At 67.8% G+C, this 109,901-nt stretch carries 112 protein-coding genes and 3 tRNA genes (2 of these 115 running past the window's edge); 75 read left to right on the forward strand and 40 right to left on the reverse strand.

All coding sequences use genetic code 11. The features are described from left to right. From ABL308_11700 to lpxB, 18 genes are all read left to right on the forward strand, one after another. Positions 1–380 carry the 3' end of a lipoprotein-releasing ABC transporter permease subunit gene (locus ABL308_11700; protein ID XBQ15610.1) on the forward strand. The gene continues 940 nt to the left of window position 1, outside the view, so the window shows 380 of its 1,320 coding nt (coding positions 941–1,320); its start codon lies beyond the left edge, outside the window; the stop codon is at positions 378–380. Further along, a complete protein-coding gene (locus tag ABL308_11705) occupies positions 373–1,074 on the forward strand; it encodes an ABC transporter ATP-binding protein (protein XBQ15611.1) in 702 nt (233 codons plus the stop codon). The genes ABL308_11700 and ABL308_11705 overlap by 8 nt, the downstream gene beginning before the upstream one ends. Positions 1,075–1,399: 325 nt before the next feature. Beyond that, the gene (dnaE, locus tag ABL308_11710; protein XBQ15612.1) at positions 1,400–4,837 is read left to right on the forward strand and encodes a DNA polymerase III subunit alpha; all 3,438 of its coding nucleotides are present in this window, start codon (positions 1,400–1,402) and stop codon (positions 4,835–4,837) included. Positions 4,838–5,040: 203 nt separating this feature from the next. Beyond that, on the forward strand, positions 5,041–5,934 hold the full coding sequence (gene rpsB / locus ABL308_11715; GenBank protein ID XBQ15613.1) for a 30S ribosomal protein S2: 894 nt from the start codon (positions 5,041–5,043) through the stop codon (positions 5,932–5,934). A gap of 29 nt (positions 5,935–5,963) precedes the next feature. After that, positions 5,964–6,905, forward strand: coding sequence for a translation elongation factor Ts (gene tsf / locus ABL308_11720; GenBank protein XBQ15614.1), 942 nt, complete (start codon positions 5,964–5,966; stop codon positions 6,903–6,905). A gap of 89 nt (positions 6,906–6,994) precedes the next feature. Then, positions 6,995–7,738 carry a UMP kinase gene (pyrH, locus tag ABL308_11725; GenBank protein ID XBQ15615.1) on the forward strand — a complete coding sequence of 248 codons (744 nt, stop codon included), beginning with the start codon at positions 6,995–6,997 and terminating at the stop codon, positions 7,736–7,738. Positions 7,739–7,769: 31 nt separating this feature from the next. Beyond that, complete coding sequence (gene frr, locus ABL308_11730) at positions 7,770–8,327, forward strand: ribosome recycling factor (protein ID XBQ15616.1); 558 nt, start codon at positions 7,770–7,772, stop codon at positions 8,325–8,327. A gap of 29 nt (positions 8,328–8,356) precedes the next feature. Then, complete coding sequence (uppS, locus tag ABL308_11735; protein ID XBQ15617.1) at positions 8,357–9,076, forward strand: polyprenyl diphosphate synthase; 720 nt, start codon at positions 8,357–8,359, stop codon at positions 9,074–9,076. Next, positions 9,069–9,905 carry a phosphatidate cytidylyltransferase gene (locus ABL308_11740; GenBank protein XBQ15618.1) on the forward strand — a complete coding sequence of 279 codons (837 nt, stop codon included), beginning with the start codon at positions 9,069–9,071 and terminating at the stop codon, positions 9,903–9,905. The genes uppS and ABL308_11740 overlap by 8 nt, the downstream gene beginning before the upstream one ends. Then, positions 9,902–11,122, forward strand: a complete 1,221-nt coding sequence (gene dxr, locus ABL308_11745) for a 1-deoxy-D-xylulose-5-phosphate reductoisomerase (protein XBQ15619.1) — start codon at positions 9,902–9,904, stop codon at positions 11,120–11,122. The genes ABL308_11740 and dxr overlap by 4 nt, the downstream gene beginning before the upstream one ends. A 17-nt stretch (positions 11,123–11,139) precedes the next feature. Beyond that, on the forward strand, positions 11,140–12,327 hold the full coding sequence (locus ABL308_11750; GenBank protein XBQ15620.1) for an RIP metalloprotease: 1,188 nt from the start codon (positions 11,140–11,142) through the stop codon (positions 12,325–12,327). A gap of 34 nt (positions 12,328–12,361) precedes the next feature. Next, positions 12,362–14,770, forward strand: a complete 2,409-nt coding sequence (bamA, locus tag ABL308_11755; GenBank protein ID XBQ15621.1) for an outer membrane protein assembly factor BamA — start codon at positions 12,362–12,364, stop codon at positions 14,768–14,770. A 4-nt stretch (positions 14,771–14,774) separates the two neighbouring features. Continuing rightward, entirely contained in the window at positions 14,775–15,494 is a 720-nt protein-coding gene (locus ABL308_11760; GenBank protein ID XBQ15622.1) for an OmpH family outer membrane protein, read from the forward strand. 9 nt (positions 15,495–15,503) lie between these two features. Then, positions 15,504–16,526: a UDP-3-O-(3-hydroxymyristoyl)glucosamine N-acyltransferase gene (lpxD, locus tag ABL308_11765; protein ID XBQ15623.1), complete on the forward strand. Its 1,023-nt coding sequence runs from the start codon at positions 15,504–15,506 to the stop codon at positions 16,524–16,526. After that, positions 16,523–16,981, forward strand: coding sequence for a 3-hydroxyacyl-ACP dehydratase FabZ (fabZ, locus tag ABL308_11770; GenBank protein XBQ15624.1), 459 nt, complete (start codon positions 16,523–16,525; stop codon positions 16,979–16,981). Before lpxD ends, fabZ begins: the two co-directional genes overlap by 4 nt. Continuing rightward, positions 16,978–17,766: an acyl-ACP--UDP-N-acetylglucosamine O-acyltransferase gene (gene lpxA, locus ABL308_11775; protein ID XBQ15625.1), complete on the forward strand. Its 789-nt coding sequence runs from the start codon at positions 16,978–16,980 to the stop codon at positions 17,764–17,766. The genes fabZ and lpxA overlap by 4 nt, the downstream gene beginning before the upstream one ends. Before the next feature lies 1 nt (position 17,767). Continuing rightward, entirely contained in the window at positions 17,768–18,622 is an 855-nt protein-coding gene (lpxI, locus tag ABL308_11780) for a UDP-2,3-diacylglucosamine diphosphatase LpxI (protein ID XBQ15626.1), read from the forward strand. Beyond that, on the forward strand, positions 18,619–19,794 hold the full coding sequence (gene lpxB / locus ABL308_11785) for a lipid-A-disaccharide synthase (GenBank protein XBQ15627.1): 1,176 nt from the start codon (positions 18,619–18,621) through the stop codon (positions 19,792–19,794). The genes lpxI and lpxB overlap by 4 nt, the downstream gene beginning before the upstream one ends. 35 nt (positions 19,795–19,829) lie before the next feature. Here lpxB and gltA read toward each other — a convergent pair whose 3' ends face one another. Both gltA and gltX read right to left on the reverse strand, forming a co-directional pair. Further along, positions 19,830–21,134 carry a citrate synthase gene (gene gltA, locus ABL308_11790; protein XBQ15628.1) on the reverse strand — a complete coding sequence of 435 codons (1,305 nt, stop codon included), beginning with the start codon at positions 21,132–21,134 and terminating at the stop codon, positions 19,830–19,832. A 61-nt stretch (positions 21,135–21,195) separates the two neighbouring features. Continuing rightward, the gene (gene gltX / locus ABL308_11795; GenBank protein XBQ15629.1) at positions 21,196–22,590 is read right to left on the reverse strand and encodes a glutamate--tRNA ligase; all 1,395 of its coding nucleotides are present in this window, start codon (positions 22,588–22,590) and stop codon (positions 21,196–21,198) included. 97 nt (positions 22,591–22,687) lie between these two features. Between gltX and ABL308_11800 the strand changes: the two genes are divergently transcribed. Beyond that, complete coding sequence (locus tag ABL308_11800) at positions 22,688–24,808, forward strand: ComEC/Rec2 family competence protein (GenBank protein ID XBQ15630.1); 2,121 nt, start codon at positions 22,688–22,690, stop codon at positions 24,806–24,808. A 7-nt stretch (positions 24,809–24,815) separates the two neighbouring features. Here the strand turns inward: ABL308_11800 and lexA are convergent, their stop codons facing one another. From lexA to ABL308_11820, 4 genes are all read right to left on the reverse strand, one after another. Then, entirely contained in the window at positions 24,816–25,484 is a 669-nt protein-coding gene (gene lexA / locus ABL308_11805) for a transcriptional repressor LexA (GenBank protein XBQ15631.1), read from the reverse strand. A 92-nt stretch (positions 25,485–25,576) separates the two neighbouring features. After that, positions 25,577–26,368: an indole-3-glycerol phosphate synthase TrpC gene (gene trpC / locus ABL308_11810; protein ID XBQ15632.1), complete on the reverse strand. Its 792-nt coding sequence runs from the start codon at positions 26,366–26,368 to the stop codon at positions 25,577–25,579. Next, positions 26,365–27,390: an anthranilate phosphoribosyltransferase gene (gene trpD / locus ABL308_11815; protein ID XBQ15633.1), complete on the reverse strand. Its 1,026-nt coding sequence runs from the start codon at positions 27,388–27,390 to the stop codon at positions 26,365–26,367. Before trpD ends, trpC begins: the two co-directional genes overlap by 4 nt. After that, the gene (locus tag ABL308_11820; protein XBQ15634.1) at positions 27,390–27,995 is read right to left on the reverse strand and encodes an aminodeoxychorismate/anthranilate synthase component II; all 606 of its coding nucleotides are present in this window, start codon (positions 27,993–27,995) and stop codon (positions 27,390–27,392) included. Before ABL308_11820 ends, trpD begins: the two co-directional genes overlap by 1 nt. 87 nt (positions 27,996–28,082) lie before the next feature. On the opposite strand from ABL308_11820, the gene ABL308_11825 reads away from it, so the two are divergent. From ABL308_11825 to ABL308_11840, 4 genes are all read left to right on the forward strand, one after another. Next, positions 28,083–28,976 (forward strand): divergent polysaccharide deacetylase family protein, encoded by an 894-nt coding sequence (locus ABL308_11825; protein XBQ15635.1) that lies wholly within the window; start codon positions 28,083–28,085, stop codon positions 28,974–28,976. Positions 28,977–29,073: 97 nt separating this feature from the next. Then, complete coding sequence (locus ABL308_11830) at positions 29,074–29,439, forward strand: response regulator (GenBank protein ID XBQ17738.1); 366 nt, start codon at positions 29,074–29,076, stop codon at positions 29,437–29,439. A gap of 10 nt (positions 29,440–29,449) precedes the next feature. Beyond that, positions 29,450–30,808 carry a PleD family two-component system response regulator gene (locus ABL308_11835; protein ID XBQ15636.1) on the forward strand — a complete coding sequence of 453 codons (1,359 nt, stop codon included), beginning with the start codon at positions 29,450–29,452 and terminating at the stop codon, positions 30,806–30,808. A 39-nt stretch (positions 30,809–30,847) separates the two neighbouring features. Then, on the forward strand, positions 30,848–31,288 hold the full coding sequence (locus ABL308_11840; GenBank protein XBQ15637.1) for a hypothetical protein: 441 nt from the start codon (positions 30,848–30,850) through the stop codon (positions 31,286–31,288). A gap of 68 nt (positions 31,289–31,356) precedes the next feature. Here ABL308_11840 and rpmG read toward each other — a convergent pair whose 3' ends face one another. The 6 genes from rpmG to topA form a co-directional block, all read right to left on the reverse strand. Then, on the reverse strand, positions 31,357–31,524 hold the full coding sequence (gene rpmG, locus ABL308_11845; protein XBQ15638.1) for a 50S ribosomal protein L33: 168 nt from the start codon (positions 31,522–31,524) through the stop codon (positions 31,357–31,359). 87 nt (positions 31,525–31,611) lie between these two features. Then, positions 31,612–32,787, reverse strand: coding sequence for an MFS transporter (locus ABL308_11850; GenBank protein ID XBQ15639.1), 1,176 nt, complete (start codon positions 32,785–32,787; stop codon positions 31,612–31,614). Positions 32,788–32,797: 10 nt separating this feature from the next. Then, entirely contained in the window at positions 32,798–33,409 is a 612-nt protein-coding gene (locus ABL308_11855) for a hypothetical protein (protein ID XBQ15640.1), read from the reverse strand. Next, a complete protein-coding gene (locus ABL308_11860) occupies positions 33,406–34,092 on the reverse strand; it encodes an NUDIX domain-containing protein (GenBank protein XBQ15641.1) in 687 nt (228 codons plus the stop codon). Before ABL308_11860 ends, ABL308_11855 begins: the two co-directional genes overlap by 4 nt. Further along, on the reverse strand, positions 34,073–36,328 hold the full coding sequence (gene rnr, locus ABL308_11865; protein XBQ15642.1) for a ribonuclease R: 2,256 nt from the start codon (positions 36,326–36,328) through the stop codon (positions 34,073–34,075). The genes ABL308_11860 and rnr overlap by 20 nt, the downstream gene beginning before the upstream one ends. After that, entirely contained in the window at positions 36,325–38,937 is a 2,613-nt protein-coding gene (gene topA / locus ABL308_11870; GenBank protein XBQ15643.1) for a type I DNA topoisomerase, read from the reverse strand. The genes rnr and topA overlap by 4 nt, the downstream gene beginning before the upstream one ends. Before the next feature lie 171 nt (positions 38,938–39,108). Between topA and ABL308_11875 the strand changes: the two genes are divergently transcribed. Continuing rightward, entirely contained in the window at positions 39,109–39,360 is a 252-nt protein-coding gene (locus ABL308_11875; GenBank protein ID XBQ15644.1) for a hypothetical protein, read from the forward strand. Here the strand turns inward: ABL308_11875 and dprA are convergent. From dprA to ruvX, 7 genes are read right to left on the reverse strand one after another with little or no spacing between them, the layout of a single operon-like run. Then, positions 39,357–40,496 carry a DNA-processing protein DprA gene (dprA, locus tag ABL308_11880; GenBank protein XBQ15645.1) on the reverse strand — a complete coding sequence of 380 codons (1,140 nt, stop codon included), beginning with the start codon at positions 40,494–40,496 and terminating at the stop codon, positions 39,357–39,359. The two genes, ABL308_11875 and dprA, sit on opposite strands and share 4 nt — an antisense overlap. After that, positions 40,493–41,089, reverse strand: coding sequence for a glycerol-3-phosphate 1-O-acyltransferase PlsY (plsY, locus tag ABL308_11885; GenBank protein ID XBQ15646.1), 597 nt, complete (start codon positions 41,087–41,089; stop codon positions 40,493–40,495). The genes dprA and plsY overlap by 4 nt, the downstream gene beginning before the upstream one ends. A 3-nt stretch (positions 41,090–41,092) precedes the next feature. Beyond that, entirely contained in the window at positions 41,093–42,355 is a 1,263-nt protein-coding gene (locus tag ABL308_11890; GenBank protein ID XBQ15647.1) for an amidohydrolase family protein, read from the reverse strand. Next, on the reverse strand, positions 42,352–43,347 hold the full coding sequence (locus ABL308_11895; protein ID XBQ15648.1) for an aspartate carbamoyltransferase catalytic subunit: 996 nt from the start codon (positions 43,345–43,347) through the stop codon (positions 42,352–42,354). Before ABL308_11895 ends, ABL308_11890 begins: the two co-directional genes overlap by 4 nt. Before the next feature lie 60 nt (positions 43,348–43,407). Beyond that, the gene (locus ABL308_11900; protein ID XBQ15649.1) at positions 43,408–44,325 is read right to left on the reverse strand and encodes an AEC family transporter; all 918 of its coding nucleotides are present in this window, start codon (positions 44,323–44,325) and stop codon (positions 43,408–43,410) included. Continuing rightward, positions 44,322–45,239 (reverse strand): AEC family transporter, encoded by a 918-nt coding sequence (locus tag ABL308_11905; protein XBQ15650.1) that lies wholly within the window; start codon positions 45,237–45,239, stop codon positions 44,322–44,324. The genes ABL308_11900 and ABL308_11905 overlap by 4 nt, the downstream gene beginning before the upstream one ends. Beyond that, positions 45,236–45,712: a Holliday junction resolvase RuvX gene (ruvX, locus tag ABL308_11910; GenBank protein XBQ15651.1), complete on the reverse strand. Its 477-nt coding sequence runs from the start codon at positions 45,710–45,712 to the stop codon at positions 45,236–45,238. Before ruvX ends, ABL308_11905 begins: the two co-directional genes overlap by 4 nt. A 114-nt stretch (positions 45,713–45,826) precedes the next feature. On the opposite strand from ruvX, the gene gatC reads away from it, so the two are divergent. The 16 genes from gatC (at position 45,827) to ABL308_11990 (ending at position 60,154) form a co-directional block, all read left to right on the forward strand. Further along, positions 45,827–46,114, forward strand: a complete 288-nt coding sequence (gatC, locus tag ABL308_11915) for an Asp-tRNA(Asn)/Glu-tRNA(Gln) amidotransferase subunit GatC (GenBank protein ID XBQ15652.1) — start codon at positions 45,827–45,829, stop codon at positions 46,112–46,114. A 5-nt stretch (positions 46,115–46,119) separates the two neighbouring features. Beyond that, a complete protein-coding gene (gene gatA, locus ABL308_11920; protein XBQ15653.1) occupies positions 46,120–47,598 on the forward strand; it encodes an Asp-tRNA(Asn)/Glu-tRNA(Gln) amidotransferase subunit GatA in 1,479 nt (492 codons plus the stop codon). Between the two features lie 85 nt (positions 47,599–47,683). Next, a complete protein-coding gene (locus ABL308_11925; protein ID XBQ15654.1) occupies positions 47,684–47,896 on the forward strand; it encodes a hypothetical protein in 213 nt (70 codons plus the stop codon). A 240-nt stretch (positions 47,897–48,136) separates the two neighbouring features. After that, positions 48,137–48,271 (forward strand): hypothetical protein, encoded by a 135-nt coding sequence (locus ABL308_11930; GenBank protein ID XBQ15655.1) that lies wholly within the window; start codon positions 48,137–48,139, stop codon positions 48,269–48,271. Positions 48,272–48,328: 57 nt separating this feature from the next. After that, entirely contained in the window at positions 48,329–49,309 is a 981-nt protein-coding gene (locus ABL308_11935) for an NADPH:quinone reductase (GenBank protein ID XBQ15656.1), read from the forward strand. A gap of 158 nt (positions 49,310–49,467) precedes the next feature. Beyond that, entirely contained in the window at positions 49,468–50,745 is a 1,278-nt protein-coding gene (gene eno / locus ABL308_11940; protein ID XBQ15657.1) for a phosphopyruvate hydratase, read from the forward strand. 391 nt (positions 50,746–51,136) lie between these two features. Beyond that, positions 51,137–51,448, forward strand: a complete 312-nt coding sequence (locus ABL308_11945) for a septum formation initiator family protein (GenBank protein ID XBQ15658.1) — start codon at positions 51,137–51,139, stop codon at positions 51,446–51,448. 131 nt (positions 51,449–51,579) lie between these two features. Further along, on the forward strand, positions 51,580–52,593 hold the full coding sequence (pdhA, locus tag ABL308_11950; GenBank protein XBQ15659.1) for a pyruvate dehydrogenase (acetyl-transferring) E1 component subunit alpha: 1,014 nt from the start codon (positions 51,580–51,582) through the stop codon (positions 52,591–52,593). Between the two features lie 3 nt (positions 52,594–52,596). Then, positions 52,597–52,998: an MAPEG family protein gene (locus tag ABL308_11955; protein ID XBQ15660.1), complete on the forward strand. Its 402-nt coding sequence runs from the start codon at positions 52,597–52,599 to the stop codon at positions 52,996–52,998. Continuing rightward, positions 52,999–54,453 (forward strand): pyruvate dehydrogenase complex E1 component subunit beta, encoded by a 1,455-nt coding sequence (locus tag ABL308_11960; GenBank protein ID XBQ15661.1) that lies wholly within the window; start codon positions 52,999–53,001, stop codon positions 54,451–54,453. It abuts the gene before it with no gap. A 4-nt stretch (positions 54,454–54,457) separates the two neighbouring features. Then, positions 54,458–54,742, forward strand: coding sequence for a DUF5076 domain-containing protein (locus tag ABL308_11965; protein ID XBQ15662.1), 285 nt, complete (start codon positions 54,458–54,460; stop codon positions 54,740–54,742). An 11-nt stretch (positions 54,743–54,753) separates the two neighbouring features. Then, positions 54,754–55,200 carry a hypothetical protein gene (locus ABL308_11970; GenBank protein ID XBQ15663.1) on the forward strand — a complete coding sequence of 149 codons (447 nt, stop codon included), beginning with the start codon at positions 54,754–54,756 and terminating at the stop codon, positions 55,198–55,200. Then, positions 55,197–55,607 carry a hypothetical protein gene (locus ABL308_11975; GenBank protein XBQ15664.1) on the forward strand — a complete coding sequence of 137 codons (411 nt, stop codon included), beginning with the start codon at positions 55,197–55,199 and terminating at the stop codon, positions 55,605–55,607. The genes ABL308_11970 and ABL308_11975 overlap by 4 nt, the downstream gene beginning before the upstream one ends. Before the next feature lie 22 nt (positions 55,608–55,629). Then, positions 55,630–57,063, forward strand: a complete 1,434-nt coding sequence (locus ABL308_11980) for a pyruvate dehydrogenase complex dihydrolipoamide acetyltransferase (protein ID XBQ15665.1) — start codon at positions 55,630–55,632, stop codon at positions 57,061–57,063. A gap of 83 nt (positions 57,064–57,146) precedes the next feature. Beyond that, the gene (gene gatB, locus ABL308_11985; GenBank protein ID XBQ15666.1) at positions 57,147–58,652 is read left to right on the forward strand and encodes an Asp-tRNA(Asn)/Glu-tRNA(Gln) amidotransferase subunit GatB; all 1,506 of its coding nucleotides are present in this window, start codon (positions 57,147–57,149) and stop codon (positions 58,650–58,652) included. Positions 58,653–58,690: 38 nt separating this feature from the next. After that, positions 58,691–60,154 (forward strand): mechanosensitive ion channel domain-containing protein, encoded by a 1,464-nt coding sequence (locus ABL308_11990; GenBank protein XBQ15667.1) that lies wholly within the window; start codon positions 58,691–58,693, stop codon positions 60,152–60,154. Here the strand turns inward: ABL308_11990 and ABL308_11995 are convergent. Both ABL308_11995 and ABL308_12000 read right to left on the reverse strand, forming a co-directional pair. Next, positions 60,151–60,363, reverse strand: coding sequence for a helix-turn-helix transcriptional regulator (locus ABL308_11995; protein ID XBQ15668.1), 213 nt, complete (start codon positions 60,361–60,363; stop codon positions 60,151–60,153). The genes ABL308_11990 and ABL308_11995 overlap by 4 nt on opposite strands. After that, positions 60,360–60,800, reverse strand: a complete 441-nt coding sequence (locus ABL308_12000) for a hypothetical protein (protein ID XBQ15669.1) — start codon at positions 60,798–60,800, stop codon at positions 60,360–60,362. The genes ABL308_11995 and ABL308_12000 overlap by 4 nt, the downstream gene beginning before the upstream one ends. 64 nt (positions 60,801–60,864) lie before the next feature. Between ABL308_12000 and ABL308_12005 the strand changes: the two genes are divergently transcribed. Continuing rightward, entirely contained in the window at positions 60,865–60,987 is a 123-nt protein-coding gene (locus ABL308_12005; GenBank protein XBQ15670.1) for a hypothetical protein, read from the forward strand. Positions 60,988–60,991: 4 nt separating this feature from the next. Here the strand turns inward: ABL308_12005 and ABL308_12010 are convergent, their stop codons facing one another. Both ABL308_12010 and ABL308_12015 read right to left on the reverse strand, forming a co-directional pair. Next, entirely contained in the window at positions 60,992–61,405 is a 414-nt protein-coding gene (locus tag ABL308_12010; GenBank protein ID XBQ15671.1) for a hypothetical protein, read from the reverse strand. 2 nt (positions 61,406–61,407) lie between these two features. Then, positions 61,408–62,358: a 2-oxoglutarate and iron-dependent oxygenase domain-containing protein gene (locus ABL308_12015; protein ID XBQ15672.1), complete on the reverse strand. Its 951-nt coding sequence runs from the start codon at positions 62,356–62,358 to the stop codon at positions 61,408–61,410. 139 nt (positions 62,359–62,497) lie between these two features. On the opposite strand from ABL308_12015, the gene ABL308_12020 reads away from it, so the two are divergent. Together ABL308_12020 and ABL308_12025 are read left to right on the forward strand one after the other, a co-directional pair. Further along, positions 62,498–63,958 (forward strand): hypothetical protein, encoded by a 1,461-nt coding sequence (locus ABL308_12020; GenBank protein ID XBQ15673.1) that lies wholly within the window; start codon positions 62,498–62,500, stop codon positions 63,956–63,958. A 179-nt stretch (positions 63,959–64,137) separates the two neighbouring features. After that, complete coding sequence (locus ABL308_12025; GenBank protein ID XBQ15674.1) at positions 64,138–64,410, forward strand: hypothetical protein; 273 nt, start codon at positions 64,138–64,140, stop codon at positions 64,408–64,410. 9 nt (positions 64,411–64,419) lie between these two features. Here the strand turns inward: ABL308_12025 and ABL308_12030 are convergent, their stop codons facing one another. Then, a complete protein-coding gene (locus tag ABL308_12030) occupies positions 64,420–65,148 on the reverse strand; it encodes a polysaccharide biosynthesis/export family protein (protein XBQ15675.1) in 729 nt (242 codons plus the stop codon). Positions 65,149–65,234: 86 nt separating this feature from the next. On the opposite strand from ABL308_12030, the gene ABL308_12035 reads away from it, so the two are divergent. The 3 genes from ABL308_12035 to ABL308_12045 are packed head-to-tail and all read left to right on the forward strand — an operon-like array spanning position 65,235 to position 68,646. Continuing rightward, on the forward strand, positions 65,235–66,722 hold the full coding sequence (locus ABL308_12035; protein ID XBQ15676.1) for a Wzz/FepE/Etk N-terminal domain-containing protein: 1,488 nt from the start codon (positions 65,235–65,237) through the stop codon (positions 66,720–66,722). A gap of 44 nt (positions 66,723–66,766) precedes the next feature. Further along, complete coding sequence (locus tag ABL308_12040; protein XBQ15677.1) at positions 66,767–67,381, forward strand: hypothetical protein; 615 nt, start codon at positions 66,767–66,769, stop codon at positions 67,379–67,381. Then, the gene (locus tag ABL308_12045) at positions 67,378–68,646 is read left to right on the forward strand and encodes an O-antigen ligase family protein (protein ID XBQ15678.1); all 1,269 of its coding nucleotides are present in this window, start codon (positions 67,378–67,380) and stop codon (positions 68,644–68,646) included. The genes ABL308_12040 and ABL308_12045 overlap by 4 nt, the downstream gene beginning before the upstream one ends. Here ABL308_12045 and ABL308_12050 read toward each other — a convergent pair. From ABL308_12050 to ABL308_12065, 4 genes are read right to left on the reverse strand one after another with little or no spacing between them, the layout of a single operon-like run. Next, complete coding sequence (locus ABL308_12050) at positions 68,613–69,533, reverse strand: glycosyltransferase family A protein (protein XBQ15679.1); 921 nt, start codon at positions 69,531–69,533, stop codon at positions 68,613–68,615. The two genes, ABL308_12045 and ABL308_12050, sit on opposite strands and share 34 nt — an antisense overlap. Further along, positions 69,530–70,297 carry a polysaccharide deacetylase family protein gene (locus ABL308_12055; protein XBQ15680.1) on the reverse strand — a complete coding sequence of 256 codons (768 nt, stop codon included), beginning with the start codon at positions 70,295–70,297 and terminating at the stop codon, positions 69,530–69,532. Before ABL308_12055 ends, ABL308_12050 begins: the two co-directional genes overlap by 4 nt. Then, entirely contained in the window at positions 70,294–71,217 is a 924-nt protein-coding gene (locus tag ABL308_12060) for a glycosyltransferase family 2 protein (GenBank protein ID XBQ15681.1), read from the reverse strand. Before ABL308_12060 ends, ABL308_12055 begins: the two co-directional genes overlap by 4 nt. Then, positions 71,214–72,668, reverse strand: a complete 1,455-nt coding sequence (locus ABL308_12065; protein ID XBQ15682.1) for a lipopolysaccharide biosynthesis protein — start codon at positions 72,666–72,668, stop codon at positions 71,214–71,216. The genes ABL308_12060 and ABL308_12065 overlap by 4 nt, the downstream gene beginning before the upstream one ends. 142 nt (positions 72,669–72,810) lie before the next feature. Here ABL308_12065 and ABL308_12070 point away from each other — a divergent pair, with 142 nt between their 5' ends. The 4 genes from ABL308_12070 (at position 72,811) to ABL308_12085 (ending at position 77,506) form a co-directional block, all read left to right on the forward strand. After that, positions 72,811–73,881 (forward strand): GNAT family N-acetyltransferase, encoded by a 1,071-nt coding sequence (locus ABL308_12070; protein XBQ15683.1) that lies wholly within the window; start codon positions 72,811–72,813, stop codon positions 73,879–73,881. Further along, positions 73,878–74,966 (forward strand): hypothetical protein, encoded by a 1,089-nt coding sequence (locus tag ABL308_12075; protein XBQ15684.1) that lies wholly within the window; start codon positions 73,878–73,880, stop codon positions 74,964–74,966. The genes ABL308_12070 and ABL308_12075 overlap by 4 nt, the downstream gene beginning before the upstream one ends. Positions 74,967–75,044: 78 nt before the next feature. After that, a complete protein-coding gene (locus tag ABL308_12080) occupies positions 75,045–75,803 on the forward strand; it encodes a glycosyltransferase family 2 protein (GenBank protein XBQ15685.1) in 759 nt (252 codons plus the stop codon). Next, positions 75,800–77,506, forward strand: coding sequence for a glycosyltransferase family 39 protein (locus ABL308_12085; protein XBQ15686.1), 1,707 nt, complete (start codon positions 75,800–75,802; stop codon positions 77,504–77,506). The genes ABL308_12080 and ABL308_12085 overlap by 4 nt, the downstream gene beginning before the upstream one ends. Here the strand turns inward: ABL308_12085 and ABL308_12090 are convergent. The 4 genes from ABL308_12090 to ABL308_12105 all read right to left on the reverse strand — a co-directional run bounded on the left by ABL308_12090 (position 77,503) and on the right by ABL308_12105 (position 80,302). After that, on the reverse strand, positions 77,503–78,402 hold the full coding sequence (locus ABL308_12090) for a haloalkane dehalogenase (GenBank protein ID XBQ15687.1): 900 nt from the start codon (positions 78,400–78,402) through the stop codon (positions 77,503–77,505). The two genes, ABL308_12085 and ABL308_12090, sit on opposite strands and share 4 nt — an antisense overlap. Before the next feature lie 106 nt (positions 78,403–78,508). Further along, positions 78,509–79,099: a tail fiber protein gene (locus ABL308_12095; protein XBQ15688.1), complete on the reverse strand. Its 591-nt coding sequence runs from the start codon at positions 79,097–79,099 to the stop codon at positions 78,509–78,511. Between the two features lie 16 nt (positions 79,100–79,115). After that, positions 79,116–79,697 (reverse strand): tail fiber protein, encoded by a 582-nt coding sequence (locus ABL308_12100; GenBank protein XBQ15689.1) that lies wholly within the window; start codon positions 79,695–79,697, stop codon positions 79,116–79,118. 11 nt (positions 79,698–79,708) lie between these two features. Then, positions 79,709–80,302: a tail fiber protein gene (locus tag ABL308_12105; protein ID XBQ15690.1), complete on the reverse strand. Its 594-nt coding sequence runs from the start codon at positions 80,300–80,302 to the stop codon at positions 79,709–79,711. A gap of 173 nt (positions 80,303–80,475) precedes the next feature. Between ABL308_12105 and lpdA the strand changes: the two genes are divergently transcribed. The 6 genes from lpdA to ABL308_12135 all read left to right on the forward strand — a co-directional run bounded on the left by lpdA (position 80,476) and on the right by ABL308_12135 (position 85,977). Continuing rightward, the gene (gene lpdA, locus ABL308_12110) at positions 80,476–81,882 is read left to right on the forward strand and encodes a dihydrolipoyl dehydrogenase (protein XBQ15691.1); all 1,407 of its coding nucleotides are present in this window, start codon (positions 80,476–80,478) and stop codon (positions 81,880–81,882) included. 100 nt (positions 81,883–81,982) lie between these two features. Beyond that, positions 81,983–82,654, forward strand: coding sequence for a hypothetical protein (locus tag ABL308_12115; protein ID XBQ15692.1), 672 nt, complete (start codon positions 81,983–81,985; stop codon positions 82,652–82,654). Positions 82,655–82,851: 197 nt separating this feature from the next. Then, complete coding sequence (locus ABL308_12120) at positions 82,852–83,100, forward strand: hypothetical protein (protein ID XBQ15693.1); 249 nt, start codon at positions 82,852–82,854, stop codon at positions 83,098–83,100. 2 nt (positions 83,101–83,102) lie between these two features. Continuing rightward, on the forward strand, positions 83,103–84,365 hold the full coding sequence (locus ABL308_12125) for a hypothetical protein (protein ID XBQ15694.1): 1,263 nt from the start codon (positions 83,103–83,105) through the stop codon (positions 84,363–84,365). A 122-nt stretch (positions 84,366–84,487) separates the two neighbouring features. Then, entirely contained in the window at positions 84,488–85,456 is a 969-nt protein-coding gene (lipA, locus tag ABL308_12130) for a lipoyl synthase (protein ID XBQ17739.1), read from the forward strand. An 8-nt stretch (positions 85,457–85,464) separates the two neighbouring features. Next, positions 85,465–85,977: a type II toxin-antitoxin system RatA family toxin gene (locus tag ABL308_12135; GenBank protein ID XBQ15695.1), complete on the forward strand. Its 513-nt coding sequence runs from the start codon at positions 85,465–85,467 to the stop codon at positions 85,975–85,977. 130 nt (positions 85,978–86,107) lie between these two features. On the opposite strand, the gene phaC is transcribed toward ABL308_12135, so the two are convergent. Further along, positions 86,108–88,018: a class I poly(R)-hydroxyalkanoic acid synthase gene (phaC, locus tag ABL308_12140; GenBank protein ID XBQ15696.1), complete on the reverse strand. Its 1,911-nt coding sequence runs from the start codon at positions 88,016–88,018 to the stop codon at positions 86,108–86,110. An 88-nt stretch (positions 88,019–88,106) separates the two neighbouring features. On the opposite strand from phaC, the gene ABL308_12145 reads away from it, so the two are divergent. The 6 genes from ABL308_12145 (at position 88,107) to ABL308_12170 (ending at position 93,114) form a co-directional block, all read left to right on the forward strand. After that, positions 88,107–88,415 carry a hypothetical protein gene (locus ABL308_12145; protein ID XBQ15697.1) on the forward strand — a complete coding sequence of 103 codons (309 nt, stop codon included), beginning with the start codon at positions 88,107–88,109 and terminating at the stop codon, positions 88,413–88,415. A 63-nt stretch (positions 88,416–88,478) separates the two neighbouring features. Then, the gene (glpX, locus tag ABL308_12150) at positions 88,479–89,438 is read left to right on the forward strand and encodes a class II fructose-bisphosphatase (GenBank protein XBQ15698.1); all 960 of its coding nucleotides are present in this window, start codon (positions 88,479–88,481) and stop codon (positions 89,436–89,438) included. Next, on the forward strand, positions 89,438–91,222 hold the full coding sequence (gene recJ / locus ABL308_12155; protein ID XBQ15699.1) for a single-stranded-DNA-specific exonuclease RecJ: 1,785 nt from the start codon (positions 89,438–89,440) through the stop codon (positions 91,220–91,222). Before glpX ends, recJ begins: the two co-directional genes overlap by 1 nt. A 112-nt stretch (positions 91,223–91,334) precedes the next feature. Further along, positions 91,335–91,409, forward strand: a tRNA-Glu gene (locus ABL308_12160). Positions 91,410–91,679: 270 nt separating this feature from the next. Then, on the forward strand, positions 91,680–92,495 hold the full coding sequence (locus ABL308_12165; protein ID XBQ15700.1) for a hypothetical protein: 816 nt from the start codon (positions 91,680–91,682) through the stop codon (positions 92,493–92,495). Continuing rightward, entirely contained in the window at positions 92,488–93,114 is a 627-nt protein-coding gene (locus ABL308_12170; protein XBQ15701.1) for a hypothetical protein, read from the forward strand. The genes ABL308_12165 and ABL308_12170 overlap by 8 nt, the downstream gene beginning before the upstream one ends. A 166-nt stretch (positions 93,115–93,280) precedes the next feature. Here the strand turns inward: ABL308_12170 and ABL308_12175 are convergent, their stop codons facing one another. Together ABL308_12175 and ABL308_12180 are read right to left on the reverse strand one after the other, a co-directional pair. Continuing rightward, positions 93,281–93,856, reverse strand: coding sequence for a manganese efflux pump MntP family protein (locus tag ABL308_12175; protein ID XBQ15702.1), 576 nt, complete (start codon positions 93,854–93,856; stop codon positions 93,281–93,283). Positions 93,857–93,926: 70 nt separating this feature from the next. Beyond that, positions 93,927–95,051, reverse strand: coding sequence for a histidine kinase dimerization/phosphoacceptor domain -containing protein (locus tag ABL308_12180; protein XBQ15703.1), 1,125 nt, complete (start codon positions 95,049–95,051; stop codon positions 93,927–93,929). Positions 95,052–95,254: 203 nt separating this feature from the next. Here ABL308_12180 and ABL308_12185 point away from each other — a divergent pair, with 203 nt between their 5' ends. Continuing rightward, the gene (locus tag ABL308_12185) at positions 95,255–96,448 is read left to right on the forward strand and encodes a DUF5818 domain-containing protein (GenBank protein XBQ15704.1); all 1,194 of its coding nucleotides are present in this window, start codon (positions 95,255–95,257) and stop codon (positions 96,446–96,448) included. Here the strand turns inward: ABL308_12185 and ABL308_12190 are convergent. The 3 genes from ABL308_12190 to ppa all read right to left on the reverse strand — a co-directional run bounded on the left by ABL308_12190 (position 96,445) and on the right by ppa (position 99,209). After that, positions 96,445–97,062, reverse strand: a complete 618-nt coding sequence (locus tag ABL308_12190) for a hypothetical protein (GenBank protein ID XBQ15705.1) — start codon at positions 97,060–97,062, stop codon at positions 96,445–96,447. The two genes, ABL308_12185 and ABL308_12190, sit on opposite strands and share 4 nt — an antisense overlap. A 13-nt stretch (positions 97,063–97,075) precedes the next feature. Continuing rightward, positions 97,076–98,560, reverse strand: a complete 1,485-nt coding sequence (locus ABL308_12195) for a peptidoglycan-binding protein (GenBank protein XBQ15706.1) — start codon at positions 98,558–98,560, stop codon at positions 97,076–97,078. Between the two features lie 121 nt (positions 98,561–98,681). Then, on the reverse strand, positions 98,682–99,209 hold the full coding sequence (gene ppa / locus ABL308_12200) for an inorganic diphosphatase (protein ID XBQ15707.1): 528 nt from the start codon (positions 99,207–99,209) through the stop codon (positions 98,682–98,684). A gap of 159 nt (positions 99,210–99,368) precedes the next feature. Between ppa and ABL308_12205 the strand changes: the two genes are divergently transcribed. The 8 genes from ABL308_12205 (at position 99,369) to ABL308_12240 (ending at position 104,855) form a co-directional block, all read left to right on the forward strand. Continuing rightward, positions 99,369–99,980: a DUF192 domain-containing protein gene (locus tag ABL308_12205; protein XBQ15708.1), complete on the forward strand. Its 612-nt coding sequence runs from the start codon at positions 99,369–99,371 to the stop codon at positions 99,978–99,980. 51 nt (positions 99,981–100,031) lie between these two features. Beyond that, positions 100,032–100,108: transfer RNA gene (locus ABL308_12210), tRNA-Pro, on the forward strand. 33 nt (positions 100,109–100,141) lie between these two features. Then, complete coding sequence (locus tag ABL308_12215) at positions 100,142–100,447, forward strand: ETC complex I subunit (GenBank protein ID XBQ15709.1); 306 nt, start codon at positions 100,142–100,144, stop codon at positions 100,445–100,447. Between the two features lie 20 nt (positions 100,448–100,467). After that, positions 100,468–100,544, forward strand: a tRNA-Arg gene (locus ABL308_12220). Positions 100,545–100,722: 178 nt separating this feature from the next. After that, positions 100,723–101,769, forward strand: a complete 1,047-nt coding sequence (locus ABL308_12225; GenBank protein ID XBQ15710.1) for an efflux RND transporter periplasmic adaptor subunit — start codon at positions 100,723–100,725, stop codon at positions 101,767–101,769. A 56-nt stretch (positions 101,770–101,825) separates the two neighbouring features. Beyond that, positions 101,826–102,521 carry an ABC transporter ATP-binding protein gene (locus ABL308_12230; protein ID XBQ15711.1) on the forward strand — a complete coding sequence of 232 codons (696 nt, stop codon included), beginning with the start codon at positions 101,826–101,828 and terminating at the stop codon, positions 102,519–102,521. Beyond that, positions 102,518–103,675, forward strand: coding sequence for an ABC transporter permease (locus ABL308_12235; protein ID XBQ15712.1), 1,158 nt, complete (start codon positions 102,518–102,520; stop codon positions 103,673–103,675). Before ABL308_12230 ends, ABL308_12235 begins: the two co-directional genes overlap by 4 nt. Positions 103,676–103,679: 4 nt before the next feature. Then, entirely contained in the window at positions 103,680–104,855 is a 1,176-nt protein-coding gene (locus tag ABL308_12240; protein XBQ15713.1) for an ABC transporter permease, read from the forward strand. Here the strand turns inward: ABL308_12240 and metC are convergent. Next, positions 104,852–105,994, reverse strand: a complete 1,143-nt coding sequence (metC, locus tag ABL308_12245) for a cystathionine beta-lyase (GenBank protein ID XBQ15714.1) — start codon at positions 105,992–105,994, stop codon at positions 104,852–104,854. The two genes, ABL308_12240 and metC, sit on opposite strands and share 4 nt — an antisense overlap. Positions 105,995–106,062: 68 nt before the next feature. On the opposite strand from metC, the gene ABL308_12250 reads away from it, so the two are divergent. Beyond that, a complete protein-coding gene (locus tag ABL308_12250; GenBank protein XBQ15715.1) occupies positions 106,063–107,121 on the forward strand; it encodes an amino acid ABC transporter substrate-binding protein in 1,059 nt (352 codons plus the stop codon). Here the strand turns inward: ABL308_12250 and ABL308_12255 are convergent. Further along, positions 107,118–108,122, reverse strand: a complete 1,005-nt coding sequence (locus ABL308_12255) for a cysteine synthase A (protein ID XBQ15716.1) — start codon at positions 108,120–108,122, stop codon at positions 107,118–107,120. The genes ABL308_12250 and ABL308_12255 overlap by 4 nt on opposite strands. A gap of 119 nt (positions 108,123–108,241) precedes the next feature. Here ABL308_12255 and ABL308_12260 point away from each other — a divergent pair, with 119 nt between their 5' ends. The 3 genes in view from ABL308_12260 to ABL308_12270 are tightly spaced (at most 34 nt apart) and all read left to right on the forward strand, a layout consistent with a single transcriptional unit that may run on beyond the window. Next, positions 108,242–108,901 carry a cupin domain-containing protein gene (locus tag ABL308_12260; protein ID XBQ15717.1) on the forward strand — a complete coding sequence of 220 codons (660 nt, stop codon included), beginning with the start codon at positions 108,242–108,244 and terminating at the stop codon, positions 108,899–108,901. Positions 108,902–108,935: 34 nt separating this feature from the next. Next, positions 108,936–109,658, forward strand: a complete 723-nt coding sequence (locus tag ABL308_12265) for an SDR family oxidoreductase (GenBank protein XBQ15718.1) — start codon at positions 108,936–108,938, stop codon at positions 109,656–109,658. Positions 109,659–109,663: 5 nt separating this feature from the next. Further along, positions 109,664–109,901, forward strand: partial view of a DUF6134 family protein gene (locus ABL308_12270; GenBank protein ID XBQ15719.1) — the start only. Its footprint extends 443 nt past the window's final position; the window shows 238 of its 681 coding nt (coding positions 1–238); the start codon lies at positions 109,664–109,666; the stop codon falls past the right edge of the window.

Consider the following 109,901-nt stretch of genomic DNA (forward strand, 5'->3'; position numbering starts at 1 on the left):
CCGGCCTCGTGATGCTCGTGAAGAACAAGACCCGCGACATCGCGGTCCTGAGAACCATGGGCGCGAGCCGGGGCTCGGTGATGCGCATCTTTCTCATCTCCGGCGCGGCTGTCGGCGTGCTGGGCACGCTGGCGGGCATCGTGCTGGGACTGCTGTTCGTGGTCTTCATCGGACCGATCCAGGATTTCGTGAGCTGGGCCAGCGGCGGGCCGGTCTTCGACCCCAGCGTCTATTCGCTCTACCGCCTGCCGGCGCGTCCCGACTGGGGCGAGGTGGCGTTCGTCGCCTTCTGGGGCTTCTTCACCGCGCTATTGGCCACCCTGCCGCCGAGCTGGCGGGCGGGCCGCATCGATCCGGTGGAGGCGCTGCGCTATGAGTGATCCAGCGCTGTCGATCCGGGGGCTGACCCGGACCTATCAGACCGAAGGCGAAGCGTTGACCGTGCTCGCCGAGGCCGATCTCGACCTCTATCCCGGCGAGCTCGTCGGGCTGGTCGGGCCTTCAGGATCGGGCAAGTCCTCGCTGCTGCACGCTGCGGCGCTTCTGGAAAAGCCCACCGCAGGGCAGGTCTTCATCGGAGGGCGGGACGGGCTGACCCTGTCTGAAGGCGAGCGTACGGCGCTGCGCCGGCGAGAGATCGGCTTCGTCTACCAGTTCCATCATCTGCTGCCCGAACTCGACGCGCTCGATAACGTCGCGCTGCCTCGGCTGATCGCCGGGGCGTCGCCGAAAGAGGCGCGGGCGGATGCGCGTGAACGGCTGGTTTCTCTGGGCCTGGAAGGCCGGCTCACCCATCGGCCGGGCCAGCTGTCGGGCGGCGAGCAGCAGCGCGTGGCGATCGCGCGGGCGCTGGTGAACCGGCCCTCGATCCTGCTCGCCGACGAGCCCACCGGAAACCTCGACCCGGCCACCTCCGACCAGGTCTTCGCCGCGCTCGGCGCAGCCTGCCGGGAGGCCGGCGCTGCGGCGCTGGTGGCCACCCACAACATCGCGCTCGCCGAGCGCATGGACCGGGTGGTGACGCTGTCGGAAGGCCGTATCGTGCCCTGGACCGAAGGCGCGGCGGCGGGCTGAGCGCCGGGCGGAACGTAATCAGAACGCATTGATCGGCTTGCGCTTTTCCACAAGCGAATCATTTTGCTTGACGAGCGGAACAAAAGGCGAAAACATGCAACGGAACAAAGCAGAAACGGCTGCGATCCGTCGCAGCCCTCGCCAAGGAGTTCCGCCATGCGCAATCTCGTCGAAGACCTCACCTCCGCCGCCGTGATCGTCGGCTTCATCACCGTCGCGCTGTCCATCTTCGCCGCAGTCGGCGGCTGAACCCGGCCGCCCGGACCGGTAGACTGACCCCCGGTTCGAATCGAGCGCAGGCGAGGGCGCCTGCATGGAGCGGAGCATGTCGGCTTTCGTGCATCTGAGGGTGAGATCGCCCTACTCGCTGCTCGAGGGCGCGATCCGCATCAAGGAAACCGCCGCGCTGTGCAAGGCGAACGCCATGCCCGCCGCCGCGCTCACCGACACCAACAATCTCTTCGGCGCTCTGGAATTCTCCGAGACGCTGTCGGGCGAGGGCGTGCAGCCGATCATCGGCGTGACCCTTTCGGTCCGCCTGTTCGAGCCGCGCCCCGGCGAACGCGCCGAGCCTGACGGCACGGTCGTACTGCTCGCACAGGACGAGGCGGGCTACGCCAACCTCATGACGCTGTCGTCCAAGGCCTATCTCGAAGTCGGCGCGACGGACGAACCGCACGTGCCCATCGATGCGGTGCTGGAAAACGCGCAAGGCCTGATCTGCCTGACCGGCGGTCATGACGGTGCGATCAACCGCTTGGTTTGCGCGGGGCGCTCCGGCCCGGCCGACACGCTGCTCGACCAGCTTCAGGCCGCGTTCGCAGACCGTCTCTATATCGAGCTGCAGCGTCACGGCCGCGCCGACGACGTGACCGCAGAGGACTATCTGATCGACCGCGCCTACGGCCGCGATCTGCCGCTGGTGGCCACGAACGAGCCTTACTTCGCCAAGCCCGAGCTCCATCAGGCCCATGACGCGCTGCTTTGCATCGCCGAGGGCGCGTATGTCGGGCAGGACGAGCGGCGCAAGGTCACCGCCGAGCACTACTTCAAGACCGCTTCGGAAATGGCGGTGCGCTTCGCCGATCTGCCCGAAGCGATCGAGAACACCGTGGAGATCGCCCGGCGCTGCGCCTTCCGGCCGCGCACCTGCGATCCGATCCTGCCGCGCTTTCCCACCGAGGGCGACCGCAACGAGGCCGAGGAGCTGCGCGCCCAGGCCCGCGCCGGTCTCGACGCCCGGCTTTCGAAGATCGAGGCCTCCGCGCCGCGGGCCGAATACGACGAACGGCTCGATTACGAGCTCGGGATCATCGAGAAGATGGGGTTCCCGGGCTATTTCCTGATCGTGTCGGACTTCATCAAATGGGCCAAGGCGCACGACATTCCCGTCGGGCCGGGCCGGGGGTCGGGCGCGGGCTCGCTGGTCGCCTGGGCGCTGACGATCACCGATCTCGACCCGCTGCGCTTCGGGCTCCTGTTCGAACGCTTCCTGAACCCCGAACGGGTCTCCATGCCCGACTTCGACGTCGATTTCTGCCAGGACCGGCGCGGGGAGGTGATCCGCTACGTCAAGGAGCAGTACGGCGCGGACCGGGTGGCCCAGATCATCACCTTCGGCACGCTTCAGGCGCGCGCTGTGGTGCGCGACACCGGCCGGGTGCTGCAGCTGCCCTTCGGCCTGGTCGACCGGATCGCCAAGCTCGTGCCGAACAACCCCGCCCAGCCCACCACGCTCGCCGAGGCGGTGACGATCGAGCCGAAGCTGAAATTGATGCGCGAGGAGGACGAGCAGGTCGACCGGCTGATCGAGGTCGCGCTCCAGCTCGAAGGGCTTTACCGCAACGCCTCGACCCACGCCGCCGGCGTGGTGATCGGCGACCGGCCGCTGACCGAGCTCGTCCCGCTCTATCAGGACCCGCGTTCTGATCTGCCCGCCACCCAGTTCAACATGAAATGGGTCGAGCCCGCAGGCCTGGTGAAGTTCGACTTTCTGGGCCTGAAGACCCTGACCGTGATCGCGCGCGCGCTCGACTATATCGAACGCTCGGGCGAAGCGCGGCCCGATCTCGACGCGCTCGGCTTCGAGGACGCGGCGACCTACGAACTGCTCGCCTCGGGCGGGTCGATCGGGGTGTTCCAGCTTGAAAGTACGGGCATGCGCGACACGCTGCGCAAGCTCAAGCCCGATACGATCGAGGACGTGATCGCGCTGATCTCGCTCTATCGCCCCGGTCCGATGAAGAACATCGACGTTTATGTCGACCGCAAATTCGGCCGCGCGGAACCGGACTATCTGCACCCCGATCTCGAACCGGTCCTGAAAGAGACCTTCGGGGTCATCATCTACCAGGAACAGGTGATGCAGATCGCCCAGATCCTGGCGGGCTATTCGCTTGGCGAAGCCGACCTTCTGCGCCGCGCCATGGGCAAGAAGAAGCCCGAGGAGATGGCCAAGCAGCGCGTGCGTTTCCAGGAGGGCGCGCAGGCGCACGGGCTCACGAAACAGCGCGCGGATTTCATCTTCGACCTCGTCGCGGAGTTCGCCGGTTACGGCTTCAACAAATCTCACGCCGCCGCCTACGCGCTCATCGCCTACCGCACCGGCTGGCTGAAGGCGAACCATCCGGTCGCTTTCATGGCCGCGCTGATGAGCCTGGACATGACCAACACCGACAAGCTCGCGGTGTTCTTCCAGGAGACCCGGCGCATGGGTCTCGAAGTGCTGCCCCCCGACGTGAACGCGTCCGAAGCGGATTTCTCGGTCGAGGAGGGCAAGGTCCGCTATGCGCTCGGCGCGATCCGCAATGTCGGCTTCTCCGCGATGGAGCATGTCGTCGCGGTGCGCCGCGAGGGCGGGCCGTTTAAGGACGTCTATGATTTCGCCGAGCGGGTCGACCCCCGGCAGGTGAACAAGCGCGCGTTCGAAAACCTCGCCCGCGCCGGCGCCTTCGACAGCCTCGATCCGGACCGGGCGAAGATGCTCGCCGCCGCCGAGACGCTTCTGGCGCTGTCCCAGAAGGCCTTCGCCGAACGTGAAAGCGCGCAGGTCTCGCTCTTCGGCGGGGCGGGCGGGGGCGAGAAACTCGCCCGGCCGCGCCTTCCCGACGTCGAGCCCTGGGACCCGGTGCGCCGGCTCGACGAGGAGCTCGCCGCGGTGGGCTTCTATCTGTCCGGCCATCCGCTCGACGATCTCGGCGCCGCGCTCGCCCGGCGCGGGGTCGTGCTTTACGCCGATCTGCCCGCCAAGGCCGCCGAGGGCGCGCGCGCGGCGCGCATGGCCGCCATGGTCCGGCGCAAGCAGGAGAAGGTCTCGCGGCGATCGGGCGAGAAGTTCGCCTTCGTCACCCTGTCCGACCCTTCCGGCGAGTTCGAGGCGCTCGTGCCGCCCAAGGTGCTGCGCGAGATCCGCGATGCGCTCGAGCCGGGCTCGGCGGTGATCCTGGCCGCCAAGATCGAGGATCAGGACGAAGGATTGCGGCTGATCGTGGACGGCGCGGAGACGCTCGACCCGGCCGCCGCCGAGCACGCCGGCGCCGGCGTTCGCATCCATCTCGAAGGTCCCGGCGCGCTCGCCGCCCTGCGCGAGCGGATCGAGCGGGCGAACGGGCGGGATGGCGCGAAGGGCGGGCTGCATCTGGTGCTGCCGCTGTCGGACGGGCGCAACGCCGAGATCAGGCTGCCCGGCCGGCACGCCATCGATCCGGCTGCGCGCGCGGCGATGAAGGCCGTCTCGGGCGTGGTGGAGATCGAACAGCTCTAACCCGGCCGTCATCGCGGCGGGCCCCGCGCAGTCCTTCGCGCCTTCCGCGCTTGCCCCTGAGGCCGTGCGCCCGTATAAGCGCGCGCGATCCCGCACGTGGAGCTTCGGCCGGTCTGTTCCGGTCGCTCCGGTGTCGTCACGAGGGCTTCGGCCCGAAGGGCGGCTCCGCTCCGCGGAGGCCAACCGGAAAAGGAACGATCACGATGGCCCTGCCTGAATTCTCCATGCGTCAGCTGCTCGAAGCCGGCGCGCACTTCGGTCACCAGACCCACCGCTGGAACCCGAAGATGAAACAGTTCATCTTTGGCGAGCGCTCGAACATCCACATCATCGACCTCTCCCAGACCGTGCCGCTGCTGCACCAGGCTCTGGTGAAGGTGCGCGAAGTCGCCGCCTCGGGCGGCCGCGTGCTGTTCGTCGGCACCAAGCGTCAGGCCTCCGAGCCGATCGCCCAGGCCGCCCAGCGCTGCGCGCAGTACTACATGAACCATCGCTGGCTCGGCGGCACGCTGACCAACTGGTCGACGATCTCCAACTCGATCGCGCGCCTGCGCGAACTCGAAGGCCTTCTGGACGCCGAGGGCGGCCCGACGGGTCTGACCAAGAAAGAGATCCTGATGCTCACCCGCGAGCGCGAGAAGCTCGAGCGGTCGCTGGGCGGCATCAAGGAGATGGGCGGCACCCCCGACCTGATGGTCGTGATCGACACCAACAAGGAAGCGATCGCGATCCAGGAAGCCAAGCGCCTGAACATCCCGGTCGTCGCCGTCGTCGACACCAATTGCGACCCCGACCCGATCGATTTCCCGATCCCGGGCAATGACGACGCCGCGCGCGCGATCTCGCTTTATTGCGACCTCGTCGCGGACGCGATCCTGGACGGCATCTCCGACAGCCAGGCCGCCTTCGGCATGGATCTGGGCGAAAGCGAAGCGCCGAGCGAAGCCCAGCTGGGCCTGGACGCCGCCGAAGAGAAGACCCCGACCGAGGCCGCAGCCGAAGCCGCCGAGCCGAAGGTCGACGAGGCCAAGGCCGAAGAGCCTGAAGCCGCGCCCGCCGCCGAGGCCGGCCCGACCGAAAAGACCAAATCCGAATAAGCGCGCCTGCGCGACAAGGAGACCTCCCCATGGCCCAAATCACCGCCGCCCTCGTCAAAGAGCTTCGTGAGAAGACCGGCGCTGGCATGATGGACTGCAAGAAGGCCCTGGCCGAAACCGACGGCGACATCGAAGCCGCCGTCGACTGGCTGCGCAAGAAGGGCCTGTCCAAGGCCGCCAAGAAGGCCGACCGCGTCGCCGCCGAAGGCCTTGTGGCCGTCGCGGCCGCCTCGCGCGGGACCGGCATGGCCGCCGCTGCGGTCGAAGTGAACTCCGAGACCGACTTCGTGGCGCGTAACGAGCTGTTCCAGGGCGCGGTCTCCGAGATCGCCCAGCTCGCCATCGACACCGTCGAGCTCGAAGCGCTGAACGCCAAGCCGACCAAGTCCGGCGCCACCGTGGCCGACACGCTGACCGACCTCATCGCCAAGATCGGCGAGAACATGGCCGTGCGCCGCGCCGCCGCCCTGGCCGTCGAGCCGGGCGTGGTCGCCGCCTACGTGCACAACGCCGCCGCCGAAGGCATGGGCAAGATCGGCGTGCTGGTCTCGCTGAAGTCCGAAGGCGACAAGGACGTGCTGCTCGAGCTTGGCCGCAAGATCGCCATGCACGTCGCCGCGGCTTCGCCCGCGCCGGCCGTCGCGGTGACCGAGTCGGAAGTCGATCCGGCCATCGTCGAGCGCGAGCGTGCGGTGTTCGCCGACCAGGCGCGCGCCTCTGGCAAGCCCGACAACATCATCGAGAAGATGGTCGAGGGCCGCCTGCGCAAGTTCTACGAGGAAGTGGTGCTGCTCAAGCAGGCCTTCGTGTTCGACCCCGACAAGTCGGTGGGCGATGCGATCAAGGCCGCCGAGAAGGACGCCGGCGCGTCGATCGAGCTCAGCGGCTTCGTCCGCATGGTGCTCGGCGAAGGCGTCGAACGGAAGGAAGAAGACTTCGCAGCCGAAGTGGCCGCTGCGGCCAAGGGCTGACATCTGTGACCGCGTCCGGGGCCCGGAACGCCGCTCGCGCGGCGTTTCGGGCTTCGCCGCGTCAAAACGCCGGAACGAGGACCTGACTTGTGAGCGAGGACAGCGCGCCGCGTAAAACGCCCGAGGGCCGCTTCAAGCGGATCCTGCTCAAGGTGTCCGGCGAAGCCTTGATGGGCGAGGAACCCTACGGCATCGACATGACCACCGCCGACCGGATCGCCGGTGAGATCGGCGAGGCGGTCGAGGCGGGCTACGAGCTTTGCCTGGTGATCGGCGGGGGCAACATCTTCCGCGGACTCAGCGCTGCGGCCAAGGGCATGGAACGCGCCGCGGCCGACTATATGGGCATGCTGGCCACCGTCATGAACGCGCTCGCCATGCAGACCGCGCTCGAACGGGTCGGGGTGAGCACGCGGGTGCAGTCCGCCATCCCCATGACCACGGTGTGCGAGCCCTATATTCGCCGCCGCGCCATCCGGCACATGGAAAAGGGCCGCGTGGTGATCTTCGCCGCGGGCACCGGCAATCCGTTCTTCACCACCGACACCGCCGCGGCGCTGCGCGCTGCGGAGATGGGGTGCGACGCGCTGTTCAAGGGCACGGGCGTGGACGGGGTCTATGACGCCGATCCGCGCAAACACCCTGAAGCCAAGCGCTTCGAGACCCTTGACTATATCGACGTTCTGGCGCGCGATCTGAAGGTCATGGACGCTTCTGCGGTCACCCTGATGCGCGACAACCAGATCCCGATCGTGGTGTTCAACATCCGCGAGCAGGGCGGGCTGGCGCGCGTTCTGGCCGGGCAGGGAACGTGTACCGTCGTCGGCGGCTGAACCGGCGGGGAATTTCGGGAGGAAAGTCATAATGTCCGCATTCGACATCAAAGACATCAAGCGCCGCATGGACGGCGCGGTCGACGCGCTGAAAAAGGAATTCGCCGGCCTCAGAACGGGCCGCGCGTCCGCGAGCCTGCTCGATCCGATCAAGGTGGAGGCCTACGGCTCTCCCACCCCGCTCAACCAGGTCGGCACCGTCACCGTGCCCGAGCCGCGCATGATCAACGTGCAGGTCTGGGACCGCACGCTGGCGCCGGCGGTGGAGAAAGCGATCCGCAACTCCTCGCTGGGGCTGAACCCGGTCGTGGAAGGCACGCTTCTGCGCATTCCGATCCCGCCGCTCAACGAGGAGCGCCGCCAGGAACTCGCCAAGACCGCCGGCTCTTACGCCGAGAACGCGCGCGTCGCGGTGCGCAACGTGCGCCGTGACGGCATGGATTCGCTGAAAAAGGCCGAGAAAGACGGCGATATCAGCGAGGACGAGCAGAAGAAGCTCGCCGATCAGGTCCAGAAGGCGACCGACGAGAAGATCAGCGAGATCGACGAGCTGCTGAAGTCCAAGCAGGAAGAGATCACCCAGGTTTGAACCGCGCCGGCCCGCCAGGAGGCGCCCGCATGGACGACAGCCAGACGCCCCGGGCCGCGCCACGCCACGTCGCCGTCATCATGGACGGCAACGGCAGATGGGCGGCCGCGCGGGGCCGTCCGCGTGCGTTCGGCCACAAGGCGGGGGTGGAGGCGGTGCGGCGTACGGTGCAGGCCGCCGGCGAGCTGGGCGTCGAGCATCTCACCCTGTTCAGCTTCTCCACCGAGAACTGGCGCCGGCCCGCCGAGGAGATCGGCGCGCTGTTCGACCTGCTCCGCGGCTATGTCGAGACCGATCTCGACAGGCTCGACGCGGAGGGCGTGCGCATCCGCGTCATCGGCCGCCGCGAGGGGCTGAGCGAGGATCTTCTGTCGATCATCGACCGGGCAGAGACCCGGACAGAGGCGAATTCGAGATTCCATCTCTGGATCGCGTTCAATTATGGCGGCCGCGACGAGATCGTCCGGGCCGCGCGCCGCGCCGCTGAGGCCGCTGCAGGCGATCCCTCGCAGATCGACGAGGCGGCGTTTGAGGCGTGTCTGGACACCGCCGGCGCGCCCGAGCCCGATCTCGTGATCCGCACCAGCGGCGAACGGCGGATCTCGAATTTCCTGCTCTGGCAGGCGGCGTACGCAGAGCTCGTCTTCGTCGACGTGCTGTGGCCGGACTTCGACCGCACGGCGCTTGAAAGCGCGATCGGCGTCTATGCCGGGCGCGAGCGCCGGTACGGCGGGCTCGGCCATGGCTGACATGCGCCCGAAGGGCCGGCGGGTCCCCGGCGATCCGGTCTTCAAGCAGCGCGTGCTGTCCGCGATCGTGCTGGGACCGGTCTCGCTCGGCCTCGTGGTGTGGGGCGGCCACGCATTTGCGATCTTCATCGCCGCCTTCGCCGCCGCCATGGCCTGGGAATGGGTGCGCATGAGCGACAAGCCCGCGCCGCCGCGCGCCTTCGCAGCGGCCACCGGCACGGCGGTGGGCGCAGCGCTGCTGGCCGCGCAGGGCGAATACGGCTGGACGGCGTTCTGGATCGCGGGCGGGTCGCTGGCCTGCTTTCTCGACCGACGGCCGCGGGGCGGTGCGATGGAAGCGCTCGTCGGCGTCGCTTACGTGTCGGCGAGCGCGGCGGCGCTCGTTTCGCTCAGGATCGGTGATCATGGCGGGCTCGGCGCGGTACTGTTCCTGCTCGCCGTGGTCTGGTCGGCCGACAGCTTCGCCTATCTCGTCGGAAGCTGGATCGGCGGGCCGAAGCTTCTTCCCATAGCCAGCCCGAACAAGACCTGGGCGGGGCTGATCGCCGGGCTCTCCTTCGGGGTTTCCGCCGGGATCGCGGTGGCTTACTGGTACGGGGTCGACCCTGTGCAGGCGGGGCTGGTCGCAGCTCCGGTCGCACTGTCCGCCGTGATCGGAGACCTCTTCATGTCCCTCGCCAAGCGGCGTTTCGGCGTCAAGGACGCCGGCACTCTCATCCCCGGCCATGGCGGCGTTCTGGACCGGGTGGACGCGCTGATGCTGGCCACGCTCGCCGCCGGCGCGCTGATGCTCGCAGCGCCCGGTTTCTGGCCCGGAGCCGGATCATGAGCGCGCGCACCGTCACCGTGCTAGGCGCCACAGGGTCGGTCGGACGCGCCACGCTGGACCTGATCGAGCGCGCGCCGGCAGGGACGTTCGACATCGTCGCGCTGACCGCGAACACCCATGCGGACGAACTCGCCGAGACCGCCAAACGCGTCGGCGCGCGGTTCTGCGCGGTCGCCGACGAAAGCGCCGGGCCGGCGCTGAAAGACGCGCTCGCCGGCACGAACATCGCCTGCGGGGCCGGGGAGGCGGCGGTGCTGGACGCCGCTGGGATGCAGGCGGACTGGACGATGGCCGCCATTGTCGGCGCGGCGGGGCTGAAACCCACCCTGGAGGCGGTGCGCCGGGGCGCCTGCGTCGCCTTCGCCAACAAAGAAGCGCTCGTCTGCGCCGGCGCGCTGTTCATGGAGGCGGCGAAAGCCTCGGGCGCGCGGCTGCTGCCGGTGGATTCCGAGCACAACGCCATCTTCCAGGCGTTCGAGGAGCGCCAGCGCGCAGGCATCCGGCGGATCATCCTGACCGCTTCGGGCGGGCCGTTCCGATCGTCCAGCCTCGATCACATGCGCGCGGCCACGCCCGAGCAGGCGGTGGCGCACCCCACCTGGTCGATGGGCGCGAAGATCTCTGTCGACAGCGCCACGATGATGAACAAGGGTCTCGAGATCATCGAGGCGTGCTGGCTGTTCGATCTGCCCGAGAGCGCGGTGGACGTTCTGGTCCACCCCGAGGCGATCGTTCACGGCCTGGTGGAATACGCCGACGGCGGCCTGCTCGCGCAGATGGGCTGCCCGGACATGCGCACCCCGATCGCCCATACGCTGGCCTTCCCCGATCGCCTCGACACCCCGGTCGAAAGGCTCGATCTCGCAAAGCTCGGCCAGCTGAGCTTCTTCGCGCCCGATCCCGAGCGCTTCCCCGCGCTGGCGCTCGCCCGGGCCGCCTTTGCAGAGGGCGGGTCTGCGCCGGCCATGCTCAACGCAGCCAACGAGGTGGCCGTCGCCGCCTTTCTGAACCGTAAGATCGGCTTTCTTGACATCGCCGCCGTGGTCTCGGACGCTCTGGGCGAGGGGCGGCGATCAGGCGCGATCGCCGGTACGGTGCAGGATTTCGACGCGGTCTTCGCCGCCGACGCGGAAGGACGCAGGCTCGCAGAGGCTGCGGTTCTGAAGCGGGCGGGGCAGGGCGCGGCGCCTGCGCCCGGCCGGGCTGACGCGCGCTGAAGAACGCCGAGGAGTTGATGGTCGATTTTCTGAGCTCAGGTCTTCTGTCCGTGCTCGCCTTCGTGGCGGTCATCTCCTTCGTGGTGGTGATCCACGAGCTCGGCCATTACTGGGCCGGACGGATCTGCGGCGTGCACGCCGAGGCGTTCTCGATCGGCTTCGGGCCGGGCCTGTTCGGCTGGACCGATCGGCTGGGCACGCGCTGGCGCGTCGCCGCCCTGCCTCTGGGCGGTTATGTCCGCTTCCGCGGCGATGAGAACGCGGCCAGCGCGCCGGACCGAGAGACGCTGGCTGCGCTCAAGGCGTCCCACGCGCAAGCCGACACGGTGTTTCACTTCAAGCCGGTCTGGCAGCGCGCCTTCATCGTGTCGGCGGGCCCGCTTGCGAATTTCATTCTCGCGATCGTCCTGTTCGGCCTGCTCGGCGCCCTGCGCGGCGAAGTGCGGATCGAGCCGGTGGTCGGCGAGATCGTCGCTGAGTCTCCCGCCGAAGCCGCAGGCCTGCAGGCCGGAGACGTGTTCGTGCGGATGGACGGGCGCGAACTCGAAGACCGGCGCGAGATCATGCAGCACGTGATGACCCGTGCAGGCGAGCCGATCGACTTCGTCGTCGAGCGTAACGGCGCGCTTGTGGAGATCACCGCTGCGCCCGAGCGCCGCATGCGGCCTGACGGGCTCGGCGGAGAACGTGCGCTTGGCGTGCTGGGCGTGGTTTTTTCGAACGATGTCGCGGTGGAGCGCGTGCGCATCCCGATCTGGGCTGCGCCGGCGCACGGCGTCGAACGGACCGTCGAGGTGGTGGAGATGATCGTCGATTATCTCGCGCGCCTGGTGACCGGGCGGGCGTCCTTCGAACATGTGAACGGGCCGCTGGGGATCGCCACGACGGCGGGCCAGGTGGCCAACAACGCAGTCGGCGGCGAAGCCGGCGAGGTGGGCGTGGGATCACGGCTTCTGGCGCTCGTTCTGTCGCTTACCGCTTTGTCCGCGCTGCTGTCTGTTGCGCTCGGGCTCATGAATCTTATGCCTGTTCCGGTACTCGACGGCGGCCACCTCGTGTACTACGCCTACGAGGCCGTTGCGGGCCGCCCGCCGAGCCCCGCCGTCCAGGAGGCGGGATTCAAGCTCGGCGCAGGGCTGCTGCTTTGCATGTTCGTGGTGGCGACCTGGAACGATTTGAGCTATTTGCGCGGCCTGTTCTCCTGAACAGGGTGTGCGTGCGGTTAAGGATGAGGGGTAGATGCAGCGCAGTTTGAAAGCTCTCGCGGCGGGGCTGTTCGGTCTCCTGCTTCTCGGCGGTGCGGCCTCGGCCCAGAACCCCGATCCGGCCGCCCAGGCGCCCGCCGGCGCGGCCGAAGCCCAGCCCGCTCCGCAGCCGCAGGCGCGCGCCGCCCAGCCGGTGCTCAGCATCCAGGTGGAGGGCAATCAGCGTGTCGAGGCGGACACCATCCTGTCCTATCTGCTGATCCAGCCCGGCGAGGTTCCTGATCCCCGCCTCATCAACCTGTCGATCCAGACCCTTTACGGCACCAACCTGTTCTCCGACGTCCGCGTGGCGATCGACGGGCCGAACATGGTCGTGTTCGTCGAGGAAAATCCGATCGTCAACCGCGTGATCCTGGAAGGCAATCGCGCGGTCGCCGACGACAAGATCCTCGAAGAGATCGAGCTTCAGGCGCGCGCGCTTTTCACGCGCGCCCGGGTGCAGTCCGATGTGCAGCGGATCCTTCAGGTTTACCGACAGTCGGGCCGGTTCGCCGCGCAAGTGACGCCGAAGATCGTCGAGCTGCCGCAGAACCGCCTCGACCTGGTCTTTGAGATTTCCGAAGGCCCTTTGACCGGCGTGCGCCGCATCGCGTTCGTCGGCAACGAGACCTATTCCGACCGCCGGCTGCGCGGCGAAATCGTAACCAGCGAAGCGCGCTGGTGGCGTTTCTTCAGCTCGAACGACAACTACGATCCGGACCGGATCGAGTTTGATCGCGAGCAACTGCGCCAGTTCTACAACGACCGCGGCTTCGCCGACTTCCGGGTCACCTCGGTGGTCGCAGAGCTCACGCCGGACCAGTCCGACTTTTACGTGACCTTCGTCATGGACGAAGGCCAGCGCTACAATTTCGGCGAGATCACCGTGGAGACGGGCATTCCCGATCTCAACACCGAGTATCTCGAGCAGATCGTGCCGACCCAGCCCGGCGAGCTCTATGTCGGCAGTCTCATCGAAGACGCGGTCGACCAGCTGACCTTCGCCGCCGGCGCGGCGGGCTACGCCTTCGTCGACATCGATCCGCGCGTACGCACGAACCGCGACGATCAGACCGTCGACATCACCTTCGTGATCGAGGAAAGCCCGCGGGTCTACATCGAGCGCATCGACATCATCGGCAACACGCGCACGCTGGACCGGGTGATCCGCCGTGAGCTCGACATCGTCGAGGGCGACGCGTTCAACCAGGCCCTGCTTCAGATTTCCCGCGCTCGCGTGGGCCAGCTGGGCTTTTTCGAGGAGGTCGAGGTCGAGCCCTATCAGGGCAGCGCGCCGGACCGGGCGCGGATCGAGGTGCAGGTCACCGAGCAGCCGACCGGCGAACTGGCGTTCGGCGCAGGCTTTTCCTCGACCGACGCGTTCCTCGTCGACTTCTCGGTGTCTGAACGCAACCTGCGCGGCCGCGGCCAGTTCCTTCGTCTGCGCGTGTCTGCGAGTTCGCGCCGTCAGCAGGTCGACATCCGCTTCACCGAACCGCGCTTCCTGGACCGGAATCTCGCGGCGGGCTTCGACCTGTTCCAGGTTCGCTCGGACTTCTCCGAGGAGGCCTCGTTCGAAACCCAGTCGACCGGTTTCACCGTGCGCGCGGGCTTCCCGCTGACCCGATCGGTGCAGGCGGGCGTGAACTACACGCTTCGGAACGACGAAGTGATCACCTTCTCAGGCGTCGCGGAGTCGATCGCGCGGGCGTCGGGCTCGCGGGTGACCTCGCTGTTCGGGTATTCGCTGAGCTGGAACCGGCTGGATGATCTTCGTGAGCCGTCGAACGGATTTAGGGTCGCTTTCAACCAAGATTTCGCCGGATTTGGCGGCGATGTTCGTTATGTCCGATCCGAGCTGCAGACGGCCTTTTACAAGAACTTCTTCCGCGACGACATCGTGTTCAGCCTGACGGGGGAGACGGGCTATCTGTTCTCCTGGGGCGGAGACACGGCGCGGATCAACGACCGCTTCTTCAAGGGCGGCAACACGTTCCGAGGCTTCGAAGTCGCCGGTATCGGACCGCGCGTCGTCATCCGGCAGGAGCCGGGCGAGGACGGCGACGAGTTCATCTCCCGGGACGCCCTGGGGGGGAATTTCTACGCCATCGGCGCTGCGGAAGTGACCTTCCCGCTCGGCCTGCCCGAGCAGTACGGCATCCGCGGCAGCCTGTTTACCGAAGTCGGCACGTTGGGCTTGCTGCCTGACGACGACAAGATCGAGGAAGGCGCCTTGGGATCGGCCTTCACGGTGGACGACCTGTCGCCGCGTGCGTCGGCGGGTGCGAGCATCTTCTGGGATTCTCCGTTCGGTCCCGTGCGGTTCGACTTCGCCCACGCCTTCGTGAAGGAAGATTACGACCGCGGTCGCTTCTTCCGCTTCAGTACCAGAACAGGGTTCTAAGACTATGAAACGTCAATTCTTTGCAGCGCTGCGCGCGCCGGTTCGCGCGATCGCAGCGGCCGCCGTCGCCGCCGTCGGCTTCGCCGCCGTCGCGCAGGCGCAGGTGCTGGTGATGAACGAGGCGCAGGTCCTCAGCCAGAGCGCCGCCGGTCAGCAAATCCAGACCGAGATCACCCGCATCCGGAACGAGGAGCTCACCCCGCTCAACGAAGAAGAGGGGCGGCTTCTGAACGAACAGGTGGCGCTCGCCACCGAAACGCGCGAGATGACCGAGGCGGAGATCACCGCCCGTCCGGACCTGGAGACCCGCTCCCAGGCGCTTCTGACAGACACGGTCTCGCTGGAAGTCCGGAGGGCGATCCTGCAACAGGAGCTGATCGCGACCCAGGAGGCCGCGATGGCCCAGGTCGAGGAAGCGCTTTTCGCGGTGCTTCAGGAGATCGTCGACGAGCGTGGCGCTCAGGTCCTTCTGCGCCGGTCCGACGTGGTCTACGTGGCCGACACCTCGAACATCACGCAGACCGCGATCGAGCGCCTGAACGCGCGCATGCCGTCGGTGGCGGTTTCCCGCGTGCGCCTCAACGAGGAACAGCGCGGTCAGATCACCCAGGCGGTCAACAATCAGGTCGCGAGCAATCCGGAAGCCTATTTCGGCCAGGTCACCGCGCGCCGCGCCGCGATCCTTCAGCAGATCGCTCAGCAGCAACAGCAACAGCAGCAGTAAGGCGAGGACATGGGGGCCGACGCGCGCTTCTTCGAGCGGCTCGGCCCGCATTCCGCCGGTGAGCTCGCCGCCCTCGCGGGCGGCGAGCTTTTTGGTGACGCCGCCGCCCCGGTCTCCGACGTCGCCGAGCCGGCCTCGGCGAAGGCCGGCGAGCTTTATTTCCTGACCAAGAGCCCCGAGCAGAGCCGCAAGGGCGCAGTCGCGATCGTCAAGGACGCGAGCGCCGTCGATCTGCTGGGCGACAACGCCGCGGTGATCGTCGCCGCCGACCCCCGCGCCGCGTTCGGCCGGGCTTGTGCGGCCTTGCTCAAGCCGCGCGTTCATGACGGCGCCGAGTTCGTTCATCGCGACGCGATCGTCGATCCCGCAGCGCAGCTCGGCCCCGGCGTGGTCGTCGGGCAGGGCGCACGGATCGGCGCGAGCGTGGTGCTCGGGCCCGGCGCGGTGATCGGGCCGGGCGTGGAGCTCGGCGAAGGCACGGTCGTCGGCGCGCGCGCGGTGATCGGGTTCGCCGTCATCGGCAAGCGGTGCGAGATCGCAGCGGGCGTCATCATCGGCGAGGCGGGCTTCGGCCTGGCGCACGACTCCAGGGGCCTTTTTTCGATGCCGCATGTCGGCCGGGTTATGATCGGCGACGAGGTCACTCTGGGCGCGAACACCACCGTCGACCGCGGCATGATCGCCGATACGCGCCTCGGGACGGGCTGCCGGATCGATAATCTCTGCCACATCGCCCACAATGTGAGCTTCGGCGAATACGCCGTCATGGCCGCGTTCGGCGGGGTTTCGGGCAGCGTCGAGGTCGGCGCGGGCGCCCAGTTCGGCGGCCGGGCCGGCGTGGCCGACCATGTCCGCATCGGGAACGGCGCGAAGCTGGCCGCCTTCGCCGGCGTCATGCGCGACGTGCCGGACGGAGAGACCTGGGCGGGCTCGCCAGCCCAGCCGATTCAGCGTTTCATGCGGGAAACCGTCTGGATTCGCCGGCAGGCCGGCAAGAAGTCCAAGGGCGGCGATGAGAAGGACCGAAAATGAGCGAGACCGGCCTGGTCGTCGGACCTGACGAGATCCTGCGGCGCATCCCGCACCGCTACCCCTTCCTGCTGATCGACCGCGCCTACGACTACAGGGAAGGCGCCTCTATCGTCGGCGTGAAATGCGTCGCTGCGGCCGAACCGCACTTCCAGGGGCATTTTCCGGAGAACCCGGTGATGCCCGGCGTGTTGATCATCGAGGCGATGGCCCAGACCGGCGCGGTGCTGATGAGCAAGACGCTGGATGCGGACATCTCCAATACCGTGATCTACTTCCTCGGGGTCGAGAAGGCGCGCTTCAGAAAGCCGGTCCGCCCCGGCGACGTCATCGAGATGCCGGTCGAGGTGGTCACCAGCCGCCGCGGCGTGTTCAAGTTCAAGGGCGAAGCCCGCGTTAACGGCGTGAAATGCGCCGAAGCCGAATTCGCAGCCACCTCCGCTCCCCGGGACGCATGACCTCCATCCATCCGACCGCCATCGTCGACCCCGCCGCCGAACTGGGCGAGGGCGTCCAGATCGGCCCCTACTGCATCGTCGGCGCCCATGTGCGCCTGGGCGACCGCACGCGCCTCCACGCCCATGTCTCCGTGACCGGACGCACGAACGTGGGCGCGGATTGCGTGCTGCATCCCTTCGTGGCCGTGGGCGAGCCGGCCCAGGACTTCAAGTTCAAGGGCGGCGACGTCAGGCTGGAGATCGGCGACCGAAACGTGCTGCGCGAGCACGTGACAATGCACATGGGGACCGAGACCGCGCGCGGGATCACGAAAGTGGGCTCGGGCGGGTATTTCATGGTCGGAAGCCATGTCGCCCATGACTGCATCGTCGGCGACAACGTGGTCTTCGCCAACAACGCCACGCTGGGCGGGGAAAGCACGGTCGGCGACTACGTGATCATGGGCGGGCTCTCCGCGCTTCACCAGAAGTGCCGGATCGGCAAGTACGCCTTCGTGGGCGGCGGCGCGCCGGTGACCGGCGACGTCATCCCGTACGGCATGGTCGACAATCTGGGCTGGCTCGCGGGCATGAACCTGGTGGGCCTGAAACGCCGCGGCATTCCGCGCGAGGCGATCCACGATCTGCGCGCCGCCTACCGCCTGCTTTTCGCCGAGGAAGGCGCGTTCACCGAGCGGGTCGAGGACGCCGCGCGCCTGTTCGAGAAGCGCTCCGAGGTGATGGACATCATCAGCTTCATTCGCGCGCCTGCGGCCAGGCCGCTCTGCTTCCCCGCGCCGCGTTGAGATGGCTGAGCGGTACGCGCGGCTGGGCCTGATCGCGGGCGGGGGCGACCTGCCGGTGCATGTGGCTGAAGCCGCGCGGGCCGAGGGCCGGCTGGGCTGCGTGATCGCCCTTGAAAAGTTCGCAGACCCGTCCCGCTACGCCGAGGCGGAGACCATTCGGATCGGTCAGATCGGCGCGATCTTCCAAGCGCTGAAGGCGGCGAATTGCGACGCGGTCTGTTTCGCCGGTTCCGTTCCCCGGCCTGATTTCAGTACGATCCGCCCCGACATGAAGGGGGTGAGCCTTCTACCGAAGGTGCTCGCCGCCGCCGCGCGCGGGGACGACGCGCTGTTGCGGGCGGTGGTGGAGATTTTCGAACGCGAGGGTCTGTCCGTGATCGGCGCGGACGAGATCGCCGACGGGCTGAAAGCCCGGCCGGGGCTCGTCGGCCGGATCGGTCCTGACGACGCGGCGCGGCGTGACGGGCTGAAGGCGTTGCGCATCGCCGGGATCATCGGCGCGGAAGACATCGGCCAGGGCGCGGTCGTCTGCGACAATCTCGTGCTCGCCGTCGAAGCCCAGGAGGGCACCGACCGCATGCTCGCCCGGGTCGCCGAACTGCCGCTCGCCGTGCGCGGCACGCCCGAAGCGCGGCGCGGCGTGCTCGCCAAGCGCCCCAAGCCCGTGCAGGAGCGCCGGGTCGATCTTCCCGTGATCGGGGTCTCCACCGTCGAAGGCGCGGCGCGCGCCGGGCTCGCCGGGATCGCCGCGCCGGCCGGCGGCGCGCTGATCATCGGCCACGACGCCGTGGGCCGGGCTGCGGACGCGGCGGGGCTGTTCGTCTGGATCACCGACGGGGAGGAGGACGCGCCGTGAGCGCGCCGCGGATCTATCTCGTTTCCGCCGAGGCTTCCGGCGACGCGATCGCAGGCGACCTGATCGACGCGCTGCGCGCGCTCGACCCTGATGTCGAGATCGCCGGCGTCGGCGGGCCTGAGACTGCGGCGCGCGGCGTGACCTCGCTGTTCGACATTTCCGAGCTTTCCGTCTTCGGCATTTTCGACGGGCTGAAGATCGCCAAGCTCGTCCATCAGCGCGCCGAGGAAGTCGCCGAGGCCGCCGCCGAATTCGGCGCCGACGCGGTCGTTTTGATCGACAGCTGGGGCTTCATGCTGCGCGCGGCGTGGAAGCTCGAAGACCGGCTGCCGGACGTGCCCCGGATCAAGTATGTCGCCCCGCAGGTCTTCGCTTCGCGACGGGGGCGGGCGAAGATCGCTGCCGATCATTTCAGCCATCTGCTCGCCATCCATCCGTTCGACGCTCCGTATTTCGAGCCGCACGGCCTGAAGGTGAGCTTCGTGGGCAATCCCGCGCTCGAACGCGATCTGTCCGGCGACGGGGCGGGGTTCAGACGGAGACACGGGATCGGCGCCGATCAGCAGGCGCTGCTTGTCCTGTTCGGCAGCCGCAACAGCGAGCTGACCCGCCTGTTCGAGCCCTTCGCCGATGCGGTCCGGCGGCTCAGGGCCGAGCGGCCCGATCTGGCGCTCGTCACTGCGCTCGCCCCGTCCATCGAGGAACGGGCGCGGGAGATGATCGCGAACGAACCGGCCTTCGCCGATCTCGTCATCGCCGGGCCCGGCGAACGGCGGGACGCCTATAACGCTGCGGACGCAGCGCTCGCCTGCTCAGGCACGGTCACGGTAGAGCTCGCCCGGATCGGGATCCCGACCGTGGCCGCCTACCGGCTCGGCTGGCTCGCCTGGGCGGCGGCGCGGCTGTGGCTGATGAAGGCGAAATACATCTCGCTCGCCAATCTCGCCGCCGACGAGATGCTGATCCCCGAATACGTGCAGACCAAGTGCACGGGCCCCAGGCTCGCCTCCGCGATCGGCGCCATGCTCGACGATCCCGATCGCCGGGCGCGCCTGTCTCAGCGTCTGACGGCGGTGACCCGCGAGATGGCCGGTGACGGGGGCTCGCCCTCGCGCAACGCCGCCGAAGCCGTCCTTGCGATCGCCAGACAGAAAAAAGCCGGCGAGGCCTGAGCCCCGCCGGCGTTTTTTCCAGACGTCAGCCGGATCTAGCGCTTGTCCATCGCCACGAAGTCGCGCGGCTTGGCGCCGGTGAAGGCCTGGCGCGGACGGCCGATCTTCTGGGTCGGATCGTCGATCATTTCCGACCATTGCGCGATCCAGCCCACGGTACGCGCGAGCGCGAACAGCACGGTGAACATCTCGGTCGGGAAGCCCATCGCCCTGAGGGTGATGCCCGAATAGAAGTCGATGTTCGGGTAAAGCTTTTTCTGGACGAAATACTCGTCCTCCAGCGCGATGCGCTCGAGCTCCATGGCGACGGCGAGCAGCGGCTCGTCCCTCACGTCGAGCTCGTCGAGGACCTGGTGGCAGGTCTCGCGCATCACCTTCGCGCGCGGGTCGTAGTTCTTGTAGACGCGGTGACCGAAGCCCATCAGGCGGAACGGATCGTCCTTGTCCTTGGCCTTCTTGATGTATTCGGGGATGCGGTCGACCGACCCGATCTCCTCGAGCATGTTCAGCGCGGCTTCGTTGGCGCCGCCATGGGCCGGACCCCACAGCGAGGCGATGCCCGCCGCGATGCAGGCGAACGGGTTCGCGCCCGAAGAGCCGGCCAGGCGCACCGTCGAGGTCGAGGCGTTCTGCTCGTGATCGGCGTGCAGGGTGAAGATCTTGTCCATCGCCCGGGCGAGGGTGGGGGAGACCTCGTAGTCCTCCGCCGGCACCGCAAAGCACATGCGCAGGAAGTTGGAGGCGTAGTCGAGCTCGTTGCGCGGGCTGATGAAGGGCTGGCCGATCGAGTACTTGTAGGCGCGCGCCGCGATGGTCGGCATCTTGGCGATCATGCGGTGGCTCGCCACGGTGCGGGCCTTGGGATCGTTGATGTCGGTGCTGTCGTGGTAGAAGGCCGACAGCGCGCCGACCGTGCCGACCATGATCGCCATCGGGTGCGCGTCGCGGCGGAAGCCGCGGAAGAACTGGTCGAACTGGTCGTGCAGCATGGTGTGCCGGCGGATCGTCCAGTCGAAATCGTGCAGCTCCTGCTTTTTGGGCAGATCGCCGTTCAGCAGCAGATAGGCCACCTCGATGAAGCTGGCGTTGTCGGCCAGCTGGTCGATCGGATAGCCGCGATAGAGCAGGGTGCCCTCGTCGCCGTCGATATAGGTGATCTGGCTTTCGCAGCTCGCCGTGGAGGTGAAGCCCGGATCGTAGGTGAACATGCCGGTCTTTTTATAAAGGGTCCGGATGTCGATGACGTCCGGCCCGATGGTCCCCGAAAGGACCGGCAGATCGATGGTCTGGCCGTCGACGGTCAGCTGTGCGGCGCCTTTCGGCTGAACCTTGTTTTCCATCACTTCAAACCCTTCTTGTTGTGTGCGACGGCGTGTCTGGCGCGGCCTCCCAATGGGGGCGTCAGAGCACGTCGTCGAGCCGGGCCAGGACCTCCTCTTGTCCCAGCACCGCCAGTACGAAACCCATGTCCGGCGCAGGCGCGCCGCCGGTCAGCGCCGCGCGCAGCGGCTGTCCGACCTTTCCGAAGCCGACCTCCTCGTCCTCGGCGAAACGCTGAAGGCGCGCCGAAAGGGCCGGTTCGGACCAGTCGTCATGTTCTGCGAGGACCGCGCGAAGCCGGGCGAGCCGCTCCAGCGCGTCGTCCTTGAGGGCTTTGGCCGTCTTGCCGGTGATCTCCACCGGGCGGGGCCGCAGCAGAAAATAGACCTGATCCTCCAGTTCGGCGAGCGTGGACGCGCGTTCTTTAAGCACGCCCATCGCCTCTGACACCCAGACTTTCGACTGAGCATCGAGGCGCAAATCGTCGCGCCCCTCGATCCGGGCCCAGAGCAGACCGGTGAGCCGGTCGTCTTCGGCGCGCTTCATGTGCCAGGCGTTCACATGCGCCATCTTGTCGAAATCGAGCCGCGCGGGCGCCTTGCCCAGGCCCTCGAGATCGAAGAGCTCGGCCATCTCCGCGTCGGTGAAGAGCTCCTTGTCGCCCTTCGCCCAGCCCAGCCGCAGCAGATAGTTGCGCAGGCCTTCGGGCAGGTAGCCCATGTCGCGATACGCCTCCACGCCCAGCGCGCCGTGGCGCTTGGACAGCTTGGCGCCGTCGGGGCCGTGGATCAGCGGAATGTGCGCGAATTTCGGCGGGGTCCAGCCCAGCGCCTGATAGATCTGAGTCTGCCGGCCGGCGTTCACCAGATGGTCGTCGCCGCGGATCACATGGGTGACGCCCATGTCGTGATCGTCCACCACCACGGCGAGGTTATAGGTCGGCGTGCCGTCCGCGCGCATCAGCACGAGATCGTCGAACTCCTTCGCCGCCCAGCGCACCTGTCCCTGTACGGCGTCCTCAATCACCATTTCGGTGTCCGGCGCCTTGAAGCGGATGGTGTAGGGCGCGCCGTCCGGCGCGGTCCCGCCGTCGCGCCAGGGCGAGCGCAGGGCGCGGCCCTCGGCGAAGGCTTTTTCGCGTGCGGCCTCGGTTTCCTCGGCGGTGAGATAGCAACGATACGCCGCGCCTTTCTCGACCAGCTCTGCGACGGCTTCGGCGTGGCGGTCCTGGCGGGCGTTCTGGGAGATCGCCTCGCCGTCCCAGTCGAGACCCAGCCATTTCAGCCCGTCGAGAATCGCGTCGACCGCTTCCTGGGTGGAGCGCTTGCGGTCTGTGTCCTCGATGCGCAGCTTGAACACCCCGCCATGACGCTGGGCGAACAGGGCGTTGAACAAGGCCGTGCGCGCGCCGCCGATATGCAGAAAGCCGGTCGGCGAGGGGGCGAAGCGGGTGACGATCTCAGAGCTTTTTTGCACTTGCGAAAACGTGTTGCGCTGCGAAGGGACGGGTTCCTTAGCACGGGCCCGGACCGGAGAGATAGCCTCCTGCTGATCGACGCGGCATCATGGGGGTGTGGTTGCGGATACGTTTCCCCTGCCGCGCGATCGGGGCCGGTTTGAAACCCTTGTCGAAGCGGTGTTCGGCGCCCCGGTCAGGCCGGGGCCGCCCGATCCGTCACGCCTGCTGATCTGGGCGCCTGTCGCGCTGGCGATCGGGGCGGTCGCCTATCTCGTCTGGCCGTCCGAACCGCCCGCCTGGCTGCGCCTTGCAGCTGCAGGCCTCGCCGTCGTGTTCGCCCTTGCCGCTGTGCTGGCGCGCGGCCGGGCGATAGCGCTCTACGTCCTGGTTCTCGCCGCCCTGTGCGCCGCGGGTTTCGGGCTCGCCCAGCATCGCACGATCGCAAGCGCCCCGCCGCCGATCGAGGACGCCGGCCGGCCCAAGCTCGTCGAAGGCTGGATCGAAGCGGTCGAGCGCGGGGGAAGCCGGCCGCGCCTGCTCATCCGCGTGCTCTCGCTCGAAGGCGCGGAAATCCCGCCCCGGCGCGTCCGGGTCCGGACCGCGCTCGATGACTTCGCGCCCGGCGACTCCGTCTCCGTGATCGCGATGCTCGACCGGCCGCCCGGTCCCGCAGCGCCGGGCGGCTACGACGGCGGGCGGGCGGCCTGGTATGACGGCGTGGCGCTGACCGGCTGGTCGCTCGGCCGGCTTCAGCCAGGCCCGGAGATCGAGACCGACCGCTTCGCCCGCAGGCTCGCCGCGTTCCGCTGGATGCTGGCTGAACGGATCAGGGAGCGGGCGGGCGAACGCACGGGCGGGATCGCTGCGGCGCTGCTGACCGGGGACCGGTCGGGCGTGAGCGAGGCGGACGCCGAGGCGCTGCGGCTGTCGGGGCTGGGGCACATCCTCGCCATTTCCGGGCTTCACATGGCGCTGTTCGCAGGCGGGGTGTACTGGGCTGCGCGCTGGCTGTTCGCTGCGATCGAGCCCTACGCTCGCGCCCAGGATCCGCGCAAGCCCGCCGCGATTGTCGCGCTGCTGGCTGCCACAGCCTATCTCGTTTTGTCCGGCGCGGCGGTGCCCACCCAGAGGGCCTGGGTGATGGCGGTGGTGGTGCTTCTGGGCGTGCTTTTCGACCGGCGGGCCTTCTCGCTGCGCTCGCTCGCCATCGCGGCGATCGGGGTGCTCGTGATCGCGCCGGAAAGCGTGATCGAGCCGGGCTTCCAGATGAGCTTTTCGGCCGTGGCCGCGCTCATCGCGGTCTACGAGATCTGGATGAAGATCAAGCCCGAGCGCTTGATCGCGCCTGGCGTTCTCGAACGCGCTATGGGCGCGTTCGGCGGTCTCGCGACGACCAGCCTCGTCGCGGGCGCGGCGACGGGAGCGTTCGCGGCGTTTCATTTCCAGCGCCTCGCAGCCTACGGCTTCATCGCCAATCTTCTGGCCATGCCTGTGTTCACCTTCCTCGTCATGCCCGCCGGCGTCGCGGCTCTGGCGCTCATGCCGTTCGGGCTCGACGGACCGATGCTCCGGGTGATGGACCTCGGCTTGCGGGTCGTGCTCGCGGTCGCCCACCGCACCGCTGAGACCGAAGGCGCGGGCGTGTCGGTGCTGGCGGCCAGCGGTACGGTCGTGGCGCTTTATGGGGTGGGCTTCGCGCTCGCCACGCTGGGGCTGGGGCTCGTCAGGGCGGGCGGGATCGCCGCCAGCCTCGCCGCGCTGGCGGCCTGGCAGCTGCAGAGCCCGCCGGATTTCATGGTGACCGAGGACGGCGTCGTGCTGGCCCGCTTCGACGCAGAGGCCGGGTTTCAGGCCACTGATCTCAGGCGGGGCCGGTTCGACACGGGCGTGTTCCTGCAGCGCGCCGGGGCGGGCGAGGGGCGGCCCGATCGCGCCGCGCTCGCCTGCGATGCGGGCGGGTGCACAGGACGCACGGCGGACGGGCTTCTGGTCGCCATCACCGAGGATCCCGAAGCGCTGGCGGAAGATTGCGAGCGCGCCGACATCGTCGTGTTCGACGGTCGCGCACCGCCCTGGCGGGCGCGGCGCTGCGGCGCGCTTTTGTTCGACGACGCCAGACGCGAGGAGATCGGCGGGGCGGCCTTCTGGATCAAGGACGGCCGGGTCGTGCGCCTGCGCGCAGCCCAGGACCGGCGGCGGTCCAGGGTGTGGAGCGCGCCGCCGGGCGGGACCTGATGCCCGCCTAGTGGTAGCGGCGGATGAGGCCGACCAGGCGGCCCTGCACCTTCACTTCGCCGGCGCTGAAAATGCGCGTCTCATAGGCGGGGTTCGCCGCTTCCAGCGCGATCGAGCCGCCCTTCTTGCGCAGTTTTTTCAGCGTGGCTTCCTCGTCGCGCACCAGCGCCACGACGATGTCGCCGGTGTCTGCGGTGTCGGCGCGTTTGATGACAACCACGTCGCCGTCGAGAATGCCGGCTTCGATCATCGAATCCCCGTGCACTTCGAGCGCGAAGTGCTCGCCGCCGGAGATCATCGAGGGCGGCACCGACAGCCGGTCGGTCTCGTGCTGGATCGCCGAGATCGGCACGCCCGCCGCGATGCGGCCGAGCACGGGCACTTCGATGCCGGTCTCCGCCGGTTCGCCGCGGCGTCCGAAATCAGGCTCGACCACGTTCGAGGCGGGCTTCGGCGCGGCGCTGTCAGGCAGCTTCAGCACTTCGAGCGCGCGGGCCCTGTGGGGCAGACGCCGGATGAAGCCGCGCTCCTCGAGCGCGCTCACCAGGCGGTGCACGCCGGACTTCGACGCGAGGCTGAGCGCCTCCTTCATCTCGTCGAAGGAGGGCGAGACGCCGTCCTCGGACAGGCGCTTGTGGATGAAGAGCAGAAGCTCGTGCTGTTTTTTGGTCAGCATGTCGCCCTCGGTCAGGAACAAAACACGAAAATACGCTTCGTGTTCTATGCCTGTTCCGAGTTAACGTCAAGTCAACGCCGGGCGCGCCTCGCTCAGATCGCCATCAGCCGGCGCGTGGCGGCGGTGACGTCGTCCTGCCGCATCAGGCTTTCGCCCACGAGCAGGGCGCGTGCGCCTGCGGCCTTGAGGCGGACGGCGTCCTCAGGCTCGAAGATGCCGCTCTCAGCGACCAGAAGCCGGCCCGAATCAGCCATAGGCGCGAGCGATTCGAAGGTTTCGAGCCGGGTCTCGAAGGTTCTGAGATTGCGGTTGTTCACACCCACGAGCGGAGAGGGCAGAGCGAGCGCGCGGCGCATTTCCTCTGCGTCATGGACCTCGACGAGCGCGTCCATATTCCATCTGAACGCTTCGTCGATGAGCGCGGCGGCGGTCGCGTCGTCCACGGCGGCGAGAATCACCAGGATGCAATCGGCGCCCAGCGCCCGCGATTCGGCGACCTGCCAGGGCTCGTAGAGGAAGTCCTTCCGCAGCACGGGCAGCGAGACCGCCTCGCGCGCGGCGACGAGATAGCGGTCCTCGCCCTGAAAGCTCGGCGCGTCGGTCAGCACCGACAGGCACGCCGCGCCGCCGACTTCATAGGCGCGGGCGAGCGCGGGCGGATCGAAGTCCGCGCGGATGAGGCCCTTTGACGGGCTCGCCTTCTTCACCTCGGCGATGAGACCCAGCCCCGACGTATCCGAGGCGCGCTTCAGCGCATCGAGAAAGCCCCGCACCGGCGGCGCCGCGCTCGCAGCCTCGGCGACCGCCTCATAGGGGCGCGCGGCCTTGCGCTCGGCGATGTCGGCGCGCTTGTAGGCTTCGATCTTCGCGAGCACGTCGCTCATGACCGGGCTCCGTGGCTGGCTTCGACCAGGGCGGCGAGGGCGGCTTTCGCGCGGCCGTCCTCGATCGCGGCTTCGGCCTGGCGCGCGCCGTCTGCGAAGTCGCCTGCGAGGCCGGCGAGTTTCAGTGCCGCGCCGGCGTTGAAAGCGACGATGTCGCGATAGGGCCCGCGCGCGCCGTTCAACAGCGCCGTGATCGCCTCGGCGTTCTCGGCCGGCTCGCCGCCTTTCAGGTCGTCGAGCGCGGCGCGGGGAAGGCCTGCGTCCTCGGGGGTGATCTCATAGGTGGTGACCTCGCCGCTCTCATGCAGCTCGGCGACCTTGGTGGGGCCGGTGGTGGTGATCTCGTCCAGCCCGTCCGAGCCGTGCACGATCATCGCCCGCTCAGCGCCCAGCCCGCGCAGGGCTTCAGCCATCGGCACGAGCCATTTCTCATCGAACACGCCGAGCAGCTGACGCTTCGCGCCGGCCGGGTTGGACAGCGGACCGAGCAGGTTGAAGATCGTGCGCACCCCCAGCACCCGCCGCGCCGGGCCGACATGGCGCACCGCGCCGTGATGGGCCTGGGCGAACAGGAAGGCGACCCTGGCCTCGCTCAGCGCGCTCTCGATCTGCGCGGGGCTTGCCAACAGGTTCACGCCGAGCGATTCGAGCACTTCGGCCGAGCCTGATTTCGAGCTCGCCGCCTTGTTGCCGTGCTTGGCGACGACCGCGCCCGCACCGGCCGCGACGAGGGCGGCGGCGGTGGAGATGTTCAAGGTCCCGCGCGCGTCGCCTCCGGTGCCGCAGGTGTCGATCGCGCCGTCCGGCGCCTCGATTTTCGTCATGCGCGCGCGCATGGCCTCGGCCCCGGTCCTGAGCGCCTCCGGACTTTCACCGACCGCGGCGAGGGCGAGCAGGAAGCCGCCCACCTCGACAGGATCGGCTTCCCCCTCCATCAGCGTGTCGAAAGCGGCGCGCAGCGCCTGCTCGCCGGGCTCGCGGCCGGCGGCGAGCGCGCGGATGGCCTCGGTCATGCCGCTCATCAGGCCGGCTCCCTGTCGCGCACGGGGTCGCGGACGGGCAGGCCGGCGATCTTCAGGAAATTCGCGAGCATCTTGTGGCCGTGCTCGGACGCGATCGACTCGGGATGAAACTGCACGCCGTGCACGGGCCGGCTCGCATGGGCGAGCCCCATGATCTCGCCGTCGGCCGTGCGCGCGGTGACCTTCAACTCGGTTCCTTCGGGCAGATCGACAGCCAGCGAGTGATAACGCGTCGCGGTGAACGGGCTGGGCAGGCCCTGGAAAACGCCCGTGCCGTCATGGGTCACGGGGCTGGTCTTGCCGTGCATGATCTCGCGGGCCTGGACGACCTTGCCGCCCCAGACCTGACCGATCGCCTGATGACCCAGGCACACGCCGAAGATCGGCAGGGTCTCCGGGGCTTTTTCCAGCAGCTCAAGGCAGATCCCCGCCCGGTCCGGATCGCAGGGCCCCGGGCTCAGAACGACGCCGGCCGCGCCGGACCCGATCGCGTCGGCGGCGCTGATCTGGTCGTTGCGCACGACTTCGGTCTTCGCGCCCAGCTCCTGAAAATAATGCACCAGGTTGAAGGTGAAGCTGTCGTAGTTGTCGATGATCAGCAGCATGGCCGCGCCCCGCGGAGTTTTCCGTGGCGGCGAACTTAGGCGGGCGGGCGCGCGCCGCCAACCGCGACTCGCTGTAAACACCGGCCCATGGCGCGCTTTTCGGTACTCGCCCCGCAGATCGGTGCAGGCCTCGCCGCAGCGATCATGATCGTTGCGGGCTTCGCCTTCGCGCCTGCGGCGACGCCTGAACCGGCGGTGGCCGAAACCAGCGGCGCGAGAAGCGTCGATCTCGGCGTGGTCGAGGCGGGCGTGCGGGGTCAGCCGCGGGAAACAACGCCGGCCGCCGCGTCTGAACCGTCCGAGCCTCTCCTGCTCGTCGTGATCGACGATGTCGGCCTGGACGTCGACGCGGCGCGGCGGCTGATGGATCTACCGGTCACGCTGGCCATCCTTCCCTATGCAGACGCCGCGCCCGTGATCGCCGCCGAAGCGCGCGCGGCGGGACGCGAGGTGTTCGTGCATCTGCCCATGGAGCCTGTGGGTCTCGAAGATCCCGGGCCCGGCGCGATCGTCACCGGCATGACCGCCGAGACCTTGCGCGCGCGGCTGGCCTGGGCGTTTTCGCGCGTGCCGGGCGCGGCGGGGTTCAACAACCATATGGGCAGCCGGATGACGTCCGATCCCGGCGCCATGGCGGCGCTCTTCGCCGCCGCGCCCGAGGGTGAGCTCGTGTTCCTCGACTCCCTGACCCATCCCCGTTCGGTCGCCGCGCGCGCCGCCGCTGACGCCGGGCTCGCCAGCCTCAGCCGCGACGTGTTTCTCGACGCCGAGCCGGGCCAGGCCGCCGCCCAGCTCGACCGCGCGATCGCGCTCGCGGCTTCGCAAGGCCAGGCGATCGCCATCGGCCATCCCTATCCGGAGACCCTGCAAGCGCTTGAAAGTCTTCGTGAGAAAGCAGCCGCGCAAGGGGTCGTGCTGACCACCGCGCGGGCGCTCGCAGACCGCCGCCGCGCCGAAACCCGGGCGCCGACTCATTCTTGATTAAGGAAAGTCGGGTTTACTCTTCCCCGGATGGTCAAGGGCACAAGCCGGAACAACCGGCGGTCCCGAGGGGAAGGCGCGGTCGATGCTGCAGGTCATGTCCAAGAAAGTTCTGATCGTTGAAGACAACGAGCTGAACATGAAGCTCTTTCGTGATCTGCTCGAGGCGCACGGCTACGAGACCGTGCAGACCAAGGAGGGTCTCAAGGCCCTCGACATGGCCCGCGAGCACAAGCCCGACCTCATCCTGATGGACATCCAGCTGCCCGAGGTTTCGGGGCTGGACGTGACCAAATGGATCAAGAACGACGAGACGCTCTCTTCCATTCCCGTGGTGGCGGTCACAGCCTTCGCGATGAAGGGCGATGAGGAGCGGATCCGCGAGGGCGGCTGCGAGGGCTACCTGTCCAAGCCCATCACCGTCGCAAGTTTCATCGAAACGGTCCGGAAGTTTCTCGGCTGACGGAGGGGCCATGAGCGCGCGCATCCTCGTCGTCGACGACATCGAGACCAACCGCCGCCTGCTCGAAGCCCGCCTGAGCGCGGAGTATTTCGAGGTGCTGCAGGCCGCCGACGGCCATGCCTGCCTCGAGGTCGCCCGCAAGGAGCGGCCCGATCTGGTGCTCCTCGACGTGATGATGCCCGGCATGGACGGGTTTGAAGCCTGCCGACGGATGAAGGCCGACCCCCAGCTGCGCCATATCCCGGTGATCATGGTGACCGCGCTCGACCAGCGTCAGGACCGCATTCGCGGGCTGGAAGCGGGCGCTGACGAATTTCTGACCAAGCCCGTCGACGACGTGGCGCTGTTCGCGCGCGTGCGCTCGCTTCTGCGCCTGAAGACGGTGATGGACGAGCTGCGCCTGCGCGAGGCGGCGAACGCCGGTGGCGCGGTGCCCGAGCCCGAAGGCGAGCGCAGCGCAGGCCGCGTGGTCATGGTCTCCGCCGACGCGGCGAGCGCCGAGCGTCTGGCCGGCAAGCTGCCCGATCCCTTCCGCACCCGCGCCTGCCACGAGCCGCTGGACGCGCTGCGCGCAGCCCAGCGGTCCGACCTGGTGGTCGTCGATCTGACGAGCCCGCGTTTCGACGGCCTGCGCCTGTGCGCGCGCGTGCGTTCGGACGCGGCGACGCGGCAATTGCCGATCCTTGCGGTGGTGGATTCCGACGATCGGGCGATGATGGTCCGCGCCCTCGATCTGGGTGTGAACGACGTCATCCACCGCCCGGTGGATTCAGGCGAGCTCGCCGCGCGCGCCCGCACCCTGATCCGGCGCAAGACCTACACCGACGCCCTGCGCGACCGCCTTGAGGAAAGCCTCGAGATGGCGGTCACCGACCCGCTGACCGGGCTCTATAACCGCCGCTATGTCGTCTCCCGCCTGCGCCAGGCGCTCGACGTGCTCGACCGCACCGGAGAGCCGGTGTCGGTGGCGCTGATGGACATCGACCATTTCAAGCGCATCAACGACAATTTCGGCCATCAGGCCGGTGATCGCGTCCTCAAGGGCTTCGCCGAACGCCTTGGCAAGGAATTGCGCGCGATCGACATTTCCGGCCGCTATGGCGGGGAGGAGTTCCTCGTCGTCTTCGCCAATGCGGCCGACGAGGCGGGCCTTGAAGCGGCCGAGCGCGTGCGCGCGGCGATGGCCCGCGCGCCGTTCGTGGTCGCCGCGAGCGGGGAGAGCATCGGCGTGACGGTGTCCGCCGGCGTCGCAGAAGCGAGGCCCGGCGACGACGTCGAGGACATTCTCGCCCGCGCCGACCAGGCGCTCTATCAGGCCAAGGCCGCCGGGCGGAACCAGGTCATGGCCTGGCGCAGGAAGGCCGCCTGACCCGCTGACATTCTCGCTGTCAGGGTGTAGTGTTCGACCATGACCGCAGAGACGCCGACCACCGCGCCGAACCGCGATTCACTCTGGCGCTATGTCCTCGCCTTCGCCGGCGGGGCGGTCGTCGCTTCGATCCTCACCCCGGCACTTTACGGTTTCGTGGACGGGTTCACCCGAACCGTCACCAGCCAGATCACGCCTGCCGCGTTCATAATGGCCGCTTTCACCGGGGCGGTCTCGGGAGCGGCTTGGGTTGCGGCCTTCCGGCTCGCTGGCGATCTGAAGGCGCAGCTGGCCGTACCCTGGCTGGGCACGCTCGCGCTCGTCGTCTGGGTGGTGGCGCTTCTTTCCGCGTTCGAGCACGCCATGGCTTACGGCGCGTGGCCGTCGGACCCGTCACGCGAGCTGATCGAGGTGACGCTTTACGCAGCAGCGTTCTTCATCGTTTTCAAACAGGGCGCCGCGCGTTTCGGGCGCTGGTGAAACGAAAAAGGCCGCCCCGGAACAGGAGCGGCCTTTTTACGAGAAAAGCGGTCAGAGCGGGCTTTCGCCTACTTGATCTTGCCTTCCTTGAATTCGACGTGCTTGCGCGCGACCGGGTCGTACTTTTTCAGGACGAGCTTCTCGGTCATCGTGCGGGCGTTCTTTTTGGTGACGTAGAAATAGCCCGTGCCCGCAGTCGAGTTCAGGCGGATCTTGATGGTTGTCGGCTTCGCCATGGTCTCGTACCCGGTCAAAACTGAAAAGCGCGCCGGAACGGACCCCGGCGCTGCGAGCCGCGGAACATACCCGTAGCGCGTCCGGTGTCAATGCTTTGCGATGTCCTTTTCGCGCCACGCCGCCAGCAGATACAGCAGCGCGAAAGCGGCGAAGGCGAGCAGCAGTCCGTAGGGGTCGAACCCGTCCATCGCCGCGCCGGAAAGGGGCGGCCCGATGAGCGATCCCACGCCGTAGGCGAAGATGAAGGCTGCGTTCGCCGGGGCGAGGGCGGAAAGTTTCACCCGCTCGCCGATGAGCGCGAGGCCGACGGTGTAGAACGCGCTCGCCACGCCGACATAAAGAAACACCAGCGGATAGACCGCCCAGAGCCGCGCGCCGGCGAGCGCGATGAGCAGGGCGATCACCACGGCGCCGCCGGCGATCAGCCGCAGCGCGGTCAATCTGCCCGCGGCGTCGGCGAATCGGCCCATCGGGATCTGCATCGCGATCGCGCCCAGCGCGCCGACGGCCACGAGCACGCCGACGGCGGTTTCGGTGAAGCCCAGACGCTCGGCGTAGACCGGCATCAGGGAAAACACGCCGGTTTCCAGCGCGCCGAAGACGAGCCCGGCGAGGATCGCGGCGGGGGCGAGGCGTGCGGCGCGCCACATCGCCCGCGGGCTCGCTTCGCCCTTTTCGGGCGGCGCGATGCCGGGACCGCGCAGGAGCATGATCGGGATCGCGCCGAGCAGAAAGATCGCCCCGCCCGCGAACCAGGGGGTGACGCCTTCAGAGCCGAGCGCGGCCAGAAGCAGCCCGCCCGACCCGAACCCGCCCGAGAGCACGGTGGCGTAGACGGCCAGCAGGCTCGCGCGCTTTTCCGGCTTGGCGAGCTGATTGATCCAAGTCTCGCTGGCCACGAAAATCACGGTCACCGGCAGCCCGATCAGAAAGCGCAGCACGAACCAAACCGTGACGTCCGGCACGAGCGGGAACAGGGCGATGCCCAGCCCCGTCAGAACCGCCGATCCGACAATCACCATGCGCGGCGGAAAGCGCGACAGGAGCGGGGGAATGAGCGGGGTCGCGGCGATGGTCGAGATCGCGGCGGCGGCCGCGTTCGCGCCGACCACCGCGCCTGATCCGGTCATCGCTTCGAGATTGAGCGAGACCAGCGGCATCAGAAGCCCGAACCCGCACCCGGCCAGCGCGGCGCACAGGATCGCCGAGGCGAGCGAGCGCGTGCGGGCGTGGGCGTCCGAGGCGAGAAAGGCGGCGATCATGGCCCGCGGGCTATAGCCGCGATTGAACGCGCTGTCCCGCCCGGAACGTAACCCGCAGCGGGCGCGGCCGGCCGCCGAGCGCTTTTAGGGCGAGATCGAGAAACGGCGCGGCCGCCTCGTCGCCGAGCGCGACTGCGGCGGCCTCCGGCGCCATCCAGACGATCCGCTCGGCCCGGCCGCGGCGCTTGATGGAGTTCGAAACCCGCGCCAGCGGCGCTGCGAAGAAGCGAAGATGCCGGCGCGCTTCGGCGTCGGCGGGGTCGAGCGCGCGGCCCAGATAGGTCAGCGCCTCGCGGTCCGGCGCCAGGCGATGGCGCGCCATCCGGCTCCAGCCGCCGCGCGCGGGCAGGGTCTCGTCTGCGCCCGCGGGCCGCGCGACGAGCTGGCCGAGTTCCTCGTAGAGCGCGCGCAGGGCCGCGTCCTGAAGCGCGCTCGCCCGGCCTTCCGCGCAGCCCAGACGCGCGCGAGAGATGCGCGGCGCAGGCCCGGTGGCGACGCCGTCGCCGCGCTCAGGCCGCGATTGCGGCAGCACGAGGCCGCTTTCGCGCCTCGCCAGCGCCACCCGGCGGGCGTGCGGATCGGCCAGAATCAGGGCCGCGACGGGCAGGGGACGGTTGCTCACAGCGTGTCCACTTTCGGGCCCGAGCGGGTGACCCGGGCGCAGCGCACGCAGTCGAGCTCGCCCTTGAGCTTGGCGTCGAGTTCGCCGAGCACGAAGCGAGTGATGATCGGGATGTCGAGCTCCCGCGCCTCGGCGGTCGACACCCATTGGAGGTCTTCAAGCTCGCCGTTGCCGACCAGCGCCGCATCGCCGTGAACCGCGTCTGCGGGCGCGGTGAAGAAGAAGGCGTCGAAGCGGCGCGGCCGTCCCGGCGGGGTGATCGCGCGGGCGACGAGATCGAGCGCGCTCGCATCGGGGCGCACGCCGGCCTCGGCGAACGGCGCCCAGGCGGGGCGGGGCTTCTCGATCGGCCCCGGCGTTGCGAGCAGCAGGCCGGTCTCCTCGGCCGTCTCCCTCAGCGCGGCGGCGGCGGCGGCGCGGGCGCGCCGCTCGCTCAGCACGCGGCACAGCGTTTCACGCACCTCGCGCCGGGGCTCGCTTGCGAGCGGGGCGTAGCCGTCGCCGCGATCGACCCGGCCGCCGGGAAAGACGTATTTCTGCGGCATGAAGACGTGACCGCCCGACCGCCGGCCGAGCAGGATCTCCACGCGCCCGCCGGTGCGCTCCCGCGTCAGGATCAGCGAGGCGGCGAGGCGGGGGCGGAGGGCCTTGGTCCTGGTCTTTTCAGCGCTTGCGGCGTCCATGCGGCTTTCCGCCAGAGGGCTTTGCAGGGCCGCGGCCGCGCCGTCCGCCGCCGTCGCGCCGTCCGGCCCGTCGCGCGGGCGGTCTTCCAGATTCGGGAGGCGTCAGAATGTCGAATAACAGCCCGCCCGTCACCGGCGTGGCCTCGACCAATCGCACAGTGACCGCCATGCCCAGCCGGTAGCGCGCCCCGGTCTGCTGACCCACGAGGGCGTGGGACGCCTCGTCGTGCATGAAGTATTCAGAGCCCAGACGGCTGACCGGGCAGAGCCCGTCCGCGCCTGTCTCGTGAAGTTTGACGAAGCAGCCGAAGCGGGTGACGCCGGCGATCCGGCCTTCGAACTCGCTTCCGACGCGGTCCGACAGCCAGGCGGCGATGAACCGGTCGACCGCGTCGCGCTCGGCGGCCATGGCGCGGCGCTCGTTGGTGGTGGTTTCCTCCGCGATCGCCTCGAGCTCTGAGCGTTCGGCGTCGGTCTGGCCGTCGGAGCCCAGGTTATACGCCCGGATGAGGCCGCGATGGGTGGTCAGGTCCGCATAGCGCCGGATGGGCGAGGTGAAGTGGGAGTATTTCGCCAGATTCAGGCCGAAATGGCCGATATTGTCGGTCGAGTAGACCGCCTGCATCTGGCTTCTGAGCACAACCTCGTTGACCGTCTCGTAGTGCTCGCCGCCCTCGGCGCGCTTGAGCACCTGGTTGAACCGGCCCGGCGTGGGGCGCTCACCCTTGGACCATTTCAGGCCCACCGTGGGCAGGAAGTCGGCGAGATTGTCGATCTTCTCAGAGCCCGGCTCGTCATGGATGCGGTAGATGAGGGGCGTGCGTTTGGCCTCCAGCGCCTCGGCGGCGGCGACGTTCGCCTGGATCATCATCTCTTCGATGAGCTTGTGCGCGTCGAAGCGCTCACGGACCTTCACGCCTTTGACGCGCCCGTCCTCGCCGATCTCGATCTTCTTCTCCGGCGCGTCGATCTCGAGCGGCTCGCGCCGGTCGCGCGCCTTCTTCAGCGCCGCATACGCGCCCCAGAGCGGTTCGAGCACGTCTTTCTTCAGCTTTTCAGCCTTGCCCGCGCCCTCGCCGTCGATCGCGGCCTGCGCATCCTCGTAGCTCAGCCCGGCCGCAGAGCGCATCCAGCCGCGAATGAAGGTGTGTCCGCGCTTGTTTCCGTCGCGGTCGAAGACCATGCGCACGGCGAGACAGGGCCGCTCCTCGCCTTCCTTCAGCGAGCACAGGTCGTTGCTCAGCCGCTCTGGCAGCATCGGCACGACCCGGTCGGGCAGATAGACCGAGACGCCGCGATTGCGTGCGCCCTTGTCCAGCGGCGAGCCGGGCGTGACGTAGGCCGCGACGTCGGCGATCGCGACGAGCACCACCCAGCCGCCTTTGTTGGCGGGATCGTCGTCGGGCGCGGCCCAGACCGCGTCGTCATGATCGCGCGCGTCGGCGGGGTCGATGGTGATCAGCGGGATGTCGCGCAGATCCTCGCGCTTGCCCTGTTTGGCGGGCTTCACCGCGCGGGCCTGTTCGGCCTCGGCGTCGGAAAAACCCTCGGGCACGCCGTGTTCGGCCATGGCGATGATCGAGCCCGCGCGCGGGCTGTTCGCATCGCCGATCACCTCCTCGATGATCGCGGTCTTCAGGCCGTGGCGGCGTTCGGACGTGACCCGCGCCAGGACCAGCTCGCCGTCTTTGGCCTTGTCCGCTTCGCCGCGCGCAGGGATCAGCTCGTGCCGCGCGCGCTTGTCGACGGGGACCAGCCGGGCGGGGCCCTTGGCCTTGTTCAGCACGCACAGGATCTTCGTGGTCGACTTGCCGAGCTTCTTGATCGTGTGGGCTTCGTAGGCACCGTCCTGATCGGACGTGAGGCGGGCGAGGATACGGTCGCCGACGCCGGGCGGGGAGCCCTTGCGGTCGCCGGCCAGGCGGATGGTCGGCCCGCGCAGCTCTTCCTTCACCGGGCGGCAGAGAAACTCCCCGTCCACGTCGCGGTCGAAGACTTCGAGCACGGTCACCGGCGGCAGGCCCGACGCGAGCGCCCAGGCCTTCTTGTGGTTCTTTTCGATCGCGCCGGCGGATTCGAGATCCTTCAGCGCCTGTTTCAGCGCGGTGCGCTGTTCGCCCTTGAGGTCGAGCGCGCGGGCGATCTCGCGCTTGGTGAAGCGGCCTTCGCCCAGCTTGATCGCTTCGAGCAGCGTCTCGCGTGTGAATCCGTGCTCTTCGTAAGGGTCCCTGCTCAAGACTTCGCCTTCTTCGCGCTCGCCCCGCTCTTCTTCGCCCCGGAGGATTTCTTCGCGGCGGGCTTCTTGGCGGGCGCTTTCTTCTTCGCCGGCGCCTTCTTCTTGCCGCCGCCCTTGGCCGCCTTTTCGGCGATCAGGGCCACCGCCTGTTCGAGCGTCACCGCTTCGGGTTCGGTTCCCTTGGGCAGGGTGGCGTTGGTCTTGCCGTGCTTGACGTAAGGCCCGTAGCGCCCGCTCATCACATTGATCGGCTCGCCGTCCTCGGGGTGCTTGCCGAGCTCTTTCAGCGGCTTGGCGGCGGCCCCGCCGCGGCCGCGCGGATTGGCGCGCTTTTCCGCGATCAGATCGACCGCGCGATTGAGCCCGACCTCGAACACTTCGTCGGCGCTTTGCAGGTTGGCGTAGGTCTTGCCGTGCCGGACGAACGGGCCGTACCGGCCGATGCCCGCCTCGATCGGCTCGCCGTCCTCGGGATGCCTGCCCACCTCGCGCGGCAGGTCGATCAGCATGACCGCCTTGTCGAGATCGACATCCGCCGGGTTCCAGCCCTTGGGAATGGAGCCGCGGCGGGGTTTTTCCTCGCCCTCGACGGTCATCTCCAGATAAGGGCCGAAACGGCCGTCCTTGAGATAGATCGTCGCGCCGGTCTCGGGATGCTCGCCCAGCGCGCCGTCGCCGGCGGCCTGGGGCGGGGTGTCGGTCGCGCCCAGGGGCCGGGTGTAGCGGCAATCGGGATAGTTCGAGCAGCCCACAAAGGCGCCGTGCTTGCCCAGGCGCAGGCTGAGTTCGCCGACATTGCAGCTGGGGCAGACCTTCGGATCCGACCCGTCCTCGCGCGGCGGATAGATCAGCGGGGCGAGCTCGACATTCATCTTCTCGATGACGTCGCCGATCCTCAGATCCGCGATCTCCTCGACGCTCGCGGAGAAGTCGCGCCAGAAATCGCGCAACAGCGCCTTCCAGTCGAGATCGCCCGCGCTGACCTTGTCGAGCTGGTCTTCGAGGCTGGCGGTGAAATCGTATTCGACATAGCGCCGGAAGAAGTTCTCCAGGAACGCGATGACCACCCGGCCCTTGTCTTCGGGGAAGAAGCGCTTGTCCTCCATGCGGACATAGCCGCGGTCGCGCAGCACCGAGAGGGTGGAGGCGTAGGTCGACGGCCGGCCGATGCCGAGTTCTTCGAGCTTTTTCACCAGCGTGGCTTCGGTGAAGCGCGGCGGGGGGCTGGTGAAGTGCTGCTCGGCGATCACCTGTTCGGCGGTCGCCTTCGCGCCCTTGTTCACATGCGGCAGCCGGTCCTCGGCCTCCTCGGTCTCGTCGTCGCGGCCTTCCTGGTAGAGCGCGAGGAAGCCGGCGAAGGTCTGCACCTGGCCGGTGGCGCGCAGCGCGGTCTGCCGGTCTTCGCTTTCGAGATCGATGGTCGTGCGGTCGAACCGTGCGCTTTCCATCTGGCTGGCCACGGCGCGCTTCCAGATGAGGTCGTAGAGCCGGGCCTGGTCGCTATCGAGACGCAGCTTGCCGGGCAGGCGCGAGAAGCTCGTCGGCCGGATCGCCTCGTGCGCTTCCTGGGCGTTCTTCGCCTTGGAGGAATACTTTCGGGGGACCTCGGGGACGTAATCGCCGCCATATTCGTTTTTCACCACGGCGCGCGCCTCGGCGATCGCGCCGCCGTCCATGGAGACGCCGTCGGTTCGCATATACGTGATCAGACCCACCGTCTCCCCGCCGATCTCCACACCTTCATAGAGGCGCTGGGCGGTGCGCATGGTGCGCTGGGCGTCGAAGCCGAGCTTGCGCGAGGCTTCCTGCTGCAGGGTGGAGGTGGTGAAGGGCGGCGAGGGGTGTCGCTTGGCGGGTTTGGCCTCGACATTGGCGACGGTGAACGCCGCCGCCTTGACCGCAGCCTCGGCGGCGCGGGCGCGGGCCTCGTTCTCGAGGCTCATCTTGGTGATCTTCTCGCCTTCGAAGCGCGACAGCCGCGCCTTGAAGCTCGCGCTCGCGCCCTCGGCTTTCACCATGGCGTCCAGCGACCAGTATTCTTCCGAAACGAAGCGCTCGATCTCGCCTTCGCGCTCGGTGATCAGCCGCAGGGCGACCGACTGCACGCGGCCGGCGGATTTCGCGCCGGGCAGCTTGCGCCACAGAACCGGAGACAGGGTGAAGCCCACCAGATAGTCGAGCGCGCGGCGGGCGAGATAGGCCTCGACCAGCTCCATGTCGAGCTCGCGGGGCTTGGCGATGGCCTCGCTGACCGACTTCTTGGTGATCGCGTTGAACGCGACGCGCTGGACCTTCTTGTCCTTGAGCGCGCGGCGCTTCTGCAGCGCTTCGAGCAGGTGCCAGCTGATCGCCTCGCCCTCGCGATCGGGGTCGGTGGCGAGGATCAGCGTGTCGGCGTCCTTGAGCGCGTCGGCGATCGCCTTGATGCGGTCGCGCGCCTTGCCCTCGACGGTCCATTCCATCGCGAAATCGTCGTCGGGACGCACCGAGCCGTCCTTCGCGGGCAGGTCGCGGACATGCCCGAAGCTCGCCAGAACCGTGTAGTCCGAGCCCAGATACTTGTTGATCGTCTTGGCTTTGGCCGGGGATTCGACGACGAGGACGTGCATTGCGGCGGGGGACCTTCAAGGGGGTGCGGGCGCTGGGCCGGGGCCCGCTGCCGGAAGAGGGCGGAAGGTGGGTTGAACCTGCAACCCTGTCAACACGAGCCGGCGCACTTGCACCGAAGCGTGTACTCGTTTAGGTAAATCGTGTAAGTTGTATTTACGAGGCGCGCGGCGATGTCCGATTCAAGAGATCCCTTTGATAGTTTCAACGAGCCCGCCAGGCCCGAAGAGGCAGCGGGCTACCTGATCGAGATGCTCGCCTCGATGTCGCACTTCGCCCATATTTCGGATTTGCACAACTCCTCGGTGATGCTCGCGGCGGCGTCCCGTGTCGTCGAGCAGGAGTGCAGGCTCCGCACTGACGGACCGCCTAAATTAAGAGGCGAGCCGCCGACCCTTCCCTATCCCTTCGGCGTCGAGGACTAGTCACCTGCCTGATCGGGCCAGGCGGCGTAGACCATGCCGTTGGGCGCGAGCACGCAGCGCCCGGCCAGTTCGAGCTCGACCAGCGCGGCGAGCACAGCCCGCGCCGGCGCTCCGGAAAGACGGGCGATCTCGTCCCGGCTGACCGGGGAGGGGGACAGAAGCTCGGCGACTTTCGCGCGCACCCGGTCGGCTTCGTCTTCAAGCTCGCGCGGATCGGGCGGCTCGTCCTCGTAATCAAAGCCCGAGGGCTCCTCGAGCGACGGCCTGCGGGCTTGCGACAGCACCGCGATCACGTCATCGGCGCTTTCGATCAGCGCCGCACCCTCGCGAAGAAGCCGGTTCGCACCCTTCGCCCGCGGATCGAGCGGAGAGCCGGGCACGGCCATGACCTCGCGGCCCTGCTCGCCGGCCATGCGCGCGGTGATGAGCGATCCCGAACGCTCGGCCGCCTCGATCACCACCACGCCGTCAGACAGCCCGGCGATGAGCCTGTTGCGCCGCGGAAAGTCGCGCGCCTGGGCGACATAGTCGGGCGGAGTTTCGCTCACCAGAAGGCCTTGCCGGGCGATGGCGGCCTGAAGCTCGGCGTGTTCGGGCGGATAGACGCGCGCCAGCCCGCCCGCGATCACGCCGATCGTTCCGCTCTGGAGGCTGCCCGCATGAGCGGCGCCGTCGATGCCGCGCGCGAGCCCCGAGCACACGATCACGCCGCGCTCACCAAGATCGCGGGCGAGCTGGCCGGCGAAGCGGATGCCGATCGCCGAGGCGTTGCGCGCGCCGACGATCGCGCAGACCGGACGCTCTGCCGGATCGAGATCGCCGATGAGCGAGACCACGGGCGGAGGCGGATCGAGCACGGCGAGGCTTGTCGGGAACTCCGGCTCGCAGGCGCAGACCAGACGCGCACCGAGCTCGTCGAGCCGGTCGAGTTCGGCTTGCGCCTGGGCGCGGGTGACCGGCCGGGTCGGCTTGCTGCGTCCGCCGCGCGCGGCCAGCCGGGGCAGGGCGTCGAGCGCTGCTGCGGCGTCGGCGTAGCGTTCGATGAGCTTGGAAAAGCTGACCGGACCGACCCCGCTGGTCCGTGCGAGCCTGAGCCAGTCGAGCCGCTCGGCGCTGGTCAGGCTTTTGCGCTTCACGTCTTCTTCGCCCCGATCATCGGCTCCTCGCCCTTCATGAGGCGGCCGATATTGGTGCTGTGCCGCCAGTAGATGAGCGCGGCGAGAAAGAGCGCGAGCAGGGCGACGTCCTCACGGCCGAACGCCAGGGCGACGAGCGGGGCGAAGGCGGCGGCGACGAGCGCGGAGAGGCTGGAGATGCGGAACAGAAGCGCCGTTCCGAGCCAGGTGAAGCAGGCCAGAAGCCCAACGGTCCAGGCGGCCGCGAGCAGCACGCCGAGGAAGGTCGCCACGCCCTTGCCGCCGTTGAACTTCAGCCAGACCGGGAAGCAATGGCCCAGAAAGGCCGCGCCGCCCGCGACGAGCCCGGCCGGGGTGGAAACCAGAAGGCCGAAGATCAGGCAGACGAAGCCGGCCTTGCCGCTGTCGAGCACGAGCGTGAGCAGGGCGAGATCCTTGCGCCCGGTTCTCAGGACGTTGGTCGCGCCGATATTGCCCGAGCCGATCTTCCGGACATCGCCCAGCCCGGCGAGCCGGACCAGCACCAGCCCGAACGGAATCGAGCCGAGCAGATAGCCGCCGAGCGCAGCGGCGATGAGAAGCGGATCGAACATGAGTCAGCCCTGAGGTTGATGAATGATCGCGCCTTCGACGATCGTAAGCAAGACCGCGCCGTAAAGTCGGCGGTTCTCGAACGCGCTGGCGGCGCGGCAGCTGAGCCCCGCCTTGCCGAAGACCACGGGCCGGTCGGGGTCGAAGACGACGAAGTCCGCCGGCGCGCCGGGTTCGAGCCGGCCCTGGGGCAGGCCCAGAAGATCTGCGGGTCCTGACGTGACCGGGCGCAGCGCGTCGGTCAGCGGCAGGCGGCCGTCCGCGGCGAGCGTGCACAAGGCGGGCAGGAGCGCTTCGAGATTGGCCGAGCCGGCTTCGGCTTCGGGGAAGGGATGGGCCTTGGCTTCGCCGGTGCTGGCGTGATGGTCGGAGACCACCGCTTCGAACGCGCCGTCGGCCAGCGCTTCGATGAGGGCGAGCCGGTCGGCCTCGCTTCTGAGCGGCGGGTCGAGGCGGAAGCGCGCGTCGAAGCCGCCCGCGTCCACCTCGTTGAAGATGAAATGGGTGACCGGTGCGGTGGCCGCGATCTCGAGCCCGCGCGCCCGCGCCGCATCGAGCGCGGCGAGGCCTTCGCTGGTCGTGATCCGGTCAAAGAGCACGCGCGCGCCGGTCAGCTCGGCCAGCGCCGCGCCGCGCTCGATGGCGAGGCGCTCTCCGGCTGCCGGCCGGGAGGGCAGGCCGAGCCGCATGGCGAGATCGCTTTCAGTCGCGCAACTGTTGCGCGCCAGATGCGGTTCCTCGCACCTCAAAGACACCCAGGCGTCGAAGGTCGAGGCGTAGGCGAGCACACGGCGGGCCAGCCTGGTGTCGACGATCGGCGCGCCGCCGTCGCCGACCAGCGCCGCGCCCGCGCGCAGCATCAGCCCGATCTCGCCCATCTCTCCGGCGGCGTCGACGGCGAGCCCTGCGGGCAGAAGCCGCACCGGGCTCGTCAGATCGGCGTTCTCAACGGCCGCGAAGTCCTCGGGCCGGGCGAGACCTGCGCCGCTGTCGGGCGCGAGCACCAGCGTGCCGACCCCGCCGGCTGCTGCGGCTCTGGCGGTCGCGTCGAGCCCTGAAGCGCCGGACGAGGCCGGTCTCGCGCGGCATCTGAGATCGATCAGCGCAGGCGCGAGCGCCGCGCCGGAGAGATCATGAACCTGCTCGCCGCTTTCAGGCGACAGACCTTCGGCGATTTCGACGATCCGGCCGTCGCGGACGCGAATATCGCCCGGTCCGTCATGATTGGAGGCGGGGTCGATCAGGCGGGCGTTGGTGAAAAGGGTCATCCGCCGTCCCCGGTCCCGTCTTGCGTGTCGTCTTCCCCGCGCCGGTTCGGGGCGCGGCCGGTGATGAGTTCGAGCACCGCCATGCGCACCGCGACGCCGGCTTCGGCCTGTTCGAGGATCACGGCGCGCTCGGGGTCGTCGGCGAGTGCGCCGTCGATCTCCACCCCGCGGTTCATGGGCCCCGGGTGCATGACGAGACAGTCCGGCGCGGCCAGATCCAGTCTCGCGTGGTTGAGCCCGTACAGCGCAGCGTACTCGCGATCGGACGGGATCAGCCCGCCGCTCATCCGTTCTTTCTGGATCCTCAGCGCCATCACCGCGTCGCAGCCCTCGATCGCCTCGTCGAGATCGTGGAAGACCTGAACGCCCCAGCGGTCGGCGTCGGCGGGCAGCAGCGTCGCCGGCCCGCACAGCCGTACTTCGGCGTTCAGAAGATTGAGCAGGGAGACGTTCGAGCGCGCCACCCGGCTGTGCAGGATGTCGCCGATGATGGCGATGCGCTTGCCGCCGACCTCGCCCCAGCGCCGGGTCAGGGTGAAGGCGTCGAGCAGCGCCTGGGTGGGGTGTTCGTGCGCGCCGTCACCGCCGTTGACGACGCTGGCTCCGGTCACCTGAGCGAAATAGTCCGCGGCCCCGGCCGCATGGTGGCGCACGACCAGCACGTCGGGGTTCATGGCGTTGAGATTGAGCGCGGTGTCCGCAAGGCTCTCGCCCTTGGAGATCGAGGCCGAGCCGGCGGCGAAATTGATGACGTCCGCGCCCAGCCGCTTGGCGGCGATCTCGAAGCTCGACAGCGTGCGGGTGGAGTTCTCGAAGAACAGATTGACGACCGCGATCCCCTCGAGGGTGCGGTCGCGCTCGGCCCGGCTGCGATTGTCGTCGAAATGCACCGAGGCGCGCTCGAAGATCATCGACACGTCGAGCGGATTGAGCGCGCCCACGCCCAGAAGGCTCCGGTGCGGGAAATCATAGGCGAACCCGGCGCGACTCATCGGGACCTCGCTTCGTCTGGCGCGGGGGGCGGTATAGGCGCGCGCGCCCGCCGCCGCAAGCTAGAGCGAAAGCGCGATCGCTGCGGCGACCGGCAGGGCGAGGAGGCTGGTCAGCACGCTGAGGGTCAGCATGCCGGCGACCAGAGGCGCTTCAGTACGAAAATCAGCCGCGACCGCATAGGTGAAGGCGGCCCCCGGCGCAGCGCCGGCCAGCGCCGCGATGACGCGCGCCTGATCGTCCAGGCCGATCAGAACCGCGAGCGTGATGAAGATCGCCGGGCCTGCCACGGAGCGCAGCGCCGCCGCCGCCGCGATCGGCGCCAGGCGGCCCCTCAGCGCGGGCAGGTCGAGCCCTGCGCCCATCGCCAGCAGGATCACCGCCATCGCCCCTGCGCCCAGCATGTCCAGTGGCGCGAGCAGGCCGGGTACGGCGTCGAGGACGCCGAAAAGCGAGGCGAGCGCCCCTGCAGCGCAGGCGATCACCACCGGGTCCGCAGCGACACGCCGGAGCGCGCCGCCGGCAGAGCCTGCGCCGGCGAACGCGAAGGCGGCGACGGCAGCCCCTGCGCCCAGGATGACGCCAGGCGCGACCAGAGCTGCGGCGCGGTCTGCAGCTTCGGGACCCAGAAGGCGGTCTGCGAGGGCTACGGTTAGGACGAGGTTCCAGAGCATGGCGACTGCGATCAGGGCGGCCGTCTCGCTCCTGCCGGACCGTAGAAGCGTCGATGCGAGCCAGGCCGCCGTGAACAGCAACGCGCCGCCAGCAAGCGCGACGGCTGCGAGCCCGGCTGCGCCCGGCGCTGTCAGATCGCTGCGGGCGATCAGCGCGAACAGGAAGGCGGGCAGAAGTATGCGGTGATTGAGCGCGTTGATCCCGCCCCACAGCTCGCGCGGCATCAGACCCGAAGCGCGCACCGCGTACCCCAGCGCGACCAGCGCGAAGACCGGCGCGAAGGCGGTGAGGATCTCCCCGGTCATGCGCTGGCGAACCAGATCCAGAACGGCAGGGCCAGGAAGGCGAGCAGCGTCGTCGCGGTGACGTGGCCCGCCATGAGCCGGGCGTCCCCGCCCATCTCGCTGGCGAGCACGTAGGACGCCGCCGCGCCTGGAGCCGCGCCGATCGCGGTCAGAAGCACGAGCGGCATGCCCTGCACGCCGAACGCGACGCCCAGCCCGTAGAAGACGAGCGGGGCGGCGACGAGCTTCAGCGCGACCGACAGGCTGAGAAGCCCCGGCCGCGCCCTGAGCGCCGAGAAGTCGAGCCCTGCGCCGATGGCCAGCAGAATGAGCGGCAGCGCCGCCCGGCCCGCCAGCGCTGCCGTGTCCGCGACAGGGCCGGTCTGGAACAGGTCGAACGCGTTCGCGGCGGCTCCGGCGAGGCAGGCGATGATCAGCGGGTTGGTGACGATGCGGAAGCCGACCTGGCGGAAATCGGGCTTTTTCTCGCTCACCCCCCAGATCGTCAGCACCGCCACGCACATCACGTTGATGAGCGGCACGGTCGGCGCGAAGACCAGCGCCACGAGCGCTGCGCCCTCAGCGCCGAACACCGCGCCCGCCAGCGCCAGGAGCACGAAGCCGTTCCAGCGCACCGCGCCCTGAAACAGGCTGGTGTAGGCCGGCCCGTCCACGGGAAGCGGTTTGAACAGAAGCGATATCGCGCCCATGGCCAGAAAGGCGAGGGTGACTGCGAGGAGGAACGCGCCGGCTTCGGCGCCTTCGATCTCGGCGCGGGAAATGGTCGAGAAGAGCAGGGCGGGCAGAAGCGCCTGATAGCTCAGCCGGTTGATGCCCGGCCAGAGCTCCAGCCTGACGAGCTTCGAGCGTCTGAGCGCCCAGCCCAGCGCGATCACCCCGAAGATCGGGACGAGGGCGACCGCGACCGCGCTCACGCCTCGCGCTCGCCCTGTTGCGGCGGGCCTTCGGCGATGCGCTGAAGGGCGGCCTCGAGGATGACGGCGGCGGCCTGGGCGTCGACGAAAGCCTTGCGGTCAGAGGGCTTTACGCCGGCCTCGATCAGCTGCTCGGTCGCTGCGAAGGTGGACAGGCGCTCGTCCTGATAGACCACGGGCAGGTCGCGCAGCCTGAGCAGATTGGTCACGAAGCTGCGCGCGCTCTGCGCCCGGCGACCGTCGCCGCCGTCCATGTGCAGCGGCAAGCCCACGACGAGGCCTTTGCAGTCGCGTTCGTCGTAGAGCTTCAGGAGCGCCACGGCGTCCTTCGTGAACTTCACCCGCTCGATCGTGGTCAGCGGCGAAACGACGGTGCGGTCCGCGTTACAGACCGCCAGACCCAGCGTCTTGTCGCCGGGGTCGACCGCCATCAGCGGACCTTTGGGCAGGTGGGCGGGGTGGAGAAAGAGCATGCCCGCCCGTTTACGCCTGCTCACCGGTTTGCGAAAGCCCCGCCGTCTTGCGCCGCAGCACGCGCGCCGGTATGGCTCGCCGCTGACGAATTTTCCTCTCCTTCGGAGCCCGCCATGTCCGTCACCAAAGACGAGGTGCGCCGCATCGCCAAGCTTGCGCGCATCGCCGAGCCCGCCGACCGGCTCGATGCGCTGACCGGCGAACTCAACGGCATTCTCGACTGGGTCGAGATGCTCAATGAAGTCGATGTCGAGGGCGTCGAGCCGATGACGACCGCCGCGCCGACGAAGCTGCCCTTGCGCGAAGACGCGGTGACCGACGGCGGCAAGCGGGAGGACGTTCTGAAGAACGCCCCGCGCGCCGAGGAAGGCTTCTTCGTCGTCCCCAAAAGCGTGGAGTGAGCGCGATGACCGAGTTTTCCAGGCTCACTTTGCATGAGGCGATCGACGGGCTGAAGTCCAGGGACTTCACCGCGGTCGAGCTCGCCGAGGCCACCGTGTCCGGCGCGGAAGCGATCGCCAAGCCGCTCAACTGCTTCACCGTGATCGACGGGGATCGAGCCGTGGACATGGCGAAAGCCTCCGATGCGAAGATCGCGCGGGGCGAGGGCGGCCTGCTCGAAGGCGTGCCGATCGCCATCAAGGACCTGTTCGCGGTGAACGGCGTGGAGACCACAGCCAGCTCGAACATCCTCAGGGGCTTCAAGCCGGCCTACGAATCCACCGTCACCCAGAACCTGTGGGACGCCGGCGCGGTCTTCTTCGGCAAGACCTCGATGGACGAGTTCGCCATGGGCTCGTCGAACGAGACGGCGAACACCGGTCCCGTGGTGAACCCGTGGAAGGCCAAGGGGTCTGACGAAGAGCTCGTGCCCGGAGGCTCTTCGGGCGGGTCGGCCGCGGCGCTGGCCGCGGGCGTCAGCTACGGCGCGACGGGCACCGACACCGGCGGCTCGATCCGCCAGCCGGCCGCGTTCACCGGCCTTGTCGGCGTGAAGCCGACCTATGGCCGCTGCTCGCGCTGGGGCGTGGTCGCGTTCGCAAGCTCGCTCGACCATCCCGGGCCCTTCGGCAAGACGGTGAAGGATACAGCCCTGCTCACCCAGGTGATGAGCGGTCACGACCCCAAGGACTCCACCTCCTATCCCGGCGAGGTTCCGAACTGGGTCGAGGCGGTGGGCAAGTCCGTAAAGGGCCTGCGGATCGGCGTTCCGAAGGAGTACCGGCTCGACGGCATGCCCGGCGAGATCGAGACCCTTTGGAGCCAGGGCGTGGAGTGGCTGAAGGCCGCCGGCTGCGAGATCGTCGACATCTCCCTGCCGATGACGAAATACGCGCTGCCCGCCTACTACATCATCGCCCCGGCGGAGGCCTCCTCGAACCTCGCCCGCTATGACGGCATGCGCTACGGCGCGCGCGTCGAGGGCGCGGACCTGATCGACACCTATGAGAAGACCCGCGGGGCGGGATTCGGCAAGGAAGTCCAGCGCCGGGTCCTGATCGGCACCTACGTGCTGAGCGCGGGATATTACGACGCGTACTATCTGCGCGCCCTGAAGGTCCGCCGGAAGATCCTCGAGGATTTCGAGCAGGCTTTCGAAAAGGTCGACGCCATCCTGACCCCGTCCACGCCGAGCGCGGCGTTCGGGATCGGCTCGAAAGCCGACGCCAGCCCGATCGAGATGTATCTCAACGACGTCTTCACCGTGACGGCGAACATCGCCGGCATCCCCGCGATCAGCGTGCCTGCGGGCCTGGATTCCCAGGGGCTGCCGCTGGGCCTGCAGGTCATCACCAGGGCGCTCGACGAAGAGACCATGTTCAAGGTCGGCGCGGCGATCGAGGACGCGGCGGGGTTCGACGCGCAGCCGGAAAAGTGGTGGTAGGCTGAGGTGAGGCGAAGCCTGGTGGATGCAGGCTCGCGGTCTTTTCCCTCACCACAAGGGGACGGGAAGAGCGTTTGGTGCTTTCATGAAACTCCCCCGCATCCTCATACCCGCCTTCGGGCTTGTTGCGATCGCTGGCGCGGCGCTGGCCTCGGGCCGGTTCGGCGAGGGCGGGCTTCAGCTCGCGATCGGGATCACGCTCCTGGTGACCGGCGCGCTGGGCGTTCTGAACACCATCTTCTTCACCCGCCTCAAGGCGAGCCTCGACAGGATGGTCGAGGAGCGGAAGGGCGAGTAGACGCTTGCGCCGCGCGGCGGATCGATCAATTCTCCTTTCAGGAGAAAATGATTGTGCTCGGACACCATATTCAACTCGGGCGAGACGCGCTCCACACCCTGTCTATTGGCGCGGCAGGATACGCCTTGTTCGGCGGAGCTGACCTCGCCGTCTCTACCGCCTATATTGGTGTGGCTGCAGCGTTGCATTTCGCAGCGCACGGGCTGATCGGTCTTGGCCGCGCTTTGGAGGGCGCCTCCGATGGACGCGAACGCGATTGAATGGATCATGGCGTTCACGCTGATGGGCGTGGCGGTCGGTGTGATCGCCGTCTACGCCGTGTCGGTCCGACGCCAGCGCGATGCGCTCGAACGCAGGCGCGGCGACCGGGACTGACCCCCTCGACATCGCCTGCTACCCGCGCCACGCTTCGCTCAGCGAACGGAGCGAGCCATGCGGGCGATCTGGTATGACGAGCAGGGGCGGGCGGCCGATGTGCTGACCCTCGGCGAGATCGAGCCGGCCGAGCCCGGGCCCGGCGAGGTCGCGGTGCGCATCGCCGCGTCGGGCGTGAACCCCTCCGACGTGAAACAGCGCGCCGGCGCGCGCGGGCCGATGAACGTGGCGCGGCAGATCCCCCATTCCGACGGCGCGGGGGAGATCGAAGCGGTCGGTGAAGGCGTCGACACCGCGCGGATCGGCGAGCGGGTCTGGCTTTACAACGCCGCTTTCAGGCGCGCCGGCGGGACCTGCGCGGAAACCTGCGTGCTGCCGTCAGACTTCGCCGTGACGCTGCCGCAGGGCACGGAGTTCATTCACGGTGCGGCGCTGGGCGTTCCGGCGATGACGGCGCATCGTGCGCTCACCTGCGCAGGGCCGGTGATGGGCGCGAGCGTGCTGGTCACGGGCGGGGCGGGGTCTGTCGGCAATGCGGCGATCCAGCTGGCCAGATCGATGGGCGCGGCGCGCGTGATCACGACCGTGTCGAGCCCGGAAAAGGCCGAAGCGGCCTGGACCGCCGGGGCGGATGAGGTGATCGACTACACCGCCCAGGACGTCGTCGAGGCGGTGCGCGCCGCCACGGACGGCCAGGGCGTCGATCATGTCGTCGAGGTCGAGTTCGGCGGCAATCTGCGCGCCTCGGCGGAGATCCTGAAACCGCACGGCTCGATCGCGGCCTACGGCAGCGAGGCCGAACGCACGCCCGAGCTCGATTTCTATCCGCTGATGTTCCGAAACGCGTCGATCCACACCGTGTTCGTCTACCAGCTGACGCTCGAACGGCGCGCGCGGGCGGCGTTTGAGATCACCCGCGCACTGAAGGACGGCGCGCTCACCCCGCTGATCGACCGCACCTACGCGCTGGAAGACTGCGTCAGCGCGCATGAGCGGGTCGAGGACGGCAAGATCGGAAGCGTGGTGGTGGAGGTTTAGGGGGCGGAGCCGCCGACGCCCCTGCCGTCCCGGCGCGCCGACAAATCCGGCCCGGGCGCCGCGCCGCTTTGCGTTTTTCGCGGTCTCCGCTATCACCCGCGCGAGCATTCCTGATCGGGGCGATCGCCCCGCCTCACACCGCGCCCCGGGGACCATCCATGACCGCCATCGTCGACATCGCCGCCCGTGAAATCCTCGACAGCCGGGGCAACCCGACAGTGGAGGTGGACGTCACCCTTGAAGACGGCGCGATGGGCCGCGCGGCGGTGCCTTCGGGCGCTTCGACGGGCAAGCACGAGGCGGTTGAAAAGCGCGACGGCGGCGAGCGCTATGGCGGCAAGGGCGTGCAGGAAGCCGTGCGCGCGGTGGAAAGCGAAATCTTCGAGGCGATCGCGGGCATGGAGGCCCAGGACCAGCGCAAGATCGACGAGGCGCTGCTGGACGCCGACGGCACCGAGAACAAGGCCAATTTCGGCGCGAACGCGATCCTGGGCGTGTCGCTGGCGACCGCGAAGGCCGCTGCGCTATCCGCCGGGCTGCCGCTCTACCGGTATGTCGGCGGGGCGAACGCGCGCATCCTGCCCGCCCCGATGATGAACATCCTCAACGGCGGCGCACACGCCGACAACCCGGTCGATTTCCAGGAATTCATGATCATGCCGACCGGCTTCGACCGCTTCTCCGAAGCGCTGCGCGCCGGCGCGGAAATCTTCCACGCCCTGAAAAAGCAGCTCAAGCAGGACGGCCACAACACCAATGTCGGCGACGAGGGCGGGTTCGCCCCGGACCTCAAAAGCGCCGAGCACTGCCTGGATGTGATCATGTCCGCGATCGGCGCGGCCGGCTACACGCCCGGCGAGAACGTGTTCCTGGCGCTCGACGTCGCCTCCACCGAGTTCTTCAAGGGCGGCAAGTACGTCATGGAGTGCGCGGGCCGCACCGAGGACAGCGAGGGCTTCGCGAAATACCTCAAGGCACTCGTCGGCGCCTATCCGATCGTCTCCATCGAGGACGGCATGGCGGAGGACGACTGGGACGGCTGGCGCGTGCTGACCGAGATGCTGGACGGCGAATGCCAGCTGGTCGGCGACGATCTGTTCGTGACCAATCCCGACCGTCTGGCGCGCGGCATCGGCGAGGGCGCGGCCAACGCGCTTCTGGTCAAGGTCAACCAGATCGGCACGTTGTCGGAGACACTGGACGCGGTCGAAATGGCGCTGCGCGCCGGCTACGGCGCGGTGATGAGCCACCGCTCCGGCGAGACCGAAGACGCGACCATCGCCGACCTCGCGGTGGCCACGAACTGCGGTCAGATCAAGACCGGCTCGCTGGCGCGCGCCGACCGCACCGCGAAGTACAACCAGCTTCTGCGCATCGAAGCCGAACTCGGCTCGGCGGCCGTCTACGCCGGGTCGAGCGCCATCGCGGCGGGGTAGGGGGCAGACCTCCCACAAGTCACGATCCGTCGCGCACCCCACCCCGACCCTCCCCTCAAGGGGAGGGAGGGAGGACGGTTCGGTGCAAGATAAAATCCGACCGCCTGGCCCGGCTTATCGATCGTGCTGTCAGTCACCGCGCCTCCACGACACTCCCTCCCCCCCCCTTGGGGGAGGGTCGGGGTGGGGGAGGCCTTGCAATCGGGCGAGACCTTGGGCGCTAGCGCTCGTTCGGAGGGCGTCCGCCCGGTCAATCGGAGCGCCGCTGTAGCGCCGAATCATCGCGATATTCGCGCGGGACTCGATTCGCTCTAACGCTTCCTTTACCGCGCCGGGCCTAAGGTCTCCCCACGAACGATCCGCAAAAGGCGGGCGGTGGATGGAGACGGGCATGAACGCGCTGAAGCGGTTCATTCCCCTTGTGGGGTTTCTTCTGGTGATCGCCTTTCTGGGCGCTCACGCCCTGACCGGCGAGCAGGGCCTGCGCAACCGCATGGCCCTGGACGCCGATCTGGCGGCGAGCCGCGCCGAGCTCGAGCGCTTGCGCGGCGTGCGCCTGCAGATGGAAGACCGCGTGGCCCGGCTCGACGAAAACGGCGAGGGCGTGGACGTCGATTACCTCGAAGAGCGCGCCCGCGCCGTGCTGCGCTTCGCCCATCCCGATGAAATCGTGGTGACGATCGACCGCTCCGGCGCGCGCTGATCGGCCCTGACGCTTCGATATTTCGCAAGCGCAGCAATTCCTGCCTCTTGCGGCCTTGCGAGAACCCCTGTTAAACGCTCGCGCAGCGTAAACAGGGAGCGCGGACAATAACTTGTTCGCGTGTGAACTAAATGGCCGCGCGCAAGTCCGCCGCTTCGAAATCCTCCAGGTCGAGCCTTCCCGTCAGCAAGGATCAGCTCCTGAAATGGTATGAGGACATGCTCCTCATCCGCCGTTTCGAGGAGAAGGCCGGCCAGCTCTACGGCATGGGCCTGATCGCCGGGTTCTGCCACCTCTATATCGGCCAGGAAGCCGTGGTCGTGGGCGTGCAGGGCGCGCTCGAAGACGGCGACCAGGTCATCACCGGGTATCGCGACCACGGCCACATGCTGGCCACCGGCATGACCGCGAACGGCGTGATGGCCGAGCTTACGGGGCGCGAGGGCGGCTACTCCAAGGGCAAGGGCGGGAGCATGCACATGTTCTCGCGCGACAAGCAGTTCTTCGGCGGCCACGGCATCGTCGGCGCCCAGGTGCCGATCGGCGCAGGCCTCGCCTTCGCCAACAAGTACAAGGGCAACGGCAAGGTCAGCGCGACTTATTTCGGCGACGGCGCGGCCAACCAGGGCCAGGTCTACGAGGCCTTCAACATGGCCAAGCTCTGGGACCTGCCGGTGATCTTCATCATCGAGAACAACCAGTACGCCATGGGCACTTCGGTCAAGCGCGCGAGCTCGGAGACCCATCTGTGCAAGCGCGGCATCAGCTTCGGCATTCCCGGCGAGGAAGTCGACGGCATGAACGTGGTCGAGGTCTACGAGAAATCGAAAAAGGCCGTCGAGCACGCCCGCTCGGGCAAGGGGCCGTTCATTCTCGAGATGAAGACCTATCGCTATCGCGGTCACTCCATGTCCGATCCGGCGAAGTACCGCACGCGCGACGAGGTCAATCAGTACCGCGACACCAAGGACCCGCTCGATCTCGCCCGCAAGCTGATCCTTGAGCAGGGCTGGGCGGACGAGGACGCGCTGAAGGATCTGGACAAGTCCATCAAGAAGGTCGTCAACGAAAGCGCCGACTTCGCCAAGGAGAGCCCGGAGCCCGATCCGTCCGAGCTCTACACCGACGTGCTTGTGGAGGGATAAGTCATGACCCTCGACGCCAGCCTTCTCGTCCTCGCCGTCCTGATCTTCATCGTGCAGGTGATGGTTCAGGGCGTGTTCTCCAATCTCGAACACAAGCCCGGGGAACTGCTGGGCCCGCGCGATAACCTGACCGACGGCGCGCTCGCGGGCCGGGCCAAGCGCGCGAACCAGAACATGATCGAGGCGCTGTGGATGTTCGCGCCGCTGATGCTGGTGGCGATCATGCTCGACCGCACCAACGAGATGACCGCACTCGGCGGCTGGCTGTTCGTCGCCGGCCGGGCCGCCTACGCCCCGCTTTACTGGTTCGGCGTGCCGGTGCTGCGCACGCTGGCCTGGGTCGCCGCGCTCGCCGGGGTCGTCCTGGTTCTTCTTCAAGTCCTTCCGTTCACCGGAGCCGCCTAGATGCCCATCGAAGTGCTGATGCCCGCCCTGTCTCCCACCATGGAGGAGGGCACGCTGGCGAAATGGAACGTGAAGCCGGGCGACCAGGTCAGCTCCGGCGACGTCATCGCCGAGATCGAGACCGACAAGGCGACGATGGAAGTCGAGGCGGTCGAGGAAGGCCGGGTCGGCAAGCTGCTCGTCGAGGAAGGCGCTGAAGGCGTGAAGGTCAACGCCCCGATCGCCCTTCTGCTCGAAGAGGACGAGGACGAAAGCGCGCTCGACGATTACGCTCCGGGCGGCGAGGCGAAGACCGCCGACACCGCTCCGGCGAAAAAGCCCGACGCGAAGAACGACGAGATCGACACAGGCGACAAGGGCGCCAAGCCGGATTCCACCCCCGCCGAGCCGCAGAAGCGCTCGCAGGCGGAGGGATCGAAGTCGTCAGGCTCGCCGGTGGGTGATGACCCAGAGATTCCCTCGGGCACGAAGATGGTCGAGATCACCGTGCGCGACGCCCTGCGCGACGCCATGGCCGAGGAGATGCGCGCCGACGAGCGCGTCTTCGTCATGGGCGAGGAGGTCGCCGAGTATCAGGGCGCCTACAAGGTCACCCGCGAGCTGCTGCAGGAATTCGGCGACCGCCGCGTGGTCGACACGCCGATCACCGAGCACGGCTTCGCCGGCCTGGGCGTCGGTGCGGCGTTCGGCGGGCTGAAGCCGATCGTCGAGTTCATGACCTTCAATTTCGCCATGCAGGCCATCGACCAGATCATCAACTCGGCCGCCAAGACGCTGTACATGTCCGGCGGCCAGATGGGCTGCCCGATCGTGTTCCGCGGCCCTAACGGCGCGGCCAGCCGCGTCGCCGCCCAGCACAGCCAGGATTATTCCAGCTGGTACGGCCATGTACCCGGCCTGAAGGTGATCGCGCCCTATGACGCGGCCGACGCCAAGGGCCTTCTGAAGGCCGCTATCCGTGATCCCAACCCGGTCGTCTTCCTTGAACACGAGCTGATGTACGGGGAGACCTTCGAGATCCCCGACGTAGAGGACTGGGTCCTTCCCATCGGCAAGGCGAAGATCCGCCGCCAGGGCTCTGACGTGACGATCACGGCGCATTCGCGCATGGTCGGCTTCGCGCTTCAGGCGGCTCAAAAGCTGGCCGAAGACGGCATCGAGGCGGAGGTCATCGACCTGCGTACGATCCGGCCGCTGGACACCGAAACGGTCGTCAATTCGGTGAAGAAGACCAACCGCATCGTCTGCGCCGAAGAAGGCTGGGGCCGCATGGGCGTGGGTGCGGAGATCGCCGCGGTCGTCACCGCGGAGGCCTTCGATTACCTGGACGCCCCGCCCGCCCGGGTGCATCAGGAAGACGTGCCGCTGCCCTATGCGGCGAACCTTGAAAAGCTCTCGCTGCCGGGCGTGGACAAGATCGTGAAGGCGGCGAAAGCCGTCTGCTACGCGGAGTAGGGCGATGACCGACGACGCGCCCGAAGGCCCGCCGGAGAACGCCTACCCGTTCTTCCTCGCCTTCCGCACCAAGGACGGCGAGATCGGCGTGCAGCTCGACCCCGAGGCGATGGAGGGGCCGGGCCATGCCGGCGTGCTGCTGGCCGATTTCGCGCGCCACTTCGCCATGGCGTTCGCGCAGACCGGCAAGGCGTCGAGCCCGGACGCCGCGCTCGATGAAATACTGGACCTCTTCGAAGCTGAGCTGGAAAATCCCACCGACGCCCCGCGCGGCGGGATATCCAACTGAGGGAGGCGAGGGTGACCGAGGCTGAAATCCTGGAGTTGTTGAGCGAGGGCACGGCGAACGTGCTGGGTCTCGTGTCGATCTACTTCACGGTCGTCTCGGCCTATATCGCGGCGCTGTACTACTTCCTGCACCGCGCGCCCTTCCTGATGAAATGCGTCGCGCTGATCATGCTGTCGGGCGCCTTCCTGTTCCTGGGTTTCGCTGCGGTCGGCATCGAGCGCACGCTGGCGGGGCTGTTCTTCGCGCTGTCCGCCATCCCGGACGAGGCGCGCGCCGCCCTGCCGCCCGACAACGCCGAGCTTTTGTATTTCGGCGCCGAAGCGGTGCTTGCGAACGCCTACGAGTACGCCGTGTGGCTGGGCTGGGGCGTGGCGGGGCTGGTCTATCTGACCATGGTCTACCTCACCTTCCTGCACCGCTGGGCGCGGCGCGAGCCCGTCGAGGGAGCGCGGTCATGACCGAAGCCGACGTCATCGAGCAGATGGTGGAGTACCAGAACATCCTGCTGCTGGGCGTGTCGGTCTTCTTCACCGTGATTTCGGCCTATGTGGTGGCGGTCTGGGCCTTCCTGCGCCATGCCGGATTCGCGCTCCGGGCCTTCAGCTTCTTCTTCCTGACGCTCACCACGGCCTTCCTCGCCAGGGTCGCCTATGGCAGCCAGCAGATCCATGACGGCTTCGTCGAGACGCTGATCGACATCGAGCGCACCACAGGCCTGTCGCCGACCGGCCGGGCTGCGCTCAACAACGCGCTCAGCGGTCTCGACGGCGTCATCCAGCAGTCGATGTTCTTCGCCGTGATCGTCGTTTACATCGGCCTGTTTTTCCTCACCTTCTTCGCGCGTTCGACCCTGAAGAACGCCTGACCCGCTCACCGGAGCCCGCCTGATGCCCATCGAAGTCCTGATGCCCGCCCTGTCGCCCACCATGGAGGAGGGTACGCTTTCGGCCTGGCTCGTGAAGGAAGGCGATCAAGTCAAATCCGGCGACGTCATCGCCGAGATCGAGACCGACAAGGCCACCATGGAGGTCGAGGCGGTCGACGAAGGCGTGATGGGCAAGATCCTCGTGCCCGAAGGCAGCGAAGGCGTGGCGGTCAACGCGGTCATCGCCCTGCTGCTCGAAGAGGGCGAGGATGAGAGCGCGCTCGAGGGCGCGGGTGGTGGCTCCACCCCACCCCGGCCCTCCCCTCAAGGGGAGGGAGGGAAGTCGAGCGCAGCCTCCGGAGCGAACGCTTCTAGCGAGTCCCAGAGCCCTAAATCCGGCGGTTCAGCATCTTCTCCCTCCCCCTCGGGGGAGGACCGGGGAGGGGGGAGCAGCGCTTCAAAAGACAGCGCCGCCAAGGCCCCGCCAGCGCCTCAATCGGACAGCGGCGAGCGCATCAAGGCCTCCCCGCTGGCGCGCCGTCTGGCCGCTAACGCGGGGATCGCGCTTGGGGACATCGAGGGCTCCGGCCCGCGCGGGCGCATCGTCAAGCGCGACGTGGAAGCGGCGAAGTCGGACGGCGCGGCGAAGCCTGCGAAACAGGAAGATCACGCCGGCGCGGGCGCTTCGCCCAGCGCGCCGGCCGTCGAAGCGCCCAGGGCGAAGGTCGACGAGGCCGAGCCGCTGGCGCGTTACGGCATCGCCTCGGATCGCTACGAAATCAAGAAGGCTGACGGCATCCAGAAGATCAGCGCCAAGCGGCTGAGCGAGAGCTTCCGCGACGTGCCGCACTTCCCGCTGAACGTGGATTGCCGGCTCGACGCGCTTCTGAAATTCCGCAAACAGGTCAACGACAAGGCGCCTGACGGCGTGAAGGTGTCGGTCAACGACATCCTCATCAAGGCCTCGGGTCTGGCGCTGAAGAAGGTGCCCGAAGCGAACACCAGCTGGATCGAGGACGGCCGCGTCGCCTGGCACAGCCACGCCGATGTCTCGGTCGCCGTGGCGATCGAGGGCGGGCTCATCACTCCGATCATCGCCGACGCCGATCAGAAGGGCCTCGCCCAGATCAGCGCGGAGATGAAGGACCTCGCCGCACGCGCCCGTGACCGCAAGCTCAAGCCCGAGGAATACCAGGGCGGCACGTTCTCGCTGTCCAATCTGGGCATGTTCGGGATCAAGTCCTTCGCCTCGATCCTGAACCCGCCCCAGGGCATGATCCTGTCGGTCGGGGCGGGCGAGGAACGTCCCATGGTGATCGACGGCGCGCTGGCCAAGGCGACCGTGATGACCGTCACCCTGACCTGCGATCACCGGGTCGTGGACGGCGCAACCGGCGCGCGCTGGCTGCAGGCGTTCAAGGGCTTCATCGAAGACCCGATCACGATGCTGATGTAGCGGGCGCGGCGCCTGCTTGACGCGGCCGCGTGAAGGCTCAAGAACACACGCAGACCTGACCGTTTTCCCGCAAGGACGCCGCCATGCCGCTCGACGACACCGATCACAGCTACCGCCTGCCCGGCGCGACCGGGGACTGGGAGATCGTGGTGGGGCTCGAAGTCCACGCCCAGGTCAAATCGAACGCGAAGCTGTTTTCCGGCGCGGCGACCGAGTTCGGCGCCGAGCCGAACACCCAGGTCAGCCTGGTCGACGCGGGCATGCCGGGCATGCTGCCGGTCATCAACAAGGCGTGCGTGGCCCAGGCCGTGCGCACCGGGCTGGGGCTGAACGCGCAGATCAACCGGTATTCGCGCTTCGACCGGAAGAATTATTTCTATCCCGACCTGCCGCAGGGCTATCAGATCAGCCAGTTCGCCCATCCGATCGTGAGCGAGGGCGAGATCGAATGCGAGCGCGACGACGGCTCGCGTTTCGTGGTGGGGATCGAGCGCCTGCATCTCGAGCAGGACGCGGGCAAGTCGATCCACGATCTCGATCCCAACGCCACCTATGTGGATCTGAACCGCTCCGGCGTGGCGCTGATGGAGATCGTCTCGCGTCCCCACGTGCGCAGCCCCGGCGACGCGGCGGCCTATGTGCGCACGCTGCGCACGATCCTGCGCTATCTCGACACCTGCGGCGGGGACATGGAGAAGGGCCAGATGCGCGCGGACGTGAACGTGTCCGTGTGCAAGCCCGGCGCGTACGAGAAATTCCGCGAGACCGGCTCGTTCAGCCATCTGGGCACGCGCTGCGAGATCAAGAACGTGAACTCGCTGCGCTTCATCATGCAGGCGATCGAGTACGAGGCGAAGCGCCAGATCGACATCATCGAAGACGGCGGCAAGATCCAGCAGGAGACCCGGCTGTTCGACGCAAACACGGGCGTGACCCGCTCCATGCGGTCGAAAGAAGAAGCCCACGATTACCGCTACTTCCCCGATCCCGATCTGCTGCCGCTGGAACTGGAAGAAAGCTTCGTCGACGACATCAGGGCGAACCTGCCCGAGCTGCCGGCGGAAAAGCGCAAGCGCTTCGTCTCCGAGCTGGGCCTGTCGGAATACGACGCCTCGGTGCTGGCGTCGGACAAGGACCGCGCGGACTATTTCGAGGCCGTGATCGAAGGCCGCGACGCCAAGCTCGCGGCGAACTGGGTCAATAACGAGCTGTTCGGCCGGCTCAACAAGGAAGGCCTGTCGATCACCGAGAGCCCGGTCAGCCCGGCCCAGCTCGGCGGGCTCGTCGCGCTGATTGAGGACGGCACGATCTCGGGCAAGATCGGCAAGGACGTGTTCGAGATCCTGTGGAGCGAAGGCGGCGACCCGGCGAAGATCGTCGAGGACCGCGGCATGAAGCAGGTCACCGACACCGGCGCGATCGAAAAGGTCGTCGACGACCTCATCGCGGCGAACCCCGAACAGGCCGCCCAGGTCAAGGAAAAGCCCAAGGCGATGGGCTGGTTCGTCGGCCAGGTGATGAAGGCCATGCAGGGCAAGGCCAACCCCCAGGCGGTCAACGAGATCCTTCAGAAGAAGCTCTTGGGGTAGGCCCGGCTTGCCGCAGCTGCCGATCCGCGTAACTCTTCATGCTCCGAACAGATTTCGACGAGCGTGATTTGAGACAGGAAACGCCCGCAGAGGACGCTGCACCGGCGCCGCAAGACCGTGTCGGGCTGGAATCGGCGCTCACCGAAATCGTCCCCGTCGACGAGATCGCGCCGCGGCTCGAGCACCTTCTGCGCTGGATCGAAGCCGAGGTTCTCAATCTCGAGGTCGCCGTTCAGCTCGGCCTGGTGGCCGCCGCGATCATTCCGGCGCTGATCTTCGGGCCGAGGCTGAAGAAACTTCTTCAGGCGGCCACGAAGAAGCGCTTCGAGATCGGCGTCGCCCGTCGCCTGCTTTCAGCGCTGCTGGCGTTGATGACGCCGCTGGCGCTCTACGTGGTGCTGACGCTGATACGGGTCGTGCTCGGCTCGATCGATCATCCGGTGGAGATCGTCTCGGCGGCGATCTCGCTTATGACCGCCTGGCTGATCATCCGGGCGGTGACGCTGATCATTCGCTCGAAATTCTGGTCCAACGTCGCCTTCTACCTGGCCTGGCCGATCGCGGCGCTGGACGTGTTCGGCCTGCTCGACGACGTGATCGTTCAGCTGCAGGCCCTCGCCATACCGCTGGGCGAAACCGACGAGGGTGAGCCGGTCAGCCTGAGCCTGCTCGACGTGCTCCGGACGCTCATTTATTTCGCCGTGCTGTTCTGGCTGGCGAGCTTTGCGACCCGTGCGATCAACCAGCAGCTCGACAAGGCCGAGGAGCTGAGCCCCGCCTTCAAGGCGCTGATCTCAAAGACCCTGGGCATCCTGCTGCCCGTTCTGGCGCTGCTGATCGCGCTTCAGATGACGGGCTTCAATCTCGCCACGCTGGCGATCTTTTCCGGCGCGGTCGGCATCGGCGTGGGCCTGGGCCTTCAGCGCACCGTGTCGAATTTCGCCGCCGGGTTCACGCTTCTGGCCGACAAGTCGATCAAGCCCGGCGACGCGATCTCGCTGGACGGCACGTTCGGCTGGGTGACGGGCATGCAGTCGCGCTACGTGTCGATCCGCACGCGGGACGGCACGGAGATGCTGATCCCGAACGACCACTTCATCACCAACGGGGTGATCAATTGGTCGCGGTCCGACCGGGTCGTGCGCCTGCACGCGCCATTCGGGGTCAGCTACGGCCAGCGCGATCTCAAGCTCGTTCAGAAGATCGCGCAGGACGCCGCGCGGACCGTGAACCGGGTCGTGCCCGACAAGGACCCGGTCTGCAACGTGATGGAGTTCGGCGACAGCTCGGTGAATTTCGATCTGCGCTTCTGGATCACCGATCCGCAGAACGGCCTGGCGAACGTCACCAGCGACGTCTACCTCGCCGTCTGGGAGGCGCTGCATGAAAACGGCGTGGAGATCCCGTTCCCGCAGCGCGACGTCTATATCAAGCAGGCCCCCGAGATCCGCATGGCGGGCGGGTCTGCGGAGGCGGCTGGCTCAGAGTCGCCAACTGACTAATCCGGCTCGAGAAAAAACACCTCCTCCACGCTCCGGCCCAGCGCCCGCGCAATCTTGAGCGCGAGCAGGGCGGAGGGGGTGAAGACGGCGTTCTCCACCGTGTTGATCGTCTTTCTGGTCACACCGACCGCGGCGGCGAGTTCGGCCTGGGTCAGGCCCGCTTCGGCACGCAGTGCTTTCATGCGGTTGCCGAGGCGCTCGGCGCTCATTCCTCTCCCTCATGCCGGCTGTCGAACCAGACATAGGCGCCCAGATACCCCGCGACCGCCAGGCCGGTGAGCGCCTTGAGCAAGAGCTGACCGTCGATGCCGAAATTCGTCGCCGTCATCGCTAGCACGACGCCGACGGTGACGATCCAGAACCCCGCCTCGCCGGCGCGCGCCCTGGCGCGCTGCGCCCACTCGTCGCTCAACACGTCGTATACGCCGAGGCGTTTTGCGCGCCATGTCTGCCCGAGCACGACGAAGAGGGCGATGACCCAGATCGCAAAACCGATGATCGAGACGAGCCGGGCCAACTCCGAGATCTCGCCTCCGATCTGCGCCGATCCGGCCAACCCGTCGCCGCTCTGCCAGAGGAAGAACCCGGCAGCGTTCAGCACGAAGAGAACGCGAATTTGTGCGTTGAGCTTGTCAGCGAGGTCCATCTCGGCTCTCCCCTGAATGTAACTGGCAGGTTACTTTCTGCGCTATCTGCGAGGTAACGTCAAGGTGACATATGCCAGTTTTCCGGTCACCGCGCTGATCGCCGTGATCCTGGTGGGTATGGGGCTTCTGGTGACCGGCTTCATCCTGCAGGCGCGCCGCTGGCGAAAGCCCAGGCGAAAGCGTTGACCGCTCAGCCCCTGGCCAGTCCGGACTGGCCGTGCGCCAGCACGAACAGGAAGGCGCCGGTTCCGATCGCGAGCAGCAGATCGAAGGGCGCAGGCGGGAGAACGCCTGTGGTCGAACCGAGCACCGAAAGCCCGCCGGCGACCAGCACAGCGCCGATCGCGCCGTAGAGCGCCCTCAGGGTGACCGCGCGCGAAGCCGGTTCGGTCATCACGTCGAGCGCTTTCGATGCGCGCCCTTGCAGGATCGCGCCTGCGAGCAGGATCGCGCCGACGATAAACACGCCCATGCCGATCCCTGAGACGAGGAAGGCGAGCGGGCCCGCTCCGGACGCCGCCTCTCCGGCGCGCCAGGCGATGACGCCCGCACCGGCGAGTCCGGCGCTGAGCGCGATACGTCGTCTGAGCGCGGAGGCGTCCACCGCTACATCAGGCCGATCTCGCGCAGCCGCTCTTCGAGATAGGCGTGCGCGGTGATGGGCTCGGGATAGCGGTTCGGGTTCGCCTCGGTGACGCAGCCGGGCAGGGTCTCGATCAGGAAGTCCGGATTGAAGTGCAGGAAGAACGGCGTGGAATAGCGGGGGAACTTCATCCGCTCGGCGGACGGATTGACCACCCGGTGGGTCGTCGAGGGCAGCACGTTATTGGTCAGCCGCTGCAGCATGTCGCCGATATTGATGACCAGCGCGCCTTCGGGCGGCTGGACGGGCAGCCAGTCGCCGGACTTGGTCTTCACCTGAAGCCCGGCTTCTTCGGCGCCGAGCAGCAGCGTGATCACGTTGATGTCCTCATGCGCGCCAGCGCGCACGCCGTTCGGCTCGCCTTCGATGGGCGGGTAGTGCAGCAGGCGCAGCACGGAGTTGCCGTGATCGACCGTGCCGGCGAACCAGTCCTCTTCCAGCCCGAGATCGCGCGCGATCGCCTTGAGCAGCACCGCGCCCATCTCGTCGAGCGCGTCGTAGAGCGCCTTCGTGCTTTCATCGAAGCGGGCGATCTCGCTGACCGCCATGTTCGCCGGCATGACCTCGGCGTAGGGGTGACCTTCGGGAAGGTCCCGGCCGCGATGCCAGAATTCCTTGAGATCCTTCGCCGCCATGCCCTTGGCGTTCTCGGTGGCGAACGGGGTGTAGCCGCGCTGGCCCGCGCCGGCGGGATCGAAATAGGCGCGCTTGGCCGCTTCGGGCAGCGCGAAGAAGGCCTTGGTGTCTTCCAGTGCGCGATCGATCACGCCGGGATCGACCGGATGGTCGCTCACCACGGCGAAGCCGGTCTCCCGGAAGCTGCGGCCGAGCTCGCGGGCGAAGGCGTCCGGATCGCGCGCAGCGAGCGCGAAGGAGACGGGGCGAAGGGTGTCGGAAAGCACGGTGTCGGTCATGAGGGGTGTTTACGCCGCCCGCCTAGTAAGGTGAAGCGGTCCTGTTCAGGCCGGATCGTCGCAGGTGCAGCCCGCGCCGCTCTTCCTCATGCGCCGCCATGCGTCTAACGTGAGGCGAGGGGTGGTTGAGGGGACGACCATGACGCGCTCACGCAGCAGCGGGGCGAGCTATAGCGTGCGCTATGGAGCGCGCGATCCCTTCCTTGCGCCCTTCCCAAACAAGATCGTCTACGCGCTCTGGCGGCTCCTTATCGCGGTTCTGCGCCCGGCGATCTTCCTGGTGTTGCTGACCGGTGCGGCCGTATTCGGCTGGCGGACGGTCGAGGGCGCGCCTATGTCCATGCAGCGTCCAGACCTCGCCGAGCGGGTCGACGCCGCCTTCGCGGCGTCCACGCGCGCGCCTTACGCCGACTGGGTCGCGATGATGGAGGATGCGCTGGCGCCCTCGCGCGCCGCGCCCGATCTCGCGCTCGCCCGGTCGGTCGCGGCGAGCTATCCCGCGCTCGCAGGGCGGGAGGCGCTGGCGCTGGAGATCCTCGGCGAGACCGGGGTGAGGCGAAAACTCATCGAGGCCGATCTTAGGGCGCTGCCCGCCTGGCGGCGCGAGCGGGCGCTGCGCGAGGTGATCGAAGCGCGCCTCGACGAGGGCGATCGCGCCGGTCACGATCCGGCCGCGCTCATTTTCGCACCGGCACGGATCCACACCCGGCTCGATCGGTCCGGCCGGCTTTACCGGGCCGCGGCGCGCGACGCTGAAGCCTGGTTCGTCGAGCCCGGCGACCGGGCGCTCGTGCTCGCCGCAACGCCGGGGCTGGACGGGCCGGGCGTCATGTTCGGCGATGTGCGCGATCTGGTTCTGCAGGGCTGCGCGCTGGCGCGTACGAGCCGGACCGAGGTCGCCGGCTGCGCCGCAGCGCCCCCCACCGACTCCGATCCGGCCCGCGCGGTGCTGGCCCTGCTCGCAGCAGGGCTCGACGGCGAAGCGCAGATCGGAGCGCGGATCCTGAAGGCCGCCGCTTTCACCGGTGAAGCTGACGCGGCGTTTCTCGAAAGACTGCTTCTCGGGCGCGACGCGACGCTGGGCCGCGAAGCGATGCTCGCGGCGTCCATGCCGGTTCTGACCGAGGCGCGCGACGCGCACACTCAGCCTGCGCGCCATGAAGCAGCAGCCGCGCTGGCCGCCGGCGAGTATCAGCGCGCGGTGCGCGTTCGCGAACGCGAGGCGGTTTTGCTGGCGCTGTCCGAAGTGCGCCGCAACGAGGGCGCGGTCGCCGCGGTGCGCGCCGCAACGCTGCTGCGCCGGCCTGAGGACGCCGAAGCGCTCGCGGAAATTTCCCGTGTAACCGAAGGCCGGCTGCGTGCGCTCATCGAGCTTCAGGGCGCGGACGTGTTCGGTCTCGCCCGTGCGCCTGACCTTCCGCGGCGGGCGGCCGCTCCAGACCGTGAGGCGATGATCGCCCTGGCCTTGCTGGGCGCGGCTTTCGCCTTCGTGCTCTGGGTTCTGATCGCAGGGCTGATCCGGTCCCGAGGCGGTGCGCCGGGCCTGTTCGAACGGGTGGACGCCAGCGCCACCCGGTTAATCCTGGGTAGGAATATCTAACGAAAATAAACGGTTAAAAGGCATTATTCCTGATTCGGATTAACCCTGCGCTTACCCCCCCCGCGTCAAAGTCCTTCTCGTACGCTTCAGACCGAAAAGGCGATTGGCGTGCATGGTGGGACGCGGCGGAGACGAGGAGGAAACCTCCCGGTTCGCCGCCAAGGCAAGGGACGACGATCATGGCTTTCACCGACGTGGAAACCGCTCAGGCGCACGACGCGGTCAATCTGGACCCGACCGGCGAGGATCTGTGCAAGCTGGGCCTTCTGTATTCGACCGGCCAGTGCGGCGTGGTCGACTTCGTCGAGGCGCACAAATGGTTCAATCTCGCCGCCCTGATGGGCAGCGAGCCGGCCAAGCACTATCGCAGCGAAGTCGCCGCCGACATGGACCCTGACGACATCAAGGCGGCGCTCAGCGCGGCGCGCGAATGGCTCTCCACGCGTCACTAGGCGCATAGGTCACTCGCTGTTGAACAGGCGGTCGGCCAGGGCGTAGCTGAAGGCCGCGTCCACCGGCAGGATGCCGCGCACGTACTGATCGAGGAAATCGTTGATCTCGGCGATGGTCGAGCGCGGCACGAAAACGATGTCGTGCCGGGCGAGGGGGACGAGATCGGCGTTGCGGCCGTCCAGCGCGGCGGCCAGATCGACCGTGCGCAGCATGACGCCGCCGTTTTCCGCACGGCGCAGCACCGCGACCTCGCGGCGGCGTGACCGCGGCGTTGGCCCGCCTGCGAGCATGACCGCTTCAAGCACGCCGGTGCGTGCGTTGGGAAGTTCGATAGGCCCGGGGGTTCCGACCTCGCCGCCGACGATGATGGTCTGCGAGCCGAAGCTTTCGGGGCGCACCTCCACGATCGGATCGCGCAGCACGGACGAATATCGGCTCGCGATCGCGCGGGCGGCTTCCGGCGCGCTCAGTCCTGTCACGGCGACCCCGCCAACGAGCGGCAGATTGACCCGCCCGTCCGGCCCGATCTCCCGTACGCCGGAAAGCTCGGGCGCGGTGTGCACCGTCACCTCGATCGTATCGCCAGGATAGAGCCGGTAGGCCGGCGCGCTCTCGCTCCAGGGCTGGAACCGCGAAGGCTCGAAGCCGCGCCGGGGCGGCTCCGGCGCACGGCTGGAACAGGCGCTTGCGAACAGCGCCGCCAGGACCAGAACGGCGTCGCGTCGGTTGAGGGTCATGCACCGCCTCGAAAATACTTGCGTTCAAGATACCTCGGCCGGTTTCGGCTAAGAAAAAATTAAGCGCGTCCGGGCCAGATGCGGACATGAACGACCGCGGGGCTCAGTCCGGGGCCGGCGAGCCCCATGCGCGCGCCGAAACGCGCGAGCTCGACCTGTTCGACCTCGCCGCCTTCGTCTGGACGAAAAAGCTCCTCGCCATTCTCGTCACCGTGCTGGTCTTCGTTCCCGCGGCGGTCCTGGCCTGGTTCGCGCTCGAACCGGTCTGGCGCGCGGAGAGCCGGCTGCTCGTCATTCTCGACCAGAGCGATCTGACCCCGGGCGCTGCGGGGTCGGGCGGCGCGTTCACGCTCGATCAGGTCATGCAGTCGGAGACCGAGATCCTCAATTCCGACGCGGTGCGCCGCCGGGCGCTCGAAGCGCGGACCGGCGCTGCCGACCCCCGGGCCGTCGCGGCGCTGCGCGAAGGGTTCGCGGTCAGCCGCGCGCCGAACGCCAGCGTCCTGTCGGCGAGCTTCGAGGGCGATACGCCCGAAGGCGCGGCGAACACGCTCAACGCCCTCATCGACGCCTATCTCGCCTATCGGGTCGAGCTTCTGGTCGGCGGCCCCGAGGGCGCGGTCGAAGGCCGGCTCGCCGCCGCGGAGGCCGAGGCCGCCCGCGCCGAGCAGGCGCTGCGGGTGTTCCTCAACGCCAACAACATCGCCGATTTCGAGACCGAACGTCAGGCCGTGCTGCAACGCATCGCCGATCTGCAGGCCCGTACGCTCAGCGCCGAAGCCGAAGCCTCGCAGGCGCGCGCCTTCGCCGCTTCGCTGAACGATCGGCTCAGAGAAATCCCGCAGGAGATCGCGCTCTACGTCGAGAACTCGGTGACCGGGCGCTTGCTCGATCTCGAGGTCCGGCGCGAGGAGCTTCTGTCGCGCTACCTGCCCGACGCGCCGCCCGTCCAGACCGTCGATCGGGAGATCGCCGCGCTGCGCGCCTTCATCGACGCGGGCGGGGCGGACGGCCGGGGCCAGACCCGCACCGGGATCAATCCGATCTGGCAGGAACTCGAGCAGGAGCGGCTGCAGCAGGACGCGTTTGCACGCGGTCAGGAACGCCTCGCCGCTGCGCTGCAGATCCAGCTCCGCGACGCGCGCGCCGAGGCCGATCGCCTACGCGGCCTTGCCCCGGAACACGACCGTCTGGTGCGCGCGGCGACGGCCCGCGCCGGCGCTGCCGAGCTTCTGTCGGTCGAAGCCGCCGACGCTTCGGCGCGCCGCAACGCCCCGCCCGGCGCGGCGGACGCTGTGCGGGTCGTCGAGCGCGCTGCGCCGCCCGCACGCCCGGATTCGCTGCGCAGGCCGGCCGTCATGGCGGCCTTCGTCTTCGCGCTGGGGTGCGGCGTATTCGTGGCGCTGCTGGCGGGCTATCTCGACCATCGCAGTGCGACCGGAACCGCCCCGCAGGGCCCGGATCGTCCTGGGCGGCGCGATCAGGCCCGGCGCACGGACCGGGCCGGTCCGCCGGCGCGCCACCTGCCCGTGCTCGCCCGTCTCGGCGAAGCGCAGCCGTCAGCGCACCGTTAACCAAGGCGCAATACGCTGACCAGCGAACGACGGGGAGCGGCCGGTTGCGCACGCATGATCTCGAGACCGAACTGAGCGGGCTGGCCCGCCGCCTCACGGGCGGCGCGGACGGGCGCGCGGTCATGGTCGCGCCGGTCTCCGAGGGCGCGGGCGCAAGCACCGTGGCTGCGGCTCTGGCGCACGCCGCCTGCCGGGAGACGGGCCGTCCCACCTGGATCATTGATCTTGATTTCTCAGCAAATACACAGGCCTCGCGGGCAAAGCTCAACTGCCAGGCCTATGCCGGCGAGCTCGGCGGTGACCGCTTCTGGCGCGTCGCGCCAGAAGGCGCAGGCCGGCTCGCGCTCAGGCGCTGCGAAGATGCGCCGGTTTTCATCAGCGAGTTTCAGAGAAAGCCCGGCGCAGTGAAACGGGTCACCTTTCACGGGTCATCGGCATGGTGGACGCGGGCGCGCCAGTCCTGCGGCCTCGTGCTCGTCGACGCCCCGTTCGGTTCGGCGGCCGCCCCTGCGCTGGCGGCCGATCTTGACGGCGTCATTCTTGTCGCCGACGCGCGCGGCAGCCGCCGGTCTGAGGCAGAACGGCTGACCGAGCGGATCGAGGAGGCGGGGGGCCGGGTGCTCGGCGTCGTGGTGAACCGCGCGCCGGAGCGGCGATGACCGCCGCCGAGCTGTCCGCCCGCTGGCGCGGCGCGGCTCCGCAGCTGGCGTTCTGGCCGCTGCTCGAGGCCGGGATCGCGCTCATCTGCCTGCTTTTGTATTCGAACGCGCTGATCGCGCCGCTGCTGGCCGATCCGGCCGACCCTGAAGGCTCGGCGGTGCTGCGGCTCGTCTGGCCGCCGGTCTATCTCGCAACTCTCGGCCTCATCGCGCTGAGCCCGGCGCGGGTCTGGCGCACTGCGCTCAGGGCCTGGCCGGTGCTGGTTCTCGCTGGGCTGGCGATCGTCTCGTCGGTGTGGTCGATCGATCCAGGCACGAGCGCGCGGCGCGGCCTCGCCGTGCTGATGACGGCGGTGTTCGGGCTCTGGCTCGCGGCGCGATACGACTGGCGCGATCTCATCCGGCTTCTGGCGGTGATGTTCGCAGTGCTGGCGATCGGCAGCTTCGTCGCAGGGGCGCTGTTTCCCGGCTTCGGGGTTATGGCCGAGGTTCATGTCGGCGCATGGCGCGGGCTGTGGTGGGAGAAGAACACGCTGGGCGCGGTGATGGCCTGGGCGAGCCTGTCGTTCTGCGCTGCGGCCGCCGCCGCGCCTGACGCCGTCGAGCGCCGGATCTGGCTCGGCTTCGTCGTGCTCGGCGTGGGGCTGGTGCTTCTGTCGACGTCCAAGACCGCGCTCGGCGCCTGTCTGATCTGCGTCGGCGGCCCGCTGGGCATCGCGCTCGCACGCCGCGGGTTCGGCTTCGCCGCGCTCGCGGTCTTCGCGCTGAGCTGCGGCGTCGCCGCGCTCGCGGGCGTTCTGATCGTCGGGCCGGGCGTCATTCTCGAAGCGCTCGGACGGGACGCCACGCTCACCGGCCGTACCGACATCTGGGCCGTGCTCACCGGGCAGATCGCCGAGCGGCCGCTCACCGGCTACGGCTACGGCGCGTTCTGGGAGGTGAAGGACGGGCCGGTGCACTGGGTGCGCCAGATCACCGCCTGGCCCGTGCCGACCGCGCACAACGCCTGGCTCGAAACCGCGCTGGCGGTCGGCGTGCCTGCGACGGTCTTCGCCGCCGTCACGGTTCTGACCGGGTTCGCCAAGGCGGCGGGCCGGTTGTTTGCGGGGATCGAGACCTACTGGGCGCTGCCCTTCCTGACCGCCTGGCTCGTGATCTCGATGACCGAAAGCGTGCTTCTGGAACAGAACGGGCTTGTCTGGCTTCTGTTGAGCGCGACGCTTGCGAAGCTCTACGCCGAGCGTTCCAGCCTGGCCACGCCGTAAAAGCGCGGAGCGGCGAGGTCGAACCAGACGAGCTTGCCTGCGCCCTGCGCCGCGCGGTCGATCATCGCCGCGCAGGCGCCCGCGCCGGCGAGGCGGGCGGGTGCAGCCAGCGCGCCGTAGATCGCCAGCTGAGCCGCGCCGACGATCATCCAGCCTGCAACGCCGAGCGGCCGGCCGAGATGGGCGGCGGTCTGCGACGGGCCCTGACCGTAAGCGAAGCTGCGCTTGAGGAGATGGGACCAGTTCGCCCGCGCGCCCTCGACATGCTCGACGACCTCCGCCTCGGCCGCCCAGGCGAACACAGCTCCGGCGTTTGCGAGAGCGGTGAACAGCCGGTCGTCCTCGCCGCCGGTCTCGTTGAGCGCGGGATCGAAGACGGGGTCTGGCAGGGCGAGCCGTGTCCGGTCGATCAGCGAATTGCCGCAGCCGAAAGGCTTGCCGATCTCGCCGGTTTCGAACGCCGGCCGCCGGTCGTAAAGTCGGCCGGCATAGGCCTTTACGAGCGCTGAGGCGTGATCGGGCGCTTCGGCGCTCACAGGGCCGAACACCACGTCAGCGCCGGTTTCGCGCCGAGCGTCGTCTAGAGCGGCGAGCCAGCCCGGCGAGGCGCTTTCATCGTCGTCGAGCTGGGCGACGAGATCGCCCGCCGCCGCGGCGAAGCCGGCGTTGCGCGCGTTCGCCACGCCGGGTTCTGGCGCATGCACGTAAGCGAGCGGGCAGGGCGCATGGACGGCCAGCGCCTCCACCACCCCGCGGGCGCTCGCTTCGGGCGCGTTGTCGGCGACCACGATTTCGTCCGGCGTTCTTGTCTGATTGAACACGCTTTCAAGCGCGCGTTTCAGGCTGTCGGGCCGTCTGAAAGTCGGGATGAGGACGGTGAGGCTCACTGCGCCGCCTCGATGGTTTCCAGCGCTCCGGCCATCGTGTCGACCTCGAAGCCGGCTCGGCGCACTGCGTCGCAGACGGTTTCGAGGAAGGCCGGCGTGCAGCCCCATTCGCTCGGGTTTTCGCGCACGTCATGGCCGAAGAAGATCAACCAGCCCGGGCTGAGCGCGGCGTCCTCGATATAGTCGAGCGCGCGCGCCAGGCCCGGCTCGCCGCCGTCCAGCGGCACGGCGTTCAGAAGGCCCCTGTCCGCGCCGGTCCGGTTCACGCCGGGGCGCACCCCGCGCAGGGCGCGGTAGGGCTTCAGAAGCGCCGATTTCAGGCCCGGCCGGGCTTCGCCGTAAGGAAAGGCGAAGGTGCGCGGCGGCGCCTTCACCCCGCCATGGCGCAGCCGGTCGCGATTGCGGCCGCAATCGGCGAGGGTGGCGGCCACCGGCGCGCCCCCGGCGTCGTCATGGGCGAAGGTGTGACAGCCGATTTCATGACCGGACGCCTCGAGCCGGGCGAGATCGGCGTCGGTGTGCATGGCCCCCAGATGCGTCGTCCGCTCGGTGAAGCCCGCAGCGGCGTAGAATGTGCCGCGCCAGCCGAAGCGTTCGAGAATCTCCGCGCCGGTGGTCGCGGCGCTTTGCGGCACGTCGTCGAAACTGAAACTCACGAGCGTGCGATCGAGCCGGTAGCTCAGCGGCGTCCGGTCGAGCGCGCGAGCCGCATAGCGGCGCAGCTTGCCGTGAAGCCCGGAAGGCGGGGTGTAGATCGCGTTCATCGTGAGAGACTCCGTGCCGCGACGCCGGCGCGATAGAGCTTGAGACCGGCGACCCTGAGCGCGACCGGGGCGAAGCCGGCGCGGGCCGCGATCGCGCCCGTAAGCCGGGCGAGCGGTCCGATCCTGAACCGGCGGACGGCCAGGGCGAGGCGCGCGCCGGGCCGCGCCGCGTAATCCGGGTGCCGATCCAGAAGCCGGGCGAAATTCGGGCCCGAGCGGGCGAACTTGGCGATCAGGCCCTCAACGCTTTCCAGCCCGGCATGGCCGGCGGGGTTGTCGACATGACCGGTGCAGGCGCGCGCCGCAAAGCTCAGCGCCCAGTCGACATCCTCCCAGCCCCAGCCCTCATAGCCCTCGTCGAAGAGGATGAAGGCGGAGGCGCGAACCGCGAGATTGGACGAGCAGATCGCCACCGGACCCGCCGTCTCACGCTCGGCCGCGCTGCGTACGTCGCTCGCGTGCGCCAAAGCGGCGTGGACTTTATGGGCGGGGCTTTCCGGCGCGACGGGCGCATAGCCGCCGAACAGGGCGTCGGCGCGAGCTTCGGCGATATGGTCGAGCCAACGCTGAAGGAAGCCCGGCTCGGTGCGCATGTCGGCGTCCAGAAACAGAAGCCATTCGCCGCGCGCCCGCGCCGCGAGCCGGTTGCGCGCGCCCGAGCGGCCGAAATTCACGCGGGCGACTACGAGGCGGGCTGGTGTTTCAACGCCTTGAACCGAAGTCTTTACTCGCTCTGTCAGCGCCGCATCGGGCGCGCCGTCGTCGAAGGCGACGAGTTCGACGCCTGACGGCGCGTCCGCGGCGAGTTGCTTGATGAGGCCGGAAGGATCGTCGCGGTGAAACGGGATCAGCACTGACAGGCGGATCGCTTCGGCGCCGGCGGCGGCAAGGTTGGCGTGTTCCTCGATGAGCGCGCTCATGCCTGCGCCTCCTTCGCGGGCGGACGCACGAGGCCGCCGAGCAGCGCGCGGCAGCCACCCGCGTCGAGCGCGAGCGCAGCCATCGCATAGACCCCCGCGCCGGCGGCCATCTTGAAGAGCAGCACGGCGAGGGCGGGCCCGGTCGAAGGGACGGCCGTCACGGCGAGCGCCATAACGCCGGTCGCCGCAGCGGCGCGCGCCCAGGCGCTGACCGGGATGGGCAGCGGGAAGATCCTCCGGCCATGGACCGCGCAGATGGTCAGAGCCGCAGCGTAGGCGAGCACAGTCGACGCCGCCGCGCCCTCGATGCCGAAGCGCGGCGTGAGGATCAGATTGAGGACGAGATTGAGCGCGGCCGCGCCGCTCATCACCAGCGCCATCAGGCGCGGCTTGCGCCCAAGCGTGTAGGCCTCGTGGAAATAGAAGGTCATCAGCCCGTTCATCAGGCCCGACAGCGCGATCCAGGGCACGATGCCGGCGGCGGGACCGGCGATCTCCGCGCCGATCAGCAGGTGCGCGGCGGGCTCGGCGACAAGAGCGAGGCCGGCTGCGGCGGGAAATCCGATGAGCGCCATCAGGCCTGCGGTGCGCCGCGCGACATCCTGGGCCGCGGCGCGGCCATGGTTTTCGAGTGCGAGGACGAGAAGCGGTGCGGTCGTCGTGCCCAGCCAGAGGAACACGATCGAAAGCGAACGATCCGCCAGCGCATAGCCCGCCGCGTAGGCCCCGGTGGACGCTTCACCCAGAAGCGCGGCGATCACGAACCGGTCGCCGGTCGACAGAAGCCCTTCGAAGATCAGAGAAACCGCCACGGGGCCGCCATAGGCGAGGAAGGCCGCCGCGCGCGGGGCGTCGGCGCGGTCCCTGCGGGCGCGGCTAAACAGGACCGGCGCGTCGATGACGAGCGCGATCGCGCCGGCCAGCGCCATGCCCGCGAACGGTCCCGCCGCGCCGAGCCCGCCTGCGGCGACGAAGATGACGCCGAGCGCGAAGCCGGCCGACAGGGTGAAGGTCTCGATGAGCGAATATCGCCAGGCCTGACCGCCTGCACGGCGGCTTTCAAGGCACAGGCTGAGCCCCGAGCGGATGATCGTGTGCGCCAGAGCAAAGCCGGCTGCGGCGCGCAAGGCAGGCTCGAAAGGCAGCAGCGCGATCGCCGCCGCGCCGAGACCGATCGCGGGCAGGGCGATGATCAGATAGAGCCGCGCCGCGGTGAACAGATGACCGGCCAGGCGGCCCCGGGCTGCCGCGCGGGCGTGATGGCGCGCAACGGCGGCGTCGATCCAGGTGAAGACCAGCGTGCCGGCGAGCGAGGCGGCCGCGAAGAGCAGGACATAGCGGCCGTATTCTTCGGGCGTGAGGATCCGGGTGAACACCGCGATCGCGCCGAAGCCGACCAGTGCCTGGGCGGCGTAGACGGGCAGATAGGCGATCAGGTGGCGGTTCAGCATGGATCGGTCCGGGCGGTTTCACGCACGTCCATGCAAGGCCGGGGCCGGTGCGGACGCTCGGAACGGAATATGCATAACCAGGCTGAAGACCGGCTTAACCGGTCGGGTTTATGCATTTCGCATCGAAACGGGACGATTGATCATGGACGTGCGTCTCAAGGACGTTTCATCGCTGAGCAGTGACGACCGCGAGGCCTGGGCGGCGTTTCAGGCCGCCGACCCCGCGCTGGCGAGTCCGTATTTCGCGCTCGGCTTTCTCGATGCGGTCGCCGCGGCGCGCTCGGACGTGCGCGTGGTGTGCGCCTACGAGGCCGGAGCGCCGGTCGGGTTCCTGCCGCTTCACACCGGTCCGCTGGGCCATGCGCGGCCGCTGGGCGGGCCTCTGGGCGATCACCACGGACTGATCGCGGCGCGCGGGGCGCGCCTCGACATCGACGCGTTGCTGGCGGCGGCGAAGGTGCCCGTGTTTGACTTTTTCGGCGCGGTCGCCGAGGCGGGGTTTCAGGATCGCGAGGGGGTGCGTGACGGCTCCTGGGTGGTCGATCTCGGCGGGGGCTACGACGCCTATCTGGCGCGTCAGAAAAAGCCGGGCGGGAACACATTCCGCACAATCATGGCGGCGAACCGCAAGCTCGAAGAAGCCGGCGAGGTCGTCTTCCGCTTCGACGACCGCAGGCCCGAAACGCTTGAAGCGCTGCTGGAATGGAAGTCCGGACAGTATCATGCGTCCGGGCATTTCGACGTGTTTTCAGTCGAGTGGACGCGCAAGCTTATCCATCATCTGAGCGCCTCGGAGAATCCGGGTGCGCGGGCTCTTGTTTCCAGCGTCGAGCTGAACGGCGCGCTCGTCGCAGCGCACTTCGGCCTGCTCGGCGAGCGGGCGCTGCATTACTGGTTCCCCGCCTACGATCCGGACTTCGCCCGCCTGGCGCCGGGCAACGCCCTGTTGTCTCGCCTTCTCGAAGCGCTGGCCGGCGAGGGGATCGCCGAGGTCCATCTCGGCCCCGGCGAGTATCGCTACAAGGCCGCGCTCGGCTCCTGGCAGTTCGCTCTGGTCCAGGGCTGCGCCGGGCAGGGGCCGGTCGCCGCCGCCCGCCGCGCCGCTGCGGCGCTCGAAGCGGCCGCCGAGCGCCTGCCGATCGGACGCGCGGCGCACTGGCCGGGCAAGGCGTTCCGGCGCATCGACACGCTCATGGGCTTCAGGGCGGCATGATCACGCGCCGCGCCGCGCTCGGCCTCGCCGGCGGGTTCGCCGCGTGCGGTCTCGCGCCGGCGGGTCTGAGGCGTTCGACTGGAAAACGCGCGCTCTGGCGCAATGAGGGCGGACCGCATCTGAGGGGCGCGGTGTTCGTACAGCGCCGCGTCTATCCGGAAGTGGACGGGCCGAGCTTTCTCGGCCCCGGTCCTGTCGGCCAGCCGGTGACGCCGGACGCTCTGTCCCGCCTCGCCGACGCGGGCGCCAATCTCGCCAGCTGGTCCGGCCCGGGGATTTTTGCAGAAAGCCCGCCGTTCAGTATCGATGCCGCGATTGAAGACCATGTCGGGGCGTGGCTCGACGCCTGCCGGTCGCGCGGGCTGTTCACCACGCTCTGCCTTAGAACCGGCCCGGGGCGCAGCGCCTTCGCCTTTCACCCCGATGAAGGCTGGTACCCGCAGCGCCTGTTCGACAACTCGATCTGGCGCGGCGACGACAAGCAGGCCGCCTGGGCGGAGATGGTGGCCGAGACGCTGCGCCGCTTCGGCGATCATCCCGCCTGCGCGGGCGTGGTCGCGATGGACGAGCCGAACGGCGCGGACGCGGGCCATGACGGGGTCTGGCCGGGCTTTGCGGCCCGGATCGCGTCCGCCTGCGAGGGGCTCGACAAGGGCGCGCCGCTCATCTTCAGCCCCGATCGCTGGGCGCGGACCGAGCGGGCCGGCGAGTTGAGGCGGGCGGTCGGGCCGGGCCCGGTCATGGCCGTCCACGATTACGACCCGTGGGATTTCACTCATCAGGCCGAGGGCGCGCAGCGCACCTACCGGCGTGAGGCGGACGCAATCGTCCTGCCGCAAAGCGCGAACGGCGACTGGGCGATGCTGGAGTTCGGGGCTGTGAACGCAGCGCCGGGCCTGCCCGATTATCTCGAAGACCGCATCTCCGCGTTCGAGGCCGCCGGGGCGAACTGGGCGGTGTTCCGGTGGACCAGCGGCTGGACGGAGTACGAGGCGGTCGAAGGCGGCATGGCGGTGTCCGAGCATCCGCGCGCGCTCGCCGTGCTGCGCCGGGCCTGGGCGCGCAACACCGTCCGGCCTGCCTAAACCGGGCCCGACCGATTGCCGCACGGCGCGGGGCGGGCTAACAGGTTCGCCGACCTTTCGCCTTTTAGCGAGCGCGCCGTGACCGAACCGAGTCTTTCCATCGTCATCCCCGCTTACAACGAGGCGGAAAGCATCGAGGCGGTGGTGCGCGAGGCGCTCGGCGTGTTCGACGAGGCGTTCGACAGCTTCGAGATCGTCGTGGTCGACGACGGCAGCGCGGACAACACCGCCGATGCGCTCAAAGCGCTGGTCGCCGAAGAGCCGCGCCTGCGCGTGCTGCGCCACCCCAACCGCTCGGGCAAGAGCGCGGCGCTGCGCACCGGGATGATGGCCGCGCGCGGGCTCTGGGCTGCGACCATGGACGGCGACGGCCAGGACGATCCGCGCTCGGTCGTCGACATGGCGGCGGCGGTGGATCTGTCCACGGTCGGCGAAGTCGGCCTCGTCGCCGGGTGCCGGACGAACCGGACCGACGGCGCGAACCGGAAATTCGCGTCGCGCTTCGCGAACGGGCTGCGGCGCACGCTTCTGAACGATGACTGCCCGGACACCGCCTGCGGGTTGAAGCTGATCGTGCGGGATCTGTTTCTGGCGCTGCCCTTTTTCGACGCGCTGCACCGTTACCTGCCAGCGCTCAGCCGTCATCTGTGCTTCGGGATCGTGTGCGTGCCGGTGGTCAACCGCGCGCGCCAGGCCGGCACCTCGAAATACACCAATCTCGGACGCGCCGCCGCAGGGCTGTTCGATCTGCTCGGCGTGATCTGGCTGATGCGCCGCACCCATGTCCCCTCGCGCGAATACGTGCTGCGCGGCCATGTGAAGGATCTCGGCCGATGAGCGCGTTCTTCGACCAGCTCACCGAGCGTCCGGAGAAGGGCGGGCTCAGCCCGCGCGCCTGGATCGTCATGATGCTGCTGGCCGTGGCTGCGCTCGCGCCGGGCCTGTTCTCCGTGCCGGCCATGGACCGCGACGAGTCCCGCTACGCCCAGGCCAGCCGGCAGATGATGGAGAGCGGGGACTATCTCAATATCCGCCTTCAGGACGTCGACCGCCACAAACAGCCCGCCGGGACCTACTGGCTGCAAAGCCTCGCCGCACAGCCCTTCGGCGGAGCCGACGCGCCGATCGGCGCACACCGGATCCCCGGCTTTCTGTTCGCCCTGATGGCGGTTGCGATCACAGGCTGGCTCGGCGCGCGCATGTTCTCGCCCGCGGTGGGACTGGCGGCCGGGCTCGTGCTCGCAACGACACTGGTCCTGTCGGTCGAAGCGCGCACGGCGAAAACCGATGCGATTTTGCTCGGCGTGGGGATGATCGCGCAGGCCGCGCTGATGTTCCTGATGGTCCGCGTCGAAGAGCGGCGGCCGAACTTCATCGGCTGGCCGGCGGTGATGTGGGCGGCGCTGGGCGCCACGCTGCTGATCAAGGGCCCGATCTTCCTGATGGTCACGGCCCTGACCCTGGTCGTCTTCACCGCCTGGAAGCGTGATCCGGGTCTGCTGTTGAAGGTGCGGCCGCTGCCGGGGATCGCACTTGCGCTCCTGATCTTCACGCCCTGGTTCGTGGCGATAAACCTCGAAACCGACTGGGATTTCGCCAAGACCGCGATCGGCTATTCCATGCTCGACAAGGTCGGCGAGGCGCAGGAGGCCCATTCAGGCCCGCTGGGCTTCCATCTGGGGTTCACCTTCATCACCCTGTGGCCCGGCGCGGCGCTTCTGGGCGTCGCGATCCTGACCGCCTGGAAGATGCGGGCGCGCGAGGAGATCAAGTTCCTGATCGCCTGGATCGTGCCGACCTACGTGGTTTTCGAAATCGTCGCGACCAAGCTGCCCCACTACACCCTGCCCAGCTTTCCCGCGATCGCGCTGCTGATCGGGCTCGGACTTGCGAACCTGTCCGAGGTTCTGTCCTCGGGCCGGGCGAAGCTGCTGCACTGGGCGACGGTGCTGATCGCTGTGCTGGTGGCGATCGTGCTCGGTCTCCTGCCGTTCATCGCCGCATCCTATCTCGGCGAGGATCCGGAGATCGCGGGCTATCTCACGATCATTCTGGGCGCGCTCGCTGCGGTTGCGATCATCGTGCTGGGGCTCAAGCCGAGCCTCGAGCGCCTGCTGGGCACGGCCGTGGCCGCCGCTGCGCTATGGGCGTGCGCGTTCGGGGTCGCGATCCCCAATATCGACGCGCTCTGGCCGTCGGACCGGGCCGGGCGGCTCGCCGACCAGATCACCGGGTGCGAGGACAAGGTGATCGTCACGGTCGGCTATGAAGAGCCGTCCAACATGTTCAATCTCGGCACATCGGTGGTGCTCGGCGAAGACCCGACCCAGGCCGCCAACGTGCTTCTGAGCGCGCCCGAATGCGGCCTGGCGATCGTGGACGCGAGCTACATCGTCGAGTTCGGCGCGCGCATCGAGGCGGCCGGCCAGTCCCTGCGCATCCTCGGCACGGTCGAGGGCTACAACACGGTGAAGGGCGATCCGCTGTCGCTTGGCTTCTACACGCTGGAAGGCTCTAACCTGCGCCGCGCCGCGCGCTAGCCGATTCGGAAATGATCGAGCGCGTTGCGTGCGATCGTGTCGCCCCATTCCTGGACGAAATGGCCCGCCTCGGTCAGGCGCATCGGCTCGGGACAGTTGCGGATCACGCTGCGCAGCCAGCCCATGGTCTCAGGGCCCAGCACAGGATCCTGCTCGCCGATCGCCATGAAGCTTTCGCCGGCCCAGTCCTCGGCCCAGAACTTCACTGCGCGCTTTCCGGTGTCTACGCCCTCCATGTCAGGGCTGATCGGCACCAGCGAGGGGAAGCGCCGCACGCCGGCCTTGTAGCGATGATCGGGGAAGGGGGCGTCATAGGCCGCCGCCTCGTCGTCGGACAGGATCGGCGTGGCGCGTTTCATCAGCCGGCCGACATCGAGATCGGGCGTGTTCGCCATGTAGTCGCGCCAGGCGATGAAGCCCTCGCTCGCGCCCTTGCCGACCCCGATCGCGGTGTTCATCACCAGAAGCCGCGTGAAGCGGTCCGGCGCGTCCATCGGCAGGGTCAGCCCCAGAACGCCGCCCCAGTCCTGGCAGACAAGACAGACGTCCTGGAGGTCGAGCCGTTCGAGGAAGGCCTGCAGATAGGCGCGGTGCCAGTGGAAGGTGTAGACGGCGTCCTCGACCGGCTTGTCCGACCGGCCGAAGCCGAGAAGGTCGGGAATCACCACCCGTGCGCCGGCCTCTAGGAACACCGGCGCCATCTTACGGTAGAGATAGCCCCAGCTCGGTTCGCCGTGCAGGCACAGAAAGACGGGCGCGCCCTGGCGCGGGCCCTCGTCGACATAGGCGAGCCGGAGGCCGTCATAGCCGGGCAGGTCGTCGACATAGCGGGGCTCGAACCCCCAGCCGGGCAGATCGGTGAAACGCTCGTCGGGGGTGCGCAGGGCTTCGATCATCGGGAACTCCGTTCGGTGCAGGCGGCGATCCTGCAAGGCCCCAACTAAAAAAGAAAGCGCCGCCCGGACGAACCGGGCGGCGCCAGAAGTTCGGCGATTGAGCTGCCTAGTTGCGGGGCGGGTAGAGGCCCTGCAACGCCATGCAGTATCTCAGACCGAGGACCGGATCGGTCGTCTCGATCGGGTTGTTGTTCCCGGTGATGCCGATCGTGTCGCTTTCGAACGCGGTGTTCGGCGTCGTCGCGTAGGTGTTGGCGACATTGAGGTTCGAGATCGTCGCGCCCTGCGGATTGGGCGTCGAGCCCGGACTGTTGGAGAAATGCGCCGCATGGTTATGAGGCGGCAGGTGGGCCTCGGTGAGCGTGTGCGTGTGCGAGCCGCCCCTCTGGCCCAGCTGGAAGAAGCTCAGCCCCGGGCCCTGACCCGCGCCGACGGGAACGCGCCCGCGCATGTCCGGCAGGCCGAGCGTGGTTCGCCCGTCCCCGCCGTAGGTGGTCCCGATAATTGAAAACAACGACTCGTTGCCGTTGATCGGCAGAAGTTGACCGCCGAGCTGCGCCCAGCCGCGCGGGCAGAAGTTGAAGCCGACGACGATGATGTCGCCGATATAGGGATCGTCCGCCTGGGCGTGCGCTGCGGCGGGAGCGGCGAGACTGCATGACAGCGCGGCGACGCCGGCGAGAAGAAGATTTCTCATGGTTCTCTATCCTTCCTCAGTTCCGCGACGGGTAGATGCCGACCAATGCGACGCAATGGATCGTGCTCAGGTAAGGCCCTTGTACGGACATCGGCTGCCCCCCGCCGGTAGACCCGATCGACCCGGCCTTCATCGGCGAGAGCGACTGGCCCGGCGCGGCGTAAGCCGGCCCGGGATAGGTCGGAAAGGTGTGACCGACCAGGGACGCCTCGGTCGGCGCGGCGGTGCTGCCGTTAAAGCTGTGCGAGTGCGCCGGCAGCTGGCTCAGCGTAAGGGTGATCGTGCTCGCCCCGCCGGTTTGCCCCATCTGATAGGTCGGGCCGCCCGGCATCGAACCGTCGCCGATCGCCATGCGTCCCGACAGGTTCGGCAGAGCGAACGTGGTTTGGCCGTTCCCGCCGTAAAACGTGCCGTAAAGCGAGTACAGCGCCGTGTTCTGCGCGATCGACAACAGTGCGCCGTCGGCTTCCTGCCAGCCGTAAGGGCAGAAATTGTACGGGAAGGTGTCGATCTGTCCGATGAACGGATCAAGCGCGTGCGCCGAGGTTCCGGCGGCGGTCAGCGCGAGCGCTGTCGCGGTGAGAAATGCGTTTTTCATTCTGGTCCCCCTTAATTGCGCTGCGGGAAGGTGCCCTGGAGCGCAATGCACCAGGTGATCGCAGTGTATGGGGTGCGGATCGGGAAAGCCTGGCCGCCTCCGGTCATCCCCACCGTACCGCTCGCCATCGACAGGGAGGGATCGGGGTTCGCGCCGGTATAGGCGTTCAGCGTACCTTCATCGAACTCGGCCAGATCCGAGCCGGTCGGTGACATGCGGGTGCCCGGCCGATCCGACGCGTTCAGGTTGTGGGTATGCGGCGGCATTTCCGCGACCGTCATGGTGTGGGTCTCAGACCCGCCCATCTGCCCGATCAACTGGCTCTGACTGCGGCCGATCGGCGTGCGCCCGCGCAGGTCCGGCAGGGCGAAGGTCGTGGTGCCGTTGCCGCCGAACTGCGTGCCCAGAAGGCTGTATAGTGCCTGGTTCTGGTTGATCGGCATCAGCTGGCCTTCCGCTTTCGTCCAATGACGTGGGCAGAAGTTGCCGCCGAACATCCTGAGCTGGCCGAGAAGCGGATCCTCTTCCGCTGCGGCGGGTGCGCTGACGCCTGCCGTAAGCGCCGCTCCGGCGACGCAGGCCGAAAGGAGCATTCGCAATTTCATGTGTGGTTCCTCCCCTGAAAATGCGTATCGACATCCTGAATTAACCATAAGTTTCTGTCTACAAAAAGTAGCGCGTATAAGTGTATAACTTTCGCGACAGGCGAAGCGGCGCCTGTGGATTGATTTTCCCGCGCGCCCCGGCCATGACGGCGTCTCGCATCAAGGAGACGGACATGGCCGATTTCGACGTCATCGTCATCGGGGGCGGACCGGGGGGCTATGTGGCCGCGATCCGGGCCTCCCAGCTCGGCTACAAGACCGCCGTTGTCGAACGCGAACATCTGGGCGGCATCTGCCTGAACTGGGGCTGCATCCCGACCAAGGCGCTGTTGCGCACCGCCGACGTCATGGAGCTGTTCCACCGCGCGGGGGAGTTCGGCCTCAAGGCGGACAATATCGGCTTCGATCTCGACGCCGTCGTGAAGCGCTCGCGCAAGGTGGCCGGCCGGCTGAGCTCCGGCGTCGGCGGTCTGATGAAGAAGAACAAGATCACCGTGATCGACGGCGAGGCGCGCCTTGAAAAGGGCGATCGCGCGCCGAAGGTCGTGGTGAAAACCGACTCAGAGGAAAAGCGGCTGACCGCTGATCACGTGATTCTGGCGACCGGCGCGCGGGCGCGGACGATCCCTTCCGCAGGGCTCGCGCCGGACGGAAAGCACGTCTGGACCTATAAGGAAGCGATGGTCCCCGACGTCATGCCAAAGTCGCTGCTGGTGATCGGCTCGGGTGCGATCGGCATGGAGTTCGCGAGCTTCTACGCCGCGATGGGTGCGAAAACGACCGTGGTCGAAATGGTCGACCGCATCCTTCCCGCTGAAGACGCGGAGATTTCGGCCTTCGCCGAGAAAGCCTTCAAGAAGCGCGGCCTGACGATCCACACCTCAGCTGGCGTTCAATCCCTGAAGCCCCATGCGAAAGGCGTGACCGCCGAGGTGAAGCTCAAGAGCGGGAAGACCGAGACTCTCGAGGTCGACAAGGTTGTGCTCGCCATCGGCATCACCGGCAATGTCGAAGGGCTCGGCCTTGAAGATCTCGGCGTGACGATCGAGCGCGGCCATGTCGTGGCAGACGGCTATGGCCGAACCGGCGTAAACGGGCTTTACGCGATCGGCGACGTGACCGGCGCGCCCTGGCTCGCCCACAAGGCCAGCCACGAAGGCGTGATCTGCATCGAGGCGATCGCCGGGCTGAACCCCCATACGATCGACAAGACCAACATCCCTGGCTGCACCTATTGCCATCCCCAGGTCGCCAGCGTCGGCCTGACCGAGGCGAAGGCGAAAGAGGCCGGGCATGAGCTGAAGGTCGGCCGCTTCCCCTTCGTGGGCAACGGCAAGGCGATCGCGCTGGGCGAAGATCAGGGCCGGGTGAAGACGATCTTCGATGCGAAGACCGGAGAGCTTCTGGGCGCGCACATGGTCGGCGCGGAGGTGACCGAACTCATCCAGGGCTATGCGATCGGCAAGACGCTGGAGACCACCGAAGCCGAGCTGATGCACGCCATTTTCCCGCACCCCACGCTCAGCGAGATGATGCACGAGAGCGTGCTCGACGCTTACGGGCGGGCTCTGCACTATTAAGAAAATTTCATGGGGCGGGCGCATCCGGGAAAGGTGCGCCGTGCATCTGATCGGACGAAAGCCGGGCGGACAGACCCGGTTGGTCGATCAGGAGACGCATATGAAACACCTCGCCATCGCCGCCGCCGTGTCGGTCTTCGCGGCCGGCTGCGTACAGGCCCAGTCGGTCGAGCGCACCACGTTCGACGGCATCGTCGGCACGCATAATCTGGACACGGACGGCGACGTCGAGATGAACGGCGTGGCCGTGACCCTGAGGGGCCGCGTCGGCGGAAACGTCGAAATGAACGGCGCCTCGGTCGACATGCGCGCCGATGTCGCCGGCGACGTGGAAGCGAACGGCGGCAGCGCCGAGCTGAACGGCGAGATCGGCGGTCGCACCGAGGTGAACGCCGGCTCGGCCCGGCTGATGGGATCCTACGCAGGTCCGGTCGAGGTGGCCGCCGGAGCGGCGGAGCTGCGCGGCGCGTTCGCGAACGCGCTTGAAATCGACGCCGGCCGCATCAATTTTCGCGGCGAGGCGAACGGTCCGATCCGCTTCCACGGGCAGGGCGAGCGGCATGGCTGGCGCGACCGGGGCGACGATTCGGAGATTCGCATCCGCGGTGCGCTGAACGCCGGCGGCCGGATCTGCGCACACGAGGTCCGGTTCGAGTCGGGCGCGGTGATCGGCGGTCCGCTGGAGGTCGTCGCTGATTCCCCGCCCGAATTCGCGGTCGGCGTCGATCAGAGCCGGATAACCTTCGTCCAGCGCGACGGACGCTGCGACTGACGCCCGGCGCTTCGGCGCCTGCATTCCTCCCGCGAAGGCCCGCGCCGAACCCTCGGCGCGGGCCTTTTCGCGTTACGCGGTCGTCTCCCGGCGGAAAATTTATCGTTATTCGAAAAAAAAGCGCTTCCTTATCGAGTTTCGATATGATATCGAGTTTCGATATGGTTGGTCGTATAACGATAAAGGGGAAAGACCCGATGAGACGACTCCTCCTCATGACCGCCGCGGCGAGCGTGATCGCGCTCACCGCGTGCATGGAGGTCGAGCTTGGAAGCTCGGCGCACGCTGACGAGACGAGCGAACGCGTCAGACTGATCGCAGCGGAGGACGCCTCCGACTGCCTCGAGGCCGAGCCTGCGGTGCAAACCGCCGAGCGCTCCGCCGACGACATCACAGAAACCCGCGGACGCGACGCGCGCCGCTGCGAAACCGCATTGGAGGGCTGATCATGATCAGGGCTCTTGAAAAACTCTTTCTCGCCGGCGCGCTTGCAGCCGGCGTGCTCAGCGGCGCCCCGGCGCTCGCCCAGCAGTATATCGGCGGCGATCTCAGCCTGACGCTAGACGAGAGCGACGATGTGCGGATTCTCGCCGCAGACGTGACCGCGACCGGCACGGTGCTGGGCGGGGTCTCGATCCTGGCCGCCGACGTGTCGCTCGACGCCGATATCGCCGGCGACGTGGAGATCGCGGCCGCCGACGTGAGCGTCGACGGGCGGGTCGGCGGGGACGTTTCCCTGGCCGCCGCCGACATCACCCTGGATGCGGACGTGGCCGGCGACGCGGAGATCGCCGGCGCCGATGTCGGCGTGAGCGGTGTGATCGGCGGCGAGGCCGAGATCGCCGGCGCGTTCGTCCTCATCGGCGATGACGCCGCGATCGAGGGCGAGGCCTCCATCGCCGCCCGTGAGGTCCATGTGCGCGGCCGGCTGGCGCAGGGCGGAGAGATCCGTGGCCGCGAGGTGTATCTCGAAGGCGTGATCGAAGGCCCGGTCGAGATCCGGGGCCGCGAGGTCTGGATCGAGGAGAGCGCCGTCATCTCCGGTCCGATCACCGTGCGCTCGCCCCGGGCGCCCGAAGTCGCGCCCGGCGCGCAGGTCGGTGAGCTGACCCATATCGAGGAAGCGTTCGACGAACGCTCGCTCGACCGCGATTTCAGCTTTGATATCGGGGGCTGGCCGGCGATGGGCGTGCTCGGCGGCGTCTTCGCCGCCAGCGCCTTCGTGCTGGGCATGCTGGTGAGCCTGCTCGCACCGGAATCGACCGGCCGGATCGCGGCCTGCTTCCGCGCCCGTCCCTGGGTCTCGGGCTTCCTCGGGCTGGTTGTGCTCGCCACGCTGCCTGTGATCGTGCTGACCCTGATCACGCTTCTGGCGGTGACGGTTATCGGCATTCCGCTCGCCGTGCTGCTGGTGCTGGCTCTGCCGATCGTCTTCTTCCTCGCCTTCGCGTTCGGCGGGATCGTCATCGGCGATCTGGCGCTGAACCGCTCCGGCGACCGGGCCGGGCTGGGCCTGCGAGTGATCTCACTGCTGGTCGCGCTCGTGGCGATCGTCGCGCTGTCGGCGGTCCCGATCCTGGGCTTCTTCATCCTGCCCGCCGTGCTCTGCATCGGTCTGGGCGCATGGACGCTGGCGATCTTCCAGCGGCAGAACCGCAACGGCGGCGGCGACAGCGCGCCGGCGGCGGCTGCCGAACCCGACGCGGTCTGAGTTAGGACCCGTTCCCTCCGAACCTGGCCCGGCGGCTTTCGAGCCGCCGGGCTTTTTCGTGCAAGCCCGCCATGCGCAGCAGCGGCTTGAAGCGGAGGGCGCATAGGTCCATGTTCCGCGCCATGACGACGCTCATCGACGCCAAATCCGCGCGCGCCGCGCGCCACCCTGAAAAGCAGAAGCGCCCCGACACGCCCGTCCAGCGCAAGCCGGACTGGATTCGCGTCAAGGCGCCTGCAGGCGGCGTGTTCGCCGAGACCCGCAAAACGGTGAAGGAGAACAATCTCGTCACCGTGTGCGAGGAGGCCGGCTGCCCCAATATCGGCGAGTGCTGGGCGGAAAAGCACGCCACTTTCATGATCATGGGCGACACGTGCACCCGCGCGTGCAGCTTCTGCAATGTGAAGACCGGCCTGCCCAACGCGCTCGACGCCGACGAGCCGCGCCGCGTCGCCGAAGCGACCAAGACGATGGGCCTCAAGCACGTCGTGATCACCTCGGTGGACCGCGACGATCTCGCCGACGGCGGGGCCGAGCACTTCGCCCAGGTGATCCGCGCGATTCGCGAGACCAGCCCCGGCACGACCATCGAGATCCTGACCCCGGACTTTCTGAGGAAGCCCGGCGCGGCGGAAGTCGTGATCGACGCCAGGCCGGACGTGTTCAACCACAATCTCGAGACCGTGCCGCGGCTCTATCTCTCCATCCGGCCCGGCGCGCGCTATTACCATTCGCTGCGCCTTTTGGAGCGGGTGAAGGAGCGTGACCCCTCCCAGTTCACCAAGTCCGGCATCATGGTGGGCCTGGGTGAAACCAAGGAAGAGGTGATGCAGGTGATGGACGACATGCGGTCCGCCGGCATCGATTTTCTGACCATCGGCCAGTACCTGCAGCCGACCCGCAAGCATGCCGCGGTCGACCGTTACGTCCATCCCGACGAGTTCAAGGGCTATGAGACCATCGCTCGCGCCAAGGGCTTCCTGATGGTCTCGGCCACTCCGCTCACCCGGTCGAGCTATCACGCCGGGGACGATTTCAAGCGCCTGCGCGAGGCCCGCGAGGCGGCGCTCAAGGCCGGACGCGCCGTCTAGGCTTTCTGATGAGCGCCGAGCACGTCGAACGCCTGAGGCTGCGTCATCGTCCCGACGATCTCTTCGATCTCGTCTCGGACGTGCGCAGCTATCCGCGTTTCATCAATCTCATCAGCGCGATGCGCGTGACCCGCGAGCATGTCGAGAACGGCTCGGGCGAGCTCGACGCCGAGGCCCGGGTGCGCTTTCGTTTCGTGCGCGAACGCTTCTCCACGCGCGTGTACCTGAACAGGCCCGAGCGGCTGATCGACGTCGACTATCTCGCCGGCCCGTTCCACGACCTCGCCAATCAGTGGCGCTTCCATGAGCTGTCTGACGGCTCGACGCTGATCGATTTCTGGATTCGCTACAGCTTCAAGAACCCGATCCTGCAGGTCCTGGTGGACACCAACCGGGGCAGGGCGGTGCGCTTCCTCATCGAGTCCTTCCGCCAGGAAGCCGAGCGCCGCTACGAGACGGTGGGCGCCAGCGAGCTGGACTGGAGCGGCGAGGCGGGCGCGTTCACGGCTGCGGGGCGGTAGGCGATCGAGTCTTCGCGCGACCTCCTGATCGTCATTCCCGCGTAAGCGGGAACCCAGTCCGGCCTCGCCGCTGCCCCACGGCCCCTGGGTCCCCGCATGCGCGGGGATGACGATAAGGGACGGCCCCAGCCTAACTCCGCACCTTCACATATTCGCCCGGCGCCGGGCAGACCGGCTTGAGCTTGCCGCCGCCCGGTTCACGGGCGGGGACCATGTCGGACTCCATCGCATAGAGCCACGTTTTCCAGTGCTCCCACCAGCTGCCCGGATGCTCGGTCGCGCCTTCAAGCCAGGCTTCGCGGGTGTCGGGCAGGGCCTCATTGACCCAGTGCTGGTACTTGTTCGCGCCGGGGTGGTTGACCACGCCGGCGATATGGCCAGAGCCAGCCATCATGTACTGCACCGGACCGCCGAAGAGCTTGGCCGAGCGATAGACGCTTTCAGCCGGGGCGATGTGGTCTTCCTTGCTGGCCTGCATGAAGATCGGGATTTTCACCTTTGACAGGTCGAGCGTGTGCCCGCCGAGCTCCAGCCGGCCCTTCGACAGCTGGTTCTTCCGGTAGAAGGTGTCCAGATAATACAGGTGCAGCCGCTTGGGCATGCGGGTCTGGTCGGCGTTCCAGTACAGAAGGTCGAAGGCCTGCGGCTGGCGGCCGAGCAGGTAGTTGTTGATCACGAACGACCAGACCAGATCGTTCGAGCGCAGCATGTTGAACGTGTCCGCCATCGTCCGGCCGTCCAGCACCCCGCCCTGGGCGTCCATCAGCCGTTCGATCTCGCGGAACCATTCCTCGTCGATGAAGACCAGAAGCTCGCCGGCCTTCTCGAAATCGAGCTGGGCGGCGAAGAAGGTCGCAGACGCGATGCGGTCGTCGTCTTCCGCCGCCATCAGGGCGAGCGCGCTGCCCAGCATGGTCCCGCCGATGCAATAGCCCACCGTGTCGACCTGGCGTTCGCCGGTGGCTTCCTCGACCTTGTCCAGCGCGGTGAACAGGCCCTTGCGGATATAGTCCTCGAAGGTCGCGTCCTTGAGCTTGGGATCGGGATTGATCCAGCTGATCAGGAAGACGGTGAAGCCCTGCTCGACCAGCCAGGCGATCATCGAGGACTGCGGGCGCATGTCGAGAATGTAGAACTTGTTGATCCAGGGCGGCGCGATGAGGAGCGGGCGCTTTCTGACCTGCTCGGTCGCAGGCGCGTACTGGATCAGCTCCATCACTTCGTTGCGCCAGATCACCTGGCCGGGCGTGGCGGCGAGATCCTTGCCGACCTCGAAGCCTTCCATGTCGGTCTGGCTGAGGGCGAGCCGGCCCCGGCCGCGCTCGAGATCGTTCATCAGATGCATCAGCCCGCGGGTGAGATTCTCGCCGCGGGTCCTGAACGTCTCTTCGAGCACATCCGGGTTCGTCATCGCGAAATTGGTCGGCGCCATGGCGTCGATCATCTGACGGGTGACGAACTCCACCTTCCGCCGCGTCGCCTCGTCGAGCCCTTTCGCGCCGGCGATCAGACCGAGCAGGAAGCGCTGATTGAGCAGGTAGGACTGCTTCATCGCGTCGAACATCGGGTGTTCCGACCACGCCTTCGACCGCCAGCGCTTGTCGCCTTTTTCCGGTTCAATGGCGGGCGCGCTCTCTTCGCCGGAGAGGACTTTCTTGGTCGCGCCCGACCACAGATCGAGATAGCCGCGATAAAGGTCGGACTGGGCTTTGAGCAGCAATTCGGGATCAGAGAGAATGTTTTCCCAGGCCTGGAGTAGCTCCGGCGCGGCGTGCAGGGGATCGGCCTGCGGCGCGAGCGAGGTGTCGCCCTCCAGCGAACGGCGCATCACGTCGCTCATCAGCTTCTGCGATTTCAGCGCCGACTGCATGATCGTCCGCGAGGTCTCCTCCAGCCGGTCGAGGTCCTCCTGGCTCAGCGGGCTTAGCGCGGTCAGATCCGCCGCCGTGAACGCCTCCGGCTTCGGGGGTGTTTCGTGTTTCGGCGCAGAGGCTTCGGCCGGCCTTTCAGAGCCCGATCGGGTGGATTTACGCTCGGCCATGAGGGCGACTCCCGGCAAAGGGTGACAGCTACGACATGAACCGTATAGAAAGCGATGACCGCGTCCAACGGTCAGGAGCGCCGGTGTGATGAAAACTCTGCTTCCCGCTGTCTTTGCAGGCCTCGTGCTGGCCGGTTGCGTGCTCGCTCCCGATCCCGCGCCCGCGAGCTGGACCGATGCGCGCCTGGCCGAAACTCCGCCCGGCGCCGCACCCGCTTTCGTCGAGCGCGCCGTCGTCAGCGGCGAGGAGCGCCTGGACATCGCCGAAGCTGCGAACGCCGCAGAGACGGCCCGCCTGCGCGTCCGGACCTTCGGCGAAGCGCTTCGTGCGCCGACCCGCGACACCGCCGAATTCGTCGTGCAGGCGCGCGCCCGCGCCCTGCCGCCCCCGCAATAGACCCGTTTTTTCCTGATTACCGCCCGGCGGCGCGCCCGCCGGCTCGTCTTCAAAGGACAGACCATGACCAAGGGCCGCGCGCTCGAAGCTCTCGCCAACCAGGCCGTCGACGCGGCTGAACTCGCCGCCGTCGCCGCTGCGCGCCTTGTGGGACGAGGCGACAAGATCGCCGCCGACCAGGCTGCGGTCGACGCCATGCGGACCGGCCTGAACGCGATCTCGATGAAGGGCCGGATCGTTATCGGCGAGGGCGAGCGCGACGAAGCGCCCATGCTCTATATCGGCGAGGAAGTCGGCGCGGGCGAGGGGCCCGAAATCGACATCGCGCTCGACCCGCTGGAAGGCACGAGCCTGACCGCCAAGGGCATGAACAACGCGCTGGCGGTCCTGGCGCTCGCACCGCGCGGCGGCCTGCTGCATGCGCCTGACACCTATATGGACAAGATCGCCTGCGGGCCGGGCCTGCCCGCCGGGGTGATCGATCTCGATGCGAACCCGGCCGAGAACGTGGCCTCGGTCGCCAAGGCCAAGGGCGTGCAGCCCGCCGACGTGACGGTGTGCGTGCTCGACCGCGAGCGCCACCAGCACATCGTCGAGTCGGTCCGGTCCACCGGCGCGCGCATCATGTTCATCCCCGACGGCGACGTGGCGGGCGTGATCAACGCCGCCGATCCCGACGGCCGGGCCGATCTCTATATCGGCCGGGGCGGTGCGCCGGAGGGCGTTCTGGGCGCCGCCGCGCTGCGCTGCCTGGGCGGGCAGATGCAGGGCCGTCTGCATTTCAGGAACGACGACGAGCGCAAGCGCGCCGAGCGCGTCGGCATTTCCGATCTCGACCGCAAATACGACCTCGGGGAAATGGCGAGCGAGGACTGCCTGTTCATCGCGGCGGGCGTCACCGAAGGCGATCTGGTGCACGGCGTGCGCGAGGGCGCGGGCTGGGTGGAGACCCAGACGCTGCTCTTCTCCTCGGTGACCGGGCTTCGCCGAAAAATCACCACGCGGAGACAGCGTCGGGGCTGATGGCTGAGGGCGGGCCGCTTTTCGGCGTCACGCGTTCGCTGGGCGGCAAGGCCTGGGCGCTCAAGCCTGCCGACGACGCGGTCGCCGGTGCGATCGCCCGCGCGGCGGGGTGCTCTGACGCGCTCGCCCGCCTGCTCGCCGCGCGCGGGATCACGGTCGACACCGCGCCGGGCTTTCTGGCGCCGAAGCTGCGCGACAGCTTCCCCGATCCGTCGAGCTTTCTTGGGATGGACGCGTGCGCGTCGCTGATCTGGGACGCGATCGAGACGGGCGATCGGCTGGCCCTGTTCGCCGACTACGACGTCGACGGCGCGACCTCGGCCGCCCAGCTCTATCGCTGGCTCGACGCGCTCGGCGCACCGCCGCTCATCTACGTGCCCGACCGGATCGAAGAGGGGTACGGCCCTAACGCCGCCGCGTTCGAAAGCCTGAAGGCGCAGGGCGCAGGCCTCGTCCTGACGCTCGATTGCGGGGCGGCTTCGGTCGCGCCGCTCGCCGCGGCGCGCAGCATGGGACTGACCGTGGCGGTGGTCGACCACCATCTCATGAGCGGGGAGGCGCCAGAGGCGGCGGCCCTGGTCAATCCCAACCAGCCCGGCTGCGGCTCGGGCTGCGGCCATCTCGCCGCGGCTGGCGTGACCTTCGTCCTGCTCGCCGCGCTCAACCGTGAAGGCCGCAGGCGCGGGGCGTTCAAGGCCCGGCCCGAGCCTGACCTGATGGCGCTCGCCGATCTCGCCGCGCTCGGCACGATCTGCGACGTGGTCCCGCTCACCGGGATCAACCGCGCGATCGTGTCGACCGGGCTGAAGGTGATGAGCAGCTGGGCCAATCCGGGCCTCGCCGCGCTTGCCGAGGTGGCCGGGGTGACCGGCGCGGCGACGCCCTATCACGCCGGGTTTCTGCTCGGTCCGCGCATCAACGCCGGCGGCCGGGTGGGGCGGGCCGATCTCGGCGCGCGGCTGCTGACGACCGCTGACCGGGCTGAAGCCCGCCGAATCGCGGAAGAACTCGACCAGCTGAACGCCGAGCGGCGCGAGATCGAGGCGGCGGTGCTGGACGGCGCGACCGCGCAGATCGAAGCGGCCGGGGTGGCCGAGGACACGCCGATCCTGATCGCAGCGGGCGAACATTGGCATCCCGGCGTCATCGGCATCGCGGCCGGGCGCATCAAGGAGCGCTTCAACCGGCCCTCAATCGTCATCGGGATCGATCCCGAGACCGGCGTCGCGAAGGGGTCGGGCCGGTCCTGCGCCGGCGTCGATCTGGGCACGGCGGTCGCCGAGGCGCGCGAGGCGGGGCTGCTGATCGCCGGCGGCGGGCACGCCATGGCCTGCGGCCTGACCGTCGCCGCGGACCGGATCGACGAGCTCCGCGACTGGCTCACGAACCGGCTCGCAGCAGCCTGGACCGCCGCCGAAGAGGCGCGAACGTTCTCGCTCGACGCCGTGGTGCATCCCGCCGCAGTCGATTTCGAGTTTTGCGACGCCCTTTCGGCCGCTGCGCCCTTCGGCGCGGGCAATCCCGAGCCGCGCTTCGCCTTCTCCGATCTCAGGCGCACCTACGCCCAGCGGGTGGGCGCAGACCATGTCCGCTTCACCTTCGAGGCACGCTCCGGCGCGAAGCTGAACGGCATCGCCTTTCGCTGCGCCGACGCCCCGATGGGCCAGGCGCTGCTCGCGCCGGGCGAGGCGGTGTTTCACGCCGCGGGCAAGCTCAAGGCCGACGACTCCCGCTTCGGCAAGCGCGCAGAGCTTCACCTCGAAGATCTCGCCGAAGCCGGCTGAGCGCGCGGTGCGTCCCGCCGCTGCTCAAGGCCCGCTCCGCTCTGCAAAAAATAAGCAGGGCGCGCTTGCATCGGCGCCGGGGCGCGGATATATCACCGCTCCACGCCGATGCGGGCCCTTCGTCTATCGGTTAGGACGCCAGGTTTTCAACCTGGAAAGAGGGGTTCGATTCCCCTAGGGCCTGCCATCGGCGTTATATTTCCCCCTTAAGTCGTTGAAATATATGCCGAAATCGGCAGTCTGCGTTACAGGTTGCGGCGGAATCGAACTGTTCGCTTTAGCATCAAAAAACAATGCGTTAGCTGAAAGATTAGCCGAGCGTAAGCGGCCACGCGCCCTGCCAATCCTGTAAAATTCCGGTAACGGAATTTGTACGGTACGGCGTAAGGCTCACGCGGCCAAAGGTAACTCTTTCAAAAGCTGCACTAGCTAGGTTACGCTCCTAGGGGAGATAGCCATGAGTGAGACGGTTGCTGATCGCCAGATTGGCTTCAAAGTGTATGGCCCCGCTTCAATGGATGGAGCGGACGTGGCGGCTGACGTGTATGCGCGCAAGCTGGCCGCGTTCATCGCCGCACTAAAGGCAGCCGATAAAGCTACTAGCGATGGAAAGGGGCGCTACCGCTATAGAATAGCGCGCCTTCATACATCAATACCGACAGCGATCATCCGGGAAGAGGGAATTGCTCCCCTCGGCGAGTTCGATGCGTCAGGCATTGAGAGTTTTCTTCAGTGCGCTGATCTCCTCAAACGAGGCGACCCGGAAGCCCTTCGATATGGTGATTGTGCGAAGTACCTAGGGGCATTGTCGAGAACCAATCCTGAGTTTGGATACGCGGAGGCCTGGGACTCGAAAAACCGCGTCGTTAGAGCCGACAAGTTTCTGAGGGACCAAGCTAAGCGCGTCCTTAGCCCGGCTTCTCGTCGGCCCGAGAGTGCAGGTTGGTTCAAGGGGGCCACTTATGGCACTTTCGATGGGCTCCTTCAGGTCATTGATAATCGTGGCAGGCTGCCTCTGCTGAAGATCGCGCTCTCTGCTGGAGGACGCGAAATCGACTGCCTTGGAAGCAGTGATGAGCTGGATAGGGTCGCCTCTTACATCGGCAAACGGGTGAGGGTTTTCGGTCAAGCCATGTACGACGGCTCCGATGGTCTTCCGGTTAGGATTGAAGCAATTAGATTTGAACCAGTGAAAGCGGAGTCGGATTTTAGTCGTTGGAAAGGGGCTTTTGAACATTTTGATGCTGGTGCTTGGGGGGTGGACTATGAATAACCCGCCCACACCACTTTTTTGGGATAGCTGTAATTTTATTCGTTATGCGACAGGCGCGGGAAACGAAGAGTTTGTTGATGATTTGAGCCTATTTATAGATGAATCGCGCGGTAAAAATCCTCGATGGAAAATTTACTACTCTACTATTGTTCTGGCCGAGTTTCGTCCCAGCTTGCTTAAAAGTACGAAATTCGGCGGAATCGATGATTTTTTTGATGATTTTGGGAGTGCGTTCTATCCAATAGATCCTAACCCGGTGATCCTAGCAGACGCCGGAAGGATTAAGGACATTCGGCCGCATGATAAGTCCAATCCTCGTATGCCCTCTAAGCGGGTAGTCGGCACTCCCGACGCGATACATCTAGCCACATGCCTCTTTGCCCGAGACGTCCTTGGTATCTCGGATATTTCTTTCCAGACGCTCGATAAGGGGAAGGGGTCGAGCTGGGAGGGCAAATGTCTGCCATTGGTGGGGCTAGAAGACTGGTTTCCGCCGGAGGCTCGGTGCGACGTCACGAAGCGAGTTCTTGGACTGAAGCGGGAGCTACCGAAACACCCCGAGCCGAGGCTGATTGGGTTAGTCGGCTCAAAGACCGCTGCTAGTTCTGTAGGCAATTAACCGAAGCGTATGTTGGAGCCGAAAAGGAGCATTGAGAACACAAAAACCATTCCTGTAAAATGACGGTAATGCCGGCTTAAGCAATTGAAGAAAAAGGCATTTCGGTGTGCCTAGGGCCTGCCATCGGCGTGTTTTCGTTTCCCGACATCTCGACCACGACGCCGCCTCAGCCCGGGGCGAGAAACATGTGGTCGGTCCAGATCCAGATCCCGATGCCGACGAGGATCAGACCGCCGAGGAGTTCGGCGCGCTTGCCCAGCGCCGCGCCGACCACGGGGCCGATGACGAAGCCGGCCGTGCTGATGACGGCGGACACTGCGCCGACGATGAATGCGACGTAGACCGGCGCGCCCGACAGGCTGAGCGCGACGCCGACCGCGGCGGAGTCCACGCTGGTGCCGATCGCGGTGACGACGGTTCGAACAAACCCGCTTCGCGGCGGCGCGCCGGACGGCGTTTGCTCTGCATCTTCAAAGGATTCGACGATCATCTTGCCGCCGATCGCGCCCAGCAAAGCGAGCGCGATCCAGTGATCTAAAGCCGTGACCAGACCGGCGAAGGCGTGGCCCAGCATCCAGCCGCCCAGGCACATCAGCCCCTCGACCCCGCCGAAGGTCAGACCGTTCCTGATCGCCTCCGACACCCGGACCGACCGGCGCGCCGCGCCGCGGGCGACAGAGGCGGCGAAGGCGTCGCCGGAAAGTCCGACAGCGGTCAGACCAAGCGTGAAGCTTGCAAGCATGAGGCGTCCTGCGGCGGGGCGGGGGCGCTTTTCCTAGCACGGCCAGCGCCTTATGTGGGACGCGGCCGGCTCAACGCGCCCTGAATTCCAGCGTCAGGCGCGCGCCGCCGTCCGCCCCGTTCCAGCGCGCACTTGCGCCGATCTGTTCGGACAGGCCGTCGATCAGGGTCATGCCGCCGCCAGGACGGCCCGCCTTGCGGTCGGCGGCGTCGAACCCCGGTCCGTCATCGCTGAGTTCCAGACGCACGCTGTCGGCGTCGATCCTCGACAATCGCAGGCGGACGCATCCGCTCCTGCCGGTGAAGGCGTATTTGAAGCTGTTGGTGATGAACTCGTTGACGATCAGCCCGAGCGGGGTGGCCAGCTCGGACGAAGAGGTGACCGGGTCGGTCTGAACCTCGCAGCGTACGTCCGGGAAGCGGTCGCGGTTCATTTCCAGAAGATTGTCGACCAGGCTCGTGAGATAGGACGCAAGGTCGAGCCTGTCCCCGTCCTCGCTCTCATGCAGCCGCGCGTGCACGAGATGAAGCGTGTCCAGCCGGTCGGCCACATAACCGAGCTCGAGCCGGGCGGTTTCGTTGTCGGTGCGGCGCTGCCGGATCCGCGCCAGCGCCGCCATGGTGGCGAGATTGTTCTTCACCCGGTGCTGCAGCTCGCTCATCAGCGTTTCGTTGCGCTGCATGGCCTGCTTCAGCGAATGCAGCTTGTGCAGCCGATCGATCACGGGACCCAGAATGGAGCCGTAGGTCCTCAGAAATTCGATATCGACGCGGTCGAATTCGCGGGGCTCGCGGTCGTCGACCTGCAACAGGCCGAAAGCCCGACCGCCGGGCAGGAAGATCGGCACGTTGACCAGTGCGACGACCCCGGCGTTCCGCATGAACTCGGGAAACTCGAAACGGGTCTCTTTGCGGATATCCCGGGTGATCAGAGGTTCGCCACTGGCGATCGCGAAGGTCTCCGAAGACCGTTCCGACAGACGCATCGTCGCGCGCCCGACCACCTGGTCAGGCCAGCCCACGCCGGCCACGACACGCGCCGTGCCGTCGCCGTTCTCGATCTCGACGACCTTGGACATGGGCGTGCCGAGGCTGCGGGACACCAGGCGGCAGGCCTCGGTCAGAACGTCATAGAGATCGTCCGAGCGCAGAGCGTATTCGCCGAAGTCGGCCAGCACGCGCTGGCGTTCGATCATATCGTCAAGGGACCGCAAAAATACGCTCGATGCGACAGGAGCCCTAGTCTAGCTGTCAGGATAAACCGATCCTTGTTGCGATTGAAACCGTGACGGCGCCCCTTGATCGCAGTGCGAGGCGAATCCGGGCGTCACCGATCGGAACGAAGGGCGGGGGCGGCGGCGTTCACGCTACGGCGGGGCGCGATCGACCGAGGTCTGTGATGCTTCTTCGTTCCTGTCTCGCCGCGGGCGCCGCCGGTGCCGCGCTTTGCACGTTTGCAGCGCCCGCTTCAGCGCAGTCGTCCTGCGGTTCTCGCTACGCCGTGGAGTATGGCGACACCCTGTATCAGATCGCCCAGCAGTGCCGGACGTCACTGAACCAGATCATGGATCTCAATCCGCGGCTCGATCCCCGCGCGCTGAACGTCGGCGAGGTGATCCGGCTTGAGCCGCGCGCCGACCGCGACGCCGAACCCGATCCGCGCCAGACCGGCGGGCAGTACCGGGTCCGCCGAGGCGATACGCCCTACACGATCGCAGAACGGGTCGGCGTCTCTCTATTCGAGCTTCTGGCGGCGAACACCGACATCGACGCCGACGCCCTTCCGGTGGGCGAAATCCTCGACATTCCCGGCCGCCGCAACCGGCAGGCGGGGTTTTCCATCTCGCCCAGGCAGGGCGGGCCGGACACCGAGGTGACGCTTCAGGCCTATAACCTGCGGCCCGGCGACTGGGTGACCATCGGCGCAGGTCCGCAGGCCAGCGAATGGCGCGCCATCGATCAGGCTCAGGTGAACGAGGACGGCGAGCTCACCGCAACGGTCGAAACGCCCGACTACGCAGATCCGGGCGACAACTTCATCTTCGTGATCGACACCGATCGCGGGCTGACCTTGAAATCGGACGTGTTCGACGTGACCGGCCGCACCGGCGACGATCCCGGCCCGCTTTATGAATTCACCGGCCGGGTCCGCGAAGGCGCCGAGTGCTATACGCTTCAGGCCGAGAACGGCGCGGAGTACGCCCTGACCAGCGACGATGTCAGCTTCACCGCCGGCGAATATGTGCGCGTCGAAGGCCGGCGCGCCGGCTATTCATACTGCCAGGACGGGCGATTCACGCTCGATGTCGGGCTCATCGAAGAGGCCTCTCCGCCACGTGACGACGACTGGGACGACGACGAGCGCCGCTGGCGCGGCGATCGCGAGGTGGCGCTGGAGGGCCGTGTGCGGCGCGGCGTGGAATGCTGGACGCTGACCACGCCTGACGGCGATCTCTATGCGATGACCAGCGACGACGTGCGCTTCACCGAAGGCGAATACGTCGAGATCACCGGCGAAACCGTCGATGTGAGCTTCTGCCAGCAGGGCGAGGCGACGATCGACGTGGAGACGATCGCCGAGCCGCGCCGCTAGTTGCAGGTGCGCGCCGAGAAGATCGAGCCGATGGAGCTGCGGCAGGTGTCGGTCTGGGCCGACGGTCCTGCGGGCCGGCGCGAGGGCGTCGCGTCCTCGACCATCGCCGCCCGCAGCTCGCCCAGGCCCTGGGAGGCGTCCATGAAGCGCTGTTGGGCGCTGTCCCAGGTCGCCCGGGTGGCCGAGCACGCGCCTTCGTCATAGCCGCGCACCTGCATGCACATCGCATAGCTGCGGCAGCTCTGGGCGGCGAAGCGGTAGGCGGCGTCGAGGTCGAATTCGAACGTGCGCAGAAGCCCGGTCAGCTCGCTTTGCGGCGCGGCGGGCGGCATCTGGGTCAGGCGGCGTTCGTCGGCCTCGTAGGTGCTGTCAGGCTCGCCCTGATAGCCGTAGACGAGGCTGCGGGCGATCTCGATCCGGCTGTCGCGTTCCTCACGCAGGGAGCTGATCTCGCAGACCCGTTCGGCGATGTCGATCGCGGCGGCGTCGCTTGCGGCGACGGACGGCGGAAGCGGTCCGACCGGGCCGGGGTTCGGCGGCAGGGGCGGTCCGGTCTCGACGCAAGCCGCAAGGGCGAGAGCGGCGGCGCTGATGGCGAGGATTGCGGGTTTCATGATGCGCCTCGTTTCACTGTTCGTTAGGAGCGGTGATGCACCCGCTCGCAATGCTGTCGCCTGTGTACTGGTCGAGCCCGGCAAGGCCTCCGCCGTCGGGATCGTCGCTCAGCGCGTCGCCGAGCTCTTCGCGGATCCGGTCCCATCGCGCTTTTGCGTCAGGGCCGGCGCGCGATCCGATCTCGCGCAGCCGCGCTGAAAGCGGATGGCCGAGCGCCTGGGCTTCACGAAGATAGGCCCAGGCGCGGTCGTGATTTTCCACCACCGCGCAGAGCCGGTAGCTGCCCAGCACGGCCTGGGTGCCGAAGATGAGCGCGAGATTGAAGTTCGCGTCCGGATCGCCGCGCTGGGCGGCGATCTGGAACCACTCCAGCGCGAGATCGGTGTTCTGCTCCACGCCGAGCCCGGTCGCATGCATGATCCCGAGCACGTTCTGCATTGCGGGGTCGCGGGCGGTTTGGGCGGCGTGACAGACCAGCTGGGAGGTCTGGTCTGGCGTCAGCGTCCCTGTTTCGTCGTATCCGAACTCGCGCTGCAGCGCGCGGACCGCGTCGCTGGTCGCCGGTCCGTACTCGCCGTCGATGGTCCCGTTGTAATAGCCGAGCGCCGAGAGCGCCGCCTGGCGGACCCTCAGACTGATCGCCTCGTTCGAGACGTTGCTCTGGGGCAGGGCGATCCGGCGCAGCGACGCGACCGTTGTGGGGCACTGCACGCTGTGACCCTGGATGCGGCGCTGAGCGAGGATGCCGGCCTGCGCGCCGAACACCTCCGACCAGGCCACCGCGTTGCGCCAGGCGCGTAAAGCCCGGTCGCGCGGCGTGAGGTCCTCGCCCGGTGAACGCGTGATGCCCGGAAACCGGAAAATGCTGACCGATTCGCTCTGAGCCGCAGCGGCCGAGGTGCTGCTGATCGCTTCGCTGGCCAGTTCGGCGTCGCCGATCAGAAGCCAGTACCGCGCGCCGGCGGCGTATTCGCGCGCCAGCCGGATGCGGTCGGTGGCGCGCTGTTCGGGCGTCACCGCAGGCGGTTGCGCCGGAAAACGCCGGGAGTCGCGCCAGGTGTCGCTTCCGCCGCCGGTCGGGTTCGAGATCGGCGGCCAGCCGTCATCGTCCTCGTCGTCCAGGAAAGCCTCGGGTCCGTGATCGCGTCCGTCGCAGGCGTCGAAATTGCACGCGCGCGACGCGTACCGGCAGACGTTCTGGATCGCCTCGTCTTCGTCGAGCGGGCGATCGAGCCATTCGTAGCGCCGGCTGCTTCGCGGATCGCGATCGGCTTCGGTGTCGCGCACGATCGCGAGGAAGTCGTCATATTCCGCGCCGAGCAGATGCGATTGCATCACCTGTTCGAAACAGGCGCAGGCGGCCGGATCGCTCCGGCCGCAATACCGATCAAACCCGCCGCTTGAAGAGGACCCGCCGCCGAACGGCCACTGAACCGCCAAAGCGGTCAGGAGCAGTACGGCGCCGCCAATCGCGCTGGAGCGAATCGTCACGCTCATACGCCGGTCCCCTCGCATTTCCCAATTCCCCTGAGCGTCAGGGTCATGGATCGTTAACCAAAGGTCAACTGGCGAGGCCGAGCGGCGGACGAATTTTCCCCAAGGTGTGACCGGGCCGTGTTCAGGCCCTGGCGCGCTCGATCGCCTCGACGATCAGCTGGCGGGCGCGCTCGGCCCCGTACCAGCCTTCGACCTTCACCCATTTGCGCGGTTCGAGGTCCTTGTAGTGCTCGAAGAAGTGCGTGATGCGCGCGAGCTGGGCCTCGTGCACGTCGGTGTAGTCCGCGATGTTGTCGTAGAACGGCGACAGCTTGTGGTGCGGCGCGGCGAGGATTTTCTCGTCCTGGCCGCTTTCGTCTTCCATCAGGAGCACCCCGATCGGACGGGCGCGAACCACGCAGCCGGGGATCAGCTCGGTCTGGCCCAGCACCATCACGTCGATCGGATCGCCGTCGTCGGACAGGGTGTGGGGGATGAAGCCGTAATTGCACGGATAGCGCATCGGGGTGTGCAGGAAGCGGTCGACGAAGACCGTGCCGGCCTCCTTGTCGAGTTCGTACTTCACCGGCTGGCCGCCGACGGGAACCTCGACGATCACGTTGACGTCTTCAGGCGGATTTTCGCCGATGGCGATCTTGTCGATGCGCATGGGGAGGGCTCCTTGATCTGTTTTGCGGCGAAAGAAGCCGCAGCCGCGCTCCGCCGCAAGCGGTTTCGCGCCGCGCGCGCTGAAAAATCGCAGCCCCGTGCCGCCTGTCGGCGCGGGCGCCGATTGCCCGGCGGCGCGGGCGGAGCTAGGTTCGCGTCCATGATCAAAGCGCGCCTCACTCTTCTTCTCGCCGCCCTGGCTTCAGGCTTCGGTTTCACCGCTTGCGCCGCTGCGCAAGGCTTCGTCGATCCAACCGCCCCTGACGCGGTCGTTCAGTACGGCGGACCCGACCCGCTCGTGATCGAGACCGGGGAGGGGGAAACCGTCACCCTGACGGTGGAACTCGCCGAAACGCCTGAAGCCCGCCAGCGCGGGATGATGTGGCGTGAGGAGCTGGCGGCTGACGCAGGCATGCTGTTCGACTTCCAGGTCGAGCAGCCGGTCTCGATCTGGATGGCCAACACGCCGCTGCCGCTCGACCTCATCTACATCCGGGCCGACGGCACGATCGCGAAGGTCGCTGTGGGTGCGGTTCCGTTCTCGCGCCGCTCGATCTCGTCTGACGTGCCGGTGCTCGCTGTGCTGGAAATCAATGGCGGCCGGTCCGTCGAGCTCGGCATCGATCCTGGCGACGTCGTGCGCCATCGCTGGTTCGGCAATGTCGAGGCCGCTGAACCGGCGACGGAAACGCCGGCTGAAACGCCCGCCGCAGAAGCCGGTGAAGAGCCCGCCGAAGAGCCCGGCGCCGAGCCGCTGCCCGAAGAGGGCTAGCATCGCTTGCCAGCCGCGCGCGGGCGGCCTAAACCCGCTTTGAAACAACGCCGGGGCGTAGCGCAGCCTGGTAGCGCATCTGCTTTGGGAGCAGAGGGTCGCTGGTTCGAATCCGGCCGCCCCGACCAGTTTCCCGGCCCCGCCGGCGAGGAAGGTGAGTGATGTTCGCGAAGATCTACCGCCCGTCGAAAACCGCCATGCAGTCGGGCCGCGCCAAAACCAAGCAGTGGGTGCTGCAGTTCGAGCCCAAGGCCGCCAAGCGCCCCGATCCGCTGATGGGCTGGGCCTCGACCACCGACACCACCAGCCAGGTCAAGCTCAACTTCGACACCAAGGGACAGGCGGTCGAGTACGCCCGCAAGCACGGCATCGCCTTCCAGGTCGTCGAAGCGCGCGAGACCCCGCGCCGGATCAAGTCCTATTCGGACAATTTCTCCTTCACCCGCCGCGAGCCCTGGTCGCACTAGCGACGGGGCGGCGGGCGAAAGCCTCCGTAGCTCAACCGGATAGAGCGCCCGCCTTCTAAGCGGATGGTTGCAGGTTCGAGTCCTGCCGGGGGCGCCATGATTGCTGTCCTTCCTCGCGGCCGTTCGGTCGGTCCTCCCCCGGCTTGAAGCCGGGGTGCGGGCGGGCGATCGCCCTTGCGAACCTACATGGCCGAAATTTTCCAGCCTGATGACATTTGGCACTAGCGAGCCGGACCGGCTCGCCGTTTACTCGGGATATAACCTAGGGGACGACGATGACCGACGAGCGCACGCGCGCGCTACATTCTCTAGCTATCGATCGAGAGGACGACGCCGGAGGCCGGTCGGGTCCAGGCTGGCTGGGTCTGATCGTCACGAGCTTGGTCACCGCCGGGCTCGGCGCCGGCGGTGCATGGGTCTATCTGCAAACTCAGCAGCCAGAGGCCTCCACCACTAGTCAGATCGCCCGGCCGGCGGCCGAGCCGAGAGAAGCGCGCGAGTCGCCTGCGGAGCCGGCTGTCGCGACCCGTGCCGAGCCGCGCGCTTCAGGCCTCGTGGCGTCGGGTTATGTCGTCGCACGCCGCCAGGCGACGGTGTCGGCCGAGATCACCGGCAGGATCCGAGAAGTGCTGATCGAAGAGGGCGCGGTTGTCGAGGCTGGCGACGTGCTCGCCCGGCTCGATGACGAACGCGCCCGGCTCGACCTCGATCTCTTCGAGGCCCAGGCCAGGTCCGCAGACGCCCGTGTCCGGTCTTTATCCGCTCAGCTCGACGAGGCGCAGGTACAGCTTGATCGCGCACAGCGGCTGGTGGGCTCCGGATTCGCATCAGAAGCCTCGGTCACTGCGCTTCAGGCGCAGCGCGACTCGCTCGTAAGCCAGATCGCGGCGGCCCGTGCCGACGCGGCCGCCGCCCGTGTTCGGCTCGCCAGCCAGGTCGACTTCGTCGATCGCCATGTGGTGCGGGCCCCGTTCGCCGGCGTGGTGATCGCGAAGAACGCCCAGGTCGGAGAAATCCTGTCGCCGGTGTCTGCAGGCGGCGGCTTCACTCGGACCGGCATCGCGACGCTCGTCGACATGAGCAGTCTCGAACTAGAGGTCGATGTGAACGAGGGGCAAATCCAGCGTGTCTCTGCCGGCCAACCGGTCGAGGCGGTGCTCGACGCCTACCCCGACTGGCGCATTCCCGCCCGCGTGGAGGCGATCATCCCGACCGCCGATCGTGCGCGCGCGACGATTCAGGTCCGGGTGACGCTGCTCGAACGCGACACGCGGGTCCTGCCGGACATGGCGGCGCGGGTCACCTTCCTTGAAGGCGAGTGAGTATGAAGGCGTTTGCGGCCTAGGGGATGAAGCGAGAGAGACGGGAAGAACCAGGCATGACCGAAGCGCTCTACCAGCTGAACAATCTCTCCAAGCGCTACACGCGCGGCAAGGAGAGCATCACCATCTTCTCCGATCTCACCATGACGATCGCGAGTGGCGATTTCATCGCGATCATGGGACCGTCCGGCTCGGGTAAGACTACGTTGCTCAATCAGCTCGGCGGCATCGATCGGCCGAGTTCGGGCGAGGTACTGTTCGAAGGGGCCCGGATCGATAATCTCGCTCAGTCCAGACTGGCGAAGTGGCGCGCGGCGAATGTCGGGTTCATCTTCCAGTTCTACAATCTTATGCCGACTTTGACCGCGGCGCAGAATGTCGAGCTGCCGCTGCTTCTGACCAAGCTCTCCGGCAAAGAGCGCAAGCGCCGTGTCGCCACGGCTCTGGAGATCGTCAAGCTCGGCGACCGGGCCCGCCATCGTCCGCGCCAGATGTCGGGCGGTCAGCAGCAACGCGTCGCGATCGCAAGAGCGATCGTCGCCGACCCGAAAGTGCTGCTCTGCGACGAACCGACAGGCGATCTCGATCGTGCGACTGCGGACGAAGTGCTCGAGACTTTGCAGCTTCTGAACGACGAGCTCGGCAAGACCATCGTGATGGTCACGCACGACCCCTCGGCGGCGAAGTACGCCCGGCGAGAGTTGCATCTGGACAAGGGGCGCTTCCTCGAAGGCAAGGCCGTACCGGCATGAACGACGCCACGCTGATCCGCAAAAGTCTTTTCCGGAAAAAGACGCGGGCGATCCTGCTCGTTCTGTCGATCATGACCGCATTCCTGATCTTCGCCGTGCTGGGGGCGTTCTCCCGCGCGCTGAATGCCGGCGTCGAGACGGCCGCCGCGGACCGGCTGGTGACCCTGAACGCAATCAATTTCACGCTCGACATGCCGTATGCGTATTACAGCCGGGTCGCGGGGATCGAAGGGGTCGAGCATGTCACCCACGCCAACTGGTTCGGCGGCTATTATCAGGACCCGCGGAACGTCATTCAGGCCTTCGCCGTCGAAATGGAAAGCTATCTCGCGGTCTATGGCGAGCTGGTGATCACCGCCGGCGACCGCGACACGCTCCTCAATCAGCGCGACTGCATGGCGCTCGGCGCCGATCTCGCCGGTCAGTACGGCTGGAGCGTGGGCGAGCAGATCCCGCTCAGTTCGAACATCTGGAGCCAGCAGGACGGCGCGCGCGCCTGGGACCTCGAAATCTGCGCGATCTTTGATGCGGAAGATGAAGATGTGCCGGCCAACTATCTGATTTTTCATTACGAATACTTCAACGAGGCGCTCGCCTTCAATCGCGACCGGATCGGCTGGATGATCCTGACCACCGGGGACCCGGCGCGTAACGATGCTGTGGCGCAGGCCATCGATGCGCAGTTCGCGAACTCGCCCGCCGAGACCGAGACCGCGACCGAGGCCGCGTTCGGTCAGGCCTTCCTAGAGCAGGTCGGCAATATCGGACTCATCCTCACCCTGGTCATCGGCGCCGCGTTCGCCACCATCCTGATGATCGTCGGCACGACGATGGTGATGGCCATCAACGAACGCACCAAAGAGGTGGCGGTCATGAAAACGCTCGGCTTCTCGCCGCCGCGCATATTCACCCATGTTCTGAGCGAGTCCGTCTTGCTGAGCCTTCTGGGCGGTCTGCTGGGGCTGGGGCTCGCTGCTGGAATGGTCACCGCTGTCGGCGGCGCGCTTGCCGGGTTCCTGCCGGGTTTCCGGATGACTTCCGACATCGCGGTGCAGGCCGTCGGGCTGATGGTGCTGTTCGGCGTCGTGACCGGACTGCTCCCGGCGGTCAACGCCATGCGTCTGAACATCGTAGACGGTCTCTCGAAGGATTAGGGCGATGCTCAAGCAGATCGGCGCAGTCACGATGATTAATCTGCGCTCCATTCCACAGCGATGGGGCATGTCGCTCGCCACCGTGCTGTCGGTCGCGCTCGTCGTCGGGGTCCTTCTGGGCTTTCTCGCGATGGCCAACGGGTTCCGCGCGACGGTGAACGGTACGGGCTCTGACGACGTCGCGGTCATCCTGAGCTCAGGCGCACAGGCCGAGCTGAACTCCGGGCTCGGTCGTGACTCCGTTCGCCTGATCGAAGTCGCCCCCGGCATTGCAACGGATGCGGCGGGAGATCCGGTCCTGTCCGCGGAGCTTTATGTTATCGCCGACGGCCGCAAGCGAGCCACCGGCACTGACGCGAACCTGCCTCTGCGCGGGGTCGGCGAAAACGCGGCGGCCCTTCGCGACGGGTTCACGCTCACCGAGGGGAGAATGTTTGCTCCGGGGTCGAACGAACTCGTTGTCGGCGAGGGCGTCATCCGAGAGTTCGCAGGCTTCGATCTCGGCGAAACGATCCGGCTCGGCGCGAATGAATGGCGGGTCGTCGGGGTCTTCTCAACCGGAGGCTCGGTGTTCGATTCCGAAGTCTGGGCTGACCTCGGCACCATCCAGAACCTCTACCAGAGGACCGGGGCGGTGCAGTCGGTCAGAGCCCGCCTCGAGGATCCCGCAGCGCTCGACCGTCTGAAGGCATATTTGGAAAACGAACCGCGCCTGGATGTCGAAGCCTCCAGCGAGCGTGAATTTTTCGCCGCTAGCGCGGGCGGCACGTCCGATCTGCTGATGTTTCTGGGCTGGCCGCTCGCCATCGTGATGGCGGTCGGCGCGTTGGCGGGCGCGTGGAACGCGATGTACGCCTCGGTCGACGCCCGGACGCGTGAGATTGCGACCTTACGCGCCATAGGTTTCGCAGGCTTTCCCGCCTTTGTCGGGACGATGGCGGAGTCGCTTCTGCTCGCGCTGATCGGCGGGATCGTGGGAGCGGCCGCCACCTATCTGGTGTTCGACGGTGTGTCCGCCTCTACGCTGGGCGGCGGGTTCACCCAGATCGTGTTCTCGTTCGCCGTGACGCCCGCCGCAGTGATCGCCGGCGTTACGCTGGCCTTGATCGTGGGCGCGTTCGGCGGGTTTTTCCCGGCGATCCGGGCGGCGCGCGTTTCGATTTTAAGAGCCCAGGGCTAAAGCTGCGCCAGCCCCTGCTCCAGGTCCGCCCAGAGGTCTTCGACGTGTTCGAGGCCGACGGAGAAGCGAACGAGCGCGCCTTCGGCTTTCCACGGAACGGCGGTGCGCTTGATCTGGCGGTCGCAGGGCAGGACGAGGCTTTCAAACCCGCCCCAGGAAAACCCGATGCCGAAAAGCTTCAGGCTTTCGGCGAAGAGTTCGCCGCCCCGCGCATCTATCCCGTCGAGAACGACCGAAAAGCAGCCCGACGCGCCGGTGAACTGACGCTGGTAGAGAAGGTGGTCGGGGGAATCCTCGAGCGCCGGATGAAGCACGCGCGCGATCTTCGGGTGGTTGCGCAGCCTGCGCGCCAGAACGACGCCGTTCGCGCCCGACCGTTCGATGCGGAGCGCAAGCGTCCTGAGGCCCCGCAGGGCGAGGAAAGCGTCGTCCGGGGAGACATGCAGGCCGTAAAGCGACTCGCGCTCATTCAGCGCCTCGGCGTTTTCGCCGCGTGCCGCGACCGCGCCCATCAGAAAGTCGGAATGCCCGCCGACATATTTCGTCAGCGCCTGGGCGGCGAAATCGACGCCCAGCTCTAGCGGGTTCATCAGGATCCCCGCGCTCCAGGTGTCGTCGATGACCGTCTTCACCCCGGCGGCCTTCGCCGCCCGGGTGATCGCCGGGACGTCCTGAACCTCGAATGTCAGCGAGCCGGGAGATTCGAGCAGGATGAGGCGGGTTTTCTCGCCGATAAGGGTCTCGATGCGCGCGCCGATCTTCGGATCGTAATAGCGCGGCGTGACGCCGAGACGGGGAAGCTCATGGTCGCAGAAGCGGCGCACGGGGCCATAGACGCTGTCGCTGATCAGCGCCTCGCCGGGGGCGTCGATCGCGGTGCGGATCGCATGCGCGACCGAGGCGAGGCCTGACGGGGCGAGGGCGACGTGGTCGGCGCCGTACAGACCGGCGATCGCCTCGCGCAGCTCCGCGTTGGGCGCGAGCCCGCCGCGACCGTAATGCCGGCGCGGCGGGGTCGGGCTGTAGAGCTCGTCCGTGGATGGCGCGAGGACGGTCGAGGCGCGCTGAACCGGCGGGTTCACCAGCTCGGGGTTTTGGGCCGGCCGGCCTGAATGGATGAGTCGCGTCTCGCGTTTCATGTCGACAAGCCGCCTTCCTGGTCGTTACATCTGGCCTCGCTCCCGAGCGATTTAGGACGGCCGGACCGGTGACGCCAACCTCGTTTCTCGACGCTTTCGCACCGCGCCGCCTCGCGCGGGCGGCGGCGGCCTTCGCGCTCGGCTTCGCCGCAGCGCAATCGGACGCTGAACGCGCCGGGGCCACGCTGACTGAAATCCGCGATCGCGGAACATTGCTCTGCGGCGTCGATACAGGCCTTCCGGGCTTCGCGGAACGTGATGATCAGGGCCGCTGGTCAGGCTTCGAGATCGATCTGTGCCGCGCCTACGCCGCCGCGTTCCTCGGCGATCCGCGCCGGGTGCGGTTCGTGCCGCTGACCACCGAAGAGCGGTTCGAGGCGCTGCTCGACGGCCGGGCGGACATCCTTTTGCGCAACACCAGCTGGACCTTCGCGCGCGACGCCGGCCTGCCGGTGTCGTTCGCCGGCACCTATTATTTCGACGGGCAGGGCTTTCTCGCACCGGCCGATCTGGGCGTGGCGAGCGCGCGCGAGCTCGACGGGGCGCGAATCTGCGTACAGCCGGCGACGACCTCGATGCTGAACCTCACCGATTACGCCGCCACCCACGGCCTGACGTTCGAGCGCGTGCTCGTCTCGACGACCAGCGAAGGCGTCGAGGCCTATCAGGCCGGCCGGTGCGATGCGTTCACCTCCGACATTTCCGCGCTGGCCGGGGCGCGGGCGAGCCTCGCTGAGCCCGAGGGCCATGTGATCCTGCCCGACATCATTTCAAAGGAGCCGCTCGGGCCGGTCGTCGCCTCGGGCGATCCCCGCTTCGCCGAGGCGGCGCGCTGGGTGCTCAACGCGCTCATCGCCGCTGAGGAATACGGTGTGACGGCCGAAAACGCCGCCGAGCTCGCCGGAACCGCACGCAGTCCGGAAATCCGCAGGTTGCTCGGCGCTGAAGGCGCGATCGGCGAAGCGCTCTATCTGCGGGGCGATTTCGCGCTCGACGCGGTCACCGCGCGCGGCAATTACGGCGAGATCTTCGAGCGCCATCTGGGCACGGATGGTCTCGGCCTGCGCCGGGGGCTCAACGCGCAGTGGGACGAAGGCGGGCTCCTCTACGCGCCGCCCTTCCGCTAGGCGAGCCAGGGCGGAACCGGCAGGCCTTTCTCGCGCAGGAAGTCGGGATTGTAGAGCTTGGACTGATAGCGCTGGCCGTGATCACACAGGATCGTCACGATCGTGTGGCCCGGGCCGAGCTTTCGCGCCATGCGCACCGCGCCTGCGATATTGATCCCGGCCGAGCCGCCCAGGCACAGCCCTTCCTCCATCACGAGGTCGTAAAGGATCCCGAGCGCCTCTTCGTCGGGGACGCGGAAGGCTTCGTCGATCGCCGCGCCTTCGAGATTAGCCGTGATCCGGCTCTGGCCGATCCCCTCGGTGATCGAGTTCCCCTCGGCCTTGAGCTCGCCGTGCGCGTAATAGCCGTAGAGCGCCGCGCCGCCGGGATCGGCGAGGGCGATCTTCACATCCTTCGACCGCGCCTTCAGCGCATCCGAGACGCCCGCGATCGTCCCGCCGGACCCGACCGCCGCGACGAAAGCGTCGATTTTCCCGCCGGTCTGCTCCCAGATTTCGGGACCGGTGGTCTCGGCGTGCGCCTTGCGGTTGGCGGTGTTGTCGAACTGGTTCGCCCAGATCGCACCGTTCGGCTCGCTGGCCGCCAGCTCCTCGGCCAGGCGGCCCGAATAGCGCGCGTAATGGTTCGGGTTCGAATACGGGACCGCGTCGACCAGGATCAGCTCGGCCCCCATCAGGCGGATGGCGTCCGCCTTTTCCTTCGACTGGGTCCGCGGAAACACGATCACGACCTTGTAGCCGAGCGCCTTGCCGACCATGGCGAGACCGATCCCGGTATTGCCCGCCGTGCCCTCCACGATCGTCCCGCCGGGCTTTAGCGCGCCACGGGCCTCGGCGTCCCGGATGATGCCGAGCGCGGCGCGGTCTTTCACCGACCCGCCGGGATTGAGGAATTCCGCCTTGCCCAGAATCTCGCAGCCAGTCTCGTCGGACACCTTGTTCAAACGCAGAAGAGGCGTGTTTCCAATGAGATCGACGACGCTGCGAGCGGTTTCGGCCATGGCGGGGCTCCCTGTTTTTACCGGCGCAAGCTAGGGTCTGGAGCCCACGCCTGCAATCAGCGCGAAGTTCTGCTCGCAGTCTCGTGATCCGATATGTCTTTGCCAGCGTAAACCTGACCATGAACAACGATACGCCTCACACCCGACTACATGACGGCTGGCTGCTCGACGCAGCGTCCGGCGCGGTGCCCGCCGCCGTCCGGGTGCTGGCCGCCTGCCATGGCGCGCTCAATTCCGAGGCCGGGCGCACGCTCGGCGCGGCGGAAAGCGCGTTCGGTGCAATGCTGGAGGCCGCGCCGCGCGCCGCCCTGCGTCCCGGTGCGCTGGACGCAGTCATGTCCCGGCTCGGCGAACCCGAACCGGTCGAGCCCGAAACCGGGTTCTCCCAGTTTCCCTGTCCGCTGACCCGAGCGCTCGCCGCCTGCCGCAATCCGCGCTGGAAGCGCAAGCTCGGCGGCTACAGCGAGATCGTACTGGATTCGCTGAAAGAGCCGGGCGTGCACGCGCGCCTTCTATCCATTCCCTCGGGCAAGGGCGCTCCGGAGCACGATCACGAAGGCGACGAGCTGACCCTCGTGATCTCAGGCGCGTTCACCGACGGCGCCCGGCGCTATGGCCGCGGCGATGTCTGCGTCGCCGGACCGGGCGCGGCGCACCGGCCGCGGGTCGAGGATCCCGAGACCTGCGTGTGCTTTGTCGTCGAACTCGGCGCGCTCAGGCCCACCGATCCCGTCCTCGCCGCCGCCGACAGGCTGATGGGCGGCCGGCTGATGCAGTGAGGGCGGGCCCTCTTCGCAACCGAACGGATCGTTCATGACCACCCTGATTTTCGGAGCCACCGGCGGCGTGGGTGAAGCGCTCGCCAGACGGCTGTCTGCGTCCGGCGAAACACTGTTCCTCACCGGTCGCGATGAAGAAAAGCTGCGCGCGCTCGCCGATGAACTCGGTGCCCGGTGTACGACCTGCGACGCGCTCGACACCGAGCAGATCGAAGCGGCCGTCGAGGAGGCGGCGAGCGAGGACGGCCTGTCCGGCCTCGCCTTCTGCGTCGGCTCGATCGATCTCGCGCCGCTGCGCCGGTCGAACCGCGACACCCTGCGCAAGAGCTTCGAACTTAACGCGGTGTCAGCCGCTGAAGCGCTGCGCTGCGCCGATCCGCACCTTAAGAAATCTGGCGGCGCTGCGGTGCTGTTCTCTACCGTAGCGGTGTCGCAGGGCTTCGTCAGTCACGCCGCGATTTCGATGGCCAAGGGCGCCGTCGAAGGGCTGACGCGCGCTGTGGCGGCCGAATGGGCGCCGAAAGCGCGGATCAACGCGGTCGCGCCGAGCATTCTGGATACGGGCATCGCCCAGCCTCTGCTCTCGTCGGACAAAATGCGCGAGAGCCTTGGAAAAATGCACGCGCTCGAACGGATCGGCGCGCCAGAAGACGCAGCCTCCCTTGCAGCGTTCCTGCTGTCGGAAGACGCAGGCTGGATCACCGGCCAGGTCTTCACCATCGACGGCGGACGCTCGCGCGTCAGAACGAAAGGATGACACCCATGTCCCGCATGCTCTGCGCCCTCGGCGCACTGGTTCTCACCGGAACCGCCTACGCCCAGGACCCCGCGCCCCGCCCGCAAGCCGGCGAGGAAATCGTCTTCGACGTCTACCGTCAGGGCGACACCGATTTTGGCAGTCACTCCGTGCGGTTCCGCGATGACGGCGGCGATCTGATCGCGGAGACCAGCATCCGGCTTCGCGCAGGCCTGGGGCCGATCACCGTCTTCCGTTATGAGC

Origin of the sequence: Oceanicaulis sp. (assembly GCA_040112665.1) — a bacterium.
Classification (GTDB): Bacteria; Pseudomonadota; Alphaproteobacteria; order Caulobacterales; family Maricaulaceae; genus Oceanicaulis.

Bases quoted from the DNA above. Each gene is read 5' to 3' on its own strand.
- ABL308_11705 (XBQ15611.1), top strand. From the start codon at position 373: ATGAGTGATCCAGCGCTGTCGATCCGGGGGCTGACCCGGACCTATCAG.
- dnaE (XBQ15612.1), top strand. From the start codon at position 1,400: ATGTCGGCTTTCGTGCATCTGAGGGTGAGATCGCCCTACTCGCTGCTC.
- rpsB (XBQ15613.1), top strand. From the start codon at position 5,041: ATGGCCCTGCCTGAATTCTCCATGCGTCAGCTGCTCGAAGCCGGCGCG.
- tsf (XBQ15614.1), top strand. From the start codon at position 5,964: ATGGCCCAAATCACCGCCGCCCTCGTCAAAGAGCTTCGTGAGAAGACC.
- frr (XBQ15616.1), top strand. From the start codon at position 7,770: ATGTCCGCATTCGACATCAAAGACATCAAGCGCCGCATGGACGGCGCG.
- uppS (XBQ15617.1), top strand. From the start codon at position 8,357: ATGGACGACAGCCAGACGCCCCGGGCCGCGCCACGCCACGTCGCCGTC.
- ABL308_11740 (XBQ15618.1), top strand. From the start codon at position 9,069: ATGGCTGACATGCGCCCGAAGGGCCGGCGGGTCCCCGGCGATCCGGTC.
- dxr (XBQ15619.1), top strand. From the start codon at position 9,902: ATGAGCGCGCGCACCGTCACCGTGCTAGGCGCCACAGGGTCGGTCGGA.
- ABL308_11750 (XBQ15620.1), top strand. From the start codon at position 11,140: ATGGTCGATTTTCTGAGCTCAGGTCTTCTGTCCGTGCTCGCCTTCGTG.
- bamA (XBQ15621.1), top strand. From the start codon at position 12,362: ATGCAGCGCAGTTTGAAAGCTCTCGCGGCGGGGCTGTTCGGTCTCCTG.
- ABL308_11760 (XBQ15622.1), top strand. From the start codon at position 14,775: ATGAAACGTCAATTCTTTGCAGCGCTGCGCGCGCCGGTTCGCGCGATC.
- lpxD (XBQ15623.1), top strand. From the start codon at position 15,504: ATGGGGGCCGACGCGCGCTTCTTCGAGCGGCTCGGCCCGCATTCCGCC.
- fabZ (XBQ15624.1), top strand. From the start codon at position 16,523: ATGAGCGAGACCGGCCTGGTCGTCGGACCTGACGAGATCCTGCGGCGC.
- lpxA (XBQ15625.1), top strand. From the start codon at position 16,978: ATGACCTCCATCCATCCGACCGCCATCGTCGACCCCGCCGCCGAACTG.
- lpxI (XBQ15626.1), top strand. From the start codon at position 17,768: ATGGCTGAGCGGTACGCGCGGCTGGGCCTGATCGCGGGCGGGGGCGAC.
- gltA (XBQ15628.1), bottom strand. From the start codon at position 21,134: ATGGAAAACAAGGTTCAGCCGAAAGGCGCCGCACAGCTGACCGTCGAC.
- lexA (XBQ15631.1), bottom strand. From the start codon at position 25,484: ATGCTGACCAAAAAACAGCACGAGCTTCTGCTCTTCATCCACAAGCGC.
- trpC (XBQ15632.1), bottom strand. From the start codon at position 26,368: ATGAGCGACGTGCTCGCGAAGATCGAAGCCTACAAGCGCGCCGACATC.
- trpD (XBQ15633.1), bottom strand. From the start codon at position 27,390: ATGAGCGGCATGACCGAGGCCATCCGCGCGCTCGCCGCCGGCCGCGAG.
- ABL308_11820 (XBQ15634.1), bottom strand. From the start codon at position 27,995: ATGCTGCTGATCATCGACAACTACGACAGCTTCACCTTCAACCTGGTG.
- ABL308_11825 (XBQ15635.1), top strand. From the start codon at position 28,083: ATGGCGCGCTTTTCGGTACTCGCCCCGCAGATCGGTGCAGGCCTCGCC.
- ABL308_11830 (XBQ17738.1), top strand. From the start codon at position 29,074: ATGTCCAAGAAAGTTCTGATCGTTGAAGACAACGAGCTGAACATGAAG.
- ABL308_11835 (XBQ15636.1), top strand. From the start codon at position 29,450: ATGAGCGCGCGCATCCTCGTCGTCGACGACATCGAGACCAACCGCCGC.
- ABL308_11840 (XBQ15637.1), top strand. From the start codon at position 30,848: ATGACCGCAGAGACGCCGACCACCGCGCCGAACCGCGATTCACTCTGG.
- rpmG (XBQ15638.1), bottom strand. From the start codon at position 31,524: ATGGCGAAGCCGACAACCATCAAGATCCGCCTGAACTCGACTGCGGGC.
- ABL308_11850 (XBQ15639.1), bottom strand. From the start codon at position 32,787: ATGATCGCCGCCTTTCTCGCCTCGGACGCCCACGCCCGCACGCGCTCG.
- ABL308_11860 (XBQ15641.1), bottom strand. From the start codon at position 34,092: ATGGACGCCGCAAGCGCTGAAAAGACCAGGACCAAGGCCCTCCGCCCC.
- topA (XBQ15643.1), bottom strand. From the start codon at position 38,937: ATGCACGTCCTCGTCGTCGAATCCCCGGCCAAAGCCAAGACGATCAAC.
- ABL308_11875 (XBQ15644.1), top strand. From the start codon at position 39,109: ATGTCCGATTCAAGAGATCCCTTTGATAGTTTCAACGAGCCCGCCAGG.
- plsY (XBQ15646.1), bottom strand. From the start codon at position 41,089: ATGTTCGATCCGCTTCTCATCGCCGCTGCGCTCGGCGGCTATCTGCTC.
- ABL308_11890 (XBQ15647.1), bottom strand. From the start codon at position 42,355: ATGACCCTTTTCACCAACGCCCGCCTGATCGACCCCGCCTCCAATCAT.
- ABL308_11895 (XBQ15648.1), bottom strand. From the start codon at position 43,347: ATGAGTCGCGCCGGGTTCGCCTATGATTTCCCGCACCGGAGCCTTCTG.
- ABL308_11900 (XBQ15649.1), bottom strand. From the start codon at position 44,325: ATGACCGGGGAGATCCTCACCGCCTTCGCGCCGGTCTTCGCGCTGGTC.
- ruvX (XBQ15651.1), bottom strand. From the start codon at position 45,712: ATGCTCTTTCTCCACCCCGCCCACCTGCCCAAAGGTCCGCTGATGGCG.
- gatC (XBQ15652.1), top strand. From the start codon at position 45,827: ATGTCCGTCACCAAAGACGAGGTGCGCCGCATCGCCAAGCTTGCGCGC.
- gatA (XBQ15653.1), top strand. From the start codon at position 46,120: ATGACCGAGTTTTCCAGGCTCACTTTGCATGAGGCGATCGACGGGCTG.
- ABL308_11925 (XBQ15654.1), top strand. From the start codon at position 47,684: ATGAAACTCCCCCGCATCCTCATACCCGCCTTCGGGCTTGTTGCGATC.
- ABL308_11930 (XBQ15655.1), top strand. From the start codon at position 48,137: ATGGACGCGAACGCGATTGAATGGATCATGGCGTTCACGCTGATGGGC.
- ABL308_11935 (XBQ15656.1), top strand. From the start codon at position 48,329: ATGCGGGCGATCTGGTATGACGAGCAGGGGCGGGCGGCCGATGTGCTG.
- eno (XBQ15657.1), top strand. From the start codon at position 49,468: ATGACCGCCATCGTCGACATCGCCGCCCGTGAAATCCTCGACAGCCGG.
- ABL308_11945 (XBQ15658.1), top strand. From the start codon at position 51,137: ATGAACGCGCTGAAGCGGTTCATTCCCCTTGTGGGGTTTCTTCTGGTG.
- pdhA (XBQ15659.1), top strand. From the start codon at position 51,580: ATGGCCGCGCGCAAGTCCGCCGCTTCGAAATCCTCCAGGTCGAGCCTT.
- ABL308_11955 (XBQ15660.1), top strand. From the start codon at position 52,597: ATGACCCTCGACGCCAGCCTTCTCGTCCTCGCCGTCCTGATCTTCATC.
- ABL308_11960 (XBQ15661.1), top strand. From the start codon at position 52,999: ATGCCCATCGAAGTGCTGATGCCCGCCCTGTCTCCCACCATGGAGGAG.
- ABL308_11965 (XBQ15662.1), top strand. From the start codon at position 54,458: ATGACCGACGACGCGCCCGAAGGCCCGCCGGAGAACGCCTACCCGTTC.
- ABL308_11975 (XBQ15664.1), top strand. From the start codon at position 55,197: ATGACCGAAGCCGACGTCATCGAGCAGATGGTGGAGTACCAGAACATC.
- ABL308_11980 (XBQ15665.1), top strand. From the start codon at position 55,630: ATGCCCATCGAAGTCCTGATGCCCGCCCTGTCGCCCACCATGGAGGAG.
- gatB (XBQ15666.1), top strand. From the start codon at position 57,147: ATGCCGCTCGACGACACCGATCACAGCTACCGCCTGCCCGGCGCGACC.
- ABL308_11990 (XBQ15667.1), top strand. From the start codon at position 58,691: ATGCTCCGAACAGATTTCGACGAGCGTGATTTGAGACAGGAAACGCCC.
- ABL308_11995 (XBQ15668.1), bottom strand. From the start codon at position 60,363: ATGAGCGCCGAGCGCCTCGGCAACCGCATGAAAGCACTGCGTGCCGAA.
- ABL308_12000 (XBQ15669.1), bottom strand. From the start codon at position 60,800: ATGGACCTCGCTGACAAGCTCAACGCACAAATTCGCGTTCTCTTCGTG.
- ABL308_12015 (XBQ15672.1), bottom strand. From the start codon at position 62,358: ATGACCGACACCGTGCTTTCCGACACCCTTCGCCCCGTCTCCTTCGCG.
- ABL308_12020 (XBQ15673.1), top strand. From the start codon at position 62,498: ATGACGCGCTCACGCAGCAGCGGGGCGAGCTATAGCGTGCGCTATGGA.
- ABL308_12025 (XBQ15674.1), top strand. From the start codon at position 64,138: ATGGCTTTCACCGACGTGGAAACCGCTCAGGCGCACGACGCGGTCAAT.
- ABL308_12030 (XBQ15675.1), bottom strand. From the start codon at position 65,148: ATGACCCTCAACCGACGCGACGCCGTTCTGGTCCTGGCGGCGCTGTTC.
- ABL308_12035 (XBQ15676.1), top strand. From the start codon at position 65,235: ATGAACGACCGCGGGGCTCAGTCCGGGGCCGGCGAGCCCCATGCGCGC.
- ABL308_12045 (XBQ15678.1), top strand. From the start codon at position 67,378: ATGACCGCCGCCGAGCTGTCCGCCCGCTGGCGCGGCGCGGCTCCGCAG.
- ABL308_12055 (XBQ15680.1), bottom strand. From the start codon at position 70,297: ATGAACGCGATCTACACCCCGCCTTCCGGGCTTCACGGCAAGCTGCGC.
- ABL308_12060 (XBQ15681.1), bottom strand. From the start codon at position 71,217: ATGAGCGCGCTCATCGAGGAACACGCCAACCTTGCCGCCGCCGGCGCC.
- ABL308_12065 (XBQ15682.1), bottom strand. From the start codon at position 72,668: ATGCTGAACCGCCACCTGATCGCCTATCTGCCCGTCTACGCCGCCCAG.
- ABL308_12070 (XBQ15683.1), top strand. From the start codon at position 72,811: ATGGACGTGCGTCTCAAGGACGTTTCATCGCTGAGCAGTGACGACCGC.
- ABL308_12075 (XBQ15684.1), top strand. From the start codon at position 73,878: ATGATCACGCGCCGCGCCGCGCTCGGCCTCGCCGGCGGGTTCGCCGCG.
- ABL308_12085 (XBQ15686.1), top strand. From the start codon at position 75,800: ATGAGCGCGTTCTTCGACCAGCTCACCGAGCGTCCGGAGAAGGGCGGG.
- ABL308_12090 (XBQ15687.1), bottom strand. From the start codon at position 78,402: ATGATCGAAGCCCTGCGCACCCCCGACGAGCGTTTCACCGATCTGCCC.
- ABL308_12095 (XBQ15688.1), bottom strand. From the start codon at position 79,099: ATGAGAAATCTTCTTCTCGCCGGCGTCGCCGCGCTGTCATGCAGTCTC.
- ABL308_12100 (XBQ15689.1), bottom strand. From the start codon at position 79,697: ATGAAAAACGCATTTCTCACCGCGACAGCGCTCGCGCTGACCGCCGCC.
- ABL308_12105 (XBQ15690.1), bottom strand. From the start codon at position 80,302: ATGAAATTGCGAATGCTCCTTTCGGCCTGCGTCGCCGGAGCGGCGCTT.
- lpdA (XBQ15691.1), top strand. From the start codon at position 80,476: ATGGCCGATTTCGACGTCATCGTCATCGGGGGCGGACCGGGGGGCTAT.
- ABL308_12115 (XBQ15692.1), top strand. From the start codon at position 81,983: ATGAAACACCTCGCCATCGCCGCCGCCGTGTCGGTCTTCGCGGCCGGC.
- ABL308_12120 (XBQ15693.1), top strand. From the start codon at position 82,852: ATGAGACGACTCCTCCTCATGACCGCCGCGGCGAGCGTGATCGCGCTC.
- ABL308_12125 (XBQ15694.1), top strand. From the start codon at position 83,103: ATGATCAGGGCTCTTGAAAAACTCTTTCTCGCCGGCGCGCTTGCAGCC.
- lipA (XBQ17739.1), top strand. From the start codon at position 84,488: ATGACGACGCTCATCGACGCCAAATCCGCGCGCGCCGCGCGCCACCCT.
- ABL308_12135 (XBQ15695.1), top strand. From the start codon at position 85,465: ATGAGCGCCGAGCACGTCGAACGCCTGAGGCTGCGTCATCGTCCCGAC.
- phaC (XBQ15696.1), bottom strand. From the start codon at position 88,018: ATGGCCGAGCGTAAATCCACCCGATCGGGCTCTGAAAGGCCGGCCGAA.
- ABL308_12145 (XBQ15697.1), top strand. From the start codon at position 88,107: ATGAAAACTCTGCTTCCCGCTGTCTTTGCAGGCCTCGTGCTGGCCGGT.
- glpX (XBQ15698.1), top strand. From the start codon at position 88,479: ATGACCAAGGGCCGCGCGCTCGAAGCTCTCGCCAACCAGGCCGTCGAC.
- recJ (XBQ15699.1), top strand. From the start codon at position 89,438: ATGGCTGAGGGCGGGCCGCTTTTCGGCGTCACGCGTTCGCTGGGCGGC.
- ABL308_12165 (XBQ15700.1), top strand. From the start codon at position 91,680: ATGAGTGAGACGGTTGCTGATCGCCAGATTGGCTTCAAAGTGTATGGC.
- ABL308_12170 (XBQ15701.1), top strand. From the start codon at position 92,488: ATGAATAACCCGCCCACACCACTTTTTTGGGATAGCTGTAATTTTATT.
- ABL308_12175 (XBQ15702.1), bottom strand. From the start codon at position 93,856: ATGCTTGCAAGCTTCACGCTTGGTCTGACCGCTGTCGGACTTTCCGGC.
- ABL308_12180 (XBQ15703.1), bottom strand. From the start codon at position 95,051: ATGATCGAACGCCAGCGCGTGCTGGCCGACTTCGGCGAATACGCTCTG.
- ABL308_12185 (XBQ15704.1), top strand. From the start codon at position 95,255: ATGCTTCTTCGTTCCTGTCTCGCCGCGGGCGCCGCCGGTGCCGCGCTT.
- ABL308_12190 (XBQ15705.1), bottom strand. From the start codon at position 97,062: ATGAAACCCGCAATCCTCGCCATCAGCGCCGCCGCTCTCGCCCTTGCG.
- ABL308_12195 (XBQ15706.1), bottom strand. From the start codon at position 98,560: ATGAGCGTGACGATTCGCTCCAGCGCGATTGGCGGCGCCGTACTGCTC.
- ppa (XBQ15707.1), bottom strand. From the start codon at position 99,209: ATGCGCATCGACAAGATCGCCATCGGCGAAAATCCGCCTGAAGACGTC.
- ABL308_12205 (XBQ15708.1), top strand. From the start codon at position 99,369: ATGATCAAAGCGCGCCTCACTCTTCTTCTCGCCGCCCTGGCTTCAGGC.
- ABL308_12215 (XBQ15709.1), top strand. From the start codon at position 100,142: ATGTTCGCGAAGATCTACCGCCCGTCGAAAACCGCCATGCAGTCGGGC.
- ABL308_12225 (XBQ15710.1), top strand. From the start codon at position 100,723: ATGACCGACGAGCGCACGCGCGCGCTACATTCTCTAGCTATCGATCGA.
- ABL308_12230 (XBQ15711.1), top strand. From the start codon at position 101,826: ATGACCGAAGCGCTCTACCAGCTGAACAATCTCTCCAAGCGCTACACG.
- ABL308_12235 (XBQ15712.1), top strand. From the start codon at position 102,518: ATGAACGACGCCACGCTGATCCGCAAAAGTCTTTTCCGGAAAAAGACG.
- ABL308_12240 (XBQ15713.1), top strand. From the start codon at position 103,680: ATGCTCAAGCAGATCGGCGCAGTCACGATGATTAATCTGCGCTCCATT.
- metC (XBQ15714.1), bottom strand. From the start codon at position 105,994: ATGAAACGCGAGACGCGACTCATCCATTCAGGCCGGCCGGCCCAAAAC.
- ABL308_12255 (XBQ15716.1), bottom strand. From the start codon at position 108,122: ATGGCCGAAACCGCTCGCAGCGTCGTCGATCTCATTGGAAACACGCCT.
- ABL308_12260 (XBQ15717.1), top strand. From the start codon at position 108,242: ATGAACAACGATACGCCTCACACCCGACTACATGACGGCTGGCTGCTC.
- ABL308_12265 (XBQ15718.1), top strand. From the start codon at position 108,936: ATGACCACCCTGATTTTCGGAGCCACCGGCGGCGTGGGTGAAGCGCTC.